Source organism: Pseudosulfitobacter pseudonitzschiae, from assembly GCF_900129395.1.
GTDB classification, from domain to species: domain Bacteria; phylum Pseudomonadota; class Alphaproteobacteria; order Rhodobacterales; family Rhodobacteraceae; genus Pseudosulfitobacter; species Pseudosulfitobacter pseudonitzschiae.
In genome coordinates, this window is sequence record NZ_FQVP01000002.1 from 459,957 (window position 1) to 571,256 (window position 111,300).

The following is a 111,300-nucleotide window of genomic DNA, read 5'->3' on the forward strand; positions in this document are numbered from 1 at the left end:
CATATGATGAAAACGCCCGCATAATTCGCATCCAGATAGCGCGCGTTGCGCCCGTGGTGCACGCGGTGGTGGCTGGGGGTGTTCATCACCGCCTCGACCCAGCGGGGCAGGCGGGTGATGGCCTCGGTGTGAATCCAGAACTGGTAGATCAGGTTCAAACCGCCCACGAACAGCACCATCGCGGGGTGAAACCCCAACAGGATCAGCGGCGCGCGCACGATCATCATAAAGGTGAACGTGCCCGTCCACGTCTGGCGCAGCGCCGTGGTCAGGTTGTAGTGCTGCGACGAATGGTGGTTCACATGGCTGGCCCAGACCCAGCGGATGCGGTGGCCAAACCGGTGCACCCAGTAATAGCGCAGATCGTCCAGCACAAAGCACAACGCGATCACCCACAGGCTGTTGCCCAGATCCAGCGGCGTCAGCGCCCAAAGCCACATGAAGAACCCGTAGGCCACAAACCCCAGCAGAATGCCCGAGGCCACATTCCCCGCCCCCATCAGCAACGAGGTCAGCGCGTCGCGCGTCTCGTACCGGCCGCCGCGCCCCTTGATCACGATCCATGCCAGCTCGACCGCGATGGCCACGATAAAGAAGGGCACCGCCAGCTGGACGACATCGGGATAGATCATGTTGGCTCTCCTGTCAGGGCGGCGCGCCATGTCTGGCGTTCGGTGTCTGTCAGCCGCAGGGTGATGTGCGGGGCCGCAGGGTCGCGCAGGCGCACCTGCAATCCCTGCGCGGTGTCGGTCAGCCGGGGGGCGATCAGGCGGCGTGCCGTGGTGTCGGCCCCCACCGCCCAGACCAGCCCCGCACCCTGCGCCGTCCGGACCAGCGCGGCGCGCCCCGAGGCGGCGACGCTGATCTGCTCCGGCACGGCGTCGGGATACTCCCGCAGCCACCCCGCCCGCGCGCGGCCTTCCGTCAGCGGCGGAATGCGCGACAGGCCCAGCAGGTGTAGTACCAGCGCAATGCCGCCAATCCCGCCCGCAACAAGGATCAGCAAAACAGATAAAGGCACCGCCGTGGCCCTCCCTTGCCCGTTGGTTGCAGGCATATCAGCGGGTGCAGGGGCGGTGCGTCAAGTGCGGCGTCGGGTCAACCGGACCTTGGAGGCGTCTGCCGCCTGTCTGTGGTCCCGGGGATATTGTCCGTTGCCATGTCGCGGATCAGGACATGCGCCTCCGGCGAAAGCGCCAGAAAGTCCACGACTTCGTCCAATGTGCGAAAGGTGGCAGTCAGAATCAGGGGATCGTCGCCCACCAGCGTCATGAACATCCGCCCCATGCCAAAGCCCAGGTCATCCGGTGCCAGCAGCGCAAGCCGCAGCGGAATCCCGATGTCCTGACGCTGTGCCTTCAGGCTTTCGGCCAGCAGGATCACCTCGGAATGGGTCAGCTCATTCTCTTCGGTGCCGCGAAAGTCCTGCAAGACATCAAAAGACGGGTCATAATCGGGGGCATTTTGGACAAGATCCCGCGCGGCGAAAATCTCGTGCCGCAACAGGCTGCCCCAATATCGCTGCCAGATCAGACGGTATTCGGGCAGGATAAGGCTTTTTGTCGGCACGATCGTTCACTCGTCACTGGAAACACAATGGTATACCAGTACCATAAGTTGCATTCTCGATCTGCCGTCAACCCGCGATGCTCGTTACCTCGCGGCGCGCATCCGACTGCCTGTTATATGTGCCTCAACCGCCCGGCGCGGCCTGTCCGGTCAGCGCCGCGATGATCGCCTTGGCGCTGTCCGAATCCCACTCCGCATCGCCGCGCAAACGGGCGACTTCACGGCCTTCGGGATCGATGATCACGGTGATCGGCAGCCCGAAAATGCCCATCTGGCTGGCCACCGCCTGTTTCGGGTCCTGGTGGCGGGGCAGGTTGTCCACGTTGATCTCGTCAAAGAACTTCTTGATGCCCTCGGGCGCATTGCGCCCCGTGGCCAGCGTCAGCACCTCGAAGTCATCGCCGCCGAATTCGGCTTGCAGCGCGGACAGCATCGGCATTTCCTTGCGGCACGGTGCGCACCACGTCGCCCAGAAGTTCAGCAGGACCCACTTGCCGCGATACGCCTCCAGCGTCGCCTCGCCGCCGCCGTCCTCCAGCTGGAAGGCCGCCGTAGAGGTGGCCTGGGGGCTGTCATGGAACACCAGCTTTTTCATCGACCCGTCGCGCAAGGCCGCTGCGGCCTGAACATCGGCCATGGCAGTATTTGCACCCAAGGCAAGGGCCGTATACACGAGCGCAGCAAAGAGTTTCTTCATATTCCCTCCAAAGGTCCAAACCATGACAGACAAGACTGCAAACACCATGTGGGGCGGCCGCTTTGCCGCAGGGCCGGACGCGATCATGGAGGCGATCAACGCCTCGATCGGGTTCGATCAGCGGATGGCGGCGCAGGACATTGCAGGCTCGCGCGCCCATGCCGCGATGCTGGGCGCGGTGGGCATCATCAGTCCTAACGATGCCGACACCATTCGGGAAGGGCTGCTCACGGTCTTGTCAGAGATCGAAGGCGGAACCTTCCAGTTCTCCACCGCCCTCGAAGACATCCACATGAACGTCGAGGCGCGCCTGAAAGAGGTGATCGGCGAACCCGCAGGCCGCCTGCACACCGGCCGCAGCCGCAACGACCAGGTGGCGACCGATTTCAAACTGTGGGTCCGCGACCAGTTCGACGCCGCCGAAAGCGGCCTGCTGGCGCTGATCGACGCGCTGCTGGCACAGGCCGAGGCGGGGGCCGATTGGGTCATGCCCGGCTTTACCCACCTGCAAACAGCACAGCCCGTCACATGGGGCCACCACATGATGGCCTACGTCGAAATGCTGGGCCGCGACCTCAGCCGTGTGCGGGATGCCCGCGCGCGCATGAACGAAAGCCCGCTGGGCGCGGCAGCCCTGGCCGGCACGTCCTTTCCCATCGACCGCGACATGACGGCACAGGCGCTGGGCTTTGACCGCCCCGCCGCCAACTCGCTGGACGCGGTCAGCGACCGCGACTTTGCGCTGGAATTCCTCGGCGTTGCCAGCATCTGCGCCATGCACCTCAGCCGCTTTGCCGAGGAACTGGTGATCTGGTCGTCGGCCCAGTTCCGCTTTGTCACCCTGTCCGACCGCTTCAGCACCGGCTCGTCGATCATGCCGCAAAAGAAAAACCCCGACGCCGCCGAGCTGATCCGCGCCAAGGTGGGCCGGATCATGGGCGCCAACGTCGGCCTGATGATGGTGATGAAAGGGCTGCCGCTGGCCTATTCCAAGGACATGCAGGAAGACAAGGAACAGGTCTTCGACGCCGCCGACAACTGGATGCTGGCGCTGGCCGCGATGGAGGGCATGGTGCGCGACATGACCGCCAACCGCGAAAGCCTCGCCGCCGCCGCCGGGGCCGGTTTCAGCACCGCCACCGATCTGGCCGACTGGCTGGTGCGGGTGCTGGGCATGCCCTTCCGCGACGCCCACCATGTTACCGGTTCGCTGGTCGCCATGGCCGAGGCCAAGGGCTGCGATCTGCCCGACCTTACCCTGTCGGACATGCAATCGGTGCACGGCGACATCACGAATGCTGTCTTTGACGTCTTGGGGGTGCAAAACTCGGTAAATTCGCGTATGTCTTACGGCGGTACGGCCCCCGCGCAGGTGCGCGCACAGGCCGAACGCTGGCGGGAGCTTTTGAAATGATCCGAACTGTGGCTGTCCTCTCCCTCATGGCCCTCGCGGCCTGTGGTGCCGATGGCGAACCGGTGCAACCGACGATGAACGCGGGCGTGACCCTGGGCACATCCGGTGTCGGCACCCATGTGGGGCTGGGCCTGCGCAAGGGGCCGTTTTCGGTGGGATACCGGGTGAAATGATGCGGGCATTTGCATGTCTGGCGCTGATCGCCGCGCTCGCGGCCTGTGATCCCGGAACATCCGGCAACGGGCCGCAGGATGCGCCCACCGACCGCCAGCAACCTTCGGTGACAGAACCGGGGGTGCATGTCTCGGGCTATGCCAAGGTCGGCGTGGTGAAAACCTTCTGATGTCGCCGCTGCGGATCGCCTATCTTGCGCTGGCCATCTGGGGCGCGATGCACCCGATGTACTGGTTCCTCGCGTGGTTCCGCGAGAACGGCTACAGCCTTGGCCGGATGGTCGACGCGTGGCACGCCAACGCCGCCTCCAGCGGTCTGGTCTGGGACCTGACCATCGCCGCCATCGCCCTGACCGTCTGGATCTGCGCCGAGGTCCGCGTGCGCCGCAACTGGATCGCCCTGCTGGCCATCCCCGCGACGTTCTGCATCGGGGTCAGCTGCGGGCTGCCGCTGTACCTGTTCCTGCGCACGCGCCCGGTGACCTGAGAGGGCGGCGGAACGCTCCAACCACCCACCAAAGCCCGGAGTCAAGGCACGCAGTGCCGCCGGGCAGCGCCCGACCGCCCCATGGGCGGGCGCTTTCTCACCGTCTTGCGCCAATTCACCCACACGCCAAAGATCAGAAATAAAGTGGTCGCCACTGACGTCCCGATGCCCACCCGCGGTCAGGCGCTGCCCTGTGTGGGAAGGTCCGACTGCCAAACCCCACATCTCTAGCGCACCGCACACAAACCACGATTGATCCCGCCCCCGCGCTGGATTAAGCGTCACCCATGGATCACTTTCTGTACAAAAATGGCGTCCTGCACGCCGAAGACGTCCCCGTGGCCGATATTGCCGCCGCCGTGGGCACGCCGTTCTACGTCTATTCCACCGCCACCCTGCTGCGCCACTTCCGCCTGTTCGACGAGGCACTCGATGGCATGGACCACCTGGTCTGCTACGCGATGAAGGCCGCCAGCAATCAGGCGATCCTGAAAACGCTGGGCGATGCAGGGGCGGGCATGGACGTGGTCTCGGGCGGTGAATACCGCCGTGCCCGCGCCGCAGGCATCCCGGGCGACCGCATCGTGTTCAGCGGCGTCGGCAAGACAGCCGACGAAATCCGCACCGCGCTTGCGGGTGGCATCCGCCAGTTCAACGTCGAATCCGAACCGGAAATGGAAGTGCTCAGCGCCGTGGCCCTCAGCATGGGCAAGGTCGCCCCCATCACCATCCGCGTGAACCCGGATGTCGACGCGAAAACCCACGCCAAGATCGCCACCGGCAAATCCGAGAACAAATTCGGCATCCCCATCGCCCGCGCCCGCGCCGTCTATGCCCACGCCGCCAGCCTCGCGGGGCTTGAGGTGATCGGCATCGACGTGCACATCGGCAGCCAGCTCACCGATCTTGCCCCCTTCGAGGCCGCCTATCAAAAGGTCGCGGACCTGACCGAACAGCTGCGCGCCGACGGCCACAACATCCGCCGTCTGGATCTGGGCGGCGGCCTGGGCATCCCCTACGAGCGCACCAACGCCGCACCACCGCTGCCCACCGACTACGGCGCCATGGTCAAACGCACGCTGGGCCACCTGAATTGCGAGATCGAGATCGAACCGGGCCGGCTGATCGCGGGCAACGCGGGCCTGATGGTCAGCAAGGTGATCTACGTGAAATCCGGCGAAGGCCGCGATTTCCTGATCCTCGACGGCGCGATGAACGACCTGATCCGCCCCGCGATGTACGACGCCTATCACGACATCATCCCGGTGATCGAACCCGCACCGGGCACCGAACAGCAACCCTATGACATCGTAGGCCCCGTCTGCGAATCCGGCGACACCTTTGCCAAGCAGCGGATGATGCCGCCGCTGGCCGCAGACGACCTTGTGGCCTTCCGCAGCGCCGGTGCTTATGGCGCGGTTATGAGCAGCGAGTACAATTCGCGCCCCCTGATCCCCGAAGTTCTGGTGAAAGGTGATCAATTCGCGGTTATTCGCCGACGTCCAAGCTATGAAGAAATGATAAATCGCGATACCATCCCAGAATGGGTGTGACCTGACCGCGTGACGCCCTATGTCATACCCCAGTATGAGGTAACGTCGACACATGGCCAATTCATCCCGACCTGACACCCCTGCGGGCTTGCGCGCCTTGCGCTGGCCCTTGCGGCTGACATGGGCGGGGATGCTGGCCGAGAACCTGTCGCGGGCGCTGTGGCCCTTGCTGGCGGTGGTCTTTGCCGTGCTGGCGATGCTGATGCTGGGCCTGCAAGACATCGTGATGATCGAGGTCGTCTGGAGCGTGGCCGTCGTCAGCACCCTCGCGGGCCTTGGCGCACTGGTCTACGCCTTCCGACAGTTCCGCCTGCCGACCCGCGCGCAGGCACTGGCGCGGCTGGATGCCAGCCTGCCGGGGCGTCCCATTCAGGCGCTGATGGACGATCAGGCCATCGGACAGGGCGATGCTGCCTCGGCGGCGGTCTGGGCCGCGCACCAGAAACGCATGGCCGCGCGCGCGGCGCAGGCCCGCGCCGTGCCGGGCGATTTGCGCGTGGCCCGCTTTGATCCCTTTGCATTGCGCTACGTGGCCCTGCTGGCCTTTGTCATGGCGCTGCTCTTCGGGTCGATCTGGCGCGTCGGCTCGGTCACCGAGATGACACCCGGCGGCGGCGGACTGGCCACCGGCCCCGTGTGGGAAGGCTGGGCCGAAAGCCCGCGTTACACCGGATTGCCCACGATCTACCTCAACGACATCCCCGAGGGACCGCTGAAACTGCCCGTCGGCAGCCTGATCACCATGCGTCTCTACGGCGAGGTCGGGGCGCTGACCGTCTCGGAAACCGTCTCGGGCCGCAAGGGCGACGTCCCGCCCGCATCCGGCGCGGCCCATGACTTTACCGTCGCGCAAAACGGCAGGATCTCGGTGGGCGGCCCCGGCGGGCGCACATGGCAGGTGGCCGTGGTGCCGGACGACGCCCCCCAGGTGCAGATCCTGGACGATCCCACCAGTGCCGCGCTGGGCGAGATGACGTTGCCCTTTGCCGCCAGCGACGACTATGGCGTCGAGGCAGGCGAGGTGCGCATCGCGCTGGACCTGCCCCGCGTCGACCGGATCTATGGGCTGACCCCTGCGCCCGAGGACCGCCCCGAAATCATCGTGCCGCTGCCCATGCCCATCGCCGGCGACCGCGCCGCGTTCGAGGAAAACTTCGTCGAGGATTTCTCGGAACACCCCTGGGCCAACCTGCCGGTGACCATCACCCTCAGCGTGCTGGACGCCGCCGAACAGCAAAGCCAGTCGGACCCGCGCGAAATCACCTTGCCCGGCCGCCGCTTCTTTGACCCGCTGGCCGCCGCCATCATCGAAATGCGCCGCGACCTGCTGTGGAACCGCACCAACGCCGAACGCAGCGCGCAAATCCTGCGCGCCGTCAGCTACCAGCCCCAGGAGGTCTTCCGCAAGGAAACCCAGTACCTGCAACTGCGCCACGCCATCCGCAAGATGGAAACACTGGCCCACTACGGCATCAACGACGAACAGCAACAGGCGCTGGCCGACGACCTGTGGGACCTGGCGATCGACCTGGAAGAGGGCGACCTCGCCGACGCGCTGGACCGGATGCGTCAGGCACAGGAACGGCTGGAACAGGCCATGCGCGAAGGCGCCTCCGAAGCCGAGATTGCCGAGCTGATGAACGAACTGCGCCGCGCCACCGAGGATTACCTGAAACAACTGGGCCAGCAGGCACAGCGCGAGGCCGAACAGAACGGCGGCCAGCAGCCCGACCAGCAGGACGGCATGCAGATGACGCAGGACGACCTGCAAAAGATGATGGACCGCATCCAGGAGCTGATGGAACAGGGCCGCATGGCCGAGGCCGAAGAGGCGCTGAAAGAGCTTCAGGAAATGATGGAGAACATGCGCGTCACCCAAGGGCAGGGCCAAAACGGCCAAAGCCCCGGCGAACAGGCGATGGAAGGTCTCTCCGAAACCCTGCGCGATCAACAGGGCCTGAGTGACGAGGCATTCCGCGACCTGCAGGAACAGTTCAACCCCAATGCCCAGGCCGGCGAAAGCCAGGGCAACCAGGGCCGCAACGGCGGTCAGGGCCGGGGCCAGGAGCACAGCCAGGGCCAGGGCGGCGAAGGTGAAGGCAGCGAAGGCGCGCAGAACGGCGACCAGCAGGGCGACCAGCAGGGCGGCGGCTCACTCGCCGACCGCCAGCAGGCCCTGCGCGATGAGCTCAGCCGCCAGCAGGGCAACATGCCCGGCGCCGGCACCCCCGAAGGCGACGCCGCCCGCGAGGCGCTGGACCGCGCCGGCCGCGCCATGGAACGCGCCGAAGAGGCGCTGCGCGACGGTGACAACGCCGGCGCCATCGACAATCAGGCCCAGGCCATGGAGGCCCTGCGCGAAGGCATGCGCGCCCTGGGCGAGGCGATGGCGCAGGAAGAACGCGAACGCCAGCCGGGGCAGGGCACAGCCCAGGGCGACCAACGCGCCGAAGCCCGCGATCCCTTGGGCCGCACCCCGGGCGCCAACGGCGGCACCGGCACCGACGAGGGCCTGCTGCAAGGCGAAGACGTCTACCGCCGCGCCCGCGAACTGCTCGACGAAATCCGCCGCCGCTCGGCGCAAGGAGAACGCCCGCAGGTCGAACTGGATTACTTGGAGCGCCTGCTGGACCGGTTCTGACGGGGGGACACCTCAACCGTCCGCACCGAACCACCAATCCGCGCATCACCGGGCCGAGGTGCGGCCCGCCCTGTCCGACTGAACAACCAAGCCGCGCACCGCCGGGCCGAGGTGCGGCGCTCCAACCTCAGTGCCTGCCACTTTATAGCAGCCAAACACCTCCCACCGACCTGTTCCGCGCAACAGCAGCCAAATCGCCGTGCCGTGGGGCGGCCCGGCGATGCGCGGCGGCCTGCGGCCTTGTCCCGCGCGGGGGGAAGGCGGAGAGGGTTGTTCGTGGCGTTCTGCATAGAGGATCGGTTGGTGGAAGTTCTGCCGGGTGGTCTTGCCCTATTTGCTTTGATACGTGTCGTGGATTCTCAAGCGCGCCTCATTATCCAAAATTGCGCGATACTGTGTGTAGGTATCATCTCGTCCATAGACGCATTTATACCATTCGATGATGCCACGCAGCTTCTCTCGGTTTTCGTGCGCCCAATGAATGTTCCTTGATGCCTTGAAAAACATCGACCTATAGATACGACGCTGGCTTCCCGGAATCTTTGGCTTCTCGCCATGCGTCAGGAGACCCAAAGTCGTTCGAGGCAAGCCTTTGGGGTGGTATTTGGTTTTTTTATTGTTTGCAGTAAAGCCACCATCCTCGATTACCTTTGAGAGGTAGGCGGTCAGCTTAGGATGATTGAAATTCTTCTCTTTATGGAAAAATATGTCGTCACTATACCTTAGGTATTTCACCTCCCAAGTGGCCGCCAGTCTTTTCAAGCGAAAATCAATACCTCGCATTATCAAATTTGACAATGCTGGACTTGTTGGAGCACCTTGAGCCAAGCGATCCGCGAACGTGGTTAGTCGAGCAAGGATAAAGGACGCCGAATCTGAGAAATCAAGAGCTTTAAAGAGCCCCAAAACCCTCACGAAGGTGATAGATGGAAAAAAATCTTCAATATCCATCTTTAACACAGCTCGACCGGGGCAAAATTCTCTGGCTGCCGTTAGAATTGATCGAGCAGGCACGTACGAGTGAACACACTCGTCAACCGGGAATTCGGACAGAATCTTCTTGTTGATAGCCCGCTGGACGCCTTTTAATTCTGAAATGGGAATGTCTAGCTTCCGAAGTTTCGTCGGATCGGAGTTTTTCGGAATTTCAATCGAGACGTAGCACCTGTCCGGGTCTTCGACCAAGTAGAAAATGTGCTGCGGAGCAAATCCCAAGTAGTCAGCGATAGACGCTAAGTCTTGGCAATCGTCCGCAGCACCCATTCCTACTTCTTCTCTCTCTCGATGCCATGCAATAAAGCGCATGCGAGGAAATCCTCGGATCGGTTTATTGCATGGCAGGCTTCTGCGTACTTCGCGTGCCCGCAACGATAACATTGCGTCTCCCCCTAGGGGGAATTGCTAGGAATGCGACAACTCTAACTGAGCTGAGGATAACGTCAAGCCGCTGCTAACCTCTTGGATCGAGTTTTGCTAATCGCTGTGGAGCTAAACGGTTCCAATAGATCATCCGCGAAACCATTCACTGAGCGGTAGCGTCCAGAGCCAACCTTTTCGATCTTCCCAGCTTTGTAGAGTCCGTGGAGGGCGGAGTTCAATTGATCGGGGTGAAGTCCAGAAGATAGCAGTAGCTCAGCGTAGCTTGGTCTTTCACCGGCCAAAACTGAAATTAAGGTTGTCGCCATCTGATATTGGTTTCGGATCGGTTTGATATAGGTTGAATAATTCGTCATTGTTGGATGATAGCGAAACATCGTGTTTTTCAGGTAGTCAAAACGGTGCAAATACTGAGCATATTTAAAAAACGTAAGCGGGTATCTGACGCGATCTAACATCTCGTCTTCATTGTCTGCATCAAAGTAAATCACACTGTTAGGGTTGAGCCGGGTGAGCAAGCTCAGCGGTCCTCTCGAAATATAACTCTCTGCGCGGTAGAAGCGCCCAGACAGTAAGACAATAAGCCGCTCTCTGATTCCACGGAGCTGTGTGAATGTCCCGAGTTCAGCAATGGAGCCGGGAGATTCTAGAATTAGAAGTGTGAAGTCAACGTCGTGTGCGAACCGGACTTCGAGTGTTTGCAGATCAGTTGACTGCTTTTTGTAATTTCTTTGATTCTCAATTTCTTCACCGTAAAGGGCTTTGACATTTGGTATTTTCTGAAGTGCATCACGCGCCATATCTCGAACTGCTATCCCATCGGACGAATACCCCGGGCCACAAACAAACACGCGAGACGAAACATTCTGCGCCGCTGTTTTGAGAAGTGTTGGCTGAATTATCAAAGCGCTTTCCGATCAGTTCGCATGAAGAGAATAGTGGAAATTTTAGAGATGGCTATCGCAATGTTCCGCGACGAGAGGGCATGTCCGAGACGCTTCTTACCTTTCCCCGAGTTTTGCTTTGACGGCAGTTAGGGACTGAGAGCTTCTGCTAGACGTAATTGATGGCTCTTGGCCGATCATGCCTTGCGCACGTGTCGCTGTCCACGAGTTTTCACAGGTCGCTCCCCACGCATTCCTGACGTTCGATCACAGCACATCATTTCGACACCCAGCGTGGGAAAGCGCTCATACAAGGGGGGCAGCAATAAACCTCTGCGGATCGACACCGCGAGCCAACAGAATTTCCACCCACCCTCAAAAAATTCACTGAATTTTTTCGGCGCAAATTGCCGCACCCGCACGGCCCCCTGACATTTCGTACGCATCTGCCCCGAATATGTACAACACCGCCAAAACGAACCCAAGACGCGCCTTTCGGGCAGGCGCATCTTGTACAGGATCGGTTGGATTATGTACGCACGCCACCCCGACAGCCCCGCGCGGGCCGTCCGGTTAACACAGCGCACGCCCGGTTAACCTTGGCTGACCCTAGGCGCCCGCCGTCGTGTCCAGCCACATCAACAGGCTGGTCACATGACTGTCCAGCCAGACCCGCGCCTGGTCCACCGTGCCGACATATCCGGTCATCACAGGCTCCAGCGCAGGCACTGCGGCCACGATCTGGGGGCTGTAGACATAGATCAGCGTCAACACTGCAACTATCAGTAAAGACGTGAAAAATCCGCGCCGGAACCCGCGTTTCCTGCGCTCGCGCACAGGGGCATCGGGGGCCGGGTCGCCCTTGGCAATCTGGCGGTCTCCGGTGGACCGCAGGGTCGAATTGATCTCTTCGATGTCCGGCAGCAGGTCCCGTCGCGACCCCGCAGCCGCCGCCGTCGCAGCCGCATCGGACAAGGCGGGTTCCTGCCCCCGCATCCGCGCCATCCGCTCCCGCGCCTCCTGCGCCCGCCGCGCCGCTTCCTCGCTTTGGCCTTCGTCATCGCTGACGTCCAGACCCAGATCGGGTTGGGTTTCCAGCCCTTCGCTTTCGCGCACCCGCGCCTCGGCTTCGGCCTCGGCGCGCAGGATGTCCGATACGGCAGGGTCCAGCCTCCGGCGTTTCGGCTCGGGGGCCGGGACGCGTTCTTCTCCTTCGACCGGCAGATCCGGTTCGGGCGCCAGGGGGGCGGTGTCTTCGTCCTGTTCGGGGGGCATGTGGTCGGGATGATGCTGGAACCACGTCTGACCGCAGTCAGAGCATTGGACGTCACGCCCCTCGGACGGGATCACCTCGTCCGGCACCTCGTATTGCGCATCGCAATTTGGACATACTAGCCGCATGGCGTGTCGCACCGCATAAATTCACCCGTTCCTTGCCCTGATCCTCAGGATATGGTGTTGCGACTGCGCAGAAAAGTGCAATCTGCCCTCAACCCCCGTTGCAAGGCGCATTGAAACCGCACCGATGCTAAGGCACAACAGGTGCATCAAGCGGGGTGAGACGTGATCGAGCTAGAAAATGTGGCCTACAGCTACGGCGGGGGCGAATTGTTGTCGGATATTTCCGTCAAACTCGCGCCCGGATCTTTCCACTTTCTGACCGGGCCATCGGGGGCAGGCAAGACCACCCTGCTCAAGCTGTGTTACGGCGCGTTGTTGCCCACCGCGGGCACCGTGCGGCTGCTGGGCGCGGATGTGCGCACGCTTCAGCGTGACGATATCGCCATGCTCCGCCGCCGGATCGGGGTCGTGCACCAGGACGTGCAGTTCCTGGACCACCTGCCGGTTGCCGAAAACATCGCCCTGCCTCTGACCGTATCGGGACGGGGCGGCGCGGCGCAGGGCGACGACCTTGAGGAACTCATGGCCTGGGTCGGTCTGACCGGGCGGGCGCAGGGGCTGCCGCCCGAACTGTCAGGCGGGGAACGCCAACGCGCGGCGCTGGCGCGGGCGGTGATCATGTCGCCCGACGTGGTGCTGGCGGATGAACCCACGGGCAACGTCGACTGGGAGATGTCCCAGCGCCTGCTGCGCCTGCTGATCGAGCTGAACCGCATGGGCAAGACGGTGTTGATCGCCACCCATGACCTGTCGCTGATCCGCGCCGCCAAGGCACAGGTGCAGGCGCGGGTGCTGCGCATCGCCAACCGGCGCATCCAACTGGCGGGGGCGGACCTGTGAAGCTGAACCTGAACGCATTGCAATCGCTGACCCACAGCGACCGCCAGGCGGACCGCGTCGTGCCACCTTCGGGGTTTACCGCGCGGCTGACCCTGTTTGCAGCCGCCGCCATGGCCTTTCTGGCCGTGTTCGCACTTGCCCTGTCCATGGCCACGGGACGGCTTGCCAGCCAGTGGAGCGCCGAGCTGGCACGCACGGCGACGATCCGCATTGTCGCCCCGCTGGACCAGCGGGCCACGCAGACCGAGGCGGCATTGGCCGTGTTGCAAACCACCGCAGGCGTGCAAAGTGCGCGTGCGTTGAGTGACGAGGAACAGTCGGCCCTGCTGGCCCCGTGGTTCGGCCCCGAGGTTTCTCTGGACGGCCTGCCGGTGCCGCGCCTGATCGAGATCGTGGAAACAGCCGACGGCATCGACGCGGCAGGCCTGCGGTTGCGGCTGGCTGCCGAGGTGCCGGGCGCCGTGCTGGACGATCACAGCCGATGGCGCGCCCCGCTGGTCAAGGCCGCGTCGCGCCTGCGCCTGCTGGGCTGGGTTGCCACGGTGCTGATCGTGGCGACGGTGGCCGCGATGGTGACGCTGGCCGCGCAAGCCGCGCTGGCCGCCAATGCACAGGTGATCGCGGTGCTGCGTCTGGTGGGCGCGACCGACCGCTATATCGCCCAGGCCTTTATCCGCCGCTTTACATTGCGTGCGCTGGCCGGATCGGCGCTGGGTGTGGTCCTGGGTGTGATCGCGGTTGTCTTGATGCCCTCGGGGGGCAGTGAGATGTCGGGCTTTCTCACCGGATTGCGCTTTCAGGGACTGGGCTGGATCGTGCCGTTCCTGATCCCGCCGCTGACGGCTCTGGTCGCCTTTGCCGCCACGGGCGCGGCGGCCCGTCGCACATTGGAGAACCTGTCATGATCGCACTTCAATGGCTGCGCTCGCTGATCTTTGTGGCGCAAATCTATCTGGCGATGCTGGTGGTCGGCGTGGTCTTTGCGCCCTATGCGCTGTTCAGCCGGGCAGGTGCACGGGCGGCCTGCAAGACGTGGTGCAAATGGGTGTTCTGGACGGCGCGCTGGATGGTCGGCATCCGCACCGAAGTGCGCGGCGAGGTGCCCACAGGCGACGTTCTGATCGCGGCCAAGCACCAGTCGTTCCTGGACATCATGCTGATCTTTCACGCGGTGCCCAAGGGCAAGTTCATCATGAAACGCGAGATCCTGTGGACGCCGATCATCGGCCTCTATGCCAAGGGCATCGGCTGTATCCCCGTCGCACGCGGCAAGCGCGGTATTGCGATCAAGCAGATGGTGCGCGACGTGGATGCCGGCCGTCTGGAAGCGGGGCAGTTGATTATCTATTCCCAAGGCACGCGCGTCGCACCGGGGGTCAAGGCGCCCTACAAGGTCGGCACCGCCGTGCTGTACAACGAACTGGGCCAGCCTTGCGTGCCCGTGGCCACCAACGTGGGCGTGTTCTGGCCGCGCAAGGGCATCCTGCGCAAACCGGGGCTGGCAGTGATCGAGTTCCTGCCCGCCATGCCCGAAGGTCTGCCGCGCGAGGAATTCATGGCGACCTTGCAACAGACCGTCGAGGCGCGGTCGGACGCCCTGCTGGTCGAGGCGGGATTTGATGTGAAAAGGCTGGGTTGATGCAGTGGATCGAGACGGAAGATGCGCTTGAGACGCTTTATGGCACGCCCGGGCAACCTGCGTTGCGCAAGGTGTCGGACCACCTGACGCCGCTTTACCGCAAATGGATCATGGCCTCGCGGTTCTGTGTGCTGACCACTGTTGGCGCTGCGGGCACCGATGGCAGCCCGCGCGGGGATGACGGCCCCGTGGTGCTGGAACTGGACCCGCAGACCTTGGCTATGCCCGACTGGCGCGGCAACAACCGGCTGGATTCGCTGCGCAATATCGTGACCGACGGGCGCGTGTCGCTGATGTTCATGGTGCCGGGATCGAACACCGTGGTGCGGGTGAACGGGCAGGCGCGTCTGACCGATGACGCCGACCTGCGTGCGCGTTTTGCAGCGGGCAAGGCCACGCCCGCCACGGTGATCGTGATCCGCATCGCCGAGGTCTACACTCAATGTGCCCGCGCGGTGATGCGCGCGGACCTGTGGGCGCGCGACGACAGCGCAGACTTGCCGCGTCCGGGCGAGATCTTGGCCGAGGTGACGGACGGGGCCGAGGGCGGCGCGGCCTATGATGCCGCGTGGCCCAAGCGCGCGAGCGAGACGATGTGGTAGTTTGCGGGTTCGGGATGCGTAACATTTGAACGGCAACGGGCAGCGTCATAAAATGTCGGGTGAAGCGTCACGCGGTTCTGCTCTAATCGGGCCATCGCACAGTCTAGGTTAGGGAGCGGTAGGCCTACGAAGATGCCTTTCGCCACAGGACGCAAAGCCGCGCATCGACGGGCCGTGGTGCGGCGATGTGCCTTAGTGCTGGGCACTTTATGGCAGCCAAACACATCCGAGCTAACAGTATCACACAACAGAAACCAAATCGCCGTGCCGGCGGACGGCCCGGCGATGCGCGGCGGCCTACGGCCTTGTCCCGCGCAGAGGTAGGGTGAACGACGCACCAAACGCCTAGGAGCGGGTGCCTGTCCGCAGGACCTGCGGGAACACATTCTAAAAACACCGGAAATGAAAAAGGCGCACCGTCAGGCGCGCCTTTTTTGTGGTCTCTGGCCTATGCCAATCACATATGGATCGGGCCGTCGCCACAGGCCAGTGCGGCCTCGCGCACCGCTTCGGAATAGGTCGGGTGCGCGTGGCAGGTCATGGCCAGATCCTCGGCGGACGCGCCGAATTCCATCGCCACGCAAACCTCGTGGATCAGGTCGCCGGCACCGGGGCCGATGATGTGGCAGCCCAGGATGCGGTCGGTTTCCTTGTCCGCCAGGATCTTGACGAAACCGTCGCCCGCGAAGACGGCCTTGGCACGGGCGTTGCCCATGAAGCTGAACTTGCCGACCTTATAGGCGCGGCCCGCTTCTTTCAGCGTGGCCTCGGTTTCGCCCACGTTGGCCACCTCGGGGTGGGTGTAGATCACACCGGGGATCACGCCATAGTTGACGTGCCCATGCTTGCCCGCGACCTGCTCGGCGGCGGCCATGCCTTCATCCTCGGCCTTGTGCGCCAGCATCGGACCCTCGATCACGTCGCCGATGGCGTAGACGCCCGGCACGTTGGTCTGCCAGTCCTTGCCCACCTTGATCTGACCGCGCTGTGTCATCTCGACGCCCAGCCCCTCAAGGCCCAGCCCGTCGACGTAAGGCTTGCGGCCGGTCGACACCAGAACCACATCGGCGTCCAGCACGTGTTCGCTGTCATCTTTGCGCAGTTTGTAATGCACCTTGGCCTTGGTCTTGGTCGCCTCGGTCTTTTGCACGGCGGCGCCCATGATGAATTTCAGGCCCTGTTTGGACAGCATCCGCTGGAAGGTCTTCTGAACTTCGGGGTCCATGCCGGGGGTGATCGCGTCCAGATATTCGACAACGGTCACTTCGGACCCCAGCCGCGCGTAAACGCTGCCCAGTTCCAGCCCGATCACGCCCGCGCCGATCACGACCATGGATTTCGGAACCTTGCCCAGCTCAAGCGCGCCGGTCGATGTCACGACGACCTTTTCGTCCACTTCGACGCCGGGCAGGGATGCCGCCTCGGAGCCGGTGGCGATGATGATGTTCTTGGCCTCGTAGACCTCGTCACCGACCTTGACCTTGCCCGCTTCGGGGATCGAGCCCCAGCCTTTGAGCCAGTCGACCTTGTTCTTTTTGAACAGGAATTCGATGCCCTTGGTGTTGGTGTCGATGGTGGACTGTTTGTAGGTCAGCATCTGCTTCCAGTCGACCGAGGGGCTTTTGCCCTTCAGGCCCATTTCGGCAAAGTTGTGCTCGGCCTCGTGCAGCATGTGGGATGCGTGCAGCAATGCCTTGGACGGGATGCAGCCGACGTTCAGGCAGGTGCCGCCCAGCGTCTCGCGTCCTTCGACGCAGGCCACTTTCAGGCCCAGCTGCGCGCAACGGATGGCGCAGACATAGCCGCCGGGGCCGGAGCCGATGATGATAACGTCGTAGGATGCCATGTGGTCTTCTCCTTGGTCGTGTGCGCCGGTTTGGCCTGGGACAGGCTGCTGTCGGCTTTCAGTGTGGCACAGGGGCCATATGTGTCTTGCGGGCGCGTCCCTAGATCAGGGAGGCGATGAACAGGATGGCAACGCAGGCCAGTGCCACGAGCCAGATATAGGACCGCCAGGGCTGCCATCCCAGCGCGTAGGCGGGAATATAGAGCGCACGGGCGGCCAGATAGACCCACGCCGCCCCCAGCGTCAGGGTGGTGACCTGATCCGTAACGTGGATCAACAGCACGGCGGCGGCAAAGAACGGGAACATCTGCACGTTGTTGTCATAGGCCCGCAGCATTCGCGCGGTGACGTTGCGCATCGGTCGGCTGGGATCGCGGTCGCGCGGGCTGGTGGTGTAACTCGGCCCCACGTCCATGTTCGCCATGGTCGAGGCGACGACGAACTGCACGATGTGCAAGAGGCCGGCGAGGGCGATGGTCAGGAGGAGGGGGGTCATATTATGCCTCCGAAATCTTTTGTACGTTGTTTATCGCAAAGACCCCTCTCACAATCCATATTGATTGGTCTCGATCAACTGGGCGAATTCTAGACGTTAAGCCCTTTAATGTAGCAAACGGATTTTTTCCTGTTTTCTGTTTAACTTTAGCCCCGAATTTCGCGATAAATTTCAGTGAATTTTCGATGGCTTCCCGTTTCTTTGCGTCTGATGCACTGCGTCCGTGGAATATTGTATCACGGACAGTCTCTGCATTTTCCAATGCCCTATAATCTGCTGAAGCCAAATCTATACCAATCAAAGACTTTATCGTCGCCCGAAAGGATGTTCGTGTGAACGATCTTCTTTCGAGCTCTGCATCGACAACTGATGTCATGCACTTCAGGTTCCTAACGAGAATGCACTTCAGTGAGCGGTACCGACCTTGTTCGATAACCATGAACAAATAGGCGAGCGACAAATCCAGATCAGCTGCGTCAAGTAAAGGTTGAAGCCCGCTAAGATGCGTCTTCACTTCTTCTGGCAACGCAGTGAACTGGTGTCGAATAGCGACGATTGTCGGCATGTCTTTCTCAAAGATCCATCAGCAACCGGCGGGGATCTTCCAGTGCTTCCTTGACGCGGACAAGGAAGGTCACAGCGCCCTTGCCGTCTACGATCCGGTGGTCGTAGGACAGTGCCAGGTACATCATCGGACGGATCACCACCTGACCGTTGATCGCCATCGGGCGGTCCTGGATCTTGTGCATGCCCAGGATACCCGATTGCGGCGGGTTCAGGATGGGCGAGGACATCAGCGAGCCGTAGACGCCACCGTTCGAGATGGTGAACGTGCCGCCCTGCATTTCCGCCATCGACAGCTTGCCGTCACGGGCGCGCGCGCCTTTTTCGGCAATCGCCTTTTCGATGTCGGCAAAGGACATCGCATCGGCGTCGCGGATCACCGGAACCACCAGACCCGTGGGCGTGCCTGCGGCGATCCCCATGTGAACGAAGTTCTTGTAGACCACGTCGGTGCCGTCGATCTCGGCGTTGACCTCGGGGACCTCTTTCAGCGCGTGCACGCAAGCCTTGGTGAAGAAGGACATAAAGCCCAGTTTCACGCCGTGCTTCTTCAGGAACAGGTCCTTGTATTCGTTGCGCAGTGCCATGACCTCGGTCATGTCGACCTCGTTATAGGTGGTCAGCATCGCGGCGGTGTTCTGGCTGTCTTTCAGGCGGCGCGCGATGGTCTGGCGCAGGCGGGTCATTTTCACCCGCTCTTCGCGTGCCTCATCGTCGGCCGAAACAGGTGCGCGCGGGGCGGCGGAGGCTTGCGGGGCAGGGGCGGCGCCGGCGGCGGCCACGGCCTTGGCCACGTCTTCCTTCATGATGCGCCCGTCACGGCCCGAGCCGGTGACCTGATCGCGGCTGATCCCGGCCTCGGCCATGGCTTTCTTGGCGGAGGGGGCGTCTTCCACGTCCTTGCCGCCGCTCTGCGCCTGCGCCGCAGGTTTGGGGGCGTCTTCCGAGGCGGGGGCCGCAGCCTTGGCACCGTCACCGGAGGAGATCACAGCCAGTTTGGCGCTGGCTTCCACGGTGCTGCCTTCCTCGGCCAGGATTTCGGTCAGGACACCGGCGGCGGGGCTGGGCACTTCGACGCTGACCTTGTCGGTTTCCAGCTCGCACAGCATTTCGTCCTGCGCGACCTCGTCGCCGACTTTCTTGAACCATGTGCTGACGGTCGCCTCGGTGACGCTCTCGCCCAGTGTCGGCACCATCACGTCCACATTGGCCGACGCCTCGCGCGGCTTGGTTTCCTCGGCACCGGCGTCGATGGATTTGGGCGCGTCCTTGGGGGGCTCTACCGCGGCTTCGCCGCCTTCCGAGATGGTCGCCAGCAGCGCGTCAACGCCGACGGTGTCGCCTTCGGCAGCCACGATCTCGCCCATGGTGCCCGCGACGGGGCTGGGCACTTCGACGGTGACCTTGTCAGTTTCCAGCTCGCACAGCATTTCGTCAACGGCCACGGCGTCGCCGGGTTTCTTGAACCATGTGGCAACGGTGGCTTCGGTCACGGATTCGCCCAGGGTGGGCACACGGACATCAGTCATTATTTCGATCCTTTGATGGTCAGCGCCTCGTCAACGAGGGCGGCTTGTTGTGCTTTGTGCTGGCTGGCCAGACCTGTGGCAGGCGACGCCGATGTGGCGCGGCCCACGTATTCGGGGCGCAGGTGCTTGGCCTTGATCCGGCCCAGAACCCATTCGATGTTGGGTTCGATAAAGGTCCATGCGCCCTGGTTCTTCGGTTCTTCCTGGCACCAGATCATCTCGGCGTCCTTGAAGCGTTCCAGTTCCTTGACCGCGGATTGGGCGGGGAAGGGATAGAACTGTTCAAAGCGCAGCAGGTAGATATCGTCGATTCCACGGGCGTCGCGTTCTTCCAGCAGGTCATAATAGACCTTGCCCGAACACATCACGACGCGCTTGATCTTGTCATCGGCGACCAGCTTGGTGTCCGAGTTGCCATGTTCCGCATCGTCCCACAGCACGCGGTGGAAGGACGAACCGGTGGTGAACTCCTCGGCCTTGCTGATGGCCAGCTTGTGACGCAGCAGCGATTTCGGCGTCATCAGGATCAGCGGCTTGCGGAAGTCGCGGTGGATCTGGCGGCGCAGGATGTGGAAGTAGTTCGCCGGCGTGGTGCAGTTGGCCACGATCCAGTTGTCCTGACCACACATTTGCAGGAACCGTTCCAGACGGGCGCTGGAGTGTTCGGGGCCTTGCCCCTCAAAACCGTGCGGCAGCAGGACGGTCAGGCCCGACATCCGCAGCCATTTGCTTTCGCCCGAGCTGATGAACTGGTCGAACATGATCTGCGCGCCGTTGGCAAAGTCGCCGAACTGCGCCTCCCACAGGGTCAACGCATTGGGTTCGGCCAGCGAATAGCCGTATTCAAAGCCCAGCACCGCATATTCAGACAGCATCGAGTCGATGACTTCGTATTGTGCCTGGCCCTCGCGGATGTGGTTCAGCGGATAGTAGCGTTCTTCGTTGTCCTGATTGATCAGGGCCGAATGGCGCTGGCTGAAGGTGCCGCGGGCGCTGTCCTGACCGGACAGGCGCACGGGATAGCCTTCGGTCAGAAGCGATCCGAACGCGATTGCCTCGGCTGTGGCCCAGTCGAAACCGGTGCCGCTTTCGAACATCGCCTTCTTGGCTTCCAGCAGGCGTTCAACGGTTTTGTGCAAGGGCGTACCCTCGGGCGTTGCCGTCAATCCCTTGCCGATCTCGGCCAGTGTTTCGGGTTTGATCGCGGTTTTGCCACGCTGGTATTTTTTCTGCTTCATCTTATCCAGATGCGACCACTTGCCATCCAGCCAGTCGGCCTTGTTCGGGCGGTATTCTTTGCCGGCCTCGAACTCTTCGTTCATCTTGGCTTGGAACGCCGCCTTCATGTCCTCGATCTCGCCCTCAGGGATCAGGCCGTCCTTGACCAGGCGGTCGGTATATAGCGTCAGGGTGGTTTTCTGCTTCTTGATCCGCTTGTACATCACCGGGTTGGTGAACATGGGCTCGTCGCCCTCGTTGTGACCGAAACGGCGATAGCAGAAGATGTCGATGACGACATCCTTGTGGAATTTCTGGCGGAATTCGGTCGCGACTTTGGCGGCGTGGACCACCGCCTCGGGATCGTCACCGTTGACGTGGAAAATCGGAGCCTCGACCACCAATGCGTTGTCGGTGGGATAGGGGGACGAGCGCGAGAAATGCGGCGCCGTGGTAAAGCCGATCTGGTTGTTCACCACGATGTGCATGGTGCCGCCCGCGCGGTGACCGCGCAGTCCCGACAGGGCGAAACATTCAGCCACCACACCCTGACCGGCAAAGGCCGCATCCCCGTGCAGCAGGATCGGCATGACCTGGGTACGCTCGGTGTCGCCCCACTGGTCCTGTTTGGCCCGGACCTTGCCCAGAACGACGGGGTTCACCGCCTCGAGGTGCGAGGGGTTGGCGGTCAGCGACAGGTGCACGGTGTTGTCGTCAAACTCACGGTCCGAAGACGCGCCAAGGTGGTATTTCACGTCGCCCGAGCCATCGACATCCTCGGGTTTAAAGCTGCCGCCCTGAAATTCGTTGAAGATCGCGCGATAGGGTTTCTGCATCACGTTGGCCAGAACCGACAGGCGGCCACGGTGCGGCATGCCGATGACGATTTCCTTGACGCCCAAGGCGCCGCCACGCTTGATCACCTGTTCCATCGCGGGGATCAGGCTTTCGCCGCCATCCAGGCCAAAGCGTTTGGTGCCCATGTATTTGACATGCAGGAATTTCTCAAAGCCTTCGGCCTCGACCATCTTGTTCAGGATCGCCTTGCGTCCTTCGCGGGTGAACGCGATTTCCTTGCCCAGTCCTTCGATCCGCTCTTTCAGCCAGCTGGACTGTTCGGGATCGGAAATGTGCATGTATTGCAGGGCGAAAGTGCCGCAATAGGTCCGCGTGACAATCTCCATGATCTGCCGCATCGAGGCGATTTCCAGCCCCAGCACGTTGTCGATAAAGATCGGGCGGTCCATGTCGGCCTCGGTAAAGCCGTAGGATTTCGGGTCCAGCTCGGGATGCGGGACCTTGTCGCGCATGCCCAGCGGGTCCAGATCGGCGACCAGATGGCCCCGGATGCGGTAGGCACGGATGATCATCAGCGCGCGGATGCTGTCCAGCACGGCGCGTTTTACCATCTCGTCGCTCAGCTCGACGCCCTTGGCTTCGGCTTTCGCCTTGATCTTCTCGCCAGCGCCCTTGACCTCGGCGGGCGCGGCCCATTCGCCGGTCAGCGCCTGCGTCAGGTCATCGCCTGGCATCGGCGGCCAGTCGCTGCGCGCCCAGCTCGGGCCTGCGGCCTCGGCCCTGACGTTGTCGTCCTCGTCGCCCATCGCCTTGAAAAAGGCCTGCCAGGCTTCGTCCACCGCGCCGGGATCGTTGGCATAGCGGGCATACATCTGTTCAAGGTATTCCGCGTTGTGCCCCTGCATGAAGGACGAGGCGTGGAACTGGTCGTTGGCGGGGTGGTCGGTCATGGCGAGATACCTCGGATATGAGACGTGGCCGTATGATGGTTAATGAGAGCAGGGCGGGACAACAGGCCCCGCCCTGAGACTGGTTAGCCTTTGTCGATGGCTTCTTTGACCGCTTCGCCCAGTGTCGCGGGGCTGTCTGCCACCACGATACCGGCTTCGCGCATCGCTTCGATCTTGCTTTCGGCGTCGCCCTTGCCACCGGCAACGATGGCGCCTGCGTGGCCCATGCGGCGGCCCGGAGGGGCGGTGCGGCCCGCGATGAAACCGGCTGTGGGTTTCCAGCGGCCTTTTTTCTTTTCGTCGGCCAGGAACTGCGCCGCTTCTTCTTCGGCAGAGCCGCCGATTTCACCGATCATGATGATCGACTGTGTTTCAGGGTCGGCCAGGAACATTTCCAGCACGTCGATATGCTCGGTCCCCTTGATGGGGTCGCCGCCGATGCCCACGGCCGAAGATTGGCCCAGTCCCATGTCCGTTGTCTGTTTCACAGCCTCATAGGTAAGCGTGCCCGAGCGCGAAACAACACCCACCGAGCCGCGCTTGTGGATGTGGCCCGGCATGATGCCGATCTTGCAGGCGTCGGGCGTGATCACGCCGGGGCAGTTGGGGCCGATCAGGCGGGATTTGGACCCTTCCAGCGCGCGTTTGACGCGCATCATGTCCAGAACCGGAATGCCTTCGGTGATGCACACGATCAGCGGCATTTCCGCGTCGATGGCTTCGAGGATCGAATCCGCCGCGAAGGGGGGCGGCACATAGATGACCGATGCGTTCGCTTCGGTCACGTGCATCGCCTCGTGCACCGAGTTGAAGACGGGCAGGTCCAGATGTTTCTGGCCGCCCTTGCCCGGCGTCACGCCGCCGACCATCTTTGTGCCATAGGCGATGGCCTGTTCGGTGTGGAATGTCCCCTGCGAGCCGGTCAGGCCCTGGCAGATGACTTTGGTGTTTTCGTCGATAAGAACGGCCATGTTTGGTTTCCTTGCTTACGATCAGTCTGTTGTTTGCGATGTTTCGAGGGCGGGGGCGTGATAGCCGTATTCGGCCAGCTCCCAGTGATACAGGTCGGCCACGCGGGCCAGCGCGCGGGGCGTGTAAAGGGCGCGCCAGTCGCCCACCTTTGCCCAGCGTTCGGGGTTGTTGCGCAGGTGCGGCCAGTCGACCGTGCCCAGGTCCAGACGGGCGCAAAGTGCGGCGCGGTCCTGAGCCAGGTGCTCCAGACGTACGGCCGCGTCGATCACCGGTGTGCCGTCGATGCCGTATATGTCCAGATCCTGCGTGGCTTGCGGGCTGTGGTGCAGCCAGTCGACAAAGGCCGTGCGGCGGTCGTCCTGCGACACCCGGCCTGCGAAATGGGCGCGGTTGCGCATGGCAAAATGCGACACCAGCCGTTCGAAGGGATTCCGCAGGGTGGTGAATTTGAAATAGCCGTCCCAGACCGCGCGGGGCAGGGCGTCGCGCACATCGGCTGCGGGCATGTGCCCGTACCAGGTGCCCCTGGAGGCGTCCTGTGCCGGACCACGGCTGCCGATGATCCCTTCGGGGCCGTCATAGGCATCGCGTGCGACGCCGTCGGCGCAGGCCTCGGCCGGGGCGCAAAACCGTTCCAGCGCCGCCTCGGTCGAGGTGCTCGCGGTTTTGAAGGTCTTGAGATAGATAAACCGGTGGCTGTGCGAGATCATGACCATCAGCACACCCCCTGCGTTGCGAAGCGCGTCGAAGTGTCATAGCCGAAAGCCGCAAAATCATCGGCATAATAGTCGACGACCCTGGCGGCTGCTGTGGGTGACATGCTGCGCCACGCCTCGTGATCTGTGCTGGCATTCTCGTGCAGCGGGGCGGGGGAGACGCGGTTGGCGATGCCAAGCTTGTCCACGATCACAGCCCAATCTGCGGCCAGCGTTTCCAGTCGGGCCAGATGAGTGACGGATTGGGGTGAGGGCACCCATTTGACTTGGGGTAACAGGCTGCGCATCTGCCGGGCCTGCGCGGGCAAGTCGCTGGCAAGATCGTCAAAGGACATATCCAGATAGGGCGCACAGTTTGCCCGCACCTCCGGGTCGGCATGTGAAACCGCCCGCCGCTTGACAAAAGCCAGCGCCGACCAGGCGCGTGCAAAGGGATTGCGCACAACGGCAAAGCTGAACATCGAGGTCAGACGTGCGGGACCCAGCAGTTTGCCCAGACGATCCAGACGGCTGTGCTTGATGATCGCCGCCGCCGGGTCCATTCCGCAGGCGGCACGCGTGCCCCGAACGGATTTGCGCGAACGTATGTCCAGATCGCGCGACAGGTCCAGGGCCGGGGCCAGCATGGTACGCACGCTGCTGCCGCCGGTTTTGGGGATGTGAATGAACACACAGTTCAGGCTTTCCGAGACGATCATCAGCTGTCCCCCGGAGCCATCGCGACCGGCAGGCGGTCGACGGCCATGAAGGTTGTGACAGCATTCGCACCACCACGTGTGCCCACATGCACCACGGCCACGCGCCCTTGCAGCAATTCGCGCGCTTCGATCAGGGCGGTGCCGGGCTGGGCGGAATGGGTGGCGGGCATGGCGGTCGGTTGGCCAAATACAGGCGGCGTATTCATCTGGACCCGCAGCGCGTCGATCGCAGCCTGCGGCTGGTTGCCGTGCCAGGACACCTCGCAACGCCGCTCGACGCCATAGGGCGCATCTGTCGGCGCGGCCTCAAGCGTGGCGTCCCAGAAGGTCAGCTCGAACGGCAGCGGTGTGCCGACCAGCGCCTGCATGTTGTCGCGTGCCTGCGCGGCGGTCTGGCCTGCCTGAAAACAATAGGCGTTGAACGCACTTATGGCAGCCTGCCCGTCGGCCATGGCAATGCCTGCTGTCCCGAGGGACAACGACACGGCAAAAGCGGCAGGGCAGAAACGGCGCATCAGTTCAACGCTCCAAAGGGCGCATGGGAAAAAAGGGAGACCCCCGGCGAAACCGGATTGACGAAAAGCTTGCGCATCACATCGAACCTCCGTTGCAAGGGGCTGTGTGCTCGGGGGCGAAGCGGTTCGCCCCCGATGCCGGACACTTAGCCCTTGACCGCTTTCACGATCTTCTGTGCGCCGTCTTTCAGGTCTTCGGCGGCGATCACGTCAAGGCCGGAGTTGTTGATGATGTCCTTGCCCTGTTGCACATTCGTGCCTTCCAGACGGACCACCAGCGGCACTTTCAGGCCCACTTCCTTCACCGCGGCCACAACGCCCTCGGCGATCACATCGCAGCGCATGATGCCGCCGAAGATGTTCACGAGGATGCCTTTGACCTGCGGGTCCGAGGTGATGATCTTGAACGCCTCGGTCACTTTCTCCTTGGTGGCACCGCCACCGACGTCGAGGAAGTTGGCAGGCTCGGCGCCGTAGAGCTTGATGATGTCCATTGTGGCCATCGCCAGACCCGCACCGTTGACCATGCAGCCGATTTCGCCGTCCAGCGCGATATAGTTCAGGTCGTATTTGGACGCGGCGAGTTCCTTGGGGTCTTCCTCGGTTTCGTCGCGCAGTTCGTTGATGTCGGCGTGCTTGTACATGGCGTTGCCGTCAAAGCTGACCTTCGCGTCCAGCACTTTCAGGTCGCCGCTGTCGGTGACGATCAGCGGGTTGATTTCCAGCATCTCCATGTCTTTTTCCAGGAACGCCTTGTACAGCAGCGCCATCAGACCGACGCACTGTTTAACCTGCTTGCCTTCCAGCCCGAGGGCAAAGGCGATGCGGCGGCCGTGGAATGCCTGATAGCCGGATGCAGGATCAACCGAGAAGCTGAGGATTTTTTCGGGGGTCGACGCTGCGACCTCTTCGATGTCCATGCCACCCTCGGTCGAGCAGACAAAGCTGACGCGGCTGGTTTGGCGATCCACCAGCAGGGCCAGGTACAGTTCGGTTTCGATGCCCGAGCCGTCTTCGATGTAGATACGGTTGACCTGTTTGCCGGCAGGGCCGGTCTGGTGCGTGACCAAAGTGCGGCCCAGCATCTTCTTGGCTTCTTCGGCGGCTTCTTCGACCGATTTCGTCAGGCGCACGCCGCCTTTCTCGCCGGCGTCAGCTTCTTTGAAGTGACCCTTGCCGCGTCCACCTGCGTGGATCTGCGCCTTGACCACCCACAGGGGGCCGTCCATCTCGGCGGCTGCGTTTTTGGCGTCTTCGGCTTTCAGCACGACGCGTCCGTCGGAAACGGGTGCCCCGTAAGAGCGAAGCAAGGCCTTGGCCTGATATTCGTGGATGTTCATGACAAAACGGTCCTGAGTAGCTGCGGTTTAACTGGCTGTATACGATCAAGCGTGAAGGGATGGTAAACTGAAAAGGCGCGGAAGGCGGGGTTTTGCCTAGAAAATCCAGCATTTGTGATCACACGTTTTTTCCTGTGATCACAAAATTTGAAACGTTACCGCTGACAGCGCGTTTCTGGGGGTGTTGGCACAGATTCCTTTGTGCTGGCAGTTTGTTCAGCGCTGCGAGTCGCGCAAATTTCGCCACTTGAACACCAGCGAAACTGCAATTGCGGCGACGACCAGGGCGGGCCAGCCGGGGCCGGGGCCGTTCGTAAGATCGATGACCACCAGCACGGCTGTTGCCAGACCCGCGCGCTGACATGACTTGCGAAACTTGATCCGGGCGTCATCGTTCAGATGCACCGATTGCGGGCGGTCAATGCGCGGTGCGACCGAGGCCAGATCGTCGGGTGCCTTGACCCCCTCGGCCAGCACGGCGAACAGTTCGACCTCTTCAATCAGGTTCTTGGGTGTGGCAGGGCCAAGCGGGCGAAACTCGGCGACAAGCCGTCCACGCGCGTAATCGGCCACCTGGCGCGACACCAGAATGCCGCCGACATTGGCGTTTTCCTGCAACCGCGCGGCCAGGTTGACACCGTCGCCCAGCAGATCGCTGCCTTCGACAATGACATCGCCCAGATGCACACCGATGCGAAAGGGCAGGGCGTCCGCGGTGTCGTTCAGCGTTTGCTGGATTGTGACGGCAGCGGCCACGCCTTCGACGACCGAGGGAAATTCGGCGATCAGCCCGTCGCCCGAGGTGTTGGCGATGCGCCCGCCACGGGCGATGACAGCCGCGTCGATCACCCGGCGCGCGCGGCGCAGGGCCTGAACGGTGTTCACTTCGTCGCGGGCCATGCGGCCCGAATAGTTCGCGGCGTCTGCTGACAGGATCGTGGTCAGCTTGCGTTTGATGTCAGGCAGTTGGGACACGTCGACCCCCTGAAGACCCCGCATGTAGGGCGGTGTTGGTGTGCGGCCCGGTTGCCGGGCAGCATATAAAAAGCCGGACACGTCGAACGCGCCCGGCTTTATTCATGACAGCAAGAATTGGCTTATGCCAGCGAGCTGTCGATGCCTTTGCACGCGTCGACCAGGCCCTGAACAGCCGAGACCGAGTTGTCGAACATGGCTTGTTCGTCTTTAGTCATCTTGATGTCGATGACTTTTTCAACGCCACCAGCACCGATCACTGTGGGCACGCCCACGTACATGCCTTTCAGACCCAGAGCACCGTCAACATAGGCCGCGCAGGGCAGCACGCGTTTCTGGTCTTTCAGGAACGCTTCGGCCATTTCGATGGCAGAGGTTGCGGGCGCATAGAAAGCCGAGCCGGTTTTCAGCAGGCCGACGATTTCGGCGCCGCCGTCACGGGTGCGCTGAACGATGGCGTCCAGTTTTTCCTGCGTGGTCCAGCCCATCTTGACCAGATCGGGCAGCGGGATGCCTGCAACGGTCGAATAGCGTGTCAGCGGCACCATGGTGTCGCCGTGGCCGCCCAGCACGAATGCTGTCACGTCGCGCATGGACACCTGGAATTCTTCGGCCAGGAAGTGACGGAAGCGGGCGCTGTCCAGAACACCGGCCATGCCGCAGACTTTTTCGTGGGGCAGGCCCGAGAATTCGCGCAGGGCCCAGACCATAGCGTCCAGCGGGTTGGTGATGCAGATCACGAAGGCGTTGGGGGCGTGGTCGCGGATGCCTTCGCCGACGGATTTCATAACCTTCAGGTTGATGCCCAGCAGGTCATCACGGCTCATGCCCGGCTTGCGGGGCACGCCGGCGGTGACGATGCACACGTCTGCGCCTGCGATATCCTCGTAGGACTGGGTGCCGCTCATCTTGGCGTCGAAACCCTCGGACGGGCCGGATTCAGCGATGTCCAGCGCCTTGCCTTCGGGGGTGCCTTCGGAAATGTCGAACAGGACAACGTCGCCCAATTCCTTGATGGCTGCGAGATGCGCAAGCGTCCCGCCGATTTGACCTGCGCCGATCAGCGCAATTTTGGGTCTGGCCATGAGTAGTCTCCAGGGTTGCTGTGAATTTGCGGTTTGCCTAGTCCTTATCCGCGTCGCGTGCAAGGCTGCTGCGCCGCGGCGCCGGGGCCTGCGGCGGCTGGCGGTGGGCAATGTTACCCGCTAACCTTGAATGCAGTGCAAAGGTTTCCAAGGAGTTAACGTGCTGGAACTGGATTGGGCGTTCTTTGCGGTGGCAGGCCCCGCGGTGATGTTTGCGGGGGTGTCAAAGGGCGGATTTGGCTCGGGCGCGGCCTTTGCAGGGGCGTCGATTCTGGCACTGGTGGTCGCGCCGGGGCTGGCGCTGGGGGTGATGCTGCCGATGCTGATGCTGATCGATGTCGCAACGCTGGGTCCCTACTGGGGCAAATGGCGCTGGCCGGAGACGCGGTTGCTGATTCTGGGGGCGTTGCCCGGTGTTGTGCTGGGCGCGGGGTTGTATGGTGTGGCCGATGCGGATGTGTTCCGGGTGCTGATCGGCGTGATTTCGGTTGCCTTCGTGGCGTGGCAGGTGGGCCGCGCGCGTGGCTGGATCCCCGCCGCGTCACGGCCCCTGGGCCAGGGTGCGGGCGCTGTTGCGGGGATGGTTGCGGGTTTTACCAGCTTTGTCAGTCACGCGGGCGGCCCACCTGCGGCGGTCTATCTGCTGTCGCGCGGCATGACCAAGACCGAATATCAGGCCTCTACGGTGCTGTTGTTCTGGGTGATCAACGTGGCCAAGTTCGTGCCCTATGCCTATCTGGGCATGTTCACGCTGCAAACGGGGCTGGCCAATCTGGCGCTGGCGCCTTTTGCGCTGGCGGGGGCGTGGATCGGGGTCAAGGCGCACAGGCTGGTGCCGGAACGTGCGTTCTTTGCGCTGACCTATGTGCTGTTGGTGGTGACGGGGGTAAAGCTGATTTGGGACGGGTTGACTTGAGGCCATGAAAAAGGCGGCCACGAGGGGCCGCCTTTTGCATGTCAGGTCGTCAGAATTCAGGCGTCCTTGCCGGGCGCTGGCAACGCCTCGGCCAGTTCCTCGAACGCTTGTCCCGATGCCACGAGGCACGTCATCCCCGCGGGCGTGGTCACCGTGATTGTCCAGGTGCCGGTTTCGGACGAGGCAAACACCTCGATCACCTGGTTGTTGGCGCCCAGGCCCATGGACTGGCGGGTTTCGCCGTAGCCAGACGCCAGACGGTCGACCACCATGGCGCGCGGACCGCAGTTGCGGGCGCTGGATTGCGCGGCCACATGGCCGGCAGCCGTCAGATACAGTGTGGCGGCGGCGGTCAGTGCCGCCAGATGCAGGAATGTCTTGTTGCGTGTCATGATGTTCAGCCTTTGGTCAAAAAGGCGTCACCCGCAGTCATCTGGCCTGATCCGGTTGCCCGGCGATGACCGGGCGGCCCCGGTTCCTGTGCTGTCGCGACACCCCTTCCGCAAAGGTTCGGCGGCCCTGCCAAAACGGCCCTCCCGGTGATATCGGACGGCATCAGCCTGCGCCCCGAGTGGTAAATAATGGTTAACGGGCCGTGCGCCGCTACGGAAAATTTGAGATTTGCTGCATTGCGGCGCGTTTCCACTTGAACCTTTCGCAAAAAAATGCCCCTTTGCGCGCAACATTATTACCCGACCCGAAAGGCAGGCTTATGTCACTCGACCGTCCGTTGCGCTCCGTTCTCTACATTCCGGCCTCCAAGCCGCGCGCCTTGGACAAGGCACGTGGGTTGCCCGTTGATGCGATCATTTTCGATCTCGAAGATGCGGTGACCGCCGAAGAAAAGGAAACCGCGCGCGGCACATTGGCAGAGGCGCTGGCCCAGGGCGGCTATGGTGCCCGGATGAAGATCATTCGCATCAATGGTCTGGATACCGCATGGGGTGCTGACGATGCGCGTGCTGCCGCTGATATGGGGGCCGACGCGATCCTGTTGCCCAAGGTGTCCAGTCCCGCCGATCTGGACGCGCTGGCCGCGATCACCGGTGATGCGCCGCTGTGGGCGATGATGGAGACCCCCGCAGGCATGTTGAACGCCGCCGCCATCGCAGCCCACCCCAAGCTGCAGGGGTTGGTGATGGGGACCAACGATCTGGCGAAAGAGTTGAACACGCGCGCACGGGCCGACCGCCTGCCGTTGCAGGCCGGACTGGGCCTGTGCCTGCTGGCGGCCAAGGCGCATGGACTGGCGATTGTGGATGGGGTTTATAACGCCTTCAAGGACGACGAGGGGCTGGCGCTGGAATGTGAACAGGGCCGCGACATGGGGTTTGACGGCAAAACGCTGATCCACCCCGCGCAGGTAGATGTGACCAACACCGCATATTCTCCCTCCGAGGCCGAGATCGACACCGCCCGCCGACAGATCGAAGCCTTTGACGCGGTCGAAGCCTCGGGGCAGGGTGTGGCTGTGGTTGACGGCAAGATTGTCGAGAATCTGCATGTTGAAACCGCACGCAAACTGATCGCACAGGCCGAGGCCATCGCGGCCATGGCAGAAGGTTAAACCTATGACACTGCTTATTCTCGGGGTTCTTTTGTGGGCAGCGGCCCATTTCTTTAAACGTGCCATGCCTGCACAGCGCGCCGCCATGGGCAATGCTGGAAAAGGTGTTGTCGCGCTTGCGCTTGTGGCCTCTGTGCTGCTGATGATCTTTGGCTACCGTGCGGCGGATGGAGCGTTTTTCTGGGGGCGTCATCCGGCGACCACGGGGATCAACAACCTGCTGATGGTTGCCGCCCTGTATTTCGTCAGCCCCGGCCCGAAGAAGGGCGCGATTTTCTACAAGATGCGCCACCCGATGCTGACGGGTTTCTCGTTGTGGGCCATCGCGCACCTGTTGGTGAACGGCGATGTGCCATCGTTCGTGCTGTTCGGCGGATTGCTGGTCTGGGCGCTGGCCGAAATGGCGGTGATCAACCGCGCCGAGCCCGCATGGACACCGCCCGCCAAAGGGTCGATTTCCAAGGATGTCATGTTCCTTGGCATTTCTTTCGTGCTGCTGGGGGTGATCGGTGCGATCCACAGCTGGCTGGGTTATAACCCGTTCGGGTAAGGATAAGACTATGAAACTCTACCGTTTTCTGTCCGAAGAGGACACTTCCGCCTTTTGTCACAAGGTGACGGATGCGCTGAACAAGGGGTGGGAACTGCATGGCAGCCCGACCCAGACATGGGACCACGCCGCAGGTGTCATGCGCTGCGGTCAGGCCGTGGTGAAAGAGGCCCCCGGCACCTACACGCCCGACACCAAGCTGGGGGCGCATTGATGAAGACCAACGCGGGCCGCTTCTTTGAAGACTACACGTTAGGGCAGGTGATCGACCACGCGGTGCCGCGCACCGTCAAGATGGGCGAACGCGCGCTGTATCACATGCTGTATCCGGCACGACACGCGCTGTATTCGTCCGACCAGTTCGCCCAAGGTTGCGGTCTGCCGTTCTCGCCGTTGGATGATATGATCGCCTTTCACATCGTTTTCGGAAAAACCGTGCCCGATGTGTCGCTGAACGCGGTGGCGAACCTTGGCTATGCCGAGGGGCGTTGGAAATTGCCGGTTTGGCCGGGCGACACGCTGCGCGCGCGGTCCGAAGTGATCGGGCTGAAGCAGAACTCGAACGGCAAGACGGGCGTGGTCTATGTGCGCACCACCGGCCTGAACCAGCATGACGAGGAAGTGCTGGAATATGTACGCTGGGTCATGGTGCGCAAAGGGAACGTTGATGCGCCGGCCCCTGAAACCGTGGTGCCGGAACTGAGCAACGTGGTGGACCCCGCCGCGTTGGTGATCCCCAAAGGGCTGGATTTCAGCAACTACGATTTCACACTGGCGGGTGAGCCGCACCGCTGGGGGGACTATGAGATCGGCGAGCAGATCGACCACGTGGATGGCGTCACCGTGGAAGAGGCCGAGCACATGATGGCCACGCGCCTGTGGCAGAACACGGCCAAGGTGCATTTCGACACCTCGGCGCGGCCCGATGGCAGCCGCCTGATCTATGGCGGTCATGTGATTTCGATGGCGCGGGCGTTGTCGTTCAACGGGTTGGCCAATGCGCAGATGGTCGTGGGGCTGAACGGTGGCGCACATGCGAACCCCTGCGTGTCCGGCGACACGATCCGCGCGTGGTCCGAGGTTCTGGACAAGGCCGAAACCAGTGCCCCCGGCGTTGGCGCGCTGCGGCTGCGGCTGGTGGCGACCAAGGGGGGCGAGCCGTTCCAGTTGCGCGGAGAGGATGGCAAATATCTGCCGGATGTTCTGCTGGACCTGGATTATTGGGCCTTGGTTCCGCTTTAAAGACAAAAGCAGGATGGGCGCGTAAATCCTATAAAAACGCTCATGTTTTATTTGTGATCACGGCATCTCGGACTGTGATCACAAATGGTTGAATATTGATGGGTGCACCAAAAAACCACCCCTGTTAGTGGTAACAAATTGGCGCATCTACGTGACAGCGCGAAAAAACGGTTTAGTAAGAGACCAAGCACCAAGCCAAAGGAGTCGTCATGGCCGACGTGAACCGGGGCAACCGCCCGCTCTCACCGCATCTGACCATCTACCGCCCGCAGCTGACGTCGATGACGTCGATCCTGACACGGATCACAGGCAACGCACTGCTGGTCACCACATTCCTGATCACATGGTGGTTCATTGCCGCCGCGACATCGCCCGAAGCCTTTGCCACCGCGGACGGTTTCCTGACCAGCTGGTTCGGTGATCTGGTGATGACGCTGTCGCTGTGGGGCCTTTGGTATCACACGCTGGCCGGTGTCCGGCACCTGATCTGGGATAACGGCGTTGGCCTTGAGATCAACACGGCCGAGAAACTCGGCTGGGCCGTTATCGGTGGATCGGTCGTTCTGACCATCCTGACCATCATTATTATTTAAGGGGGCCACCGATGCGTTATCTCACAGACCGCAAGCGCGCCACTGGCATGGGGTCGGCCAAATCCGGCACAGCCCACTTCTGGGCGATGAAAGTCAGCGCCGTTGCGCTGCTGATCCTGATCCCGCTGTTTGTCTTTACCTTTGGTCCGTTGCTGGGCAAGCCGCACGCCGAGGTGCTGGAATACTTCAGCCGTCCGTTCCCGGCCATCGTCGCCGCGCTGACCTTTGCCGTGACCATGAAGCACTTCAAGGACGGCGTGCAGGTGCTGATCGAGGACTATGTCCACGGTGTTGCCGAAAAAATCTCGATCGTGGTGATGATCTGCGTCTGCTACGCCATCGCGGCGACAGGCCTTTTCGCCATCGCTCGCATCGCACTTTAAAACGCCAGTCAGAGGAGACATTTCAATGGCTGCATATGAATATGAAACACACGAATACGACGTTGTCGTCGTAGGCGCCGGTGGCGCTGGTCTGCGTGCGACGCTGGGCATGGCCGAACAGGGCCTGCGCACCGCTTGCGTGACCAAAGTGTTCCCGACCCGCTCGCACACCGTTGCCGCACAGGGCGGCATTGCCGCGTCGCTGTCCAACATGGGCCCCGACAACTGGCAATGGCACATGTACGACACCGTCAAAGGGTCGGACTGGCTGGGTGATACGGACGCGATGGAATACCTGGCCCGCGAAGCGCCCAAGGCGGTTTACGAGCTGGAGCATTACGGCGTGCCGTTCTCGCGCACCGACGAGGGCAAGATTTACCAGCGTCCCTTTGGCGGCCACACCACCGAATTCGGCGAAGGCCCCGCCGTGCAGCGCACCTGCGCCGCTGCCGACCGGACCGGCCACGCCATTCTGCACACGCTGTACGGCCAGTCGCTGAAGCAAAAGGCCGAGTTCTTCATCGAATATTTCGCCATCGACCTGATCATGTCCGAAGAAGGCGAATGCCAGGGCGTGATGTGCTGGAAGCTGGACGACGGAACGTTGCACCTGTTCAGCGCCAAGATGGTCGTGCTGGCCACCGGCGGCTATGGCCGCGCCTATTTCAGCGCAACCAGCGCCCACACCTGCACCGGCGACGGTGGCGGTATGGTGGCGCGTGCGGGTCTGCCGCTGCAAGATATGGAGTTCGTGCAATTCCACCCCACCGGCATCTATGGTGCGGGCTGCCTGATCACCGAAGGCGCGCGCGGCGAAGGTGGTTATCTGACCAACTCCGAAGGCGAACGGTTCATGGAGCGTTACGCGCCCCAGTACAAGGATCTGGCGCCCCGCGATTATGTCAGCCGCTGTATGACAATGGAAATCCGCGAAGGCCGCGGTGTCGGCAAGAACGGTGACCACATTCACCTGAACCTGTCGCACCTGCCGCCCGAGACGCTGAAACTGCGCCTGCCGGGCATCTCGGAAAGCGCGCGGGTCTTTGCCGGTGTGAACCTGAACAAGGAACCGATCCCCGTGATCCCGACCGTGCACTATAACATGGGCGGCATTCCCACGAACTATTGGGGCGAAGTGCTGTCCCCGACCGAGGATGACCCCGATCGCGTCGCACCCGGCCTGATGGCCGTGGGCGAGGCGGGCTGTGCGTCGGTGCACGGGGCGAACCGGCTTGGCTCGAACTCGCTGATCGACCTCGTGGTCTTTGGCCGTGCTGCGGCGATCCGCGCGGGCAAGATCGTGAACCCCGACAGCGCCGTGCCCACGCCGAACCCTGCGTCGGTTCAGGCCGCTTTGGACCGTTTCGACAACACCCGCTATGCCAAAGGCAGCACGCCCACCGCCGAACTGCGTCTGGAAATGCAGCAGACCATGCAAAAGGACGCCGCCGTCTTCCGTGAGGACAAGACATTGCAGGCGGGCAAGGTTGCCATGGACGAGATTGCCGGCAAATGGTCCGACATCCAGGTCACCGATCGCAGCCTTGTGTGGAACTCGGACCTGATGGAAACGCTGGAACTGGCGAACCTGATCCCCAACGCCGTGGCAACCATCACGGCAGCGGCGGCGCGCAAGGAAAGCCGCGGGGCACACGCCCACGAGGATTACCCCGAGCGCGACGACGAGAACTGGCGCAAGCACTCGTTGACATGGTTCGATGACAACAAGGCGACGCTGGGCTACCGCGCGGTGCACATGGACCCGCTGACCAACGAAAGCGAAGGCGGGATCGACCCGAAGAAGATCGCGCCGAAGAAGCGGACGTTCTGAACCATGCTTGGTGAAATCCGGCGCACGCTCAAGTCCGAAGGGTTGGCTGTCCATCCCATCAAGACGCGTGCGTTCTATCTGAAAGGATACGGATTTTCCCCCGATGTCGTGTTTGACGTCGGGGTGCATGACGGCACGCCGTGGCTGTACAAATCCTTTGCCGATGCGCGCTTTGTGCTGATCGACCCGCAGGCAGATTGCGGTGAGGTGGTGCGCGCGTCGGGGCAGCTTGACGATTTCGACTTTCACGCCGTGGCGCTGGGCGCCGAGACGGGCACCGCGACCTTGAACGTGCCCGAAACGGCACCGGGCAAAGGCGGGGCGATGGCGTCGTTGATGGAGCGGACGGACAATCTGGCCGCCACCTTCAACAAGGTCGAAACCTATGACGTGCCGGTCAAGCGGCTGGACGACGTGGCGGCCGAATATGACGGCCGCGTCGGGCTGAAGGTCGATACCGAAGGGTTTGAAACTGCGGTTCTTGCAGGCGGGCCCGATACCCTGAAACGTTGCGAATTCGTGATACTGGAGTTGAGTGTGACCGAACGGTTTACCCAATCGACCCCGCCCTCTGCGGCCATTGCGCTGCTGGCGGATGCGGGACTGGAACTGCGCGATATTCTTGCCATCGCGGACGGTCCCGGCAAACGCGCGCAGCCGCGGCACATGGACGTGATGTTCACGCGGTGGGCGGCATGAAGGCGCTGTTGATCGTATCGCTGCTGACGCTGACGGCCTGCGCCGAAACCACCCAGGCGGTGGACGGCGTGGCGCGCCGCTCGGCCAAGGCGGCTGTGGCCGAAACCTTTGCCACCCGCTTTCCCATGGTGCCCAAGGCTGCCGTGACGCCGTTTTCCGACTGTGTCATCGACAACGCCTCGGCCCGTGAAATCGGCGAATTCGCCAAGGACGCCGTGATTGGCGTCAGTGAGACAACCGTTGCGCTGGTTCGAAGTGTGATCGAACGGCCAGAAACACAATCATGCATCACCAAGGCAGGCCTTGCGGCCCTGACCGCGTAAAGGAGACACCAGATGGTTCAACTGACGCTTCCCAAGAACAGCCGGATCAAGACCGGTAAGACATGGCCCAAGCCCGAAGGTGCCACCAACCTGCGCAAGTTCCAGATTTACCGCTGGAACCCCGACGACGGGAAGAACCCGCAGGTCGACACCTATTGGATTGATCTGGATTCCTGTGGTCCGATGATCCTGGACGCGCTGATCAAGATCAAGAACGAGATCGACCCGACGCTGACCTTCCGCCGGTCCTGCCGCGAGGGGATTTGCGGGTCCTGTGCGATGAACATCGACGGCATCAACACGCTGGCCTGCATTTATGGCATGGACGAGATCAAGGGCGACGTGAAGATCTATCCGCTGCCGCACATGCCGGTGGTCAAGGATCTGATCCCCGACCTCACGCATTTTTATGCCCAGCACGCATCGGTCATGCCGTGGCTGGAAACCAAGACCAACCGCCCCGCGAAAGAGTGGAAGCAGTCGGTCGAGGATCGCGAAAAGCTGGACGGCCTGTACGAATGCGTCATGTGCGCCTGCTGCTCGACATCCTGCCCCAGCTACTGGTGGAACGGCGACCGTTACCTTGGGCCAGCCGCGTTGCTGCACGCCTATCGCTGGATCATCGACAGCCGTGATGAGGCAACAGGCGAGCGCTTGGACGACCTTGAAGACCCCTTCAAGCTGTACCGCTGCCACACCATCATGAACTGCGCCAAGACATGCCCCAAGGGCCTGAACCCGGCCGCAGCGATTGCCAACATCAAGAAAATGATGGTCGAACGCGCCGTTTGATCCATCCGTGGCGCGCCCTTCACGGGGCGCGCCCTTTGCCCTCTGACCCGAGGTTGCACCTGTGCCCAATCCCCCAGACGATGCCGACGCCCGCCGTGCCATAGCGCCGGTGATCTGCTATCCGGTCGAAACCCTGCCGCAGCCTGACATGGCACTGTATTCAAGTGCGCGCGCGAGCATGACCAAGGTGGATGCGGTGACCGTGCCGCCGCGCGATGCCGCGACCTTTACCGTGCCCGCTGGCCACATCTTTCGTATTTCATCGGTGGAGGGGCCGCAGGTTGGCGACCTGAACCTGTGGAACGCCCGTGACCTGTCCGAACGCTTTTATTCCGGCAAGACCCGCGCCCTGCACGGCACCCACATCACCACCGGCGACCGCATGTGGTCCAGCTTTCCGGCGATGCGGCCCATGGCCACCGTGATCCACGACACGCTGGACTGGTATGGGATCGACAGTTTTGGCGGGTCAGTGCACGATGTGATCGGCACCCGCTGCGATCCCTATACGCATAACCTGCTGGCAGGTGGGCAATACCACCACTGTTGCCACTCGAACCTGACCCGCGCGCTGGCGGATCACATGGGCGTCGCGCCACAAGAGGCCGAGCCTCATGTGCACGATGTGCTGAACGTGTTCATGTGCACGGGCTTTACCCGCGACACCGGTCAGTATTTCATGAAAGCCAGCCCGGTCCGACCCGGCGACCACATCGACTTTTTCGCAGAGATTGACCTGTTGGGCGCGCTCAGCGCTTGTCCGGGCGGTGATTGTTCGTCGGAACATTCAAGCGACACTGCGCCGTGCTATCCCTTGCTCGTCGAAGTGTTCAAACCGGAATCCGGCGCGCTTGCGGACTGGCAAGCACCCGAACCCAACGGCTATACCCGCACGCACGGCCGCTGAGGCCCGAAGCACGCCCCTGTGGATGCTGATGTGGTCACGTAAAGGCCGCTTCAAGTGCAATCTCGACCATATCGCCAAAGGTCTTCTCGCGGTCTTCCGACGGCAAGGCCTCACCGGTCTGCAAATGGTCGCTGACGGTCAGCACTGCAAGCGCCCGTCGCCCGTGCCGCGCGGCCAGCGTGTACAGCTCGGCCGCCTCCATCTCGACGCCCAGAATTCCATGGCGGACCATCTGTTCGTCCAGATCGGGGCGCTCGGCATAGAAGACATCAGATGAGTAAATACCACCCACATGTGTCTTGGTCCCGCGCGCTTCGGCCGCTTTGACTGCCGCCGACAGCAGGCCGTAATCGGCGCAAGGTGCAAAGTTCAGCTCGCGGAAGATGCCGGATGAGGGTGAGGTGATGGTGCTGGCTGTCATCGCAACGATCACGTCACGGATGCCCACCTGTGGCTGCATCCCGCCACAGGACCCGATGCGGATCAGCGTTTGCGCGTTGTAATCGCGGATCAGCTCGTTGGCATAGATCGACAGCGAGGGCATTCCCATGCCTGACCCCTGGATCGTCACGCGGTTGCCCTTGTAAGTGCCGGTAAATCCCAGCATCCCGCGCACCTCGTTGACCAGTTCAGCCCCTTCCAGAAAGGTCTGGGCCGCCCATTTGGCGCGGTAGGGATCACCCGGCATCAGCACGGTTTCAGCGATCTGGCCGGATTTGGCTCCGATATGGACGGTCATTGGGGGCTCCTGCAATGTATCCCGTCCAGATTGCCCGCATGGAGACGGTGGAGCAAGAGGACACGTTAGGGAAGCCAGGGTGTTGGAAAGTTCTGCAACGGCATTTTGCGGAGTACCCGGAAGATGCCGTTGCTGAAAAGAAACGCTGCGGTCCGATTAGATTTCCAGATCGGCGGGCGTTTTGCCGGATTCAAGCGCTTCGACGTACCACTTGGGCTGGCGGCCTTTGCCGGTCCATGTCTGGGAGGCGTCCGCCGGGTTCGCATATTTCGGCGTGGAGGGGCGTTTTGCTTTTCCGGCCTTTTTCGAACCTGCCGCTCCGGCCAGTTCATCCAAAGAGAAGCCGTATTCCGCAGCTGCTTTTTCGGCCGCTTTGAGTGCTTCGCGACGATCGCGGACCTGTGCGGTTTTGATCGCAGCTTTTACGTCAATCAACAATTTCTCCAGATCTTTGTGGGACATGGTGTTGAGATCAATATTCATTACTGTGCCTTTCCAAGTGCGTACAATACTGCATCGCGCATAAATACGCATTTGGCAAGCATCTGAAATTGGGCGCACATTCTCCCAATTGTGAAAACGGATCTGAATTCCCGCATCCGGGGTAATTGACGCTATTCAGCGGCAACCGCTTTTGGATCTACCAAAGTAACGATATCTTTCATTATCGTATTCAATTCAAAGTCCTTTGGGGTATAGACCCGCGCCACGCCAAAGCCTTTCAGGCGTTTCGCGTCTTCGTCAGGAATAATTCCGCCGACGATGACGGGAATATGCCCCAGACCCGCATTGCGCATTCTTTCCATCAAATCCTCGACCAGCGGCACGTGGCTGCCGGAAAGAATGGACAGCCCGACAACATGGGCCTCTTGTTCAATTGCGGCATTCACAATTTCTTCGGGTGTCAGGCGGATGCCGTCATAGGTGATGTCCATGCCGCAGTCGCGGGCGCGGACGGCGATTTGTTCGGCCCCGTTGGAATGGCCGTCCAGACCGGGTTTGCCCACCAGGAACTTCAACCGGCGGCCCAGCTTGTCACTGACGGTATCGACGGCGGCGCGCAGGTCGTCCAGCCCTTCGGTCTTGTTCGACACAGAGGCTGAAACGCCCGTGGGCCCCCGGTATTCGCCGAAGACGCTGCGCATCTGTGCGGCCCATTCGCCCGTCGTCACACCGGCACGGGCGGCGGTGATCGAGGCGGGCATGACGTTCTCGCCCGCCGCTGCCGCCGCGCGCAGATCGGCCAGTGCCGCGTCCACGGCGGCCTGATCACGATTGCTGCGCCATTCTTTCAGACGGTTGATCTGATCGGCTTCGGTGGCGGGGTCGACGGTCATAATCCCGCCATCTTCCGTCATCAGCGGCGACGGTTCGGTATTGGTGTATTTGTTCACCCCGACAACCACGGTTTCACCTGCTTCAATACGGCTCAGGCGGTCCGAATTGGATTGGACCAGTTGCGCTTTCATATAGTCGATGGCGTCAATCGCCCCGCCCATGCCGTCCAGGTTGTCCAGTTCCGCGCGCGCTCCGGCTTTCAATTCTTCGACTTTGGCGTCGACCGCAGGGTTGCCATCAAACAGGTCGTCGAATTCCAAAAGGTCGGTTTCAAAGGCGAGGATCTGTTGCATACGCATCGACCATTGCTGATCCCAGGGGCGCGGCAGGCCAAGCGCTTCGTTCCACGCGGGCAATTGCACCGCGCGGGCGCGTGCCTTTTTCGAAAGGGTCACCGCCAGCATTTCGATCAGAATACGGTAAACGTTGTTTTCAGGTTGTTGTTCGGTCAACCCAAGAGAGTTGACCTGAACGCCATAACGGAAACGTCGGTATTTCGCATCTTCGACCCCGTAACGGGTCGCACATATTTCGTCCCACAAATCGACAAAGGCGCGTATTTTGCACATTTCGGTCACAAATCGAATTCCGGCATTTACGAAAAACGAAATACGCCCAACCAATACGGGAAAGTCTTCTGCCGGTACGCGGGGTTTCAATGCATCCAGAACGGCGGTGGCCGTGGCCAGCGCAAATGCCAATTCCTGCTCGGGCGTGGCACCCGCTTCTTGCAGGTGATAGGAACACACGTTCATCGGGTTCCATTTCGGCACGTTGGTGTAACAATACTCGGCCACGTCCGCGATCATCTTCAGCGACGGGGCAGGCGGGCAGATATAGGTGCCGCGGCTGAGGTATTCCTTGATCAGGTCGTTTTGTACCGTGCCTTGCAGCCCCGCCACATCCGCGCCCTGTTCTTCGGCGACGGCGATATACAGCGCCAGCAGCCACGGGGCGGTCGCGTTGATCGTCATCGAGGTGTTCATCTGCTCCAGGGGAATGTCCTGAAAAAGCGTCCGCATGTCGCCCAGGTGCGCCACAGGCACACCAACCTTGCCCACTTCGCCACGTGCCAGAATGTGATCGCTGTCATAGCCGGTCTGCGTCGGCAGATCGAATGCGACAGAGAGGCCGGTCTGGCCCTTTTCCAGATTCGACCGGTACAGCGCATTCGACGCCTTGGCGGTCGAATGGCCTGCGTAGGTACGGATAAGCCAGGGGCGATCTTTTTGTGTCATCGAAAGGCCTCGTGAATCTGTGTGGGCAATATTATTGCGTTGTGACCTAGTTATACGAAACTTTCGGGTAGTGTCAATTCGCTGCGTTGCGGCGTAAACGCATTTTCTGACCTTTGCACGATCAACATGCCGCCACGGCGCTGCGGTGTGCATCTTTGTGCAGTTGCTTGTTGTCCTCGGACCGATCCGGCTGCAAATGTGAGCCATGACGCAAACCATCCAACTTCCGCTGTGGCTGTTCATCGTTATCGTGTTGTTCGCAACTGTCACGGCGCTGAGCCATTTCCTGTTGCCTTCGGTGCGTTGGTTTTTCCGGCGCCGTTTGGAAAAGGCTGTTGCGCGGCTGAACACGCGCCTGACGCGGCCGATCGAGCCGTTCAAGCTGGCGCGCCGCCACGACATGATTCAGCGGCTGGTCTATGACCCGCAGGTTACCGCAGCCATCGTGGACCACGCGCATACGGAAGGGGTTCCGGAAAACGTCGCCTTTGAACAGGCCAAACGCTATGCCCGCGAGATCGTGCCCAGCTTTTCCGCCTTTACCTATTTTGGTGTCGGCATCCGGATCGCGCGGTTCCTGGCCAACACGGTTTATGACGTGCGCACCGGTTTGCTGAATGAAACCGCCCTTAAGAACGTGGCGCCGGATGCGACGGTGATCTTTGTGATGAACCACCGGTCCAACATGGACTATGTTTTGGTCACCTATCTTGCCGCGCGTGCGTCCGCCTTGTCTTATGCGGTGGGCGAATGGGCGCGGGTCTGGCCGCTGAGCGTGTTGATCAAGTCGATGGGGGCCTATTTCATCCGTCGCAAATCCCGTGGAGCGCTCTATCGGCGGGTGCTGCAACGCTATGTTCAGATGGCCACCGCTGGCGGTGCGACACAGGCGATTTTCCCCGAAGGCGGGCTGTCGTTGACTGGACGCGTGATGCCACCCAAGCTGGGGCTGCTGTCCTATGTGGTCGAGGCGTGGGAGGAATCGGGCCGCGAGGTGGTCTTTGTCCCCGTGGCCATCAACTATGACCGGGTTCTGGAAGACCGTATTCTGATTTCCGCCAACAACGAAGGCAGCCGCCGGTTCCGCGCGCGCATCTCGGTGATCCTGTTCTATATCCTGCGCAAGGGCTGGCTGCGGTTGTTCGGCAAGCAAATGCGCTTTGGCGAGGCGGCGGTGGTCTTTGGACAGCCAGTGGCCCTGTCCAGTTACGCGCCGAAGCCGGATATCGAGGTGCTGGGGGCCGATTTGATGCGCCGGATCGAAAGCGAGATGCCGCTGTCCTTTGTGCCGGTGCTGTCCCGTGTGATGCTGCGGGCCACGGCCCCGATGGATCACGATACACTGCAACAGGCCATGCAGGCCGAGATACGCGCGGCCAAGACAAATGTTCTGGCGTCACGGGATTCGATCCGTAACATCAGCCTGAAAGCGGAAAAACACATGCTGTTGCGCGGGCTGATCATCGAAACAGACGGGACCTATGCGATGAATCCAGCGGAACGGGAGGTGTTGCAGTTCTATGCGAACTCGATCGAGCATTTTTACCCGGATGCTGCGCCTGCGTCCTGATTTTCTGCGCGCGCAAAGTCATAAAATTACAAAATACTGTCAAATGCGGTTGCAATATTACTCAGGTCTTAATATTTCATCCTAAACCCGCCGCGATTCTGCACTGCGGCGTTTCATCTTTGGTTAAGGAGACTGGCATGGCTTTGGACACTGGCATCGCGCACTACGAAGCACCTGAAAAGGACCTGTACGAAGTGGGCGAAATGCCCCCGTTGGGTTATGTCCCCAAGCAGATGTACGCCTGGGCCATCCGCCGTGAACGTCACGGCGAGCCGGACAAGGCCATGCTGCAAGAGGTGGTGGACGTACCCGAGCTGGACAGCCAGGACGTGCTGGTCCTGGTGATGGCTGCGGGCATCAACTATAACGGCGTCTGGGCCGCCCTCGGCCAACCGATCAGCCCTTTTGACGGCCACAAGCAGCCCTACCACGTTGCAGGCTCCGACGCTTCGGGCATCGTGTGGGCCGTTGGTGACAAGGTGAAGCGCTGGAAAGTCGGCGACGAGGTGGTGATCCACTGCAACCAGGATGACGGCGACGACGAGGAATGCAACGGCGGCGATCCGATGTATTCGCCCAGCCAGCGCATCTGGGGTTACGAGACGCCCGACGGTTCGTTCAGCCAGTTCACCCGCGTGCAGGCACAGCAGTTGATGCCGCGTCCCAAGCACCTTACTTGGGAAGAAAGCGCCTGTTACACGCTGACGCTGGCCACGGCCTATCGGATGTTGTTCGGTCACGAGCCGCACGACCTGAAACCCGGCCAGAACGTTCTGGTCTGGGGCGCGTCGGGTGGTCTGGGGTCCTACGCGATCCAGCTGATCAACACTGCGGGTGCCAACGCCATCGGGGTGATCTCGGACGAAAGCAAACGCGATTTCGTCATGGATCTGGGCGCCAAGGGCGTTCTGAACCGCAAGGACTTCAAATGCTGGGGTCAGTTGCCCAAGGTGAACACGCCCGAATACAACGCCTGGTTCGCCGAGGCGCGCAAGTTCGGCAAGGCGATCTGGGACATCACCGGCAAGGGCGTGAACGTCGACATGGTGTTCGAACACCCCGGCGAGGCGACATTCCCCGTGTCCACTTTCGTGGTGAAAAAGGGCGGCATGGTTGTGATCTGCGCGGGCACATCAGGTTTCAACCTGACCTTTGACGTGCGCTATATGTGGATGCACCAGAAGCGTCTGCAAGGCAGCCACTTTGCCCACCTGAAACAAGCGTCTGCCGCCAACCGCCTGATGCTGGAACGTCGTCTTGATCCGTGCATGTCCGAGGTGTTCTTGTGGAAGGACCTGCCCGACGCGCACATGAAGATGCTGCGCAACGAGCACAAGCCCGGCAACATGTCGGTTCTGGTGCAGGCCCCCAAGACCGGCTTGCGTACATTCGAGGACGCATTGGAAGCCGGGCGGTAATCCTGCCCTGCGACAACACGCAGAACGCCCGCGAATCACATGTGATGCGCGGGCGTTTTTGCGTTTGGCAGCCACATGTTACAGGCAAAATGCCCGAAAAACCGCCCCTCGCCATTTCGGGGGAGTACCAATACGCGAATTTATTAAGGAAAATCGCTCATGCTATAGTTGAGTTAACCGACTGTTAACCAACTGAGGGCGAACCTGACATGAAGAGCGATTGGATTTTAGATGTTCTGACGGATCTCAGGGCCTTTGCCCACGCAAACGGATTGCCCGTTCTGGCCGAGCAGCTGGACGACACCGCAATCGTTGCAATGGCTGAGATCTCGGGAAAGGCAGAACCGGTTACAGGCGGGCCCGATGACGCTGAATGCGCAGATGGAAACCATTTTGGAGAGGCTGGAGCGGTCTGACACTCTGGAAATTCTCCAGGAAGTCATTGAAGAGTTTGCCAAGGTTTTTGGCGTCAATCACATGATCTACCACTGGGTGGATAGTGCGGGGGATCAATACGGATGTGGTACATATTCCGACGATTGGCGTACACGTTATCTGGAACAGAACTACCTGCGCATCGACCCGGTGGTGATCGGGTGTTACCAGCGATTTCATCCTGTTGACTGGAGACGTTTGGATTGGTCCAGCAAGGCGGCGCGCGCATTTCAGGCAGAAGCGAGTGAATACGGCGTCGGAAATCAGGGATTTACCGTGCCGATCCGTGGCCCCAACGGGCAGTTTGCACTGTTTACCGTATCGCACAGCTGCGACGATGCCACATGGGACACATTCACCGAAACCCACCGCCGGTCGCTGATCCTGATCGCCCATGCGTTCAACCAAAAGGCGCTTGAATTCGAACCAGACCGCCTGCCGGAACAGGCCCGCAACCTGTCTCCACGCGAGATTGACAGCATCACCTTGCTGGCGATGGGCTACAGCCGCGCTCAGGTGGCTGAAACCCTGTCGATTTCCGAGCACACGCTGCGGGTCTATATCGAAAGCGCACGCTTCAAGCTGGGGGCGATGAACACCACGCACGCGGTTGCCCGCGCCATGAGCCGGGGGCTGATTGTTGTCTAGCGTTGCGCATCGGCGCCGTGCTGCGTGCGGTGGGCTTGCCTCACGTTAACGATGTCGCGGCTACGCCATTGACCATTCGGATCAATGGGGAGCCACACACATGCTGCGCTATATCTACGGCACCGACCTTCACACCTGTCCCGCTTTGCGCGACGCGATGTTCCGCGACCGCGCTGACCAGTTCAAAACCCGGCTGGGCTGGGAGGTCAGCGTGGACGCCACAGGGGCCGAGCGGGACCGCTACGATGATTTGAACCCGCTCTATGTGATCTGGGAAGAACCCGACGGCAGCCACGGTGGCTCGATGCGCTTTCTGCCCACGACGGGGCCGGTGATGGTCAACGATCATTTCGGCCATCTGACGGGCGGCGTTCCCATCGCCAGCCCGCGCATTTGGGAATGCACCCGGTTCTGCCTGTCCCGTGGTGCGGGCAGCCATGTGGCGGCCGCGTTGATGCTGGGCGGGGGCGAGATCATGCAGAACTTTGACGTGGACCATTTCGTCGGCGTTTTCGACGCGCGTATGGTGCGCATCTACCGGATGATCGGATCGTCCCCCGAGGTGCTGGGAAGCCAAGGCACAGGGCGCAGCCAGATCAGCGTCGGCCTGTGGCAGTTCGACCCGGATGCCAAGGCCGCCGTGGCGCAGCGGGCAGGGCTCAGCGCAGAGCTGTCACGCCAGTGGTTCGACCGCTCCTTTGGCGGTGCCCGCGCACAAAATCTGGCGCGGACAGGCTAAAGCGCGCCTTGCCTCTGGTCCCCGCCGCGACCCGCCTTTAGTGTCGCGGAATGACCGATACCGCCGTTACATATTCCGACGATCAGGCCGTGGCCCATGACGCAGTGACCGAGATGCTGCGGGGCGCGGGCATTGATCTGGACGAACAGCTGCTGATGCCGCCGAAGTCATCGGCCAGTGCGGTGATGGCGGTCACCGGCAAGGCGGGATCGGGCAAGACCCTGCTTTTGGCGCAGCTCTACAAGGCGTTGGAACAGGCCGGGGTCGAGGTCGTCTCGGGCGATTACGAATCGCGCAAGCGCAAGGAAAAGCGCACGCTGGCGATCCTTGCGCCCACCAACAAGGCGGCGAGCGTCCTGCGTCTGCGCGGGGTGCCTGCCACGACGATCCACCGTATTCTGTACACACCGGTTTATGATCCCGAATACGAACGCATCGCCGAATGGCTGGCGGGCAACGGTGAACGGCCCGAGATTGCCGATCTGACCGACGTGGCGCTGGACCGGGCCGCGGCCTTTTATGCCAACAACAAATCCATTCCCGGCGCGCTGGCCGCCGCTGGCCTGCGCGGCAGCGATTTCATCACCGGATGGAAGCGCCGGGAAGAGCCGCTGGACATCGGGTTTATCGACGAATCCTCGATGCTGGATGACAAACAGTTCGAGGATCTCAAGGAGATTTTCCCGACGCTTTTGCTGTTCGGTGATCCGGCCCAGCTGGCCCCGGTGGGGCAATCCGGTACGATGGTCTTTGAAAAGCTGCCCGCACCACGGGTGTTGAACCTGAGCCGCATCCACCGGCAGGCCGCCGACAACCCGATCCTGGATCTCGCACATGCGCTGGCCGATCCAGCGTTGGAATTCCACCATTTCGAAAAGATGATCGAAGACGCCGCGAAACGGGACGAACGGGTGGTCTGGGGTCAGCGGGTCGAGGTTGACCTGATGGCGCGCAGCCCTGTTCTGGTCTGGCGCAACGCCACGCGCATCCGCCTGATCAACGCATTTCGCACGGTTTACGGCGCGCCCGAGGATGCGTTGATCGAAGGTGAGCCGTTGATTTGCGACGGGATCGAACTGCCATTGAAGCATCGCAAGAAACGGTTGGACCTTGAGGCGCGCGGCCTGATCAAAGGGGCGCAGGTGGTGTTTCTGGGGTCTGGGCGCAAACCGGGCTTTTCGCGCCTGCATGTGATGGGCGCGGAAGACCCGCAGATTTCCGCCGCCTCGATCGTGAAAATCGAAAAGCCGGACGAGGAAGAGCCCTTTATCCCCTTCGCCGCGCGTATGGGGGCAACGTTCCTGCACGGGGCTGCTGTGACCATTCACAAGGCGCAGGGCAGCCAGTGGGATACAGTTCAGGTCTTTGCCCCCGATCTGTTCGTCGCGGCCCGCATGGGGCGTGTCGAGGCGGGGCAACCCTTGTGGAAACGGCTGGCTTATGTGGCGATCACCCGCGCACAGGACAGGCTGATCTGGGTCGTGCGCAACCGGCTGTCGAAACCGACCGAACCCTTGCGGGTGGATGATCTGCGTGCGGTTCCCGCCGCTCCGCTCAACCTGGCCGAGCCGGAAGCGTTCCTGTAGCTACCGCCGCAATAGGGCAAAGCCTGCCGATGCGCCCCAGCCTGCGGCAATGGCGATGGCGATCGACATCAGGCCGTACAAAAGCGGCTGGTTGCGCGACAGGGCAAACAACCAGCGTTCCAATCCGACTTTTCGCACTTCGATGGTGGTTTGATATTGCGACACCACTTTGCCGTCGCGGGTCAGGAAAATGCGGGTGATATAGCCGCCCTCGGTGACCGCTGACGGCAGCTGGATGGAAGTGCGGAACAGGGTTTGCTGGTCGACAACGACATTTTCTTCCAACACCTGATAGAGGCCCATATTGCCCCGGATGCGGATCAGCGCACGGGTAAAGGCCGCCGAGTCCAAGATGGTCATTGGCGCCCCCACCGAGCGGATCGCGCGGGGCACCGTGATGCGATACCGCAGGTCTTCGATATTGGACAGAACCTCGCGCAGCGGCCCGCTTGACGCCACGGCGTAATAGCTGGGCGCGCGGTCGACCTCGACCGCATCGGTGTTGATCCAGATGCCAAAGCGGCGTTCCTTGCGGCGCACCGTGACGGGGGTGGACGGACCCGAAACCGTGATCACCACCTCAAGCGGCGAACCGGACGGGATTGGTTCCTCACGCAGGACCGCGCCGAAAATCAGGATGTCCGATCCGTTAAAGCTGGCGGTGATCGCCACCTCGTCCTTGGACAGGCCCAGCACGACCTCTTCCGCCCGCGCAGGCAAGGTTGCGCAAAAGGTCAGAAAGGCAAGCACCAGCCCCCGCATCATTGCATCACCGGCGGGGCAACCGAATAAAGCTCGGAGGGTTGCAGCAGCAGCTCAAGTGCCAGCTTGCCGCAGACGATCATCACCAGCAGGGCCAGCAGCACGCGCAGCTGTTCCGCTTTCATCCGCAGGCCGATGTTGGTGCCGATCTGCGCGCCGACCACGCCGCCGACCAGCAGCAGCACTGCCAGAACCACGTCCACGGTATAGTTGGTGGTGGCGTGCAACATGGTGGTGAATGCGGCCACAAAGATGATCTGGAACAGCGAAGTACCGATCACGACCTTGGTTGGCATCCCGAGGATATAGATCATCGCGGGCACCATGATAAATCCGCCACCCACGCCCATGATCGCGGCCAGCACCCCGACGGACAGGCCCACCAGCAACGGCGGGATCACCGAGATATACAGACCCGAGACGCGAAACCGCATCTTGAAGGGCATCTTGTGCACCAGCCCGTGCTTTTTGCGTTTCGGTTTCGCCCCTGAAGACGACCGGCGCAGGGCTGCCAGGCTTTCGACAAACATCAGCGTGCCGATGATGCCCAGAAAAACCACATAGCAAAGCCGCACCATCAGGTCGACCTGACCGATCGACCGCAGATAGTTGAAAACCGCGACACCTGCCGCGGCTCCGATCAGGCCACCGATCAACAGGACGGTGCCCATCCTGAGGTCCACCGTGCGCCGCCGGAAATGGGCCAGCACGCCGGAAAAGGACGAGGCGACAATCTGGTTCGCACCTGTGGCCACGGCGACAGCAGGGGGGATGCCGATAAAGAACAGCAGCGGTGTCATCAGGAACCCGCCACCCACGCCGAACATGCCGGACAACATGCCGACCAACCCGCCCAAGCCCAACAGCAAGAAGGCATTTACCGAAACTTCCGCGATGGGCAGGTATATTTGCATGACACTACTTAGGACGTGCCGAGGGACGAAAGCAATATGCTACGCTGCAGCATGGAACATCAGGACTGATAAATTGCCAAAACTGGACCTACCGTTCTTTGACATAGGGTTCTCCGCCCGCGCGTGGCGGGTTTGCCCGGCCCACAAAACCCGCCAGAATGATCACTGTCATGATATAGGGCAGCGCACCCAGGAGTTGTCCCTGCATCCGCATTCCGGTCAGCGCGGTGATCACGTCGGGCCGTGTTTCCAGTGCGCCGAACAGGCCGAACAGCAGCGTCGCATACAGCGCATACCACGGCCGCCATTTGGCAAAGATCAGCGCCGCCAGCGCGATATAGCCGCGGCCTGCGGACATGTCCTTGACGAAACCGGCTTGGAGCGCGGTGGACAGATAGGCACCTGCGATCCCGCAGAGCACGCCACAGATCGCAACCGCAGCATAGCGCAGGCCCACCACCGACACGCCCGCGGTGTCCACCGCGGCGGGGTTTTCGCCCACGGCCCGCAGGCGCAGGCCGAAACGGGTGCGAAACAGCACGAACCAGGTCAGGGGCACGGCGGCAAAGGCCATGTAGACCAGGATGGAGTGGCCCGAGATTAACTCGGCATAGATCGGTCCCACAAAGGGCACATCGGCCACCGCATCGGCAAAGGGCAGGGTGATCGGCGTGAACCGCCCGCCGCCCATCAGAGATGGGGTGCGCCCGCCTTGCTGAAACCAGCTTTGCGCGATCAGCACCGTCAGCCCCGAGGCCAGAAAGTTGATCGCCACGCCGGAAATCAGCTGATTGCCACGAAAGGTGATCGAGGCGATGCCGTGCAAGGCGCTGAGCAGCAGCGAGGCGACAATACCTGCCAGCAGCCCCAGCCAGACCGACCCTGTGACGGCCGCCACAGCGGCGGAAAAGAACGCAGCGGCCAGCATCTTGCCCTCAAGGCCGATATCGAAAATGCCGGCACGTTCGCTGAAGAGGCCCGCAAGACAGGCCAGCAGCAGCGGAGTGGCCAGTCGCACGGTGCTGTCGAGCAGTTGGATCAGGGTCAGGAAATCCATGATGTTACTCCGCCGGCTCTACAGGTTTGCGTTCAGGCTTGGGGGTTCGGGCGCGGCGTGCAGCCAGGAACATCCGCTCCAGCGGCATCCGCACCATGTTGTCCAGCGCACCGGTGAACAGGATCACCAGCGCCTGGATCACCACGATCAATTCACGCGGGATCGTGGTCCACAGTGCCAGTTCCGCGCCGCCCTGGTAGAGAAAGCCGAACAGGATCGCGGCGATGAACACGCCAAAGGGATGGCTGCGGCCCATCAGGGCCACGGCGATGCCGATGAAACCGGCGCCTTCGACAGCGTTCAGCACCAGCCGTTCTGCTTCACCCATGACGTTGTTGATCGCCATCAACCCGGCCAGTCCCCCCGAAATGATCATCGTGACCATGGTGATCTTGAACGGTGAAATGCCTGCGTATTTCGCCGCACTCTCGGAATGACCATAAGCGCGCAGCTCGTACCCCAGACGGGTGCGCCAGATCAGCACCCAGACCAGCACACAGGCCAGCACGGCCACCAGCAAGGTGATGTTGGCGGGGGCGGCCTTGGAGAAGCTGATGCCAAAGGGGGCCAGCACGTCATGCAGTGTCGGCAGGTGTGTGCCTTCGGGGAAGCGGGCGGTGGCCGGGTCCATGCTGCCGCGCGGGCGCAGGACGTTCACAAGGATGTAGTTCAGCAGGGAGGCCGCGATAAAGTTGAACATGATCGTGGTGATCACGATATGGCTGCCCCGCTTGGCTTGCAGATAGGCGGGGATCGCGGCCCAGATCGCACCGAAGATGCCCGCCATGACAATTGCGCCCAGCAGTGCCAGCGACCAGTGCGGCCAGGGGATGTAAAGACAGGCCAGCGCCACGCCCAATCCGCCCAGGGCCGCCTGACCTTCGCCACCGATGTTGAACAACCGCGCGTGAAAGGCCACGGCGACCGCAAGGCCGGTGAACATGAAGTTGGTGGCGTAATAGAGCGTGTAGCCCCAGCCATAGGTCGACCCCAGCGCGCCCGACACCATCAGCTTGACGGCAGCAATCGGGTCTTCTCCGATAGCCAGGATCACCAGCGCCGAGATGATGGCGGCCAGGATCAGCGAAATCAGCGGCACGAGGATCACCTCGGCCCATTTGGGCATCACATCCATGGGGCGGCTCCTGTCTGGCGGGCGGGGTGCTGGGGGCGCTGCCCCTGTTCCTGCGGGATTCCCCCGGGATATGTGTGGCCAAAAGCACGTACGGTCATTGCGGGACCTCCATGCCGGCCATCAGCATGCCCAGTTCCTTTTCGTCAGTTTGTTCGGGCATGCGTTCGCCCATGATATGGCCGTCGAACATCACCGCGATGCGGTCTGAAAGCGAAAAGATTTCCTCAAGCTCGACCGAGACCAGCAGGATCGCCTTGCCCTGATCGCGCAGGGCCACAATTTGCTGGTGGATGAATTCGATGGCGCCGATGTCGACACCGCGCGTGGGCTGGCCCACCAGCAACAGGTCGGGGTTGCGTTCGATCTCGCGGGCGAGGACGATTTTTTGCTGGTTGCCACCCGAAAAGTTCTTGGCTGCCAGTTTAGGGTCCGGCGGACGCACGTCAAAGCGTTGCATCTTGGCCTCGGTGTCGGCGCGGATGGCTGCATTGTCCATCAGCGGGCCGGATTTATAGGCCGGATCGTGATGATAACCGAACGCCGTATTTTCCCACGCGTGAAAGTCCATGATCAGACCCTCGCGCTGGCGGTCCTCGGGCACATGTGCGATACCGCGCGCACGGCGTGACTGGCCGTCCGAGTGTTTGCCACTCAGATCAATGGGGTCGCCGTTCATCAGCACGGTGCCGGTGCCGCGCGCATAGCCGCCCAACAGTTCCAGCAGCTCGGACTGTCCGTTGCCCGCGACACCGGCGATGCCGACGATTTCGCCTGCGCGCACTTGCAAGTTGATGCCCTTGAGCCGTTCAACCCCAGGCTCGTCGGTGACATGCAGGTTCTGGATGTCCAGCACAACGTCGCCGGGGGCGGCGGGGGCCTTGTCGACGCGCAACAGCACCTTGCGGCCCACCATCAGCTCGGCCAACTGCTCGGGCGTGGTCTCTGCGGTCTTGACCGTGGCGGTCATTTGCCCGCGCCGCATGACGCTGACGGTGTCGGTGATTTCCATGATCTCGCGCAGCTTGTGGGTGATCAGGATGATCGTCTTGCCCTCTTCGCGCAGCCGTCCCAGGATGCGGAACAACTGGTCGGCCTCGGCGGGGGTCAGCACGCCGGTGGGTTCGTCCAGGATCAGGATATCGGCCTGCCGGTACAGCGCCTTGAGGATTTCCACACGCTGCTGCATCCCCACGCCCAGATCTTCGATCACGGCATCGGGGTTCACGTTCAGCCCGTATTCCTGCTCCAGCGCCACCAATTCCTTGCGGGCCTTGCCCAGCGAGGTGGTCAGCGACCAACCGTCCTCGGCGCCCAGAATGATGTTTTCCAGCACGGTAAAGTTTTCGACCAGCTTGAAATGCTGGAACACCATGCCGATGCCCGCTGTAATCGCGGCCTGGCTGTCGGGAATGTCGGTTTTGGTGCCACTGATGAAAATCTCGCCCGCGTCGGCTTTGTAAAAGCCGTAGAGGATGCTCATCAGGGTGGATTTGCCGGCACCGTTCTCGCCGATGATCCCGTGGATGGTGCCGGGCATCACGCGGATCGAGATGTCCTTGTTGGCCTGCACGGGGCCAAAGGCCTTGGATATGCCTTTGAGTTCAATCGCGGGGGCTACGGTGGTGGCAGGCATGACTGGCGAACCCTTTGTCTTGCGAAAGGGCCGCGCCAGTTGAAATGGCGCGGCCCGGTGTTTTCAGAGGACAGGATCAGAACGACAGTGCAGGGCAGCTGTCGTCGGATGTGTAATCGTGCACGACGATGTCACCCGCAGCGATCGAAGCTGCAGCCGCGTCCACCGGTGTTTTCATCTCTTCGGTCACCAGCTCTGCGTTGTTTTCATCCATCGCATAGCCGACGCCGCCGTTGGCCAGATCCAGAATCTGAACCCCACCTTCCAGAGCGTCGCCCGCCTTCATCGACTCGTATACGGCCACGTCCACGCGTTTCAGCATCGATGTCAGGACCTTGCCGGGGTGCAGGTGGTTCTGGTTGCTGTCGACGCCGATGGACAGGATGCCTTCGTCGGCTGCGGTTTGCAGAACGCCCACGCCGGTGCCGCCCGCCGCGGCATAGACCACGTCAGCGCCCTGGCTGATCTGCGCCTTGGTCAGCTCGGACCCTTTCACAGGGTCGTTCCACGCAGCCGGTGTGGTGCCGGTCATGTTCGAGATGATGGTTGCATCGGGGTTCACGGCCTTGACACCCTGGGCGTAGCCACAGGCGAACTTGCGGATCAGCGGGATGTCCATGCCGCCGATAAAGCCGACCGTGCCGGTTTTCGAGGCTTCAGCCGCCAACATGCCGACCAGGTAAGACCCTTCGTGCTCGGTAAAGCCGATGACCTTGACGTTGGGCGCATCGACCCAGCCATCAATCGTCACGAATGTGGTGTCGGGATAGTCGGGTGCCACAACTTCCAGCGCGCTGGAGAAGGCGAAGCCGGTGGTGATCACCGGATTGGCGCCCGATTCTGCAAAGCGGCGCAGGGCCTGCTCGCGTTGTGCTTCGGACTGCATTTCAATCTCGCGGAACGTGCCACCGGTCTCTTCGGCCCAACGTTGCGCACCGGCAAAGGCGGCTTCGTTGAAGGATTTGTCGAATTTGCCACCCAGGTCATAGACCAGCGCGGGTTCAGCAAAGGCGGCACCGGCGGTCAGGGCCAGCCCGGCAGCGGCGCCCAGAAATTTTTGCATAAGGGTCATGTGGTATCTCCCATTTTTCATGTTTGGAGCCTGCCGCCCGTTGGGAAGCGGAGCCCAGTGCCCGTGCATTTCTGTGTGCATCGCAGGCAGATCAGATTGATCAGATGCAAATAAGGCCGCAGCGTTGGTGCCGGGTCAACCGCTTTTTCTGTCGATGGGGGCGGATTCAGGGGGCTGACCTAAGGTGAACTCAACCGAGCGGCGCGCGCATAAGCACCGCATCCACAGCGGCCGCCCCCGCACGCAGGTAATAGCCGGCGCGCCGCCCTGCGGGTGCGAAACCGCATGCGCTGTAAAGGGCGCGCGCAGGGGCGTTGTCCGCTGCAACTTCGAGAAAGGCATCCGCCGCAGTTTCGGCAGCCTGCGCCATCCAAAGCGTCATCAACCTGCGACCGATTCCCGTGCCTTGGTGGTCAGGGTGCACTGCAATGGTGAGCAATTCGGCTTCGCCCGCGACGACCCGCACAAGGGCAAAGCCGTGGGGCTGCATGGTGGCAAAGACATAGGGGCTGTCGAGCAGCGTGGCGAATTCCGCCTCGGTCCAGGGCCGCGCGTCGGTAAAGGCGGCGGCGTGGATATGGGCCATGTCCTGTGGGGTCACGGTGCGTCGGACGGCAGGATCACTGGCGGCACGTCGCGACCCGGCGCGGCGTCGGCCGGGCGCAGGTAATAGGGGGCAGGCGGCGGCGCGCTTTGCGGATAGAGGCCCGCGGCATGGCTGGCGATGGCACGGGCCAGATCGGCCGGCGCGGGATCGGCGGGCAGGGTGGTGCCGTCAGCCTCAAGCTGCGCGCGCGTGACCAAAGCGGGGCCGTCCGCCTGCATCACGTACACCGATTCGCGCGGGGCGGGCACGCAGAGAGGATGGGCTTGCAGGTCTTTGCGCTGCTCAAACCCGGTGACACCATAGGCAGGCACGTCCAGTCCCAGCGCCAGACCACGCGCGGCAGAGACGCCGATGCGGATGCCCGTGAAATTGCCCGGCCCGACACCAACGCCAAGCGCATCCAGATCGCGCCATCCCAGATCGTGACGGGCGAGCAGTTCTTGCAGCAAACCCATCAGGCGCTCGGCCTGTCCGCGGGTCATTTCCTCGGCCACCGCCTCGACCACGGCCCCATTCGACCACAGGGCGGCGGCGCACCACGCGCCCGAAGTGTCAAAGCCCAGGACGACGCTCATGCCAGGGCACCGGGCAGTGCAGAAAAGCACAGGGCGCCGCAAATGCAGCGCCCGCTAAAACTTGAAGTATCAGGCACGAAGATCAGACCGCGACGGGGCGCACTTCGGTGACTTCGGGGATGTAATGGCGCAGCAGGTTTTCGATGCCCATTTTCAGCGTCAGCGTGGACGACGGGCAACCGGCACAGGCGCCTTGCATGTGCAGGTAAACAACCCCGCGGTCAAAGCCGTGGAAGGTGATGTCGCCGCCATCCTGCGCCACGGCAGGGCGCACGCGGCTGTCCAGCAGTTCCTTGATCTGGCCGACGATCGCCCCGTCTTCACCGGAATGCTCGGCATGGCCGGATGCGGGCGCGTGGCCCTCGTCCATGACCGCATCGCCGGACTGGTAATGTTCCATGATCGCGCCCAGAACGCCGGGTTTCATATGATCCCATTCGGTCGCGTCATCCTTGGTCACGGTGACAAAGTCGGTGCCAAAGAACACGCCTGTCACACCTGACACGGCAAAGATGCGTTGTGCCAGAGGCGACTTGGCCGCGGCATCCGCCGTCGGGAAGTCAGCCGTACCCATGTCCAGAACGGTCTGGCCGGGCAGGAACTTCAGTGTCGCAGGGTTCGGCGTCGATTCGGTTTGGATGAACATGGCAAGCGCTCCTCGTGGGCTGTTACACCTGATATGCGGATCATGGGGCCGCAAGTCAAGGTTTGGAACGATTCTAAACTGTATCGCCTAGCGGCACATCACGCCGGTCAGGGCCTGTGCCGGGTCATTCTCGGTTGCATCCAGCCCGCTGGCCGGTTCTCGAAAGCTGATATCGGCGCTGTCCAGGAACGCGGGCAGACCTGCGGTGCCAACAACGGCAGCAAGCTTGCGCAATCCCTTGGCCTGGGCCTCGGTCGCGCCTTGCAAGGTCAACGGGCCTGCGACGAGGCCAATCACATGATCCTGCGCGTCCAGTACGGGCGCACCGATATTGCGCTTTTTGGCGGGAATTTGCGCGATCATCTGGCCGGTGGCCTCGATCTGCCCTAACAGGCGCACCTCGGACCGTTTGGCTTCAGCGTCTTTCCAGCCATCCTTGGTCACGCCCAGAACAGTGATCTTGCCGGTGTCGCCGATGCTGTCGTCGCTGATGGTCAACCAGTGCGCGGAATGCCGCGTGCTGGTCAGAACCGCCAGCCCCGCGTCAGCATCCTGTGCCACCACTTCCACGGGCGTGCCATCCGGCAACCGCAGCCCTGCGTCGCCGCAATGATCCAGGGTGTTCTGCGCCGTGACAAAGTCCGTTTCGTTGACGTAGAACCCGACGCCCGCGCGGCGGGTCTGGCCCTTGGCGTCATCCGCTTCGACCATCGTGTCGGGGCTGTCGGGTTGCTGTGTTTGCGCCTGTAGCGCGCGCACCAGATCGTCAGTGCCTGACGCCCAGGCAAATCCAAGCGGACAAAGCAGGAAAAGGACGGTGGGGAAAAGCTGTTTCATAGCAAGCACGCTATGCCGGTGCGGGGCGGCGCACAACGCACATCCGCGCGAGCGCTTCAGGTGATGGCTTCCAGCTTTTCCTTGCTGAGGTCGCCGGGCACGATGGTGATCGGAATGGGCAGGGAGGCGGCATTGCGCGACAGCTGCATGACCAGCGGGCCGGGGCCTTTCTTGTCCGTGCCTGCCCCCAGAACCAGAACGCCGATTTCCGGGTCTTCGGTGATCTGGGCGATGATCTCGTCCGCGGCCTGACCGTTGCGAATGACCAGCTCGGGATTCACGCCTTGCTTGTCACGCATCCACTTGGCGAACACTTCGAAATGCGCCTCGATCCGCTCGCGGGCCTCTTCGCGCATGATGTCGCCAACGCCGATCCAGTGGTTGAATTCGTCCGGCGGGATCACCGACAACACGGCCACGCCGCCGCCGGTCTTGGCGGCACGCATGGCGGCAAAGCGCATGGCGTTCAGACATTCGCGGCTGTCATCCAGCACCACCAGAAATTTGCGCATCACGTCCTCCGTTTCATCGCGCAGCATGGCGCAAGGCGGGGCGGCGCGCAATGTCGATCAGTCACCACCCGCAGCCTCGGTCAGCGCCATGTCCATCCGGTCGTGGCCCCAGAACAGTTCGGTCCCGACGGTAAAGCTGGGTGCGCCAAAGATGCCGCGTGCGATGGCGTCATCGGTCAGTGCGCGCAGGGCCTGCTTGGCCTCGGGCGTACCTGCGCTGTCGATGATGGTTGCGGCTTCCTGTCCCAGCGCCTGCAACACCGGCCCGATCACGTCCGCAGCGCCGATGTCCAGATCCTCGGCAAAGTTGGCGGAGTAAACCGCGCGGACAAAATCCCCGATCCAGTCCGCGTCCGCATGGGCCGCACAAATGCGGGCCGCCAGCATACTGCCACGCGGGAAGGTTGACGGCTTGTGCAGGGGCAGGGCGGCGGCGGCACAGATGCGTTCCATGTCGCGCCACATATAGGCGCCCTTGACCGGGTAGAGGTTGAACGGCGAATCCGTCATGCCCTGTGCGCCGAACACCGGTCCCAGCAGGAAGGGTTTCCAGACCAGTGGCACGCCACGTGCGGCACAGGCCGCCTCGACCTGCATGGCGGCGGGATAGCTGTAGGTGCTGGCAAATTCGAACCAGAATTCAAGCGGTTTGGTCATGGTGTTACCTTTCGGATGCGGCCCAGTCCCAATACAGCTGGCGGGCGCGCCGGGTGACGGGGCCGATCTGGTACTGGGTGTCGTCAAAGGCGGTCACGGGCGTGACTTTCATCATGTTGCCGCTCAGGAACACTTCGTCAGCGTCGTGAAAGTCGTCAAAGCCTAGTACGGTTTCGTGCACGGTCACGCCGTCGGCGCGCAGGTTGCTGATGTGGCGTGCCCGCGTGATGCCCGACAGAAAGGTGCCATTGGGCACCGGTGTGAACACCTCGCCGTCGCGGACCATGAACACGTTGGCGGTGGCTGTTTCGGCCACATTGCCCAAGGCATCGGCGACCAGCGCATTGCCGAACCCTTTGGATTTCGCCTCGGCCAGCATCCGCGCGTTGTTGGGGTACAGGCACCCCGCCTTGGCATTCACCACCGCGTCCTCCAGCACCGGACGACGGAACCGGGTCCGCGTCAGCGTGGTCGACGCCTCGGGCGCGGCCATAGGCACCTTTTCCAGACAGATCGCAAAGCCGGTTCCCTCGGGCAGCGGCACAATCCCCGAGGCATCACCGTCCAGCGCCCAATACATCGGGCGGATATAGACCGGATCGGCGGGATCATAAGCCTTCAGCCCTTCGCGCACGGCGGCAACCATGTCCTCGGTACTGACGGTGGGCGTGATCATCAGCGCCTTGGCCGACCGATTCACCCGGGCACAATGCGCTTCCAGGTCGGGGGTCATCCCGTCAAAGAACCGTGCGCCGTCGAACACCGTACTGCCCAGCCACGCGCCGTGGTCCGCAGCCTTCATCACCGGCACATCACCGTCGTGCCAGCGGCCTTCGAAAAATGTCCTGATCTCGGTTCCTATGGGCATCTTGCGCTCTCCTGAATATGGCAGGACGTTACCACCACAGGCCCGAGCGTCCAGCCTCAAAGCCGTGGTTACGTGCCGTCGCCCTTGCCGCTTTCGCGGATGGCATAGACGCCTTCGGGCAAGTCCAAAGCCGCCGACATATCGCGCACCTGCGCGTGGCTGAGCGTGATCTTCATGACCTGACCGGTGCGCGGGTCGAACTGTTCGACGGTCACGCATTCAGTGAATGTGTTGACGATCACATCCTCTTGCAGGGGCACACCGCCATCATCCACCAGGGTGATTACGGTCGAGTCGAATTCGTGTTCAATTGTAAACATACCCCGAGCCTAACCCTGCTGCGCGCACATGCAAGCGGTGATCTGCCCGCCGTGATCCCGGAGCCGTGATTGCAGCGCATCAGGGCTGGAAGCGCGCGACGGACCTGTTAAGTTAGGCCGCAAAGATTGCGGCCCGCGCGCCGCGCAAGTTGAGGGAATGAAACGCATGTTCAAGAAACTGGTGCAGGTTCTGGTGCCGTTGGCCTTGTTGGCCGCCTGTGACGTGCCCACAACGGTATCAGGCCCCGTGCAACAGACGAACGGGGCATCCGTCCGCACGTCCGGTGCGGACGAACTGCGCAACTCGGATCAGGCCGAGCGCGCCTTTGTGCAGGTGTTGCAGCGGCTTGAGCCGGTGGCCGAACGCGAATGTCGCAACCGCACAACCGGCGTGAACTGTGATTTCCGCATCGTTGTCGATGACCGTCCGGGCGAGCCTGCGAACGCCTACCAGACACTGGACAAGACAAACCGGCCGGTGATCGTTTTTACGCTCAAGCTTATTCAAGACGCCTATAACGTCGACGAAATCGCATTCGTGATGGGCCACGAGGCTGCGCACCACATTGCGGGCCATATTGCGCGCCAGCGTCAGAATGCGGTGGCGGGGGCTGTGATTTTTGCCGGGCTGGCGACGCTGACCGGCGGCGACGCGGGCGCAGTGGAATCGGCGCAGCGGCTGGGTGAACAGGTGGGCGCGCGGACCTACTCGAAAGAGTTCGAACTGGAAGCCGATGCGCTGGGCACCGTCATCACCCATCGTGCCGGCTATGACCCACTGCGCGGGGCCGAGTTCTTTACCCGCATTCCTGATCCCGGCAACCGTTTCCTGGGCACGCACCCGCCCAACGCGGCGCGTCTGGAAACAGTGCGGCGCACCGCTGCGGCGTTGTGAGTGTCTGAACGGTTACGTGTATCCCCAAACCGCAAATGAAGTGGCCGCCCACCGACAGTGGGCGGCGGCACGGCGCAGGCTGGTGCGGAACTGATGCGGTTGCTGGGGCAGATCCTGACCGACCGCGGTTCAAAATACGCGGTGTCGGGCGTGGCGGTCAGCAGCCGCGCCGACATTGATGCCGCGTTGAAACAGCTCAAGCGGGACAAATCCTATGCCAAGGCGACCCACAACACATGGGCGGCGCTGCTGACCGAGGGCGGGCCGATCAAAGGCGATGACGGCGAAGCCGGGGCGGGCATGGTGATCATCCGCATGTTGGAGCGCGAGGATCTTGCCGATCACCTGATTGTGGTAACGCGCTGGTATGGCGGCAAACATCTTGGCGGCGACCGGTTTCGCCATGTGCAGACCTGCGTGCGGGCCTACCTGGACGCGCTTTAGACGCTGAGCGCTATGGCCGCAAAGAAACAGCCCGAGGCGACCAGCACAAAGACATGCCACAGCGCCATCTGGAACCGGAATTCGCGCATGGCAAAGAACACCGCCCCCGCCGAATAGGTCAGCCCGCCCGACGCGACCAAAGCCATGGCGGCACCGCTCAGGCTGGACCACATCGGCCAGATCAGCAGCACGCTGGCCCAGCCCAAGGCAAGATACAGCGCCAGCGATCCACGCCCTTCCGTCGACCAGAACGACAGCTTGGCAATCGCGCCCCCCAAGGCTACCAGCCAGACGAAACCCAGCACCACATAGCCGGTGACCGATCCCAGAACGACAACGAGCGGCGTGTAGGTGCCCGCGATCTTCAGGTAAATCGCCGCATGATCCACGCGCGCCAGCACGGGCCGCGAGCGGTCCCATGGCAGCAGGTGATAGGCCGCGGAAGCCGCAAAGCCAAAGACCAGAACCGCCAGATAGACGCTGACCGAAGCCACGGTCACGGCCGGCGCGTGGGCCGTCACATGTCCCAGCAGGATCGCGGCGCCAATCAGCGATCCGGTCAGCCCGAGGACATGCACCGACCCGTCGGCAAGCGTTTCTGAAAAGGATCGTGGATAAGCCATGCGCCCAAACTAACGTGTTTCGGCCTGCAGGCTATGGCAGAAGTGTAACAACATCGTTGACGTTACTGGAGCTTGGCGGCTTTGCGCTCACGCGCCAGATGCCAGCGATACAGAACGGGCGCCAGCACACGGTCATACAACACCTCGGCCACGGGTTGCACCACCGGCCACGACACCACCCGCGCCAGCCAGCGAAACCGTGGCATATCCTGCCAGAGCAGAATGAACGCGGGGATGCCGGAATAGACCTGACCGTTCTTGCGCACATGCAACCGTTTGGCCGCGTCATCGGCGCTGACACCCCAGCTTGCCAGCGCATCGCTGTTCAGATCGTCAAAGCGAATGGGCAGGCCGTTGTCGCGGCTGTATTCGGCGTAATGGTCGATCTCGAACCGGCAGACGGGGCAGTCGCCGTTGTACAAAACGCAGGTGTCTTTTGTGGTGTTCTGTTCCATGACTTGAAGATAGGGCGCAAACCCGCCCCGCAACAGAGGACAAAGCCGCACAGTTCAGCGCGGCTTGTTTCCGTCGATCCAGCGCGACATCAGCTGCTTGTCCTTGAAGCATTCGCGCGGCACGTCCTGCCGTTTGATCCGTGCGATCCGCTCGGCAAAGGCGACCTGCTTGCCCGAGGGGTAGTTCGAAAACTTGCCCTCAACCGGCTTGACCTTATGCGCATCAATCCACGCCGACAGCGCCCGCCGGTCCCGCAAGGTGCCTTGCGGCAGATCCTTGCCCGTGCGCTTGGCGATGGCCATGGCATAGGCCACCTGCTTGTCTGTTGCAGGTTCGGGCGTGTTCAACGGCAGGTCGGATTGCACCGGAACAAACAGTCCGGGCAGGGCGGGTTCATAAACAGATGCATGGGCCATGACGGCGTTCCTTTGTTCCTGTTAAGAACAAAATAGAACAAAGGCGGAACATTTTCAAGAGGGGCGCGATTTTGCCCCCTTCACGTCATTTCGATCAGGCCAGGCGACCCCACAAATCGTACTCGCCCGCTTCGTCCACCTCGACGGTGACGATCTGGCCGGGTGTCAGCGCTTCGAACCCTTCGTCGATGAACAAGTTGCCGTCGATCTCGGGCGCGTCGGCCTTGGTCCGGCAGGTGGCGGCGTCGGCGTCCACCTCGTCCACGATCACGTCGATGCGCGTGCCGACTTTGGCTTCCAGCTTGGCCTCGGAAATGGCTTGCGCCTTTTCCATGAACCGGTCCCAGCGCTCTTGCTTGACCTCTGGGGCGACGTGATCGGGCAGGGCGTTCGACCGCGCGCCGTCCACGTTTTCGTATTGGAAACAGCCGACGCGATCCAGTTGCGCCTCGTCCATCCAGTCCAGCAGCGTCTGGAATTCGGCCTCGGTCTCGCCGGGGTAGCCGACGATAAAGGTCGAGCGCAAAACGATGTCGGGGCAGATATCGCGCCATTCCGCGATCCGGTCCAGCGTCGCCTCGGCCGCAGCGGGGCGGGCCATGCGTTTCAGCGTGTCCGGGTGCGCGTGCTGGAACGGGACGTCCAGATAGGGCAGCACCAGCCCGTCGGCCATCAGCGGGATCATCTCGCGCACATGCGGATAGGGATAGACGTAATGCAGGCGCACCCACGCGCCCAAGCTGCCAAGATCGCGGGCCAGCGTGGTGATCGGCTGTTCGGTCAACCCGCGCCGCACCTCGCGGTCCCAGTCGGTGCCATAGGCGGATGTGTCCTGGCTGATCACCAGCAGTTCCTGCACGCCTGCTTCGACCAGCTTTTCAGCCTCGCGCAGCACAGCCTTGTGCGGACGGCTGGCCAGGTGGCCGCGCATGTCGGGAATGATGCAGAACTTGCACTTGTGATTGCAGCCTTCGGAAATCTTCAGATAGCTGTAATGGCGCGGCGTCAGGCTGACGCCACTGGCGGGCAGCAGGTCGACAAAGGGATCGGGCGACGGCGGCACGGCGGCGTGCACAGCATCCAGAACCTGTTCGTATTGGTGCGGGCCGGTCACGGCCAGAACCTTGGGGTGCGCACCGGTGATATACTCGGGCTCTGCCCCCAGACATCCCGTCACGATCACCCGTCCGTTTTCGGACAAGGCCTCGCCGATCGCCTCAAGGCTTTCTGCCTTGGCGCTGTCCAGAAATCCGCAGGTGTTCACGATCACCGCATCCGCCCCGGAATAGTCGGGCGAAATCCCGTAGCCTTCGGCCCGCAACCGCGTGAGAATGCGTTCGGAATCCACCAGCGCCTTGGGGCAACCCAGGCTGACCATGCCGATAGACGGCTGGCCGGGGCGTGTCTTGCCATCCAGCCGGGCGGCGGGGGCGATGTCGGGGCGCAGATTGGGTGGGTTTGTGCTCATGATCGCTCCTTTAGTGCAACCGGTGCGCGGCGGAAAGGGTTCTTGATTGAGAATGGGCAGCAAGACGCGTAGCTATTGGGTGTGGATTGGCGGAGGATATCTAGCATGAAATGGATCGGGCGTCTGATCGGATTGATCGTTTTGATCGTGGTTGTGGCCGGTGTGTCGCTGTTTTTCCTGCCTGCCGACCGGATCGCGCGCATCGCCGCCGACCAGATCCGCAATGCCACCGGGCGCGATGTGACCATTTCGGGCGATGTGTCGCTGTCGATCTGGCCGGTGCTGGGGGCCTCGGTGGGCAGTATCGAGATCGGCAACGCGAAATGGTCCGAACAGGGGCCGATGCTGACCGCGCAAAACGCAGCCATCGGTGTCGATGCCGCGGCGCTGCTGTCGGGCGAGATCCGCATCACCAACATTGCCGCCACCAGCCCCACGATCCGGTTGGAACAACGCAAGGATGGCCGCGCCAGCTGGCAGTTCACCGATGCCTCGGGGGCCGCGACGATTGAAACGCAAACCTCGCCCGACACCGCACCGCGCCCGTTCTCGATCCAGAAGATGAACATCACCGACGCCACGCTGATCTATGACGCCGAAGGCGCGGACCTGGTGCAATACGAGGGCGTTGACCTCGCGCTGGACTGGCCGGAGCGTGCAGGCTCTGCCGACATCCGGGCCACCGTTCGCCCCGCGGGCGAGGCGGTAAAGGTCAACGCCACAATCGGCACTTTTGCCGGGTTCCTTGCAGGGCAGGTGCAACCCGTAACGCTGCAACTGAGCGCAGGAAATGGCACCGCATCCTTGGACGGACGCGCCAGCACGGCGGGCGAGGTTGCGGGCAAGCTGACACTTGACGTGCCGGACACGAGCGCATTCATGCAGGCGCTTGGCGCGGGCGCGGTGGAGTTGCCGCAAGGGCTGGGCCGCAGCATCGACATGACGTCCGACGTCACGCTGACCAAGGACCGCCGCCTGTCCCTGCGCGAGCTTGTGGCCGACCTTGGTGGAAACAGGCTGACAGGCGCGGCAGACATTGGCCTGAACGGGACGCCGCAGGTAAACGCGCAACTGAACGCGGGCGCGCTGGACCTGACAGGTATGACGGGCAGCGGTGAGAACAGCCCGGGCGGCACCATTACCTCTGCGACAGGGGCTGCAACAGCGGGCTGGCCCAAGGACCGGATTGACGCCTCGGGCCTTGCTGCGTTCAACGGTGAAATTGCCTTGCGTGCCAGTTCGGTTGACCTTGGCAGCTTCAAGCTGGGCGCGACGCGCGCGCTTTTGACCAATGACAACTCGCGTGCGGTCTTTGACCTGCGCGAGGTTGATGCCTACGAGGGCACGATCACGGGGCAGTTCATCATGAACAACCGCTCTGGCCTGTCCGTGGGAGGCAAGCTGTTTGCCAATGGCATCTCGATGCAGCCTCTGCTGAACGACGCTCTGGGCCTGACCCGCCTGACGGGTGGCGCCGATGCCGAGCTGAACTTTCTGGGATCGGGGAATTCGGTGGATGCGATCATGAAATCGCTGTCGGGGTCGGGCGCCATTGCCATCGGCAAGGGCACCATTCAGGGGATCGACTTGGACAAACTGATGCGTTCGGGGGCCACGGGCAGTGGCACGACCGTGTTCGACAGTCTCGGGGCGACATTCAACATGGAAGCGGGCAACATCCGCAACGACGACCTGCTTTTCACCCTTGCCAGCTATCAGGCACGCGGCAAGGGGCGCATCGGGTTGGGGCAGCAGGACATGGACTATACCTTTACCCCCATCGCCCTGAACGCCAACGAAGGCAACGGCATCGCCATTCCCGTGCGGATCACCGGCCCGTGGTCCGACCTGCGTATCATCCCCGACATCGAGGCCGCGATTGACCTGAACCTGGGCGCGAAAAAGGAAGAGCTGAAAGACGCAGCCGAGGCCAAGCTGAAGGAAGCGGTTGAAAAGAAGCTGGGCGTAAAAGCCGAAGAGGGTGAAAGCGTCGAGGACGCGGCGAAAAAGAAGATCGCCAAGGAGTTGCTGAAAATCTTTGAATAGCGTGTTTCGCGTCCGCTTTGAGACGCGAAACACCTTTTCAGCGGATTCTTTCAGCCGCGCACACCCCAGCCAGAAGCAGGGGGCTTACAGGATGACCGGGTTGGCCTTGGCCACGGCGTCAAGTTGCATCAGCACCTCGATCAGCTTTGGCATATCTTGCAGATAGATCATGTTCGGCCCATCGCTGGGCGCGTTGTCGGGGTCGTCGTGGGTTTCGATGAACACCGCACCGACGCCCAGAGCCACGGCGGCGCGGGCCATGACCGGCGCAAATTCGCGCTGGCCGCCGCTTGATCCGCCTTGTCCGCCCGGTTGTTGAACCGAGTGCGTGGCGTCCATCACCACAGGGTAACCCGTCTGTGCCATCTGCGGCAGGCTGCGCATGTCGGCCACAAGGGCGTTATAGCCGAACGTGGTGCCCCGCTCTGTCAGCAGAATGCGTCTGTTGCCGGTGCTTTCGATCTTGGTCACGATATTGGGCATTTCCCACGGGGCCAGGAATTGACCCTTTTTGACGTTGATCGCCGCACCTGTGTTGCCTGCGGCCAGCAGCATGTCGGTCTGGCGACACAGGAAGGCCGGGATTTGCAGGATGTCGGCGACTTCGGCCGCAATGGCGCACTGGCTTTCGGAATGCACATCGGTCAGCACCGGCACGCCGATGGCCTTGCCCACTGATTGCAGTGCCTTCAGCCCGGCGTCGATGCCCATGCCACGCACGCCGGACAGCGACGTGCGGTTGGCCTTGTCGTAGGACGCCTTGAACACATACTGCGCACCGACGGCGTCACAGGCCTCTTTCATCTTGCCCGCAATCATCTGCGCGTGGTCGACGCTTTCCAGCTGACAGGGTCCGGCGATCAGGGTCAGCGGAAGATCGTTGCCGATGGTCAGGTCGGCGACTTTTACATGGGTCATGAGGTTACCTGTTCGCGAAGGATGGATGCGGTGAGAGAGATCATCAGGTAGATGCCCGCGAAAATCAGGAATGCCAAGACCGTGTTCTCGAACTTGCGTGGATAGGTCGGTTCCTGGCTTGCCACCGGTTGGACGGCCACGGTCAGATAGCGCACCTGCCGCGAGGCTTCGACGCGGCTTTGTTCCATCTGTTGCAGCGCCGATTGCAGCATCATGTCGCGGCTGGCAAGGTCAGCCTGCGCCAGTTGCAGGTTGACCGCCATCTGTGCCAGCGAGTTTTCACCCTCGGAGGCTTCGTTCATCCGTTGGTTCAATTTGGCCAACTGGTCCTGCAGACGACGGATGTCGCCCTTGACGCCGTCCAGCCGGGCTTGGTTGGGGCGGGCGTTGTCTTCGAGGGCGGCCAGTTCCAGCTCTTTTTCCAGCAAGAGGGTTTCATAGTTGGTGATCTGCGTGCGCAAGGCCGCGATCACCGCCTGCGGGTCAAGCGTGCTGCTTTCCACCTGCAGCTTGACCAGCGCCTCTTGGGCTGCGCGCCGTTCGGCTTCGGCTTTCTCGAATCCCTCGCGGGCGTCTTTCATCTGGTCTTCGCGTTTTTGCTGGCTCAGGTTGTTGACCCGCTGTTCGGCATAGCTGATCAGCCGTCGCGCGAATTCCGCCGACACTTCCGGCTCGGCGGCGACCACTTCCAGGCGGATCATGCCCTCGGTCGGGTCATAGCCGATTTTCACGTTTTTCTTGTAGACCTTATAGGCTTCTTCATTGGTCGGGTCGGTGTTCAGACGCTGGATCGGGTCGATCCAGTCCTGCGTGAAATGAGCCTTGAAGCCCAGGTCGTCATCCAGCCGCAGCATCGCATCCTTGGACTGCAGGTAGCCCTGCGTCGCGATGGCGTCCGAGTTGGTGGCAAACTGGGTTGGCAACAGCCCACCCAAGGGACCGGCACCGCCGCTGCCTTCGTTCTGAATGATCAGAAAGTCGGCCTTGGTCGCGTACATCGGGGTGGCGATCTGGTAGAAATACCAACCGGCCAAAAATGTTGGCAGAGCGACAAAGAACGCCAGCCGCACCAGCAGAAGACCCAGCTTCTTGCGGCGGCGTTTGCCGATGTCACGCTGGATCTGCGAGATTTCCTTTACGCGCTTCTCTGCCGGGCTCAGCTCGGTCGAGGGCAGGTTCATGCGCCCCGCAGGCACGGTTTGCGGCAACTGGTGGCGATTCTGGTCGGTGCGTGCGGGCAGGTTTTCAAAGCCGTCCGGCTCGCCCGGTTGGCGGCCGCCATCGCTGGGCACCACAAGATCCAGCATGTTCGACCGCTGGAAGGGGTCGATGCCTTCGGCGCGCAGCAGGCGCACGGCATCAAAATCGGATGTGGGCGCAAGCCCGTGCTTTTGCGCCACGCGCCGCGCCATGCGCAGCTGCCGGCCTGTCAGGCCTTCGTGGCGGATCGCGTCCATGTCGTTTTCGCCTGCAACCTCATGGGCCGAAGACACTTCTCCCTGCCGCAGCTGCGGCTGTTCGGGCTGCGGCTGTTCCGGGCGCGCAGCGGCCTGCGGCTCTTGTGGTTGTTGCGGACGCGGCTGTTGTGGCGGGGCCGACTGTTGTGCCGGGGCCGGGCGCTCTGACGGGGCAGAGGGGCGGGGCGTTGGGGAAGACGCAGCAACCGTCGGTCGCGGGGTGGCAGCAGCCGAAGGGTCACCAACAGGGCGCAGCGGCGCAGAGGCCGCCGGCGTGGCGCTTTCGGATGTGCCACTCAACTGCGGCGTTGTCCGCTTGATGCGGAACTTTCTAGCCTTTGGTTTGGTAGTCATAAAGCCTTTTCGCCTCTTCCAGCGTATCGAACATATGCAATTGTCCATCCAGCAGCACGGCGGCGGAACGGGCGAATTTCTCTAGCGTCTGTGCCTGGTGGGACACGATAATGATCGTCGTGGTGCGCAGCCGTTCTTCCAGTATCTGGCCTGCCTTCCGGTTGAACTCGACATCGGTGGACCCCGGCATACCTTCGTCGATCAGATAGATATCAAAGTCCAGTGCCAGCATCAGTGCAAATGAAAACCGTCCGCGCATACCGGATGAATATGTGCCCAGCGGCTGGTCGAAATATTCGCCCAGGTTGCACAGCCAGCGGCAGAAGCTTTCGACATAATCCGGGTCCAGGCCGTACAGCCGCGCGATGTAGCGTGCGTTTTCCATGGCCGACACCTTTGGCACGACACCGCCCATGAAACCCAGCGGAAACGAGATGTTGCAGCCGCGCCGGATTTCCCCTTCGTCGGGTTTTTCCAGCCCAGCCATCATGTTGATCAGCGTTGTCTTGCCCGTGCCGTTCGGCGCAAGAATGCCCAGCGAGTTGCCCAGATCGACGCGAAACGACACGCGGTCCAGGATCACCTTGCGATGACTGCCCGTCCAGAAGGACTTGCTGACATTTTCAAACTCTAGCATCGCCTGCTCCGGTCACGTGGCTCCGGCTGGAGAACGTCCCCTTATTTGGTCACGCCCATCCCTCATTAGCAGAGGGTTGAGGACGATTTAACCACAGATTTTGGCCACATTATGTCGTGAAGCATAACAAAAGTATACTTCAAGAGTGGATTGTCCCTTCGCGTGCAACCCGACCAGAGAAGCCTGGCGAAGCCGCGAAGGAAGTGAACTTACATCTGTTGTTTCTGAACCCGCAGCAGTTTGCCTGCCATGATGCTGATGACCGCGGCGGCAAAGCTGAACAGCGCACCCATCTTGGCAGCGTCCTGCACAGGGCCTGCGTCAAATGCCACGGCGGCAATGAACAGCGACACGGTAAAGCCGATGGCTGCCACACAGCCGACCACCAGAAGGTCAATGATGCGCATGCCTTCGGGAATGCCCAGCCCCAGCGGCCGCGCGGCAATCCAACCGAACAGGAAGATCCCCGCTGGCTTGCCCAGGAGCAGACCGAACAGCACCAGCCACGTGGCCTCGCCGATCGAACTGAACGCGACGCCCGCATTCAGCAGGCCAAAGAAGAACAGGATGATCTCGACGGGATGTTTCAACGCATGTTCCATCTGGTTGAGCAGGTCGGTCAGATACTGCTCGGCCTCGGAGAACAGCCCGAAGGCGCGGTCGGCATGTGGGATGGTCGGCACGATGGGCAGCAGACCAAGCGCCGGGTGCAGGCCTGCGGCCATAAACCCGTACCAGCTGGCGCAGCCTGCCAGCAGATAGGGGATAAAGGTCAGCTTTGTGCGCACCCACGTCGACACCGGGCGGTTCTGATTGCCGCGATCTATCCTGCGGGGCAGCCAGTTGAACAGCAAGAACACCCCAACCGCAGCCACCAGCGACAGCAGCAGCCATTCAGGAGCCAGATGGCCGCTGGGATAGAACACCGCCAGAATGATCAGCCCTGCCGCGTCGTCGGCAATGGCCAACAGCAACAGGAAGCGCACCGCAGGGTGACCCGCGCCAAAGACGATGCGCCCGACCAGGTAGCTGAAGGCGATGTCGGTGGCGGTGGGAATGGCCCAGCCGTTGGCCACCGCGTCAAAGGTGGATGATCCGATGATCATTGCCAGACCCAGGTACACCGTCACCGGTCCCAGCATTCCGCCCAGCGTAGCAATCAAGGGCGTTGCCGCCTTTTTCCCGCGCAGCGATCCGTTTCGCAGGATCACCGCTTCCCACACTTCCTTGGCCGCGATGGCAAAGAACAGCGCCATCAGCAGATCGTTCACAAGATAGTGCAGGGTCAGGGTGCGATAGGCTTCGTGGTCGTCCGCTGCGGGGTGCAGGTGACCGATGGGCGCGTGATCCCACAGTGCGAGGTGGATAAAGTGGTGATAGCTGTCCGCGTCGATGTTTGCCCAAACCAGCGCGATGAGCGCGCCGACTATCAACAACAGGGAATAGTTGGTCAGAAAACTCCAGACGCGGTACATGAGACCTCCACCACCTGACTTATCTCAATGCCTTAACCGATTGTAAATTTGTGAGCAATGCGAGGGCGTTGATCAGGTGGTGGGTTCCATCCCCCCTGCGTGGTGGGGTTTTGGATTCAGGCCGCAAGGGTCTGCCGCAAGTGTTTCAACATACCGCGTACGATCCATTTGTGGGCGATGCCCACAGGGATCATGTAAAGCGTTCCGAACAGGTTGTGCACCCGCACCGACGAGGTCACGGCCACGCTGTGTTCCCCGGTCGAAATGCAGGTCATCACATCAAGATGGCGGTCGCGTTCTGGCAGCACCAGGGTTTGTGTATCGACATTTTCCACAAGGAGAAAATCCAGTTCCACAAGGAGAAAATCCAGCGTGTCGCCTGAAACCACCTGCTGGGTCTGCCGTCCGCTAAAGCCGCCGATCTTCCTGACGCCGAAGCATGAGGACACCGTATCGCGCACCTGAAAGGCAAGCCGCAACAGCGGCTGTGGCTGCGACATGATGATGTTCCACGCCTCAAGCGGGCTGATTTCGCGCGCCACTTCAATGCTTTGCGTGTCGAAAAAGCTTAGCTCAGAGACCGGCTCAAGAATGCGGATGTTGCTGTCGGGTAGGCTGATCATGCATCAACCTACCCAATTGGTTTTGGCCTGCGGTATGCGCCAGATGCGCACATCGGCGGAATGGAATTAGGCCACGGCCTGCCAGATCACCCCGGCCAGCATCGCGCCCGTGATGGCAAAGCCCAGATAGGCCGCAAAGACCCGTGGCTTGACCAGCGCCCAGACCGCAATGGCCGCGGGAATGCAACTGACCCCGCCCGCAATCACGAAGGACATCGCGGCCCCCTGCGTCATGCCCTGCGCCAGCAGCGCATCGACCAGGGGCACGGCGGCGTAGCCGTTCAGATAGGCCGGTGCACCGACCAGCGCCCCCAGCAGGATCGGGCCCAGGCCGGTGCCACCCAGCAGCCCCGCAATCCACTCTGCAGGCACATAGTGCAGCATCAGCGCCTCGATCACATAGGCCAGCGTCAGCCATTTCAGCAAGAACAGCCCGTTGTCCAGCGCCGCCTCGCGGAACGTGTCGCGCCGCGCGTCTTGGGTCCAGAATTTCCAGACCGGTGCACCCGAGAACGGCTTTTTCACGCCACAGCAGCCACCCACCGCAGGCCGTTCGCGCAGCGGTTCGGCAAAGATCGGCGAGCGTGCCAGCGCCCAGGTGCCAAAGCCCCCCAACAGCCCCAGGCCGACCGCCGCCAACGTCTTAGCCAGTGCAAATTCAAAGCCCAGCGTGCCTGACGTGATGGCAAACATGGCTGGGTCCATCAGGGGGGAGGCCAGCCAAAAGGCCATGACCGCGCCCAGCGGCGCACCAACGGCCAGCAGGGCCGCGATGAACGGGATCACCTGACAGCTGCAAAACGGTGACAGCCCGCCCAGCAGCGCCGCCATCACGATCATCCGCGCGGTGTTGCCCTCAAAGGCCTTGGCCAACAGGGTTTCGGCTCCGCTGGCCTTCAGATAGGCCACTGCAAGCACCGCAAACAGGATAAACGGAGCTGTGCCCAGCAGGGCTTGGGCCGCAAAGATCACCGTCGGCCCGAATTGCGGCCAATCCACAAGCGCCACCAGAGCCAGCAGCAGCAGGGTGGCCCCCCATGCGCCGCGGAATTTTTGCAACCAGCGGCGCGCCGGATGTAGGGCAGCAGTGTTTTGGGTCAGATCAGCCATGGTCGTGGTCCTTGGTCAGGGTTGCACAATCCGCGCAACATTCATTCAGCAGAAATTCCGACAGATGCCGCACGGTGTCATAGGCAACGGCGGCGCAGATGATCGACCGGCCCTGACGCGCCTGGGTCACCAGACCGGCCTGCGCCAATACCTTGACGTGATGGGTCAGCGTGCTGCCGGTCACGCCCGTGCGCTCGCCCAAGGTGCCGATACTCAGCCCCTCGGGCCCGGCCCGCACCAGCGTGCGCAGCACGCTCAGGCGTTGTTCGGACCCCAGCGCGGCAAAGCTGCTGGCGGCAAGCGTCAGGTCCAGGTCATCGGTGAGGGCGGGGATATGCGAATCTATTTTCATATTTCTAGAATTATAGAAATGTTTTCGCGCCGCCAAGCTTTATTTCGATATATCTCGAAATGAGGGTGCGGGCGGCTTGCCCGCAGGCGCACAGCGCCTATACCAATCCTCATGGCCATCACTGACGACATCGCGGCTTGCACCATCTGTTCGGGGCGGTTCGCCGCCACCGCCACCGGTCACCACCCCCGTCCGGTGGTCTGGTTCGATGCGGGCGCGCGTATCCTTGTGGCGGGACAGGCACCGGGCGCGCGGGTCCATGCGTCGGGCAAGCCGTTCGACGACCCTTCGGGCGACCGGTTGCGCGACTGGATGGGGATCGACCGTGCCACGTTTTACGACATGACCCGGATCGCCGTGCTGCCCATGGCCTTCTGTTTCCCGGGTTACAACGCGCAGGGGGCCGACCTGCCGCCGCCGCCGGTCTGTCACAAGACGTGGCGGGCGGGGGCAATGGCGCATATCGGCCCTGTGCCCCTGACCCTGCTGATCGGCGGCTATGCGCAGAAATGGCACCTTGGCACCCGCACGTCCGTCACGGACACGGTGGCCGACTGGCGCTCCCATGCGCCCGCCGTCTTTCCCCTGCCGCATCCGTCGTGGCGCAACACCGGCTGGCTGCGCAAAAATCCGTGGTTTGAAACCGACCTCTTGCCAGCGCTACGTGAAGCGGTCCAAAAGGCGCTGACATGACAGAACATACACCCATCGACGCCGCCCACGCGGCCATGACCGCAGCGCCGGATGACGACACCGCCCGCCTGCGGTTCTACGAACGCCTTGCCGCCAGCGAGCTTTACGTCCTGCTAGAGGGCGTGGCCGACGGCGACAGGATCACCCCGCATCTGTTCGAGGCCGAAGGCACGCAATACGTGCTCGCCTTTGACCGCGAGGAACGTCTGGCCGGTTTCGCAGGCCCCGCAGCGCCCTATGCGGCCCTCTCGGGCCGCGTGACGGCAGGGCTGCTGGCAGCCAACACCCTTGGCCTTGGCCTGAACCTCGAAGTGGCGCCCTCCGCGATCCTCTTGCCGCCCGATGCGATGGCATGGCTGGACAATACGCTGGGCAATGCGCCGCAGGATGTCGAGGCAAAGATCGAAAGTCTGACCGCCCCCAGGGGCCTGCCTGACAGCCTGATCGCGGCGATCGACGAAAAGCTGGCCACCGCCACCGGCCTTGCCCGTTATGCCTGTCTGGTGGGGGTAACCTATGCGGGGGGCGGAACGGGTCACATGCTGGGCTTTGTCGGCGCGGTGCCCCATGCGGAAAGCGCGCTGGCCCAGGTCGCCTCCGAAGCGCTCACCTTTTCGGGGATCGAAGCGGGGGCGATGGATGTGGCGTTCTTCCGCGCGGACGATCCCATGGCCGAACGTCTGGCCCGCACCGGCCTGCGGTTCGACCTGCCGCAGCCCGAGGACCTGTCCGAACGCACCCGCCCTGCACCCGGTTCGGACCCCGACAAACCGCCGATCCTGAAATAATCGCGGACATTCCGGCGCGGACCACTGCGTCGGATTGCAACAATTCCTGTTTTTGTTCACGAAAACCCCGCCACGGTGTCACAACCCCGTCAGGCGGGATGCTTTGCGCCGCGTTCTGTGGCTTTCTTTGTACATTCGCCGCGCAAAGGACGTGCATATGACCCGTTTCAGCCTTGTCACAATTGCCCTGATCACCGCCCTGGCAACCTCGGCCATTGCCGGTCCGCAATACGTCGACCGGACCGGCTTTGCCGTCTCGGGCTATGACGTGGTGGCCTATTTCGATCTGGATCAAAGCCCCGTCGGCACTGAACAACCCGCCGCCGTTCCGGGCCGTGCCGACATTACCGCCGAATACAACGGTGCGACCTTCGCCTTTGCCTCACAGGCCAACCGCAGCCGCTTTCTGGAAAACCCTGCGGCCTTTGCGCCGCAATACGACGGACACTGCGCCTATGGCGTGGCGCAGGGCGGCAAGGTTCCGGCCAACCCGAATCTGTGGCGGATCGTGGACGGCAAGCTTTATCTGAACATCACCCAAGACGTGGTGGGCTTTTGGGAAAACGACATTCCCGGCAACCTGTCCTCAAGCACTGCCAACTGGGTGTCTTTGGACTCGAAACCAGCCTCGCGCAGCCGCATTCCCAAATTCAAATCCACCGCCCCGAACTAGGGTTACACCTTCATCTTGCCTGATAAACTCCGGGGGAGGCGCACAGCGCCGGGGGCAGAGCCCCATTCTGCAGACCCGAAAGACGCGATGACACAGCCCGGTTCCCGCATAACCCGTCGCCGCCTGGCAGGCCTTGGCACCGCTGCCGTCCTGACCGGCAGCGCAATCTATGGTGCAGGGTGGTACAACATCACAGCGCGCAACGACGCCACCACCCTGACGCCGCCGCAGGCCCATGCGCGGGCGACGGCGGGCCAATTGCTGCTGGTTGACATCCGCCGCCCCGACGAATGGGCCCTGACCGGCGTGGGGCAGGGCGCGCATCCGCTGGACATGCGGCGTGACGACTTTGCCGCCGCGCTCGGCACCCTTGTGCAAGGCACCCCCGACAGGCCCGTCGCGCTGATCTGCGCGCGGGGTGTGCGGTCGCGGTTCATGGTGCGCAAGATGCTACAGGCCGGGTTCCGCACGGTTCTGGATGTGCCTGAAGGGATGCTCGGGTCTGGCGCCGGGCCGGGCTGGATCAAGCGCGGGCTACCTGTCACGCAGCTGTGAGGGACCCCCCTTGGCGCGAAGCATCCGTTCAGGCAGCATCATCCCATGAAAGCCATGCACCGTCTCTGCGCCACCCTTGTCCTGCTAGCGACTGCACAGACGGCGGCTGCCGACTGTGGCGACGCGCCCGGCCCCTGTGAGATCGAAAGCGGGACTTATCATGTCATCCTGCCCGACGGCCCACCCAAGGGCGCGATCATGTTCCTGCACGGATATGGCGGAAACGGCTTGGGCAGTCTTGGGCGGAACGGCTGGGCGGGCACGGCGCTTGCGCGGGGCTATGCGGTGATCGGGCCGGATGGTGATCCGATGGAGGGCCGCGAGGGCCGCAGCTGGTCTTTTCATCCCAACCGCCCCGAGGTCCGCGACGAGACGGCCTTTCTGACCGCCGTGCGCGACGACGCGGCTGCGCGCTTTGGCCTTGATGCGGACAGTATGGTGCTTGCAGGCTTCTCCATCGGCGGCTCGATGACCCATTACCTTGCCTGTGCCGCGCCGCAGGCTTTTGCCGCCTATATGCCTGTCGGCGGTGCCTTTTGGCGACCGCATCCCGAAACCTGCGCCGGTCCGGTCAAGCTGTTGCACACCCACGGCTGGACCGACACCACCGTGCCGCTGGAAGGGCGTGTGATCGGCGGGCGCGACGTGAACGATCCGCAGGCTTTCGTGCAGGGCGATGTTTTTTATGCGATGCAGCTCTGGAGGCAGGTCAACGGCTGCGTGCAGCTGGCCCCCGACCGCTTTGTTGCCGATGGCCCCTTTATGCGCCGCGCATGGGACCGTTGCACACCCGGCTCCGCGTTGGAATTTGCGCTGTTTCCCGGCGGGCACCGGGTGCCGGACGGTTGGATCGACATGGCGCTGGACTGGCGCGAAGGGCTGTAAGGGCACAGCGGGGCGCAGTCCGATACAGCGCCCCCTGTTGCGCCTTACTCGGCCGCCAGCTTGCTGCCACCTTCCAGGTCGGCCCGCAGTGCCGCACGCAGCACCCGTGCGTGACCCACGATGGCCGGTTCATGCAGCGTCAGGGGGCTGTCCATGCGCAGACCCGCAGGGGCGTGACGTGCAAGGTTCAGCGAGCTGAGCGCCGACAGCGGCACCGCCAGCAGCAGGCTGGCCACAATCGGCACCAGCCACCACGAGATCAACCCCGCGATCAGCCCCACCGACAACAGCACGCCCAGCGTGGTTTCGACCCAGTGGAATTTGATCAGGACAGACAGCGGCTGGCGGGTGCCTTCACGGTTCTGGGGGGCCCAGGCTTCACGTCGCGTGAACAACGCGCGCAGCACCGCTTTGGTTTGCTGGATCATCAGGATCGGGGCATAGGCGACCGACAGCGCCACCTCGGTCAGGAACGCGGTGCCAAAGGCGCGCTTGCCGCCGAACATCCGCACCGCACCGGGGCGCAGGGCAATGACCAGCGCCGAGGTCACCTTGGGCGTCAGCAGCATCGCGTACATGATCACCAGAAAGGCGGCACTGTCGATGTGGCTCATCTCGGGTGGCCACGAGGGGAACAGCGGGTTTGCCTCGTTGAAATAGCGGATCACGTTGGTTTCCGCGTCCTTGCCCAGCAGGGTCCAGAACACCAGCAGCACGAACCACGCAGGGCTCATCAGATAGGCCATCGCGCCCTGGAACAGGTGAAAGCGGCTGACCGGATGCAGCCCCTTGGTGCCCAGCAGGCGCAGATGTTGCAGGTTGCCACGGCACCAGCGGCGGTCGCGCAGGACATAATCGACCAGCGTGCCGGGGGTTTCCTCGAAACTGCCCGCGACACGCGGCAGGAATTTCACGGTCCAGCCTGCACGGCGCAGCAGCGACGCCTCGACAAAGTCGTGGCTCAGGATCAGATCGCGCCCGCCGCGGATGTGCGGCAGGCCTGCGGCGCTGGCAAAAGCCTCGACGCGGATGATCGCGTTGTGGCCCCAATAGTTGCCTTCGGCACGCGCCCAGCGGGCCAGCCCTTCGGCCAGCAACCAGCCATAGGCCATGTTGGAAAACTGCTGGATGCGGGCAAAAACCGTTTCCGCCCCGATCAGTTGTGGAAAGCTTTGGATCAGACCGGCCTGCGGGTCGGCGGCCATTTCGTCGGACAGGCGTACGATGGCGCGGCCTGTCATCAGGCTGTCAGCGTCCAGCACCAGCATCGCGTCATAGGCCGCCCCCCAGCCGGTGATCCAGTCGGACAGGTTGCCCACCTTCTTGTCCACGTTCTGCGCGCGGCGGCGATAATAGACCGACATGCCTTCGGGCACGCTCCGGCGCAATGTCTCAAAGGCCTGCAATTCGCGTTGGGCGATCTCGGGGTTTTGCGTGTCGCTGAGGATGAACAGCGAATAGCTGTGCATCGGGTCGCGCGCGGCCACATCGTTCAGCATGGCGGCGGCGTTGCCAAACACGTCCCAGGTGACCTCGTTATAGACCGGCACCAGCAAGGCCACGTCCATCGGCGCGCCGTACCGCGCGGGAACACGTGCCTCGAACCGGCCAACCAGCGCCACGCCCACGGTGCTGACCGCCAGCGCGACCCAGACAAAGGTCAGGCCGATCATGGCCAGCAGCGCCCATTCCACAAAGCTCATGCCCGCCTGCGCCAGCACACCGTGCAGGCCCCACAGCAGCAGGCCGGTGATGATCAGCGCCGGCGCAAAGACACCCAGCCGCCAACCCGCGCCACCATGCGCGCAAGGACGCCTGCCGGGGGCGCGGCTCAGATCCTGTTCGGGCATGGCCAATGGCGCACGCGATGGCATGTGTGACAGATCGGTCTGTGTCATTTGGAAGTCCAACGGTAGAGCCAAAGCTCGGTCAGGGCGGTGTCGCCCAGCAAAAGTTGCACCCGGAATTCAGCCAGCTTGGCCTCCTCGGGCATAAAGGTGAAGGCAAGGCGCACGCCACCCGTGGCGGGATTGCGTTGCAGATGGCCCTCGGTCACGGTGCCCGCACTGGTCGTCACGACCTTGGTGATCTTTTCCAGATCGTCGGGCAGGTTCGGGCCGGGGCCAAAGTCGATCGCAAAGACGCGCCCACCCTCCGGACGTCCTCCGGAAGCGGTGTTCAGAACACGCATCGGCGCGCTGTCGGTCTCGGGTGCCGTATCGGCGCCCCAGTCCAACTGGTAGGTCATCTGGACCTCGGCCCCTGCGGGGATCACGTCGGCAGGACGCCAATAGGCCACGATGTTGTCGTAGATTTCCAGATCGGCAGGGATTTCGACCAGCGCCACGGACCCTTTGCCCCAGCCTTCGCCAGGGGTGACCCACAGGCTGGGCCGGTTGTGGTAATGCGCCTCAAGGTCGTTGAAATCCTCCAGCTTGCGCTTGCGCTGCATCAGGCCGAACCCCTTGGGGTTCGTGTCCACGAAAGCGCTGATCTGCAAGGTGGTCGGATTGGCCAGGGGACGCCATATGCTTTCGCCACCACCGTTGTGGATCAGCAGCCCGTCGCTGTCATGGACCGCGGGGCGGAAGTCGTCGAACCGCTGGCGTTCGGTATCGTCGAACAGGAACATCGACGTCAGTGGCGCGATGCCGATGTGTTTCAGCTCGGTCCGCGCGAACAGGTGCGCGGCCACGTGCATCCGCAACACCTCGCCCGGGGTGATGTGGAAGGTATAGGCACCGGTCACCGACGGGCTGTCCAGCAGCGCATGCAGCACGATGGTGGCCTCGCCGTGGGCCGGACGTTCCAGCCACAGGCCGATGAAATCGGGGAACTCCTCGCCTTCAGGTTCGCCGGTGTTGACCGCAAGGCCGCGTGCCGACAGGCCATAGGTTTCGCCGGCACCCAGGCCGCGGAAATAGCTGGCGCCCTGGAACACCGCGTATTCCTCGAAAATATCCGGTTTGTGCAACTCGGCGCGCAGACGCAGGCCGCTGTAGCCCAGCGTATCGTCCAGTTCGACATCGGGAAACTTGTCCGTCTTGTCGAAAACATCCATGTCGAACAGCAGGGGACGTGCAATGCCGTCCTCGACCTCGAACATGGCCACGGCCTGCGGGAAATACAGGCCAGGCGGGAACACGTCGACCCGCTGGGGGGCGTCGGTGCCTTCCCACAGGGCGTTGCGCGAATCGAACCAGATCTTGCGATACTGGTCATAAGACAGGTCGCGCCAGCTTTTGGGGATCTTGGGGCGGGGGGTATAGGCTTCGGCCGCCAGCGCGCGGGCACGCTGGATCAGGCTGCGCGGATCGAACCGCGCAGGCGCACCGACCTGCAAGCCGGGCTCATCCGCCCAACCAAGGGTGGGGGTTGCTGCGGCAAAGGCCGCGATCGAGGCTAAAACTTCGCGTCGCAACATCATGCAATCGCCTTCTTCCAAGGCTGGCTCTTGAACCAGCCAGCGCCGTAGGCGGTGGCGACCAGCGCCATGCCCCCGGCAAGATTAATCAAAACAACGGGCAGCGCGCTGCGGTCGGTCAGGTCGATGCCAAAGCCCATCAGCCGCGCGGTGAACATGCTGACCACGAAAACCGCCAGCGACTGCTGGCCAACCTTCAGCACGATGGTCACGAGCAGGCCCCAGGCCCGCGCCAGCACACTTGTGCCGCGTGCCAGAAGCCGCCCGCCCTTGTCCCCCGCGACGACCCATCCAAGATAGGCCAGCGACAGGAAGTGCAGATAGCGCAGCGGCGCAAAAGCGGTCTTGTCGAACCAAGGCGCGTATTCGGCGCGCCAATCCTTGATCCACGGCATGCCAAACTCGCGCACCGCCACATCCGACAGCAGCACACTGCCCAGAACAACAAGCGCTGCAAGTATCACCAGCGTCATCGAAACGGGCGGCTTGGGCAGCCAGCCGCGCATGAAGGCGAAGCCGGTGAAGAAAATCAACTGCCATCCAAACGGGTTGAAAAACCAGATACGGTCACTCCACGGCTCGGCAGGCAGGGCCAAATGCCACGCTCCAAGTCCCACCGAATTCATCCAAGTCTCCTGTGCCATCAACCACACGCAAAGCACGAACGCTGCAACTGCGAAAAGGTTCACTCGCACAAGCAGCATTATGATCGGCATGAACAGCAGAACGACCATATACATAGGCAAAACATCAAAGTAATTGGGCACATAGCGCAAAGTCATAAAGCTGAGAAAAATATTGGGGTTTGCCCATTTTTCGCTCTCTTCAAAGACCGGCCACAGGTTGAGTTGTCCCCAATAGTTGACACCTGTGATCTGAAGATCGGTCATCCAGACGGTCAACGCGACGGTGGCGCAGAACAAACCGACGTGCGCCCAATAGACCTGCCAGACACGAAACAGCACGCGCGCGCTGCCCAACCGCCAGCCTACACGGTCAAACGCGCCGCCAAAGGCGATGGCGCTGGCCATGCCCGAACAGAACACGAAGATCTCGGTCGCGTCGGAAAACCCCAGGCGCCCGGGAATCCAGCCTGCCAGAAAATTGCCGGGTGTGTGGGCGACAAGGATGATGAACATCGCAAGGCCACGGTAAAAATCCAGCCGCAGATCACGCACCCGCGCTGCCGGTTTGGCGCGTATCGGGGCGGTATCGTCCTGGGTGGGGGCAGGGGGGCGTTGAAGGGTCGTGGGCATGGCAGCGGATGCGGTTTCGGAATGGCTCATCCGCGCCTCTTAATCTGCATCGTGTCGGTTGTCTTCATTGACTTTTCTCATTGGGCGGCAATACGCCGTGCGCGCGAAATCGACGCCCCACGGGTTTGGGCGAAACGGTCTTCGTAACCGCCCCGTTGCGCCGTCCGCTGCGCCAGAATCTGGGCTGTACGCTCAACGCGTCCGGCGCGCAATCCGGCATCTATCGTCATGCGTTCAAACACATCTCTCTGGGCATGGCTGCCACCGATCGACTGCAATGACACCCGCGCCGCCGCCAGGTTCTGAAACGCCTGATCCCAGCGTCCTTCGGCAAAGGCGGTCAGACCCGCAATCGCGGCAAGGCCCGGATCGGCAACCCTTTTAGGCATTTCACCATGACGGATCGCGTCACGGGCAAAGCGGGCGCACATCGCTTCGGCGGCCTCGCCCTTTTGCGCGCCGGACAAGGCCAGCATATAGTGCAGGTCGGCGAAAACCAGACAGCCGTCCTCGACCCGCGCATCCGAGAAAGCCGCCAGCTCATCCCAGCGGTCGTGCACATCCACACCTTCCAGTTCCAGTCGCATCAACAGCGATGTGGCATTGGCGATATCCCGGTAATCATCTGTCTTGTCTGCACGAATCTGGCCATCGTAGAGGGCCAGCGCCACATCCATCTCGCCCCGGTCCATGTGCAAAAGCGCCTTGTGCCACCAGACATGATAGCGAAAGTTGTTGCAGTGATCCCAAGCGCCAGTGTGGCCTTCGATCAGGGCAATTCCCGCATCGGGCCGCGCGGTCATGTCGTACACATGCGCCACCGCATGAAGCCCCCAGGCGTCGTCTGGCGCATGATCCAGACCGCGCAATCCGGTGCGTGCAGCGGCGGCATAATCGCCGGTTTCCTCCAGCGCAAAGGCGTGACAGCCCAGCAGGTAGCCGCGCAGCGGGTGAATGCGGTGCGCGTCCAGCACCGCCTCGACCGAGGCACGCATACCACTTGCATCGCCCAGCATGAAACGGATGGCGTGGCCGACCTTGGCCGAGATCGTGTCGCGTGGTTGCAACCGCAGGGCAGCCTCCATCGCCGCCACCGCCCCCGATGGCCGCCCTTGCAGCCATTCGCCCAGGGCCTGCACCCACAACCGCTCGCGCGGGGCACCCCCCACCCGGGTCAGGGCCGCCAGCGCAGCGGCATGGGCATCACGCGCGACCGCTATCAGTTCGGCGCGCCCCATCATCAGCGAAAACAACCCGCGTGCAGCATGGCCCATGGCAAAGTCGGGCGCACCTTCCAACACCTTGCCCAGATGCACAGGCGTCTGGATGCCATGCGCGAGAAAACCGGTGATAACCCCGTTCCAGTGGTCTGTCAGAAGCGGGTCTGTCAGGGAAACGGGGCTGTCACATATATCGTTGCGCATTACGGGCACCTTTGTTCAGGGCACGGTGGGACCCGTGCGATGCCTGTAACTTACCCATGATTTGCGGCGCTGCGGGGGGCTCACACGCAGGTGTGACAGGGCGCACCCTTTTTCGTGAGGACGGGCGGGGATTTTGCAATATTTCCGTGCAAAACAGATCTGTCAGTCTGTCTTGGCAGGGGGCTGGCGCAGCATTTGTAACACGGCGTCGGTGTCCTGACCGAAGGATGGCGGTGCATGGCGATAGGTCACAGGCGTCGCCGACAGCTTCAGCGGATTGCCCAACAGGCGCACCTGCCCCTGGGCCACGCCATCGCAGGGCACCTCGACCACCGCCCCGCGCGCCTGTGCCTGATCCGATCCCAATGCTTCGGCCACGTTGTGGATCGGTCCCACGGGGACTTTGACCGCATGCAGGCGTTGCATCACCTCGGCGCGTTGCAGCGCCTTCATCGTGGGCGACAGCCGTTCCATCAACGCCGCGCGGTTCTCGATCCGGTGCTGGTTGGTGTCAAAGCGCGGGTCATCGCTGAGACCAGCCAGCCCCACCGCATCGCAGAACCGAGCAAACTGCGCATCATTGCCCACGGCCAGCAGCACATGGCCGTCGCTGCATTCAAAGGCGTCATAAGGCACGATGTTGGGGTGCGCATTGCCGCGCCGCTCCGGCACCTGACCGCTGGTCAGATAGTTGGTGCCCTCGTTCACCAGCCACGCCATTTGCGCATCCACAAGGCTCAGGTCAATGTGCTGGCCTTGCCCTGTGCGGTCGCGGTGGCGCAGGGCGGCCAAGATCCCGATTGTCGCATACATGCCGCACATTACATCGGCGATGCCCACGCCCACCTTCATCGGCGCCCCGTCGGGCGCGCCGGTCAGCGACATGATCCCGCCATAGCCCTGCGCCATCAGGTCGTAGCCCGGCTGGGCGCGGTTCGGACCGGTCTGGCCAAAGCCGCTGATTGAACAATAGACCAGTCCGGGGTGCCGCTGCAGCAGGGTGGCGTGATCCAGCCCGTATTTGACCAGCCCGTCGGGTTTATAGTTCTCGACCACCACATCGGCGCGCGCGGCCAGTTGGCGCAGGGTGTCCTGGCCTGCTTCCGTCGTCAGATCGACAGCGACGGACAATTTGTTGCGGTTGGCGGCCATGAAATAGGCGGACAGGTCCGTGGGGGCGCCATCCGCATCGCGGGCATAGTTCGGCCCCCATCCGCGCGTGTCATCCCCACCGGTTTTCGGGTTCTCGACCTTGATGACCGTGGCCCCCAGATCACCCAGCATCTGTGTTGCCGTGGGACCGGCCAGAATGCGGCTGAGGTCGAGAACAAACAGCCCGTCAAGCGCGCCCTTAGATGCGGCCATCGTAGGCTCCTTTCTCGATATGGGCGGCGATCACGGTAAAGGTGTCGGCGCTTTGGGCGTCCTGCAGCGCGGATTGCAATTCCGCACGGCTGCGCACATCCACGCCCACCCCGCCAAAGGCGCGGCCAATCGCGGCAAAATCATGGGTGCCGAAATCGACCCCGTGGTTGCCAAGCTGTCTTTGTCTTTGTTTCAATTCGATCAGCGCCAACGACGCGTCGACAAATACAACGAAAATACAGCGCAGACCCAGTTCCCTGGCCGTCGCCAGTTCCCCCGCGACCATCAGGAAACCGGCATCCCCGCTAAAGCTGACCACCGTGCGGTCCGGCGACGCCAGCGCCACGCCCATCGCCAGCGGCACAGCACAGCCCATGGTACACAGCGCCGAGGATTGCATCAGACCGCGCGGCGCATAGCACTGCCACATCTGGCTGAGCAGGATGCGATGCGCGCCGCTGTCTGCGGTGGCCAGCGCGTCGCGGGGCAGGGCGGTGCGGCACGTGGCGACGATGGCGGCGGGGCCCCAATCCTCATCCGTGGGAAAGGCTGTGGCCAATGCGGCCTGTGCTGCGGCCACCTCGCCGCCCGCCCATGTTGCGCGCGGTGTCGCGGCCAGCATCAGGGCGGCCACCGTGGCGCGCACCGATCCGACAATGTTGACCGTGGATTGATGCATGTAGTGGTGGTTCGGCGCCGCTGACACCTCGACCACATGCTGGGCCGTACTGTCCCAGACATCGCGCCAGCCGGTGCGCATCTCGATGGGATCATAACCTAGACACAGCACCAGATCGGCGTTTTGGACCAGCGGCAACAAGGTCTTGTCCGCCAGCGGCGACAGGCCCGCACCGCCAAGGGACAGTGGATCATCCTCGGGCAGCATCCCCTTGGCCTTGTAGGTGGAGATCACCGGCACGCCAAACCGCCGCGCAAGTCCGGCCACATCGGCGTTTTCGTTCAGCGCATCGACACCGGCGATGATGATGGGCCGCGCCGCCTGTGACAGCCAGCCCGCGATTTGATCCAGGACGGCAGTATCCGGCACCACCTCAGCCGCCGTTGCGCGGGGCGTCGGCGCCCTGGCGGGCACCTGCGCCTCGGCCACACGAATGGGGATGTCGATGAACACCGGACCGGGTTGGCCCTCGGTGGCGATGCCAACGGCCTTGTCCGCGATCACGTGGGCGGCACCGGCATCCATGAGAAAGGTGGCCTTGGTGATCGGGGCAAAGACCGCGCGCTGGTCCAGCACCTGGTGGGTATAGGTCTGCGCCTCGTCCGCATCGACCGCACCGGCCAGCACGATCAGCGGCACGCGGTCCTGCAGGGCATTGGCCACCGCATTGACCCCGTTCAGCACGCCGGGACCGACCGTGGCCACCAGCAGCCCCGGCGCGCCGGTGCGGTGCCAAGCGCCCTCGGCCATAAACGCCGCCGCGTTCTCGTGTTTGCACAGCACAAAGGTGATCCCCGCCGCCTCAAGCGCGTCCACCATGGTCAGAATCTCGCCCCCCGGCATTCCAAAGGCCATCCGGCACCCGGCGTCGTACAGCCTGCGCGCCACTGCATCGGCGGCTCTGATCGTCTTGGTCATCACACCCTCATCGTTTGTTGGCGCAACAGTGCATTGGGCAGGCAAGGGGCGCAATTCACCATCCCGCCAGATTTGTGTCAGAGAGGCGGGCTTGACCTTCCAGTCTTGGGAACCCATCTCTCGGGCAACGTCACCGCGTCATCAAGGAACCGCCTCATGAACATTTCCCAAGTCGCCACCGCCTCGGGCTTGCCCGCCAAAACGATCCGCTATTACGAGGACATTGGCCTGATCCGCCCCGCCCGCAGCGCCAACGGCTACCGCGCATTTTCCGATCAGGACGCGCACAAGCTGGCCTTTTTGTCGCGCGCCCGGTCGCTGGGGTTCTCCATCGAAGACTGCCGCACCCTTCTGGCCTTGTGGGAGGACCGCAGCCGCGCCAGCGGCGATGTGCGCAAGCTGGCAACGGACCATCTGGAAGAGATCGACCGCAAGCTGTCTGAACTGCACCAGATGCGCGATACGCTGGCCCATCTGGTCAATTGCTGCGCCGGCGACGACAGGCCCGACTGCCCGATCATCGACAAGCTAGCCAAGAGTTGAAACGCCCAGTCCGCTCTGCGCTAAAACGCAAAGCGTGATTTCAGCAGGGCCTCGGTATATTCATCATTGGCAGTGCTGTCATGCACGACCCCGCCCCCGACATTCAGTTGGGCGGTGCCGTCTGGGTGACACAGCACGGTACGTATCGCCACGTTGAACTGCATGTCACCCTGCGGCGCGATCCACCCGATTGCCCCGCAATAAGCGCCGCGCGGCTGCGCCTCCAGCGCGCGCAGGATTTGCATCGCCCGGATTTTTGGTGCACCGGTGATCGATCCGCAGGGGAACAGCGCCGCAAAGATGTCCCACAGGCCAACATCCGGCAACAATTGCGCGATGATGCGCGATGTCATCTGGTGCAGTGTCACATAGGTTTCAACATTGAAAAGTTCGGGCACCCGCACGCTGCCAACCTTGGACAGTCGGCTGATATCATTGCGCATCAGGTCCACGATCATCAGGTTTTCTGCCTGGTTTTTCACCGACCCGCGCAGCCATTCGACCTGCGCCGCGTCCTCATCCGGCGTCTGCCCGCGCGCAACGGTGCCTTTCATCGGCTTCACCTCGATCCCGCCTGTGCGGTCGATTGCAAAGAACAGCTCGGGCGAGCGTGACAACAGCACCGGCCCGCCCAGATCGACAAAGGCTCCATGCGGCACGGGCTGCCTGTTGCGCAGCGTGGCATAAAGCTCCAGCGGCGTGCCCGCAAAACGCGCAGTGACGGGAAAGGTCAGGTTGGCCTGATAGATATCTCCCGCCGCGATATAGGTTTTGATCCGATCAAAGGCATCTGAATAGGTCGCTAGATCCCAAACCGGCTGCGGGTCGCTCAGAAAGGCATCGCCTTCAGGCCGCGCAACCTGCGCCGGGGCTGGCGTATCAAAGACGCCGAATTCAAGCAGCGGCGTGGTGCGATCCGGGGGCATGAGGTCGCGCAGCTTGTGCGAAAACACATAGCCCAACTCGTAACTTGCATAGCCCGCCAGCCAACAGCCCTGTGCCTTGGAGGCTTCCATCGCGGCAAGGGCGGCGGGCACGGCGTCGGGCGTGTCGGCGCGAATGACACGGATCGGATCGACAAAGGCCGTGCCGCCGGGACACGGCCCACCGTCAAAAATGACCTGATGCGGCATCGCTCAGCGATTCAACTTAGAAATCTGCCGCGATTCTCAGGTCGCGCAGGGGGCGCACGCGGTTGATCGATTCCTGATACAGCGGATGGGCCTTGTAAGCCGTCAGTGCCTCGGCGCTCGCAAATTCGGCGTAGACGACCACATCGGCTTCGCCCGATAGCGCATCATCGCGGATGTTGCGGCGCACTTCAAACACGTCGCTGTGCGGGATATCTGCCAACAGCGACAACCCTTCGATGATACGCGCGACATCAGCCGGATCTTTCGCGCTGAAGAACACCACATGACGAATGGCTGGACGTTCGGACATGAAAACTTCCCCTGTTTGGACTTCTGCAGTGGCGCGGCCCTAGCCGGAACGCGCCCCGAAGACCAGAGCCAACGGCATCACAAACGCAAAACGGCCCGACAGGGTCGGACCGTTTTGTATCTCGCAACTCTGGCGTGTTTCAGCGGCGACGGTCGCGGCGTGAGGACATCGGCTGGAACGCGACGCCAACATGCGCCTCGCAATAGGGTTTGCCTGCCTGCACGGGCAGGCCGCAGAACCAGAAGTCATCCGTCGCGGGATCACCCACCGGCCATTTGCATGTGCGCTCGGTCAGTTCCATCAGGCTCAGACGCTTGGCTTTTTTCTCGATCTCGCTGACCTTGGCCAAAGCTTCGGGGCTGATCTCGTTGGCCGAAGGCTGCGGGGGCAAGGGTTGGCCTGCCGGAATGATCTTGGCGCGAGGAGGCATCACGGCGACGCGTGTCTCGGGCTCGGGTTCTTCTTGCGGCTTGGGCTTGGCCTCGGCCTTGGGTTTGGCTTCCGCCTTGGGCTTGGCCTCGACCTTGGGGGCGGCGGGCTTGGCCTTGGGTTCGGGTTTGGCGGCGGCGGCGGCGGTCGTTCCGGTGCCTGCGCGGTTCGACAGGCCCAGGCGGTGGACCTTGCCGATCACGGCATTGCGGGTCACCCCGCCCAGCTCCTTGGCGATCTGGCTGGCCGACTGGCCCTCGCCCCACATCTTTTTCAGAAGTTCAACACGTTCGTCTGTCCAGGACATGCAGGCTTTTCCTAGCTAAAAAGCGGCGCATCTTTGATGGCCGCTCCAAATTCAATCTCAGCGCCCTATTCTAATCACTCAGCAGTGAGTTACAAGGCAAGAACCCCACTTAGTCGGTATCGGGCGCAGGCAGGGGCGTCGTTGCGGTGCCCGACACTGTGACAGGACTGCCGCTGCGCCGCAACCATGCCTCGCGCAGGCCCAGCAGCAAAGCGCCGGCAACGATGATACAGGCACCCACAATTGTCACCCCGTCGGGGATCACGTCGTAAAAAACCACGTCGTAAAGCGCGGCAAAGAGCAGTGTCAGATAGCTGAACGGCGCGACAAAGCTGGCATCGGCGCGGGCCATCGCGTTGACGAAACAGGTCTGTGCACAGGCCATCAGCATTCCAAGCGCCCCCATCAGGCCCCATTGGGCCATCGTGGGCGGCTGCCAGAACGCGATCACCGCCAGCGTCGAGATCACCACACCAAGGGCATTGTTGATCAGCAGGATTTGGAATGCCCCCTCGCGCCCCGACAGGCGTTTGATGAAAATCAGCTCCAGCCCCATGATGGCCGCGGCTCCCAGTGCGAGCAGGGCCGCTGGCTGGAAACTTTCCGGTGTCGGACGCAGCAGCACCATCGCGCCCACCAGCGCAATGGCTGCCGCTGTCCACCGAACCCGCCCGACATGTTCGCCCAGCAGCGGAATCGCCAGTACCATGCCAAAGACCGGATTGAGAAATGTGATCGCGGTGGCATCGGCCAGAGGGATATAGGCAACCGATGCGAACATCAGCGTCACGCCCGCCCAGCCGGCCGAGGTGCGCGCCAAGTGCCAGCGCATATGCGGGCGCGTCACGTTTGGCCGCACCACCGATGCCGCAAGGGACAGGCAAAGCAAGGCGAACACAAAGCGCCCGTTGCTGATCTGCAAAGGATGCAAGGCCGGGCCGAACTGGTCCGATCCCAACGACTTTGCAATCAGCATGGTTGCCGCGATAAACGCGCAGGCCGTGCAGATCAGCAGGGCAGCCAGGACGGGATTTTGAGCGCGCGGGGAATACATGCCGAATCTATGCGCAAGCTGTGGCGGCTGTGCAAGGGGCAGTTGTGCGGCGCACGAAATCTCTTTCTTTCGGATTTCACCTGCGCTAAAGACCGCCACATGACAGCAACGGCACATATCATTTCGATCCGACGACGCACTGCGTAACGTCACGCCTTGTTGCGGGACCTGTCCCGCCTGTCTATCGCCTTAGGGCACCCCAATCCTTCAAATCTGTTGACCCTGCGGCCCGCGTCATGCACCAAAGTGCTTCGCACCGCCCGTATCAAAGGACGATCACCATGATCCCCTCCGTTCTGCCGACCTATTCCCGCGCTCCCATGAGCTTTGTCAAAGGCGAAGGCGCCTGGCTGATCGAGGCGGACGGGTCGCGATATCTTGACCTTGGGGCGGGCATTGCCGTGAACGTGCTGGGCCACGCCAACCCGGCACTGGTCAAGGCGCTGACCGATCAGGCGCAATCGCTGTGGCACACCTCGAACCTCTACCAGATCCCGCAGCAGCAGGCGCTGGCCGACAAGCTGGTCGATGCCACCTTTGCCGATACCGTGTTCTTCACCAACTCGGGCACCGAGGCCTGCGAACTGGCCGTCAAGATGGCGCGCAAGTACTGGTACGACAAGGGTGACAAGGACCGCGTCGAGATTATCACTTTCGCAGGGTCGTTCCACGGACGGTCCGCCGCAGGCATCGCCGCCGCAGGGTCCGAGAAGATGGTCAAAGGGTTCGGCCCGATCCTGGGCGGTTTCGTCCACCTTGACTGGGGCGACCACGATGCGCTGACGGCGGCCATCACCGACCAGACTGCGGCGATCCTGATCGAACCGGTGCAAGGCGAGGGCGGCATTCGCCCGCTGCCCGATCAATGCCTCAAGGGGCTGCGCGATCTGTGCGACGAACACGGCATCCTGCTGATCCTGGACGAAGTGCAATGTGGCGTGGGCCGCACCGGCAAGCTGTTCGCCCACGAATGGGCTGGCATCACCCCCGACATCATGATGGTGGCCAAGGGCATCGGCGGCGGCTTCCCACTGGGAGCTGTTCTGGCCACCGAAGACGCGGCCTCGGGCATGACCGCAGGCACACATGGGTCCACCTATGGCGGCAACCCGCTGGGCTGCGCCGTGGGCTGTGCGGTGATGGACATCGTGTCCGACCCCGCCTTTCTGGCCGAGGTCAACCGCAAGGCAGGCCTGCTGCGTCAAAAGTTGGAAGGGCTGATTGCCAGCCACCCGGACGTGTTCGAAGCGGTGCGCGGCTCGGGCATGATGCTGGGGCTGAAATGCAAGGCACCCAACACCGACATCGTTGCCGCAGGCTATAAGAACTACGTGATCACAGTGCCCGCCGCCGACAATGTGATCCGCCTTTTGCCCCCGCTGAACCTCACCGACGACGAAATCGCCGAGGCGGTCACTCGTCTCGATGCCGCAGCCGCCAGCCTGTCCTGACAGGCGCTTTCGGCTCGAAATCCGCAGGTTCGGGGGTCATGTTCCCGGCCTGCGCCTATTCAGAAAAATGACGTATGAAACACTTTCTTGATATCCACACCACCGACCCGGCAGAATTGCGCAGCATCATCGACACCGGCCGCGCGATCAAGGACGCGCGCGCTGGTCGCCCCAAGGGCACACCCGACGACGACCAGCCACTGGCCGGTCACATGGTCGCGCTGATCTTTGAAAAACCTTCGACCCGCACGCGGGTCAGCTTTGACGTGGGCGTGCGCCAGATGGGCGGGCAGACGATGGTGCTGTCCGGTGCCGACATGCAACTGGGCCACGGTGAAACCATCGCCGACACCGCCCGCGTGCTGTCGCGCTATGTCGACATGATCATGATCCGCACCTTCGAAGAGGCGACGCTGCTGGAAATGGCCGAACACGCCACCGTGCCCGTCATCAACGGGCTGACCAACCGCACGCACCCCTGCCAGATCATGGCCGACATCATGACGTTCGAAGAGCACAGCGGCCCGATCAAGGGCCGCAAGGTCGTGTGGTCCGGTGACGGCAACAACGTCTTTGCCTCTTTCGCCCATGCGGCCAAGCAGTTCGACTTTGAACTGGTCTTCACCGGCCCCGAAACCCTGCAACCCGAGGCGGCGCTGAACGGTCTCTACACCACCGAACGCGATCCGGACAAAGCCGTGCAAGGCGCCGATCTGGTGGTCACCGACACATGGGTGTCGATGCACGACCCGCAATCCGCCCGCGAACGCCGCCACAACCAGCTGCGCGGGTATCAGGTGAACAAGGCGCTGATGTCAAAGGCAAAGCCCGACGCACTGTTCATGCACTGCCTGCCCGCCCACCGTGATGACGAGGCCACGTCCGAAGTCATGGACGGCCCGAACTCGGTCATCTTCGACGAGGCGGAAAACCGTCTGCACGCGCAAAAGGCCGTCATGCGCTGGTGCTTGGGCAAATAACGCAATCTCCCCCGGGACAGCTTTTTTTTGGCCCGAAATACCCTGGGGGAGACGCAAAGCGTCGGGGACAAAGGGGCGGGGCGAAGCCCCTGAATGCTAGTCAGTCCAGCACAGGAAACCAGCCCGGCAGCGTGCACTTGCGATCCAGCTTGAACGACCGGGACCGCACCAGCCCGATCTTGGCATCCACCACAGGCCCCGCCGCCAGTTCCGCGCGCGCCATGCCTTCGGCCGTCTGCCAATCCGCTGCATCCATCCGCATCACCTGGGCCTGTACCTTGCGCGCCTCGTGCTCGGGGTCTTCCCATGCCTTGCCGGGCAACCCGTCACCGGGGCCTGATGCCACCTCGGCACGGTGCACATTCGCCTCGGCCAATGCGGCGCGGTTGGCAAATTTCAGATGCGCCAGAAACACACCATCCGGCATCACATAATCGAACTGCGCCACGCGTCGTGGCCGCACCTGCACCCCGTGGCGTTTCATTGGCAGGCCGCCGCGCACCGCCCATGCCTTGCTGTAATGTCCTGAAAACACGCCAAAGGTGCCGTCATCGGTCTGCACCACCTCCAGCCCCAGCGCAAACAGCGCCTGACCCTTCTGGCCCACGAACACGGATTCCAAACTGTCATGCTTTGCTGGATCAAGGAAAATCAACTCATCCGCATCGGTGCGGATCACCCAATCATAAATCTCGGCCAGACCGGCCTGAATCCCGTTGAGCATCCGCCCCCGCACCCCGTCAAAGCCGGACAAATCGTCGCGCGGCACGGTCAGGATACTGGCCTGCGGGCAGATTTGCGCGATCTTCGGGTCGGCACCGTGCGCCACGACCACCAGATGCTCGGCCCCCACCAGCGCGCCATAGTGCCGATACCATTGCGCCAGCGCCCAGTAATCGCGGTAAACCATCGTGATTGCACAAATCTTCATGCCCGCATCTAGCCATTCGCCCGCGTGCAGAACAAGCCGGAAGATGCCCGTGCCGCCACCACCAAGGCTTGCCCCCGCAGCCTTTGGGCGTATGTTTCAAGCCAAGGATCACAACACAGGCAAAGCATATGGCGCAGCAGGAAATTCGGGCACAGATCGGCGTTTACGGTCTGGGCACAATGGGCAGTGCTTTGGCCCTGAACCTGGCCGATCACGGCTTTGACGTGGCGGTGTCGAACCGCGAGGCCGACTGGATCGACGCCTTCCTGCCCGAGGCTGCGGGGCTGTCGGGCAACGTCACCGGCCACGCTGATCTGGCCGATTTCGTCGCCGCCATCGCTTCCCCGCGTACAATCCTGTTCATGATCCCCTCGACCAAGCCCATGGACATGATGATCGACGCGATCACGCCGCTGCTGTCCGACGGCGACACGATCATCGACGGGGGCAACGCCGATTTCAACGACACCCGGCGGCGCAGTGCGGCGCTGGAGGGCACCGGCATCCACTTTGTCGGCATGGGCGTGTCGGGCGGCGAGGAGGGCGCGCGGAACGGTCCTTCGATGATGGTCGGCGGCTCGGATCACTCCTGGGCACAGCTCAAACCGATGGCCGAGGCGATTGCCGCCAAGTTTCACGGCGACCCTTGTGTCGCCCACCTTGGCCCCGATGGTGCCGGCCATTTCGTCAAGACGGTGCACAATGGCATCGAATATGCCGATATGCAGATGATCGCCGAGGTTTACGGCCTGATGCGCGATCAGGCGGGGATGGACGCGGGCCAGATCGGTCAGGTCTTTGACGGCTGGCGCGAGGGTCCGGTGGCCTCTTATCTCATCGACATCACCGCCAAAGCGCTGGCCTCGACCGACGCGGGCACAGGTCAGCCCATCGTCGACGTGATCCGCGATCAGGCGGGGCAAAAGGGCACGGGCCGCTGGACCCTGATCGAAGCCTTGAAAATGGGTCAAAGCGCCTCGACCATCGAGGCCGCGGTGGGTGCACGCGGCTGGTCGTCCGAGGGCGATGTGCGTCGCGCGGCGCAGGCCCTGCTGGACCCCGCGACCCAGCCCGCGGACATTCCCGGCACCGATGACATGGAAAACGCCCTGCTGGCCGCACGCATCCTTGGCCACGCCCAAGGGTTCCGCGTGCTCTCGGCGGCTTCGGCGGAGTTCAACTGGGATCTGGACCTTGCCCGCATTGCCGAGATCTGGCGTGCGGGATGCATCATCCGCTCGGCCCTGCTGGACGAATTTGCGGGTGCAGTGCGCGCAGGTCTGCCGCACGGCCACCTGATCCTTGCCCCCGCGATGCGCACCCGTCTGACGGCGGCCCTGCCGGGGCTGCGGCGTGTGGTTGCGGCGGCGGCGCTCAGCGGACAGCCGGTGCCGGCACTGTCGGCGGCCTTGGCATGGCACGACACCATGGCATTGGGCCGTGGCACCGCGAACATGATCCAGGCGCAGCGCGATTACTTCGGCGCGCACGGGTTCGAGCGGATGGATCAGGACGGTGCCCATCACGGCGACTGGTTGCGCTAGGTTCGGCGTTTGACGCGCAGTGTCGGGTCTTCCTGCGTCGGATCTTCTGGCCACGGATGCTTGGGGTATTGCCCACGCATGTCCTTGCGCACGTCGGCATAGGAACTGGCCCAGAACCCTGGCAAGTCCATGGTGATCTGAATGGGCCGGTGTGCGGGGGACAGCAGGGTGACCTTCAGCGGTTTGCCCGCCACGGTGGGGTGTCGGGTCACGCCAAACATCTCTTGCAACCGCACAGCAATCTCCGGCGCGTCGCCGCTGTAGTCGATCGGCACATTCCGACCCAGCGGTGTGGTGAAATGCGACGGCGCGGCGCGGTCCAACGCTTGGGCCGCGTCCCAGTCCAGCCGCGCCTTGAGGGCAGGTGTCAGCTCGAGCGCCTTCCAGTCGGCAGCGGTCCGCACGCCGACCAGATGCGGCAGCAGCCAGTCTTCAAGTGTCATGATGAGGTGATCATCAGACCAGTTATCGGCATCCACCAGCCGCGCCCGCGCCAGAAACCGCGCCGCCTTGGCCGAGGGCAGCAGGCCCAGCTGCCGAACGCCATCCAGCATTGCCACGGCAATATCCTCGGGCGGCGCATCGCGCCACGCGCGGTCTTCCAGCACCAGCGCCCCCAGCCGTTCCTGCTGCCGCGCCAGAACGCGGCCGTCGCGTTTGGACCATATGCAGACGTCATGCCACGCAATCGCGTCGCCAAAAGTGGCGCGCAGGTCGGCGTCGCTGATCTCGGTCGCCTGCCGGATTTTCGCTTCGCGCGGGTCGCCGTCCAGATCGGTGGCCACGATCAGCCGCGCACCGGCCAGCGCATCGCCATCGGGCAGGACCGCGCCCTTGCCCCCCGACAGCACAAAGCGCGGCGCATCCCCCTTGCGGCGCAGCCCGATGCGATCAGGATAGGCCAGCGCCGCCATCGCCCCCAGCGACTGCGCCGCGCCCGAGGTGCGGGATTTCAGGCGTTTCACCTCTTGCCGCACCCGTGCCAGCGCGCCGCGCTGCACCGCATTGCCGAACCGGTCGGGGCTGCGCAGGGCCTGCATCCGCAACCGCAGGTCGCTGCCCATGCCGCGCAGGATGTCACGCTCGGCCAGCAGGGCCGCCAGGTCCGCCGCCCCCGCACCGCCGCGCACCAGCATATGCGCCAGACGCGGGTGCAGCGGCAGCCTCGACAGCGCGCGGCCATGGGCCGTGATGCGGCCCGCATCGTCCAGGGCCTCCAGCATCCGCAGCACCTCGACCGCCTCGCCATAGCGACCCGGATGCGGCGGCGTGACAAAGCTCAGCTCCTCCGGCGTGGCCCCCCACAGCGCCAGTTCCAGCGCCATGCCGGTCAGGTCCCCGGCCTCGATCTCGGCAGGGGGGAAGGCCGCCAGCGCCCCGTCCTCGCCGCGCGTCCACAGTTTGTAGCAATGTCCCGCCGCCACGCGCCCCGCACGGCCCGCACGCTGGGTGGCCTCGGCGCGGGTGACGCGCTCGGTCACCAGCCGCGACATGCCGCTTGAGGGATCGAACCGCGCCCGCCGCGCCAACCCGGCGTCCACCACGATGCGGATGTCGGGCAGGGTCAGCGAGGTTTCGGCAATGGCCGTGGCCAGCACCACCTTGCGTCCCGTTTTGGCAGGGGCAATCGCGGCGCGTTGGGCGGCAAAGTCCATGGCCCCGAACAGCGGATGCACCGCCACGTCACTGCCAAGGCTGCCGTCGAGCAGCCCCTGAACGCGCCGGATTTCGCCTTCGCCCGGCAGAAACACCAGCGCGCTGCCGGCCTGCGCGCGCAGGGCGTCGCGGATCAGGTCGGCAACAGCGCCTTCCAGCCGGGCCTGGCCTCGCGGGCGGTCCAGCCAGTGCGGTGTCACCTCATATGCGCGGCCTTCGGAGGTGACCAGCGGCGCGTTCAGCATCTCGGCCACGGGGGCTGCATCCAGTGTGGCGGACATCACAACCAGATGCAGGTCGTCACGCAGGGCCTCGGCCACTTCCAGACACAGCGCCAGCCCCAGATCGGCGTTCAGGCTGCGTTCGTGGAATTCGTCAAAGATCACCACGCCGACGCCGGCCAACTCGGGATCAGACTGGATCATGCGGGTCAGGATGCCTTCGGTGACAACCTCGATGCGGGTGTGTTTGCCCACCTTTGTCTCGCCGCGCACGCGGTAGCCGACGGTTTCGCCCACGGGTTCGCCCAGTGTCTCGGCCATGCGTTCGGCAGCGGTGCGCGCGGCCAGACGGCGCGGCTCAAGCATCACGATGCGCCCGGTGAAACCCGCCTCCATCAACGCCAAGGGCACTCGCGTGGTCTTGCCCGCACCGGGGGGTGCTTGCAGGACCAGCCGTTTGTGCGCGGCAAGCTGTGTGCAAACCGCGTCCAGCACGTCATCAATGGGCAGGGCAAATGTCATGTCTGCGCTTATCTGCGAAACAGAGGCCAAGGCCAAGGCTGGACAAATAGACCTGTAAACCGGAAAACCGATCCCAAGCACGAAAGGCACGCAGATGGACATCACCGACACCGCACAACGTATCATTTCGGGTGACCGCCGTGCGCTGGCCCGCGCGATCACGCTGGTAGAAAGCGGACGCGCCGATCACCGCATGCAGGCGGCTGAATTGTTGGGGGCGTTGCCCCGTGACCGGCAGGCGCTGCGCATCGGGCTGTCGGGCACGCCGGGCGTGGGCAAAAGCACCTTTATCGAAAGCTTCGGGATGATGCTGACAGGGCAGGGGCTGCGCGTGGCCGTTTTGGCGGTCGATCCATCCTCGGCGCGGTCGGGCGGGTCGATCCTGGGCGACAAGACGCGGATGGACCAGTTGGCGCGTGAACCCAAGGCATTTATTCGTCCCAGCCCCAGCCAGACCCATCTGGGCGGCGTGGCGCGGCGCACCCGTGAAGCTGTGGCTCTGTGCGAGGCGGCAGGCTTTGACGTGGTGTTGATCGAAACCGTGGGCGTGGGACAGTCGGAAACCGTGGTGGCGCAGATGGCGGATTTGTTCCTGCTGCTGCTGGCCCCTGCGGGCGGGGACGAATTGCAAGGCGTCAAGCGCGGCATCATGGAAATGGCCGATGTGATTCTGATCAACAAGGCCGACGGCGACCTGAAAGCGACCGCCACACGCACCTGTGCCGATTATGCCGGGGCGCTGCGGCTGTTGCGCAAACGTCCCCAGGACCCGGCGGGCTTTCCCAAGGCGATGATGGTTTCGGCACTGGAAGACACCGGCCTGAGCGCGGCGTGGGAGACGATGCAGGAACTGGCAGGCTGGCGGCGCGAGAACGGTTTTTTCGACAGGACCCGTGCAGAGCAAGCGCAATATTGGTTCGAACAGGACGTGCGTGCGGCACTGCTGGCGCAACTGGACGGCGCGCAGGCGCGTGCCGATATGGCGCGGCTGGGGGCCGAAGTGGCGCAGGGCCAGACCGATCCGGCACTGGCGGCGCAACAGATGCTGGCCAGCCTGGGCCACACACGGCAATGATCGCGTAATAAGGCGGTGAAACCTGCGCAATCATGCTTGACCCTTGATGCGATTCCCCCTATTGCCACCAGACGAAATTAGGGGCGCAGCTGCGAGCGGCGCTTGTTGTCGTTTCGGGGACCGCCCTGACAGCGACCAGAACAAAAGGATAATCCCATGTCGCGTCGTTGCGAACTGACCGGAAAAGGCCCCATGTCTGGCAACAATGTCAGCCACGCCAACAACAAAACACGTCGTCGGTTTCTGCCGAACCTGAACGATGTCTCGCTGCAGTCCGAAGTGCTGGGCCGCGCGATCAAATTCCGCATCTCGGCTGCCGCTCTGCGCACCGTTGACCACCGCGGTGGTCTGGACGCGTTCTTCGCCAAGGCGAAAGACGACGAGCTGTCGGCGAATGCGCTGAAAGTGAAAAAAGAAATCGCAAAAGCTCTGGCCGCCAACGCCGCCTGAAGCCTTTGAGGTTGACGAATTTGGCCCCGCCTGCATCCGCAGGCGGGGTCGTTTCGTTTGCGGTCCACGGCGTTTTGGCGCAGGGAGCGGCCCTTGTATGCCGTGGGATGGGCGGCTAATGCTGCGGCCATGACCGTTTTGCGCCATATCACCCTTTGCCTTGCGATGCTGACGCTTGTTGTCACGGCGCAGGCCTTTGCGTTGGCGCGAGGCTCGGCAGAGGTTGCGGGGCAGATGGTGCTGTGTATCGGCACCGGCTCGGTCACCGTGAATGTCGATGCCGATGGCCAGCCGGTTGGCCCGCCGCATATCTGTCCCGACGCCGCGCTGACGCTGCTGGGGCAGGACGTGATGATCGGCGCACCCCTGCGGGTTGTGGCGATCCGCCGTGCCGAATATGCCGCGCGCCATGTGCCGGTGACACGCGCGGTGTCTGCGCCCGCCTACCTGTCGCGCGGACCTCCTGTTTTGCTCTGAGCCACCCTTGTCTTTTCACGAGCAAAACAACGGATATACCCACATGAAACTGATGAAGAACCTGACCGCAGTTGCGGTTTCTACCCTTTTGTCCACAGCCGCCTTTGCCGACGGTATCCTGGTGCAGGACCCCTATGTGCGCGTCTCGCGGCCCAATGCGCCGACGGCGGCGGCGTTCATGACGCTGGTGAACGAAAGCGACAGCGACGACCGCCTGATCGAGGCGCGCAGCGAAATCGCCAAAAAGGTCGAGATGCACACACATGTCGATCAGGGCGGCGGCGTGATGGCCATGACCCAGATCGAAGACGGCATTCCCCTGGCCGCAGGGCACACACATGCGCTGGCACGCGGCGGCGATCATGTGATGATGATGGGGCTGAAACAGCCGCTGGCACAGGGTGACGAGGTGACGGTCACCCTGGTGTTCGAAAAGGCGGGCGAGGTCGAGGTGACCATACCCGTTGACAACGAGCGCAAAGCCGAAGGGGCAAGTCACGGTGCGATGGACCATTCGCAAATGGACCATTCCCAGATGGATCACGGCGCGGAAAAGACCGACTAGGCTTTCAGCAGCCCCTCGACCCATTTCGGCACCGTCTCGCTGGCGGGGCCGAAGTGGGTTTCGTCGAACTGCGATACCACCATGGACGGCTCGAGGTTCAACTCGACCGTCAGCGCACCATATGCCGCAGCGGCCTGCACAAAGCCTGCGGCGGGGTAGACATTGCCGCTGGTGCCGATGGCCGCGAAAATATCGGCCTCGCTCAGGCGCATTTCGATCTCTTCCATATAATACGGAATCTCACCGAACCAGACGATGTCGGGGCGGGCCGTGGGTTGGTAGCAAGCGGGGCAGGTCTGGCCCACCGTCATCTTCAATGTCGCCTCCCACCGGTGATCACAGGCCGCGCAGAGCGCCGAATCAAGTTGCCCGTGCATGTGCAAGACATTGGACGATCCGGCTTTTTCGTGCAGCCCGTCGACGTTCTGCGTGACGATCAACACATCGCCGGGCATCGCTGCCTCAAGCTGTGCCAGCGCCACGTGGGCCGCATTTGGCGAGGCCTCGGCCGCCTGTGCGCGGCGGGCGTTGTAAAAGTCGACAACCAGTTGCGGGTTGCGCGCGAATCCTTCCGGGGTGGCGACATCCTCGATGCGGTGCTGCGCCCACAGGCCGCCCTCATCCCGGAAGGTGCCCAATCCGCTTTCGGCAGATATGCCGGCACCTGTCAGGATCACGATTTTCGGCATGGTGGGCACCTTTCGTCTTGGGGTCGGCGCAGTCTGGAATGGCAAGGCCGCGCCGGTCAACCGTCCAGCACCCGCAAATCGCCCGCCAGCCACGGCAACTGCGCCAGTGCAGGGGTGATCATATGCGCATCGATCAGCCGCCGCATGGTCTGGGCCACGCTGGCAGGCACCTCGCCCACCCAGTCGGCCCCGGCAAACAGCGAAATCGTGCGCGCAAAGGGTTTGAACGGCAGGGTAAAGGCGTCCACCTCGTCGTGGAACCGCACCGCGCGCATGTAGCCCAGTGGCGTGGTCACGGCCCAACCGATGCGCCGCGCGACCATGGCCATCAGCGCCAGATGGCTGCCAATCTCGAATCGTTCGGGCAGGTCCAGCTTTTGCCGCGCCAGATGTGCCTCGATCAGCCGCCCGATCAGCTGGTTTTTCTCGTACCGCAGGAAAGGCAGGTTGCCCAATTGGGCCATCACATCGCCGCCCCCCTTAACCGTGCCCTTGGGCGCGACCAGAATGAACGGATCGCGCGCCAGCGGGTATTCCAAAACACCGTCCATCACCGTGCCCGCGCTGGCGGCAATCGCCAGATGCAGCTTTTTGTCCGCGATATCCTCAAGGATCTTGTGGCTGGGGGCGGTGATCAGCTTGAATTTGCAGTGGGTCAGGCTGTCGGCCAGAATCGTCACCAGACGCGGGGTCAGGTCATTGTCGAAATCGTCGATCAGCCCGATACTCAGCGTGCTGAGATGCGCCAGGTCCATCACCGCCAGCTCACTTTGTGCCAGTCGCAACTGGGCCAGCGCCGCCTCGGTCCGCCCCAGAAAGCTGTGGCCTGCGGGCGTCAGGCGCATGGGCCGTTTGCCGTGATCGATCAGATCGGTGTCCAGCGCCGTTTCCAGGTTGCGCAGCTGCTGGCTGACCGCGGGCTGGCTCAGGCCGGTGACGGCAGCGGCCTGTGCCACCGATCCGGTCGAGGCCAGCGCCTCGAACACTTCCAGCCCGCGCAGGGTGACACCTTTGCTGATCATCGCCATTGTCTCCAGTTTCCGGTTTTGTGAAACTTCAATGGCCACAGGTCAAGCGTTCATAGAACTTTTACAATTCATATCTTTGGGTTTCGTGATGTCAGGCCTGTTTTTGCATCGCCTTGCAGCGCCCTTCAAATCGCGCGACACTTCGGCCAAATCCTGTCCACACAGCCCACGGAGCACCCTATGAAGATCGCAACCGCATCCTATCCGCTGGACGTTTTCCAGACCTGGGCCGACTACGAGGGCAAGCTGACAAAATGGGTCTCCGAGGCTGCAGGGCAGGGTGCCGATCTGCTGGTGTTTCCCGAATACGGTGCGATGGAACTGGCGACTTTGGCAGGTCTGGAGGTCGCGGGCGATCTTGAGGCATCGCTGCACGCGGTGTCAGAACGGTTGCCGCAGGCCGACGCACTGCATGTAAAGCTGGCGGCAGAGTATAACGTGCATATCCTCGCGGCCTCCGCCCCCTATGTGCCTGCCGTCGGACAACGCCCCGTGAACCGCGCGCGCCTGTTCGCGCCGACGGGACAGGTGGGGGCCCAGGACAAACAGATCATGACCCGTTTCGAGGAAGAAATCTGGGACGTTGAGCCGGGCAACGCCCTTCAACTCTTTGACACGGCCCTGGGCAAGATGGGCATCCTGATCTGCTATGACAGCGAATTTCCCCTGCTGGCCCGTGCCCTGAGTGACGCCGACCTGATCCTGATCCCCTCGGTGACCGAGGCGCTGTCCGGCTATTGGCGTGTGCGCATCGGGGCCATGGCCCGCGCACTGGAAACGCAATGCGTCACGGTCATGTCCTCGGTGGTTGGTCCGGCAGATTGGTCCGAAGCGGTGGACATCAGCGTGGGTGCCGGCGGCATCTTTGGCCCGCCTGACAAGGGATTTCCCGACACCGGCGTGCTGGCAGTGGGCGAGCTAAACCAGCCCGGATGGACCTATGCCGAGGTCGATTTGCAGACCATTGCGTACGCCCGAACCGACGGTGTGGTGCTGAACCGGCGCAACTGGACACGACAAGATTCACGCAGCGATGCCGCGCTCGTGTGTAAAATGCGCGAATAGCCCTTGAAAACAGGGTCCAATCGGCGCATTTAGCCCCATGTCCGCAGAATTCAGCGGACGGATTGCATATGGAGAGACCATGGCCAAGGAAGATACGCTCGAATTTCCCGGTGTCGTGAAAGAACTTCTGCCTAATGCGACGTTCCGGGTCGAGCTTGAAAACGGCCATGAGATCATCGCACATACGGCAGGCAAGATGCGCAAAAACCGCATCCGCGTTCTGGCTGGCGACAAAGTACAGGTCGAAATGACCCCCTACGATCTGACCAAGGGTCGGATCAACTACCGTTTCAAGTAAGGCCAAAGTGGCCTTCGTACTGGGATCAGGCAGTCCGAGACGCAAAGAGCTTCTCGGACAAATCGGCGTTGTGCCGGACGCTATCCGCGCGCCGGATATCGATGAAACCCCGATGGCTGGCGAACTGCCGCGTCCCTATTGTCAGCGGATGGCCCGTGAAAAGGTTGCCGCTGTCCAGGCGGATGCGGATGACGTCGTGCTGTGCGCGGACACCACCGTGGCACTGGGCCGTCGCATCCTGGGCAAACCTGCGGATGCGGCCGAGGCGGCTGCGTTCCTGTGGGCGATGTCGGGCCGCCGCCACCGCGTGGTTACCGCCGTGGCCGTGCGCCGGGGCGACCGGTTGTGGGAACGCGATGTGGTCAGCACCGTGCGCATGAAGGTCCTGTCGAACGATGAAGTGAACGGATATCTTGCCACCGGCGACTGGCAGGGCAAGGCGGGCGGCTATGGCATCCAGGGACCGGCTGGCGCGTTGATCCCGTGGATTTCCGGGTCGTTCACCGGCATTGTCGGCCTGCCGCTGGCCGAAACCGCAGGGCTGCTGACCGCAGCCGGCGTCAAGCTCTGGGGGAGCACATGAAGGGCAATACGATCATTCTGGACCATCTGGACGGGGCCGAAGCGGCCGCGCTGATGGTTGACGGCAAGCTGCACGACCTGATCATCGACAGCGACGCCCCGCGCCCCGGCACGGTGTACCGCGCGATTGCCGACAAGCCCGTGAAAGGGCAGGGTGGCATGTTCCTGAAAACCCCGGACGGCAGCGCATTTCTGCGCCAGATCAAGGGGCTGGCGCCGGGGCAGGAGATCTTGGTGCAGGTGTCCGGCTATGCCGAGCCGGGCAAGGCGATCCCGGTGACGCAAAAGCTGCTGTTCAAAAGCCGTTATGCGATCATCACCCCCGATGCGCCGGGCCTGAACATCTCGCGGTCAATCCGCGATGAGAGCTTGCGCGATTCGCTTCTGGAAATCGCACACGAGGCGATGGATGGCCGCGACATGGGACTGATTCTGCGGTCAAGCTGCGTGGGCGCCGATGCCGACGACATCACGGACGATATTCTGGCGATGGCAGAGTTGGCCGAAACCGTGCTGGGCGATGACGGCCAGGGTGCCGAAGTTCTGAGCGAAGGCGACGGCCCGCATATCCTGGCGTGGCGCGACTGGACCGATCCTGCGGATGTGGTCACCGACGCGGGCGGTTTTGAGGCGCACAGCGTGCTGGATGCGATCGACGCGGCGCGTGGTGCTTGGGTTGACCTGGGCGGCGGTGCGTCGATGTATGTCGAGGAAACCCGCGCGCTGGTCGCTGTGGACGTGAACACCGGCAACGACGCCTCGCTGGCGGGCGGGCTGAAAGCGAACCTTGCTGCCGCCCGTGCCCTGCCCACGGCGCTGCGCGTGCGTGGCCTTGGTGGTCAGATCGTGATGGACTTGGCCCCCATGCCCAAAAAAGACCGCCGCACCTTTGAAAGCGCGCTGCGCGCCGCCCTGCGTGGCGATACGATTGAAACGGCTCTGGTGGGGTGGACCCCGCTGGGCCACATGGAACTGCAACGCAAACGCGCCCGCGCGCCATTGCCACCCGAGGCCGCATGACCTGTCCGATCTGCAAATCCGAAACTGTCCACAAATACCGCCCCTTCTGCTCGCTGCGCTGCGCCGATATCGATCTGGGCCGCTGGGCGAACGGTGACTACGCGGTGCCGTCAACCGACCCCGAAGACATCGAAAAAGCTCTGGATGCGCTGGAAGAAGAGGCGCGCAAACCGCATTGACCAGATTGCTCAAAAAGCCTCTGGACACCACGCGCCAACCCCCCTAGAAACCGCCTCACCCCGATTGCAAAGCAATCACCCGTGCCCGGGTAGCTCAGGGGTAGAGCAGTGGATTGAAAATCCTCGTGTCGGTGGTTCGATTCCGCCCCCGGGCACCACTTTCAAAGCATTGATGTGGCTTATGAATAGCCAGCTGCTGGCAATTCGTGAAGGCTGGTTTCTCGTCAGGCGCAGGTGGGGCAGAGCGGTAGCCTGCGTTGGCTTGATAAAGCCATTATTGGATACGCCTGAGACACAAACCATCAGCCATTGATCTGTCCCGATCATAGCCATGCAACGCAGGCGCATGGCACGTGGGCCTGGTTTTCCAGCAGCCTGTTAGCCCAGCAGGTAGCTGGGCGGGAAAATCTGTTCCAGGGGCGGGTGGAACAGCGTTCGGTCAGGGTATTGCGCCACCATCCTGTCAAACTGCGCTTGTGCGCGTTCGCGATCAGCCGCAGCATCGACGCCGGGAATGACCCCATCACGCATGACAAAGCGACCCGCGATCATCACGTCGGACACGTCGCGCCCTGATCCGTTCAGCAGCAGGGTCTGGATCGGGTCGATGACCTGCCCCATCTCGGGCGTATCGAACCGGATCACGTTCAGGTCTGCGGCACAGCCTGCCGCCAGCCGCCCCAGATCGGGGCGCTTCAGCGCGTCCGCACCGCCCAGCGTTGCCGCGTCGTAAAAGTCCGTTGCACGGACTGTGGTCGCATCGGCTTCGGCGATGCGCGCGGTCATCATGCCCACGGCCATGTTCTGGATCATGTCGGGGGGATGGGTGTCGGTGCCCATGCCGATGGTCACGCCCAGATCGCGGAACCGCGGAAACGACTGCATCACCTTGCCACTGCGCGCCATCACCAGCGGGCAATGCGCCAGTGCTGCGCCCGAGGCGGTCAGGATGTCGAGATCGGGGGCCTCATGGGTGATGCCATTGATGCCCGACAGAAACAGCCCATGCGGCAGGACCGTGCTGGGGGCAAAGAATTCGGTGTCGCGCAACAGCTCCAGCGGGCTTTTGCCATGCTGCTGCACGACCAGATCGTATTCCAGCCGCGACTGACAGCAATGCAGCCGGATCGGCACATCGCAATCACGCGCCAGCGCCCCGCTGCGGCGCAAAAGCTCGGGCGTGCAGGTCTCGATCCGGTCGGGGGCCAGCATCGTGCGCACCAGCCCGCCGTGGGTGTTCTCATGCCGGTCTATGAACCGCGTCGCGTCGTCCAGCCCGGCAAACCCGCGCGCGTCGTCATAGTGAAATCCGATCTTGCGGTTGGTGCCCACCACCAGGTTGCCGCTGCGATAGGCCGGACCCAGATAGACGCGCAGCCCCAGATCGGCGGCCGCGTCGGCGGCTGCATCAAACTCCGCCGCTGTCTCGCCCCAGGCCCGGTAGAACAACGAGGCGATGGGCAACGCCGTGGTGATGCCGTTGCGGATCAGGCGGGTAAAGGCATAGCGTTTCTGCCAGGCCAGTTCCTCGGGCGTATACATCTCGCGCGGGCCTGCCTGCATATAGCTTTGCGGCCAGACGCGGCCCTTGAGTTCGGGCGGGTGGTTGTCATAGCCCAGAACGGTGGTGTCCAGGTCGGACAGCGCGTCCAGATCGACAAAGCCGGGGCCGATCATCGCGTCACCAAAGTCGATGGTTTCCGCGACCTCGCCGTCAAAGCCATGGCCCGCGAACAGCACCTGCGTGCCTTCGACGACTACGGTGCCGTTTCGGAAAAGCCTGTGGCTGCCATCCACGTGGCCCACCACCCAGCGTGCGGTCAGGGCGGTGCGTTTCATGCGCTTTGCCACGGGCCAAGGGTTTCGCCGTCGCGTGCCACGATCTGCCCGCCCGAAATCACCAACCGCCGGGCGGGGCGCTGGGTTACCGCTTCGGACAGGGCGGGAACCTCGACCAGCACCAGATCGGCGCGACAGCCCACCTCCAACCCGTAACCGTCCAGCTCCATCACGCGTGCACCGTCGGTGGTGCAGGTGTCCAGCGCCCAGGCGACCTCGACGTCGGCGCGGAAATTGTTGCGCAGGCCGACCAACATGGCGCGTTCCAACATGCAGGCGTTGCCATAGGGGGTCCACGTGTCTCGGATGCCGTCATTGCCCGCACAGATGGCGATGCCCCGTTCACGGCAGGCTGCAACCGATGGCACGGGCCGGGACGCGGGTGCGGTGGTGGCCAGCGATACGCCAAGCGCCGCGATCCGGTCCAGTTGCGCGTTGACCCGGGCCGTGTCGTTCATGCCAAGGCAAAAGGCGTGGCTGACCGTGACTTTGCCCTGCATCGCCAGCGCCTGGGTCCGGTCCAGGATCATGTCCAGGCTGAAAGCGCCCAACTCGCCCGCTTCGTGCAGGTGGATGTCGACCGGTTTGCCGTGTTTCTCTGCCAGCCCAAAGATGGCGTCGAGCTGTCCCTTTGGGTCGCGGTCGATGCCACAAGGGTCCAGCCCGCCGACAATGTCGGCCCCGTCGCGCAGGGCCTGATCCATCAACTCGACCGTACCGGGGCGGATCATCATGCCCGATTGCGGAAAGGCCACGATTTCGATCTGCATGACATCGGCAAAGCGGGCGCGGGTTTCGGCCACGCCCTCGAACATCTTCAGCCCGTGGTCGGTGTCGATGTCCACGTGACTGCGGATGGCGGTCGTCCCCTTGGACAGCGCCAGCGTGACCTGCCGCGCGGACTGGCGGGCGGCGTCCATGTCCAACTCGTGCCGCAAGCTGCGTTCGGTGTCGATCATCTGTTGCAGGCTTTTGCCCTGGGCGTGCGGATGCCAGGGCATACCCCACAGCGTCTTGTCCAGGTGCGCATGGGCGTCGACCAGACCGGGCAGGGCAATCGCGCCCGCGCATTGTTCCACGGTGTCGCCGTCCTGCGCGGGTATCTCGCCCGCAATTCGTGTGATGCGCCCCCCCTCGATCAGCACGTCCACAGGGTCAGCCCCCATCAGGCGCAGGGTCTTCAAAAGCAAACGTTTGGTCATGTGCGTCTCCTGTGGGTCACGTGAGCGTGGCAGCGGCACGATGGCCTGCTGCAAGCGGTTTCAGGCGGGGCAACGCATAGGCGCCGGTCTTGCTGGTCATCAGCCCGGTGCCCGCCAGCCCCGCGGCCATGCGGATGGCAAAGCCCACGCCGTCGATGACGGGCACACCGGCGTCGCAGCTCAGCAGTTCGAGATGGGCGCTCATACCCGCGCAACCCAGCACAACCGCCTCGGCACCGTCCTGTTCGACTGCCTGCCGGATCTTGGCCGCGATCAGGGGCAGGACCCGGTCGGGGTCGGTTTCCAGGTCCAGCACCGGAATGTCGGCGGCATGAACACGGCGCAGGCTGCGCCCGCAGCCGTAGCGACCTGCCAGATCCTCGATGATCGGCACGGCGCGGGGCAGGGTTGTGACGACCGAGAACCGCTTGGCCACCCGTCCGGCAGCGATCAGCGCCGCCTCGCACAGACCCACCACCGGACCGCTGGCCACCGCGCGGGCCGCGTCCAGGCCCGGATCGTCAAAACAGGCGATGACATGGGCCGACGCTCCCTGACGCTCGGCCTCGAGGATCGCATCCAGCATCGCGGGCACGGCGCGCGCCTCGTCGGCATAGCCTTCGATGCTGGCGGGGGTGCCGCGTGCGGTCACGGCCATCACCTCGATGCCCGGACCGGACAGCGCCCGCGCGGTGCGCGCGATGGCGTCGGTCATCTCGCGGGTCGAGTTGGGATTGACCAGCAAAACTTTCATGAGGGGATTTTCCTTTTGATGCCGACAGGAGGCTGCGCGGGGGCTTTCAGCTCGAACTGCCGGTCGGAGGTGATGTAATTGTCGGCGTGCAGCCGCGCGATGGGCTGATAGGTCTCGGGGTTCACGTAACGCCCCGCGGCATCCAGACAGGCGTCGCGCACGTGCATCTGGACCACTTCGCCCAGGATGATCACGCGCCGTTCGTAGCGGATGGTATCGGCCACCTTGCATTCCATCGCGCAGGGGCTTTCCGCGATCCAGCCGCCCTTGATCTGCGTCGCCGGGTTCATTGTCAGACCCGCGGTCGCAATCTCGTCCACATCCGGCGCATAGCTGATGCCGCAGACGGTCATCGCCTCGGCCAGCGCCATGTCCACCATGTTCACGCAGAACGACCCGCTGGCGTCGATGTTGGTCACGGTGTCCTTGACGGTGCCATCGGGCCGCGTCTGGATGCCCAGGATCAGGATTGGCGGCTCTTGCGAGAACACGTTGAAAAAGCTCATCGGGGCCGCATTCGCCACCCCGTCTGCCGACAACGTCGTGACCAGCGCGATGGGGCGCGGGGCGACAAAGTTGGACAGCAACCGATAGCGGTCCTGTTCGGGAAGTGCCGTAAAATCAAATTCCATCGTGTCTACTCCGCTGCCATGCGTGTCCAGGACGGCAACCGCCCTGCGTCTGCCGCATGACAGGCAGAGTGCGCACCACCGGCTCTGACTTTCAACTCGGGCGACACCGTGCGACAGGTCTCGTTGGCCAGCGGGCAGCGCGGGTGAAAGCTGCACCCCGAAGGCGGCGAGATGGGATTGGGCACTTCGCCCGACACAGGCGCACGCTCGATGCCGCCGACGGTCAGCTTGGGCACGGTTCCCATCAGCAGCCGCGTATAGGGATGCTGCGGGTTCTCGAAAATCTGCTCTTTCGGGCCGACCTCGACGATCTTGCCCAGATACATCACCGCCAGAACGTCGGCCATGTACCACACCACCGCCAGATCGTGGCTGATAAAGATGTAACTCATGCCGAATTCGTCCTGAAGGTCCTTCATCAGGTTCAGGATCTGACTTTGCACGCTGACATCCAGCGCCGAGGTCGGCTCGTCACAGATCAGCAGTTCGGGCCGTGTGGTCAGGGCGCGGGCAATCGACAGACGCTGACGCTGGCCGCCCGAAAATTCGTGCGGAAACTTCTTGGCGTCGGCGGCATTCAGGCCCACCTGCACCAGCAGTTTCTCCACCTCTTGCGTAACTTCGGCGCGGGTCTTGCAAATGCCGAAATTCTTCAGCGGCTCGCCGATGATCTCGCGCACCCGCCAGCGCGGGTTGAGCGAGGCAAAGGGGTCCTGAAAAATCATCTGCATCCGGCGGCGCAATGCAGGCGGTTTGCCGGGAGCCATGTGCGTGATGTCGCTGTCCTCGAACCGTATGGTGCCGGCGCTGGGTGTGTGCAAACCCATCAACAGGCGCGCAACGGTGGATTTGCCGCAGCCGGATTCACCCACCACGGCAAAGGTCTTGCCGCGCGGCACGTCAAAGCTGATTTCGTCCACGGCGGTCAGGATGCGCCTGGGGCGGCGCTCCAGCAGGCGGTTCAGGAACGGTTCGGATATGTCGAAACGCTTGGAAACCTTGCGGACACTCAGGATGTCGGGGCTTTGTGCTTGATCGTTCATTGGGCCTCTCCGAACAGGTGACAGGCAACCTGACCGCTGCCTGCGTCCACAGGAATGGGGCGCAGGGTGCGGCAGGTGTCGATGGCTTGAGGACAACGCGGCGCAAAGGCGCAGCCGGGGGCGGGGTTGCGCAGACCGGGCATCGCGCCTTCGATTTGGGTCAGGCGGGCGTCGCGGTTGCCGATCTGCGGAATCGAGTTCATCAGCCCCTTGGTATAGGGGTGCAACGGGTCCTGAATGACCTGCGCCACATCCCCGATCTCGACCAGCCGGCCCGCATACATCACGGCCACGCGGTCGGCAGTTTCGGCAATCACGCCCATATCGTGGGTGACCAGAATCACGGCCGTGCCGTTCTCGCGGCACAGGCGTTTCAACAAAGCCAGAATCTGCGCCTGCACGCTGACATCCAGCGCGGTGGTCGGCTCGTCCGCAATAATCAGTTTCGGTTCGGCACACAGGGCCAAGGCAATGACGACCCGCTGGCGCATCCCGCCGGAAAACTGGTGCGGGTACTGATCCAGCCGGGCCTCGGGGGCGGGAATGCCCACTTCGGCCAGCCAGTCGATGGCGCGCTTGCGGGCGGCTTTGTGATCCAGCCCCAGATGCACGCGCATCGTGTCGATCAACTGTTCGCCCACAGTGTAAACCGGATTGAGGCTCGTCAGCGGGTCCTGAAAAATCGCCCCGATCTCCTTGCCCCGGATGCGGCGCATTTTTTCGGGTGCGAGGTTGTCGATCCGCTGCCCACGCAGGCGCACCTGGCCCGACCGGATCAGTCCGGGCGGCTCGATCAGGCCGGTGATCGCGGCGCCGGTGATGGACTTGCCCGCGCCACTTTCGCCCACCAGCCCAAGGATCTGTCCTTCGTTCAGCTCAAGGCTCAGCCCTTTGACGGCCTCAAGCGGGCCACGGCGGGTGGGGAATTCCACGACGATATTGTCGAGTTCTAGAAGGGTCATGGGGTCACCTCAGTTTCGGGTTAAGCGCGTCGCGCAGCCAGTCGCCCAGCAGGTTCACGGCCAGCACCAGCACGGCCAGCGCCACGGCGGGAAAGACGACGACCCACCAGATGCCGGAAAACAGGAATTCGTTGCCGATCTGGATCAGCGTGCCCAGCGACGGTTGGGTGGGCGGCATGCCGACCCCCAGGAAGCTTAGCGTCGCTTCGGTCAGCACCGCCATGCCAAGGTTGATGGTGGCGATCACCAGAACCGGCCCCAGCACGTTGGGCAGGATGTGCCGCACCATGATGGCCACCGATCCGGTGCCAAGGGTGCGGGCCGCTTCGATGTATTC

At 62.7% G+C, this 111,300-nt stretch carries 117 protein-coding genes and 1 tRNA gene (2 of these 118 running past the window's edge); 49 read left to right on the forward strand and 69 right to left on the reverse strand.

Going from position 1 to position 111,300, the window contains the following annotated elements:
• The 4 genes from BUC08_RS06525 to BUC08_RS06540 form a co-directional block, all read right to left on the reverse strand.
• A protein-coding gene (locus BUC08_RS06525; RefSeq protein ID WP_037925049.1) for a sterol desaturase family protein crosses the window boundary here: on the reverse strand, positions 1–632 show its 5' portion. The gene continues 286 nt to the left of window position 1, outside the view; the window shows 632 of its 918 coding nt (coding positions 1–632); its start codon is at positions 630–632; its stop codon lies beyond the left edge, outside the window.
• Positions 629–1,021 (reverse strand): hypothetical protein, encoded by a 393-nt coding sequence (locus tag BUC08_RS06530; RefSeq protein WP_037925052.1) that lies wholly within the window; start codon positions 1,019–1,021, stop codon positions 629–631. The genes BUC08_RS06525 and BUC08_RS06530 overlap by 4 nt, the downstream gene beginning before the upstream one ends.
• A gap of 77 nt (positions 1,022–1,098) precedes the next feature.
• Positions 1,099–1,569 (reverse strand): hypothetical protein, encoded by a 471-nt coding sequence (locus tag BUC08_RS06535; protein WP_037925055.1) that lies wholly within the window; start codon positions 1,567–1,569, stop codon positions 1,099–1,101.
• A 124-nt stretch (positions 1,570–1,693) separates the two neighbouring features.
• Positions 1,694–2,266, reverse strand: a complete 573-nt coding sequence (locus tag BUC08_RS06540; protein WP_037925596.1) for a TlpA disulfide reductase family protein — start codon at positions 2,264–2,266, stop codon at positions 1,694–1,696.
• Between the two features lie 22 nt (positions 2,267–2,288).
• On the opposite strand from BUC08_RS06540, the gene argH reads away from it, so the two are divergent.
• The 6 genes from argH to BUC08_RS06560 all read left to right on the forward strand — a co-directional run bounded on the left by argH (position 2,289) and on the right by BUC08_RS06560 (position 8,534).
• Positions 2,289–3,680, forward strand: coding sequence for an argininosuccinate lyase (argH, locus tag BUC08_RS06545; RefSeq protein ID WP_037925058.1), 1,392 nt, complete (start codon positions 2,289–2,291; stop codon positions 3,678–3,680).
• Positions 3,677–3,853 carry a hypothetical protein gene (locus BUC08_RS24760; protein WP_169741847.1) on the forward strand — a complete coding sequence of 59 codons (177 nt, stop codon included), beginning with the start codon at positions 3,677–3,679 and terminating at the stop codon, positions 3,851–3,853. Before argH ends, BUC08_RS24760 begins: the two co-directional genes overlap by 4 nt.
• On the forward strand, positions 3,853–4,023 hold the full coding sequence (locus BUC08_RS24765) for a hypothetical protein (protein WP_162179364.1): 171 nt from the start codon (positions 3,853–3,855) through the stop codon (positions 4,021–4,023). Before BUC08_RS24760 ends, BUC08_RS24765 begins: the two co-directional genes overlap by 1 nt.
• Positions 4,023–4,340 carry a DUF2834 domain-containing protein gene (locus BUC08_RS06550; RefSeq protein ID WP_037925060.1) on the forward strand — a complete coding sequence of 106 codons (318 nt, stop codon included), beginning with the start codon at positions 4,023–4,025 and terminating at the stop codon, positions 4,338–4,340. The genes BUC08_RS24765 and BUC08_RS06550 overlap by 1 nt, the downstream gene beginning before the upstream one ends.
• Positions 4,341–4,627: 287 nt before the next feature.
• Positions 4,628–5,893 carry a diaminopimelate decarboxylase gene (lysA, locus tag BUC08_RS06555; protein ID WP_037925066.1) on the forward strand — a complete coding sequence of 422 codons (1,266 nt, stop codon included), beginning with the start codon at positions 4,628–4,630 and terminating at the stop codon, positions 5,891–5,893.
• 52 nt (positions 5,894–5,945) lie between these two features.
• Positions 5,946–8,534 (forward strand): TIGR02302 family protein, encoded by a 2,589-nt coding sequence (locus tag BUC08_RS06560; protein WP_037925069.1) that lies wholly within the window; start codon positions 5,946–5,948, stop codon positions 8,532–8,534.
• Between the two features lie 330 nt (positions 8,535–8,864).
• Here BUC08_RS06560 and BUC08_RS06565 read toward each other — a convergent pair whose 3' ends face one another.
• The 3 genes from BUC08_RS06565 to BUC08_RS06575 all read right to left on the reverse strand — a co-directional run bounded on the left by BUC08_RS06565 (position 8,865) and on the right by BUC08_RS06575 (position 12,196).
• Positions 8,865–9,839 (reverse strand): reverse transcriptase domain-containing protein, encoded by a 975-nt coding sequence (locus BUC08_RS06565; RefSeq protein ID WP_159436682.1) that lies wholly within the window; start codon positions 9,837–9,839, stop codon positions 8,865–8,867.
• Positions 9,840–9,973: 134 nt separating this feature from the next.
• The gene (locus tag BUC08_RS06570) at positions 9,974–10,816 is read right to left on the reverse strand and encodes a retron St85 family effector protein (protein ID WP_200796200.1); all 843 of its coding nucleotides are present in this window, start codon (positions 10,814–10,816) and stop codon (positions 9,974–9,976) included.
• 588 nt (positions 10,817–11,404) lie between these two features.
• Positions 11,405–12,196, reverse strand: a complete 792-nt coding sequence (locus BUC08_RS06575) for a zinc-ribbon domain-containing protein (RefSeq protein ID WP_037925077.1) — start codon at positions 12,194–12,196, stop codon at positions 11,405–11,407.
• Positions 12,197–12,358: 162 nt separating this feature from the next.
• On the opposite strand from BUC08_RS06575, the gene BUC08_RS06580 reads away from it, so the two are divergent.
• The 4 genes from BUC08_RS06580 to BUC08_RS06595 are packed head-to-tail and all read left to right on the forward strand — an operon-like array spanning position 12,359 to position 15,277.
• On the forward strand, positions 12,359–13,036 hold the full coding sequence (locus BUC08_RS06580) for a cell division ATP-binding protein FtsE (RefSeq protein WP_037925079.1): 678 nt from the start codon (positions 12,359–12,361) through the stop codon (positions 13,034–13,036).
• The gene (locus BUC08_RS06585; protein WP_037925081.1) at positions 13,033–13,941 is read left to right on the forward strand and encodes a cell division protein FtsX; all 909 of its coding nucleotides are present in this window, start codon (positions 13,033–13,035) and stop codon (positions 13,939–13,941) included. The genes BUC08_RS06580 and BUC08_RS06585 overlap by 4 nt, the downstream gene beginning before the upstream one ends.
• Positions 13,938–14,675, forward strand: coding sequence for a lysophospholipid acyltransferase family protein (locus BUC08_RS06590; RefSeq protein ID WP_037925085.1), 738 nt, complete (start codon positions 13,938–13,940; stop codon positions 14,673–14,675). Before BUC08_RS06585 ends, BUC08_RS06590 begins: the two co-directional genes overlap by 4 nt.
• A complete protein-coding gene (locus BUC08_RS06595) occupies positions 14,675–15,277 on the forward strand; it encodes a pyridoxamine 5'-phosphate oxidase family protein (RefSeq protein WP_037925089.1) in 603 nt (200 codons plus the stop codon). Before BUC08_RS06590 ends, BUC08_RS06595 begins: the two co-directional genes overlap by 1 nt.
• A gap of 457 nt (positions 15,278–15,734) precedes the next feature.
• On the opposite strand, the gene lpdA is transcribed toward BUC08_RS06595, so the two are convergent.
• The 12 genes from lpdA to mdh all read right to left on the reverse strand — a co-directional run bounded on the left by lpdA (position 15,735) and on the right by mdh (position 28,979).
• Positions 15,735–17,123: a dihydrolipoyl dehydrogenase gene (gene lpdA / locus BUC08_RS06600; protein WP_037925091.1), complete on the reverse strand. Its 1,389-nt coding sequence runs from the start codon at positions 17,121–17,123 to the stop codon at positions 15,735–15,737.
• 100 nt (positions 17,124–17,223) lie between these two features.
• A complete protein-coding gene (locus BUC08_RS06605; RefSeq protein WP_037925092.1) occupies positions 17,224–17,619 on the reverse strand; it encodes an MAPEG family protein in 396 nt (131 codons plus the stop codon).
• A 1-nt stretch (position 17,620) separates the two neighbouring features.
• Positions 17,621–18,184, reverse strand: coding sequence for a hypothetical protein (locus BUC08_RS06610; RefSeq protein ID WP_037925094.1), 564 nt, complete (start codon positions 18,182–18,184; stop codon positions 17,621–17,623).
• A gap of 7 nt (positions 18,185–18,191) precedes the next feature.
• The gene (gene odhB, locus BUC08_RS06615; protein ID WP_037925096.1) at positions 18,192–19,715 is read right to left on the reverse strand and encodes a 2-oxoglutarate dehydrogenase complex dihydrolipoyllysine-residue succinyltransferase; all 1,524 of its coding nucleotides are present in this window, start codon (positions 19,713–19,715) and stop codon (positions 18,192–18,194) included.
• Positions 19,712–22,678 carry a 2-oxoglutarate dehydrogenase E1 component gene (locus BUC08_RS06620; protein WP_037925097.1) on the reverse strand — a complete coding sequence of 989 codons (2,967 nt, stop codon included), beginning with the start codon at positions 22,676–22,678 and terminating at the stop codon, positions 19,712–19,714. Before BUC08_RS06620 ends, odhB begins: the two co-directional genes overlap by 4 nt.
• A gap of 83 nt (positions 22,679–22,761) precedes the next feature.
• Complete coding sequence (sucD, locus tag BUC08_RS06625; protein WP_028954860.1) at positions 22,762–23,649, reverse strand: succinate--CoA ligase subunit alpha; 888 nt, start codon at positions 23,647–23,649, stop codon at positions 22,762–22,764.
• Positions 23,650–23,670: 21 nt separating this feature from the next.
• Complete coding sequence (locus tag BUC08_RS06630; protein WP_037925098.1) at positions 23,671–24,366, reverse strand: sulfotransferase family 2 domain-containing protein; 696 nt, start codon at positions 24,364–24,366, stop codon at positions 23,671–23,673.
• Positions 24,366–25,064 (reverse strand): sulfotransferase family 2 domain-containing protein, encoded by a 699-nt coding sequence (locus tag BUC08_RS06635; protein ID WP_037925099.1) that lies wholly within the window; start codon positions 25,062–25,064, stop codon positions 24,366–24,368. The genes BUC08_RS06630 and BUC08_RS06635 overlap by 1 nt, the downstream gene beginning before the upstream one ends.
• Entirely contained in the window at positions 25,064–25,579 is a 516-nt protein-coding gene (locus tag BUC08_RS06640; RefSeq protein WP_051694212.1) for a hypothetical protein, read from the reverse strand. Before BUC08_RS06640 ends, BUC08_RS06635 begins: the two co-directional genes overlap by 1 nt.
• A gap of 146 nt (positions 25,580–25,725) precedes the next feature.
• Positions 25,726–26,919 carry an ADP-forming succinate--CoA ligase subunit beta gene (sucC, locus tag BUC08_RS06645; RefSeq protein WP_028954857.1) on the reverse strand — a complete coding sequence of 398 codons (1,194 nt, stop codon included), beginning with the start codon at positions 26,917–26,919 and terminating at the stop codon, positions 25,726–25,728.
• Between the two features lie 216 nt (positions 26,920–27,135).
• Entirely contained in the window at positions 27,136–27,894 is a 759-nt protein-coding gene (locus tag BUC08_RS06650) for an adenylate/guanylate cyclase domain-containing protein (protein ID WP_159436683.1), read from the reverse strand.
• 122 nt (positions 27,895–28,016) lie between these two features.
• Positions 28,017–28,979: a malate dehydrogenase gene (gene mdh / locus BUC08_RS06655; protein WP_037925102.1), complete on the reverse strand. Its 963-nt coding sequence runs from the start codon at positions 28,977–28,979 to the stop codon at positions 28,017–28,019.
• 160 nt (positions 28,980–29,139) lie between these two features.
• Here mdh and BUC08_RS06660 point away from each other — a divergent pair, with 160 nt between their 5' ends.
• Positions 29,140–29,895, forward strand: a complete 756-nt coding sequence (locus tag BUC08_RS06660) for a sulfite exporter TauE/SafE family protein (protein ID WP_037925104.1) — start codon at positions 29,140–29,142, stop codon at positions 29,893–29,895.
• 56 nt (positions 29,896–29,951) lie between these two features.
• Here the strand turns inward: BUC08_RS06660 and BUC08_RS06665 are convergent, their stop codons facing one another.
• Positions 29,952–30,287: a hypothetical protein gene (locus BUC08_RS06665; protein ID WP_037925107.1), complete on the reverse strand. Its 336-nt coding sequence runs from the start codon at positions 30,285–30,287 to the stop codon at positions 29,952–29,954.
• 320 nt (positions 30,288–30,607) lie between these two features.
• Here BUC08_RS06665 and BUC08_RS06670 point away from each other — a divergent pair, with 320 nt between their 5' ends.
• From BUC08_RS06670 to BUC08_RS06720, 11 genes are all read left to right on the forward strand, one after another.
• Positions 30,608–31,462 carry an HpcH/HpaI aldolase/citrate lyase family protein gene (locus tag BUC08_RS06670; RefSeq protein ID WP_037925109.1) on the forward strand — a complete coding sequence of 285 codons (855 nt, stop codon included), beginning with the start codon at positions 30,608–30,610 and terminating at the stop codon, positions 31,460–31,462.
• Positions 31,463–31,466: 4 nt separating this feature from the next.
• The gene (locus BUC08_RS06675) at positions 31,467–32,012 is read left to right on the forward strand and encodes an NnrU family protein (RefSeq protein ID WP_037925110.1); all 546 of its coding nucleotides are present in this window, start codon (positions 31,467–31,469) and stop codon (positions 32,010–32,012) included.
• A 10-nt stretch (positions 32,013–32,022) separates the two neighbouring features.
• Complete coding sequence (locus BUC08_RS06680) at positions 32,023–32,226, forward strand: DUF1737 domain-containing protein (protein ID WP_028954851.1); 204 nt, start codon at positions 32,023–32,025, stop codon at positions 32,224–32,226.
• Entirely contained in the window at positions 32,223–33,254 is a 1,032-nt protein-coding gene (locus tag BUC08_RS06685) for a MaoC family dehydratase (RefSeq protein ID WP_037925112.1), read from the forward strand. The genes BUC08_RS06680 and BUC08_RS06685 overlap by 4 nt, the downstream gene beginning before the upstream one ends.
• A gap of 209 nt (positions 33,255–33,463) precedes the next feature.
• Positions 33,464–33,847, forward strand: coding sequence for a succinate dehydrogenase, cytochrome b556 subunit (gene sdhC, locus BUC08_RS06690; RefSeq protein WP_037925116.1), 384 nt, complete (start codon positions 33,464–33,466; stop codon positions 33,845–33,847).
• An 11-nt stretch (positions 33,848–33,858) separates the two neighbouring features.
• Positions 33,859–34,230 (forward strand): succinate dehydrogenase, hydrophobic membrane anchor protein, encoded by a 372-nt coding sequence (gene sdhD, locus BUC08_RS06695; RefSeq protein ID WP_037925118.1) that lies wholly within the window; start codon positions 33,859–33,861, stop codon positions 34,228–34,230.
• A 25-nt stretch (positions 34,231–34,255) separates the two neighbouring features.
• Positions 34,256–36,061, forward strand: coding sequence for a succinate dehydrogenase flavoprotein subunit (sdhA, locus tag BUC08_RS06700; RefSeq protein WP_037925120.1), 1,806 nt, complete (start codon positions 34,256–34,258; stop codon positions 36,059–36,061).
• A 3-nt stretch (positions 36,062–36,064) separates the two neighbouring features.
• Positions 36,065–36,760, forward strand: a complete 696-nt coding sequence (locus tag BUC08_RS06705; protein ID WP_037925122.1) for an FkbM family methyltransferase — start codon at positions 36,065–36,067, stop codon at positions 36,758–36,760.
• Entirely contained in the window at positions 36,757–37,083 is a 327-nt protein-coding gene (locus BUC08_RS06710; RefSeq protein ID WP_037925123.1) for a hypothetical protein, read from the forward strand. Before BUC08_RS06705 ends, BUC08_RS06710 begins: the two co-directional genes overlap by 4 nt.
• Before the next feature lie 12 nt (positions 37,084–37,095).
• Entirely contained in the window at positions 37,096–37,875 is a 780-nt protein-coding gene (locus BUC08_RS06715) for a succinate dehydrogenase iron-sulfur subunit (RefSeq protein WP_037925124.1), read from the forward strand.
• A gap of 61 nt (positions 37,876–37,936) precedes the next feature.
• Positions 37,937–38,782, forward strand: coding sequence for an urea carboxylase-associated family protein (locus BUC08_RS06720; RefSeq protein WP_037925127.1), 846 nt, complete (start codon positions 37,937–37,939; stop codon positions 38,780–38,782).
• 34 nt (positions 38,783–38,816) lie between these two features.
• Here BUC08_RS06720 and deoD read toward each other — a convergent pair whose 3' ends face one another.
• The 3 genes from deoD to BUC08_RS06735 all read right to left on the reverse strand — a co-directional run bounded on the left by deoD (position 38,817) and on the right by BUC08_RS06735 (position 42,097).
• Positions 38,817–39,521, reverse strand: a complete 705-nt coding sequence (gene deoD, locus BUC08_RS06725) for a purine-nucleoside phosphorylase (RefSeq protein ID WP_037925128.1) — start codon at positions 39,519–39,521, stop codon at positions 38,817–38,819.
• A gap of 156 nt (positions 39,522–39,677) precedes the next feature.
• Positions 39,678–40,004 carry an H-NS histone family protein gene (locus BUC08_RS06730; RefSeq protein WP_037925130.1) on the reverse strand — a complete coding sequence of 109 codons (327 nt, stop codon included), beginning with the start codon at positions 40,002–40,004 and terminating at the stop codon, positions 39,678–39,680.
• Between the two features lie 131 nt (positions 40,005–40,135).
• A complete protein-coding gene (locus BUC08_RS06735) occupies positions 40,136–42,097 on the reverse strand; it encodes a protein meaA (RefSeq protein ID WP_037925133.1) in 1,962 nt (653 codons plus the stop codon).
• A gap of 205 nt (positions 42,098–42,302) precedes the next feature.
• Here BUC08_RS06735 and BUC08_RS06740 point away from each other — a divergent pair, with 205 nt between their 5' ends.
• The 5 genes from BUC08_RS06740 to BUC08_RS06760 all read left to right on the forward strand — a co-directional run bounded on the left by BUC08_RS06740 (position 42,303) and on the right by BUC08_RS06760 (position 48,493).
• A complete protein-coding gene (locus BUC08_RS06740) occupies positions 42,303–43,667 on the forward strand; it encodes a 1-acyl-sn-glycerol-3-phosphate acyltransferase (RefSeq protein ID WP_037925135.1) in 1,365 nt (454 codons plus the stop codon).
• A 137-nt stretch (positions 43,668–43,804) separates the two neighbouring features.
• Positions 43,805–45,085, forward strand: a complete 1,281-nt coding sequence (gene ccrA / locus BUC08_RS06745) for a crotonyl-CoA carboxylase/reductase (protein ID WP_037925137.1) — start codon at positions 43,805–43,807, stop codon at positions 45,083–45,085.
• Between the two features lie 363 nt (positions 45,086–45,448).
• Positions 45,449–46,168: a helix-turn-helix transcriptional regulator gene (locus BUC08_RS06750; protein WP_037925141.1), complete on the forward strand. Its 720-nt coding sequence runs from the start codon at positions 45,449–45,451 to the stop codon at positions 46,166–46,168.
• Between the two features lie 100 nt (positions 46,169–46,268).
• Positions 46,269–46,907 carry an acyl-homoserine-lactone synthase gene (locus BUC08_RS06755; RefSeq protein WP_037925144.1) on the forward strand — a complete coding sequence of 213 codons (639 nt, stop codon included), beginning with the start codon at positions 46,269–46,271 and terminating at the stop codon, positions 46,905–46,907.
• Positions 46,908–46,957: 50 nt separating this feature from the next.
• Positions 46,958–48,493: an ATP-dependent DNA helicase gene (locus BUC08_RS06760; RefSeq protein WP_037925145.1), complete on the forward strand. Its 1,536-nt coding sequence runs from the start codon at positions 46,958–46,960 to the stop codon at positions 48,491–48,493.
• On the opposite strand, the gene BUC08_RS06765 is transcribed toward BUC08_RS06760, so the two are convergent.
• From BUC08_RS06765 to BUC08_RS06830, 14 genes are all read right to left on the reverse strand, one after another.
• On the reverse strand, positions 48,494–49,255 hold the full coding sequence (locus BUC08_RS06765; protein ID WP_397467041.1) for a TIGR02186 family protein: 762 nt from the start codon (positions 49,253–49,255) through the stop codon (positions 48,494–48,496).
• Positions 49,255–50,169, reverse strand: coding sequence for a sulfite exporter TauE/SafE family protein (locus tag BUC08_RS06770; protein ID WP_037925153.1), 915 nt, complete (start codon positions 50,167–50,169; stop codon positions 49,255–49,257). The genes BUC08_RS06765 and BUC08_RS06770 overlap by 1 nt, the downstream gene beginning before the upstream one ends.
• A gap of 88 nt (positions 50,170–50,257) precedes the next feature.
• Positions 50,258–51,226 carry an ABC transporter permease gene (locus tag BUC08_RS06775; protein WP_037925156.1) on the reverse strand — a complete coding sequence of 323 codons (969 nt, stop codon included), beginning with the start codon at positions 51,224–51,226 and terminating at the stop codon, positions 50,258–50,260.
• 4 nt (positions 51,227–51,230) lie between these two features.
• Positions 51,231–52,361, reverse strand: a complete 1,131-nt coding sequence (locus BUC08_RS06780; RefSeq protein ID WP_037925158.1) for an ABC transporter permease — start codon at positions 52,359–52,361, stop codon at positions 51,231–51,233.
• A gap of 94 nt (positions 52,362–52,455) precedes the next feature.
• The gene (locus BUC08_RS06785) at positions 52,456–53,994 is read right to left on the reverse strand and encodes an ABC transporter ATP-binding protein (protein WP_037925160.1); all 1,539 of its coding nucleotides are present in this window, start codon (positions 53,992–53,994) and stop codon (positions 52,456–52,458) included.
• Positions 53,995–54,070: 76 nt separating this feature from the next.
• Positions 54,071–55,066, reverse strand: a complete 996-nt coding sequence (locus BUC08_RS06790; protein ID WP_037925163.1) for a BMP family lipoprotein — start codon at positions 55,064–55,066, stop codon at positions 54,071–54,073.
• Positions 55,067–55,256: 190 nt separating this feature from the next.
• Positions 55,257–55,652: a GNAT family N-acetyltransferase gene (locus tag BUC08_RS06795; protein WP_037925165.1), complete on the reverse strand. Its 396-nt coding sequence runs from the start codon at positions 55,650–55,652 to the stop codon at positions 55,257–55,259.
• An 11-nt stretch (positions 55,653–55,663) separates the two neighbouring features.
• Complete coding sequence (tsaB, locus tag BUC08_RS06800; RefSeq protein ID WP_037925168.1) at positions 55,664–56,248, reverse strand: tRNA (adenosine(37)-N6)-threonylcarbamoyltransferase complex dimerization subunit type 1 TsaB; 585 nt, start codon at positions 56,246–56,248, stop codon at positions 55,664–55,666.
• Between the two features lie 82 nt (positions 56,249–56,330).
• Positions 56,331–56,894, reverse strand: coding sequence for a NifU family protein (locus tag BUC08_RS06805; protein WP_028954825.1), 564 nt, complete (start codon positions 56,892–56,894; stop codon positions 56,331–56,333).
• Positions 56,895–56,981: 87 nt separating this feature from the next.
• The gene (locus BUC08_RS06810; RefSeq protein WP_037925170.1) at positions 56,982–57,731 is read right to left on the reverse strand and encodes a trypsin-like peptidase domain-containing protein; all 750 of its coding nucleotides are present in this window, start codon (positions 57,729–57,731) and stop codon (positions 56,982–56,984) included.
• A gap of 56 nt (positions 57,732–57,787) precedes the next feature.
• Positions 57,788–58,243, reverse strand: a complete 456-nt coding sequence (locus tag BUC08_RS06815) for a universal stress protein (RefSeq protein ID WP_037925600.1) — start codon at positions 58,241–58,243, stop codon at positions 57,788–57,790.
• Between the two features lie 57 nt (positions 58,244–58,300).
• Positions 58,301–58,900, reverse strand: coding sequence for a 2-hydroxychromene-2-carboxylate isomerase (locus BUC08_RS06820; RefSeq protein ID WP_037925173.1), 600 nt, complete (start codon positions 58,898–58,900; stop codon positions 58,301–58,303).
• A 4-nt stretch (positions 58,901–58,904) separates the two neighbouring features.
• Positions 58,905–59,768 (reverse strand): branched-chain amino acid aminotransferase, encoded by an 864-nt coding sequence (locus BUC08_RS06825; RefSeq protein WP_037925175.1) that lies wholly within the window; start codon positions 59,766–59,768, stop codon positions 58,905–58,907.
• Between the two features lie 68 nt (positions 59,769–59,836).
• A complete protein-coding gene (locus BUC08_RS06830; protein ID WP_037925178.1) occupies positions 59,837–60,088 on the reverse strand; it encodes a hypothetical protein in 252 nt (83 codons plus the stop codon).
• 157 nt (positions 60,089–60,245) lie between these two features.
• Here BUC08_RS06830 and BUC08_RS06835 point away from each other — a divergent pair, with 157 nt between their 5' ends.
• Together BUC08_RS06835 and BUC08_RS06840 are read left to right on the forward strand one after the other, a co-directional pair.
• Positions 60,246–60,983, forward strand: a complete 738-nt coding sequence (locus BUC08_RS06835; RefSeq protein ID WP_037925179.1) for a M48 family metallopeptidase — start codon at positions 60,246–60,248, stop codon at positions 60,981–60,983.
• A 93-nt stretch (positions 60,984–61,076) separates the two neighbouring features.
• On the forward strand, positions 61,077–61,427 hold the full coding sequence (locus BUC08_RS06840) for a YigZ family protein (protein ID WP_037925602.1): 351 nt from the start codon (positions 61,077–61,079) through the stop codon (positions 61,425–61,427).
• Here BUC08_RS06840 and trhA read toward each other — a convergent pair.
• The 4 genes from trhA to rimO all read right to left on the reverse strand — a co-directional run bounded on the left by trhA (position 61,424) and on the right by rimO (position 64,390).
• Positions 61,424–62,050 (reverse strand): PAQR family membrane homeostasis protein TrhA, encoded by a 627-nt coding sequence (gene trhA, locus BUC08_RS06845; protein WP_037925182.1) that lies wholly within the window; start codon positions 62,048–62,050, stop codon positions 61,424–61,426. The genes BUC08_RS06840 and trhA overlap by 4 nt on opposite strands.
• A 62-nt stretch (positions 62,051–62,112) precedes the next feature.
• Entirely contained in the window at positions 62,113–62,505 is a 393-nt protein-coding gene (locus BUC08_RS06850) for a thiol-disulfide oxidoreductase DCC family protein (RefSeq protein WP_037925603.1), read from the reverse strand.
• Between the two features lie 54 nt (positions 62,506–62,559).
• Positions 62,560–62,922: a hypothetical protein gene (locus BUC08_RS06855; RefSeq protein WP_224553270.1), complete on the reverse strand. Its 363-nt coding sequence runs from the start codon at positions 62,920–62,922 to the stop codon at positions 62,560–62,562.
• Positions 62,923–63,016: 94 nt separating this feature from the next.
• Entirely contained in the window at positions 63,017–64,390 is a 1,374-nt protein-coding gene (gene rimO / locus BUC08_RS06860) for a 30S ribosomal protein S12 methylthiotransferase RimO (RefSeq protein WP_037925184.1), read from the reverse strand.
• A 105-nt stretch (positions 64,391–64,495) separates the two neighbouring features.
• Here rimO and BUC08_RS06865 point away from each other — a divergent pair, with 105 nt between their 5' ends.
• Complete coding sequence (locus tag BUC08_RS06865) at positions 64,496–66,436, forward strand: AsmA family protein (protein ID WP_037925186.1); 1,941 nt, start codon at positions 64,496–64,498, stop codon at positions 66,434–66,436.
• 84 nt (positions 66,437–66,520) lie between these two features.
• On the opposite strand, the gene kdsA is transcribed toward BUC08_RS06865, so the two are convergent.
• The 7 genes from kdsA to BUC08_RS06900 all read right to left on the reverse strand — a co-directional run bounded on the left by kdsA (position 66,521) and on the right by BUC08_RS06900 (position 73,362).
• Complete coding sequence (kdsA, locus tag BUC08_RS06870; protein ID WP_037925189.1) at positions 66,521–67,354, reverse strand: 3-deoxy-8-phosphooctulonate synthase; 834 nt, start codon at positions 67,352–67,354, stop codon at positions 66,521–66,523.
• Positions 67,351–69,165 (reverse strand): KpsE/RkpR family capsule polysaccharide export protein, encoded by a 1,815-nt coding sequence (locus tag BUC08_RS06875; protein ID WP_037925192.1) that lies wholly within the window; start codon positions 69,163–69,165, stop codon positions 67,351–67,353. The genes kdsA and BUC08_RS06875 overlap by 4 nt, the downstream gene beginning before the upstream one ends.
• Entirely contained in the window at positions 69,143–69,802 is a 660-nt protein-coding gene (locus BUC08_RS06880) for an ABC transporter ATP-binding protein (protein ID WP_028954810.1), read from the reverse strand. The genes BUC08_RS06875 and BUC08_RS06880 overlap by 23 nt, the downstream gene beginning before the upstream one ends.
• A gap of 209 nt (positions 69,803–70,011) precedes the next feature.
• Entirely contained in the window at positions 70,012–71,277 is a 1,266-nt protein-coding gene (locus BUC08_RS06885) for a Na+/H+ antiporter NhaA (RefSeq protein ID WP_037925194.1), read from the reverse strand.
• 116 nt (positions 71,278–71,393) lie between these two features.
• A complete protein-coding gene (locus BUC08_RS06890) occupies positions 71,394–71,900 on the reverse strand; it encodes a DUF2867 domain-containing protein (RefSeq protein ID WP_037925197.1) in 507 nt (168 codons plus the stop codon).
• 66 nt (positions 71,901–71,966) lie between these two features.
• Positions 71,967–73,010, reverse strand: a complete 1,044-nt coding sequence (locus BUC08_RS06895; RefSeq protein WP_037925199.1) for a permease — start codon at positions 73,008–73,010, stop codon at positions 71,967–71,969.
• A complete protein-coding gene (locus BUC08_RS06900) occupies positions 73,003–73,362 on the reverse strand; it encodes an ArsR/SmtB family transcription factor (RefSeq protein ID WP_037925201.1) in 360 nt (119 codons plus the stop codon). The genes BUC08_RS06895 and BUC08_RS06900 overlap by 8 nt, the downstream gene beginning before the upstream one ends.
• Before the next feature lie 111 nt (positions 73,363–73,473).
• Between BUC08_RS06900 and BUC08_RS06905 the strand changes: the two genes are divergently transcribed.
• The 5 genes from BUC08_RS06905 to BUC08_RS06925 all read left to right on the forward strand — a co-directional run bounded on the left by BUC08_RS06905 (position 73,474) and on the right by BUC08_RS06925 (position 76,956).
• Positions 73,474–74,055, forward strand: a complete 582-nt coding sequence (locus BUC08_RS06905; RefSeq protein WP_037925202.1) for a uracil-DNA glycosylase family protein — start codon at positions 73,474–73,476, stop codon at positions 74,053–74,055.
• A complete protein-coding gene (locus BUC08_RS06910) occupies positions 74,052–74,843 on the forward strand; it encodes an SseB family protein (protein WP_037925205.1) in 792 nt (263 codons plus the stop codon). The genes BUC08_RS06905 and BUC08_RS06910 overlap by 4 nt, the downstream gene beginning before the upstream one ends.
• Before the next feature lie 157 nt (positions 74,844–75,000).
• Positions 75,001–75,516: a YHS domain-containing (seleno)protein gene (locus BUC08_RS06915; RefSeq protein WP_037925207.1), complete on the forward strand. Its 516-nt coding sequence runs from the start codon at positions 75,001–75,003 to the stop codon at positions 75,514–75,516.
• Positions 75,517–75,603: 87 nt separating this feature from the next.
• Complete coding sequence (locus BUC08_RS06920; RefSeq protein WP_037925209.1) at positions 75,604–76,071, forward strand: rhodanese-like domain-containing protein; 468 nt, start codon at positions 75,604–75,606, stop codon at positions 76,069–76,071.
• Between the two features lie 45 nt (positions 76,072–76,116).
• Complete coding sequence (locus BUC08_RS06925) at positions 76,117–76,956, forward strand: CE1 family esterase (protein WP_051694217.1); 840 nt, start codon at positions 76,117–76,119, stop codon at positions 76,954–76,956.
• A 44-nt stretch (positions 76,957–77,000) separates the two neighbouring features.
• Here BUC08_RS06925 and mdoH read toward each other — a convergent pair whose 3' ends face one another.
• The 6 genes from mdoH to BUC08_RS06955 all read right to left on the reverse strand — a co-directional run bounded on the left by mdoH (position 77,001) and on the right by BUC08_RS06955 (position 86,022).
• Positions 77,001–78,854: a glucans biosynthesis glucosyltransferase MdoH gene (mdoH, locus tag BUC08_RS06930; RefSeq protein ID WP_037925212.1), complete on the reverse strand. Its 1,854-nt coding sequence runs from the start codon at positions 78,852–78,854 to the stop codon at positions 77,001–77,003.
• The gene (locus tag BUC08_RS06935; protein WP_037925609.1) at positions 78,851–80,380 is read right to left on the reverse strand and encodes an OpgD/OpgG family glucan biosynthesis protein; all 1,530 of its coding nucleotides are present in this window, start codon (positions 80,378–80,380) and stop codon (positions 78,851–78,853) included. The genes mdoH and BUC08_RS06935 overlap by 4 nt, the downstream gene beginning before the upstream one ends.
• Complete coding sequence (locus BUC08_RS06940) at positions 80,380–81,666, reverse strand: OpgC family protein (protein ID WP_224769727.1); 1,287 nt, start codon at positions 81,664–81,666, stop codon at positions 80,380–80,382. Before BUC08_RS06940 ends, BUC08_RS06935 begins: the two co-directional genes overlap by 1 nt.
• Positions 81,667–81,713: 47 nt before the next feature.
• Positions 81,714–83,060 carry a tetratricopeptide repeat protein gene (locus tag BUC08_RS06945; RefSeq protein ID WP_037925214.1) on the reverse strand — a complete coding sequence of 449 codons (1,347 nt, stop codon included), beginning with the start codon at positions 83,058–83,060 and terminating at the stop codon, positions 81,714–81,716.
• Between the two features lie 162 nt (positions 83,061–83,222).
• Positions 83,223–84,425: a CaiB/BaiF CoA transferase family protein gene (locus BUC08_RS06950; RefSeq protein ID WP_037925216.1), complete on the reverse strand. Its 1,203-nt coding sequence runs from the start codon at positions 84,423–84,425 to the stop codon at positions 83,223–83,225.
• On the reverse strand, positions 84,412–86,022 hold the full coding sequence (locus tag BUC08_RS06955; protein ID WP_037925613.1) for a thiamine pyrophosphate-binding protein: 1,611 nt from the start codon (positions 86,020–86,022) through the stop codon (positions 84,412–84,414). Before BUC08_RS06955 ends, BUC08_RS06950 begins: the two co-directional genes overlap by 14 nt.
• A gap of 156 nt (positions 86,023–86,178) precedes the next feature.
• Between BUC08_RS06955 and cueR the strand changes: the two genes are divergently transcribed.
• Complete coding sequence (gene cueR / locus BUC08_RS06960; protein WP_037925219.1) at positions 86,179–86,565, forward strand: Cu(I)-responsive transcriptional regulator; 387 nt, start codon at positions 86,179–86,181, stop codon at positions 86,563–86,565.
• Positions 86,566–86,585: 20 nt separating this feature from the next.
• On the opposite strand, the gene BUC08_RS06965 is transcribed toward cueR, so the two are convergent.
• The 4 genes from BUC08_RS06965 to BUC08_RS06980 form a co-directional block, all read right to left on the reverse strand.
• Positions 86,586–87,698 (reverse strand): aminodeoxychorismate synthase component I, encoded by a 1,113-nt coding sequence (locus tag BUC08_RS06965; protein WP_037925220.1) that lies wholly within the window; start codon positions 87,696–87,698, stop codon positions 86,586–86,588.
• Between the two features lie 16 nt (positions 87,699–87,714).
• Positions 87,715–88,008, reverse strand: a complete 294-nt coding sequence (locus tag BUC08_RS06970; protein WP_037925223.1) for a Dabb family protein — start codon at positions 88,006–88,008, stop codon at positions 87,715–87,717.
• Between the two features lie 139 nt (positions 88,009–88,147).
• Positions 88,148–88,744 (reverse strand): GcrA family cell cycle regulator, encoded by a 597-nt coding sequence (locus tag BUC08_RS06975; RefSeq protein ID WP_037925225.1) that lies wholly within the window; start codon positions 88,742–88,744, stop codon positions 88,148–88,150.
• Between the two features lie 109 nt (positions 88,745–88,853).
• Positions 88,854–89,798 (reverse strand): DMT family transporter, encoded by a 945-nt coding sequence (locus BUC08_RS06980; protein WP_037925228.1) that lies wholly within the window; start codon positions 89,796–89,798, stop codon positions 88,854–88,856.
• A gap of 281 nt (positions 89,799–90,079) precedes the next feature.
• Between BUC08_RS06980 and BUC08_RS06985 the strand changes: the two genes are divergently transcribed.
• Both BUC08_RS06985 and argF read left to right on the forward strand, forming a co-directional pair.
• Positions 90,080–91,249 carry an aspartate aminotransferase family protein gene (locus BUC08_RS06985; protein ID WP_037925230.1) on the forward strand — a complete coding sequence of 390 codons (1,170 nt, stop codon included), beginning with the start codon at positions 90,080–90,082 and terminating at the stop codon, positions 91,247–91,249.
• Between the two features lie 74 nt (positions 91,250–91,323).
• On the forward strand, positions 91,324–92,229 hold the full coding sequence (argF, locus tag BUC08_RS06990; RefSeq protein ID WP_028954790.1) for an ornithine carbamoyltransferase: 906 nt from the start codon (positions 91,324–91,326) through the stop codon (positions 92,227–92,229).
• Positions 92,230–92,329: 100 nt separating this feature from the next.
• On the opposite strand, the gene BUC08_RS06995 is transcribed toward argF, so the two are convergent.
• A complete protein-coding gene (locus BUC08_RS06995) occupies positions 92,330–93,160 on the reverse strand; it encodes a glycosyltransferase family 2 protein (RefSeq protein ID WP_037925233.1) in 831 nt (276 codons plus the stop codon).
• A gap of 128 nt (positions 93,161–93,288) precedes the next feature.
• Between BUC08_RS06995 and gndA the strand changes: the two genes are divergently transcribed.
• Positions 93,289–94,704, forward strand: coding sequence for an NADP-dependent phosphogluconate dehydrogenase (gene gndA, locus BUC08_RS07000; RefSeq protein ID WP_037925234.1), 1,416 nt, complete (start codon positions 93,289–93,291; stop codon positions 94,702–94,704).
• Here gndA and hrpB read toward each other — a convergent pair.
• Positions 94,701–97,103, reverse strand: coding sequence for an ATP-dependent helicase HrpB (gene hrpB, locus BUC08_RS07005; RefSeq protein ID WP_037925236.1), 2,403 nt, complete (start codon positions 97,101–97,103; stop codon positions 94,701–94,703). The two genes, gndA and hrpB, sit on opposite strands and share 4 nt — an antisense overlap.
• A gap of 94 nt (positions 97,104–97,197) precedes the next feature.
• Here hrpB and meaB point away from each other — a divergent pair, with 94 nt between their 5' ends.
• The 4 genes from meaB to BUC08_RS07025 all read left to right on the forward strand — a co-directional run bounded on the left by meaB (position 97,198) and on the right by BUC08_RS07025 (position 99,670).
• Positions 97,198–98,178, forward strand: a complete 981-nt coding sequence (gene meaB, locus BUC08_RS07010) for a methylmalonyl Co-A mutase-associated GTPase MeaB (RefSeq protein ID WP_037925238.1) — start codon at positions 97,198–97,200, stop codon at positions 98,176–98,178.
• Positions 98,179–98,334: 156 nt separating this feature from the next.
• Positions 98,335–98,628 carry a 50S ribosomal protein L28 gene (gene rpmB, locus BUC08_RS07015; protein WP_028954785.1) on the forward strand — a complete coding sequence of 98 codons (294 nt, stop codon included), beginning with the start codon at positions 98,335–98,337 and terminating at the stop codon, positions 98,626–98,628.
• 129 nt (positions 98,629–98,757) lie between these two features.
• Positions 98,758–99,105 carry a hypothetical protein gene (locus BUC08_RS07020; protein WP_037925241.1) on the forward strand — a complete coding sequence of 116 codons (348 nt, stop codon included), beginning with the start codon at positions 98,758–98,760 and terminating at the stop codon, positions 99,103–99,105.
• Positions 99,106–99,148: 43 nt separating this feature from the next.
• Positions 99,149–99,670 (forward strand): copper chaperone PCu(A)C, encoded by a 522-nt coding sequence (locus tag BUC08_RS07025; RefSeq protein WP_051694220.1) that lies wholly within the window; start codon positions 99,149–99,151, stop codon positions 99,668–99,670.
• On the opposite strand, the gene BUC08_RS07030 is transcribed toward BUC08_RS07025, so the two are convergent.
• Both BUC08_RS07030 and BUC08_RS07035 read right to left on the reverse strand, forming a co-directional pair.
• Positions 99,667–100,359, reverse strand: coding sequence for an NAD-dependent deacylase (locus tag BUC08_RS07030; protein WP_037925243.1), 693 nt, complete (start codon positions 100,357–100,359; stop codon positions 99,667–99,669). The genes BUC08_RS07025 and BUC08_RS07030 overlap by 4 nt on opposite strands.
• A gap of 56 nt (positions 100,360–100,415) precedes the next feature.
• Positions 100,416–101,381: a LysR family transcriptional regulator gene (locus tag BUC08_RS07035; RefSeq protein ID WP_037925617.1), complete on the reverse strand. Its 966-nt coding sequence runs from the start codon at positions 101,379–101,381 to the stop codon at positions 100,416–100,418.
• 186 nt (positions 101,382–101,567) lie between these two features.
• On the opposite strand from BUC08_RS07035, the gene BUC08_RS07040 reads away from it, so the two are divergent.
• From BUC08_RS07040 to BUC08_RS07065, 6 genes are all read left to right on the forward strand, one after another.
• Complete coding sequence (locus tag BUC08_RS07040; RefSeq protein WP_037925245.1) at positions 101,568–102,452, forward strand: carbon-nitrogen hydrolase family protein; 885 nt, start codon at positions 101,568–101,570, stop codon at positions 102,450–102,452.
• A 79-nt stretch (positions 102,453–102,531) separates the two neighbouring features.
• Entirely contained in the window at positions 102,532–102,750 is a 219-nt protein-coding gene (gene infA, locus BUC08_RS07045) for a translation initiation factor IF-1 (protein ID WP_005978431.1), read from the forward strand.
• 7 nt (positions 102,751–102,757) lie between these two features.
• Positions 102,758–103,333 carry a Maf family protein gene (locus BUC08_RS07050; protein ID WP_037925247.1) on the forward strand — a complete coding sequence of 192 codons (576 nt, stop codon included), beginning with the start codon at positions 102,758–102,760 and terminating at the stop codon, positions 103,331–103,333.
• Positions 103,330–104,352: a ribonuclease E/G gene (locus tag BUC08_RS07055; protein WP_037925250.1), complete on the forward strand. Its 1,023-nt coding sequence runs from the start codon at positions 103,330–103,332 to the stop codon at positions 104,350–104,352. Before BUC08_RS07050 ends, BUC08_RS07055 begins: the two co-directional genes overlap by 4 nt.
• Positions 104,349–104,531 (forward strand): DNA gyrase inhibitor YacG, encoded by a 183-nt coding sequence (locus BUC08_RS07060; protein WP_037925252.1) that lies wholly within the window; start codon positions 104,349–104,351, stop codon positions 104,529–104,531. The genes BUC08_RS07055 and BUC08_RS07060 overlap by 4 nt, the downstream gene beginning before the upstream one ends.
• 83 nt (positions 104,532–104,614) lie before the next feature.
• Positions 104,615–104,689: transfer RNA gene (locus BUC08_RS07065), tRNA-Phe, on the forward strand.
• A gap of 220 nt (positions 104,690–104,909) precedes the next feature.
• Here the strand turns inward: BUC08_RS07065 and BUC08_RS07070 are convergent.
• The 7 genes in view from BUC08_RS07070 to BUC08_RS07100 are tightly spaced (at most 16 nt apart) and all read right to left on the reverse strand, a layout consistent with a single transcriptional unit that may run on beyond the window.
• Positions 104,910–106,370, reverse strand: a complete 1,461-nt coding sequence (locus BUC08_RS07070) for an amidohydrolase family protein (protein ID WP_037925254.1) — start codon at positions 106,368–106,370, stop codon at positions 104,910–104,912.
• Positions 106,367–107,572, reverse strand: coding sequence for an amidohydrolase family protein (locus BUC08_RS07075; protein WP_037925257.1), 1,206 nt, complete (start codon positions 107,570–107,572; stop codon positions 106,367–106,369). Before BUC08_RS07075 ends, BUC08_RS07070 begins: the two co-directional genes overlap by 4 nt.
• Before the next feature lie 16 nt (positions 107,573–107,588).
• A complete protein-coding gene (locus BUC08_RS07080; RefSeq protein WP_037925259.1) occupies positions 107,589–108,326 on the reverse strand; it encodes an aspartate/glutamate racemase family protein in 738 nt (245 codons plus the stop codon).
• Positions 108,323–108,958 (reverse strand): flavin reductase family protein, encoded by a 636-nt coding sequence (locus BUC08_RS07085; RefSeq protein WP_037925262.1) that lies wholly within the window; start codon positions 108,956–108,958, stop codon positions 108,323–108,325. Before BUC08_RS07085 ends, BUC08_RS07080 begins: the two co-directional genes overlap by 4 nt.
• A gap of 5 nt (positions 108,959–108,963) precedes the next feature.
• Positions 108,964–110,001, reverse strand: a complete 1,038-nt coding sequence (locus tag BUC08_RS07090) for an ABC transporter ATP-binding protein (RefSeq protein WP_037925264.1) — start codon at positions 109,999–110,001, stop codon at positions 108,964–108,966.
• A complete protein-coding gene (locus tag BUC08_RS07095; RefSeq protein WP_037925266.1) occupies positions 109,998–110,963 on the reverse strand; it encodes an ABC transporter ATP-binding protein in 966 nt (321 codons plus the stop codon). The genes BUC08_RS07090 and BUC08_RS07095 overlap by 4 nt, the downstream gene beginning before the upstream one ends.
• A gap of 4 nt (positions 110,964–110,967) precedes the next feature.
• Positions 110,968–111,300, reverse strand: partial view of an ABC transporter permease gene (locus tag BUC08_RS07100; RefSeq protein WP_037925268.1) — the final stretch only. Its footprint extends 591 nt past the window's final position; only the last 333 of its 924 coding nucleotides appear in the window; its start codon lies beyond the right edge, outside the window; its stop codon occupies positions 110,968–110,970.

Coding starts and splice junctions, on each gene's coding strand:
- BUC08_RS07060 (WP_037925252.1), top strand. CDS start 104,349: ATGACCTGTCCGATCTGCAAATCCGAAACTGTCCACAAATACCGCCCC.
- BUC08_RS06610 (WP_037925094.1), bottom strand. CDS start 18,184: ATGCCGACAATCGTCGCTATTCGACACCAGTTCACTGCGTTGCCAGAA.
- BUC08_RS06755 (WP_037925144.1), top strand. CDS start 46,269: ATGCTGCGCTATATCTACGGCACCGACCTTCACACCTGTCCCGCTTTG.
- BUC08_RS06820 (WP_037925173.1), bottom strand. CDS start 58,900: ATGACCAAACCGCTTGAATTCTGGTTCGAATTTGCCAGCACCTACAGC.
- BUC08_RS06925 (WP_051694217.1), top strand. CDS start 76,117: ATGAAAGCCATGCACCGTCTCTGCGCCACCCTTGTCCTGCTAGCGACT.
- BUC08_RS07075 (WP_037925257.1), bottom strand. CDS start 107,572: ATGACCAAACGTTTGCTTTTGAAGACCCTGCGCCTGATGGGGGCTGAC.
- BUC08_RS07055 (WP_037925250.1), top strand. CDS start 103,330: ATGAAGGGCAATACGATCATTCTGGACCATCTGGACGGGGCCGAAGCG.
- BUC08_RS06975 (WP_037925225.1), bottom strand. CDS start 88,744: ATGTCCTGGACAGACGAACGTGTTGAACTTCTGAAAAAGATGTGGGGC.
- BUC08_RS06955 (WP_037925613.1), bottom strand. CDS start 86,022: ATGACCAAGACGATCAGAGCCGCCGATGCAGTGGCGCGCAGGCTGTAC.
- BUC08_RS06850 (WP_037925603.1), bottom strand. CDS start 62,505: ATGGAACAGAACACCACAAAAGACACCTGCGTTTTGTACAACGGCGAC.
- BUC08_RS07030 (WP_037925243.1), bottom strand. CDS start 100,359: ATGCCGAAAATCGTGATCCTGACAGGTGCCGGCATATCTGCCGAAAGC.
- deoD (WP_037925128.1), bottom strand. CDS start 39,521: ATGACCGTCCATATCGGAGCCAAATCCGGCCAGATCGCTGAAACCGTG.
- BUC08_RS06895 (WP_037925199.1), bottom strand. CDS start 73,010: ATGGCTGATCTGACCCAAAACACTGCTGCCCTACATCCGGCGCGCCGC.
- BUC08_RS06560 (WP_037925069.1), top strand. CDS start 5,946: ATGGCCAATTCATCCCGACCTGACACCCCTGCGGGCTTGCGCGCCTTG.
- sucD (WP_028954860.1), bottom strand. CDS start 23,649: ATGGCCGTTCTTATCGACGAAAACACCAAAGTCATCTGCCAGGGCCTG.
- mdoH (WP_037925212.1), bottom strand. CDS start 78,854: ATGACACAGACCGATCTGTCACACATGCCATCGCGTGCGCCATTGGCC.
- BUC08_RS06865 (WP_037925186.1), top strand. CDS start 64,496: ATGAAATGGATCGGGCGTCTGATCGGATTGATCGTTTTGATCGTGGTT.
- BUC08_RS07095 (WP_037925266.1), bottom strand. CDS start 110,963: ATGACCCTTCTAGAACTCGACAATATCGTCGTGGAATTCCCCACCCGC.
- BUC08_RS07070 (WP_037925254.1), bottom strand. CDS start 106,370: ATGAAACGCACCGCCCTGACCGCACGCTGGGTGGTGGGCCACGTGGAT.
- BUC08_RS06550 (WP_037925060.1), top strand. CDS start 4,023: ATGTCGCCGCTGCGGATCGCCTATCTTGCGCTGGCCATCTGGGGCGCG.
- BUC08_RS06575 (WP_037925077.1), bottom strand. CDS start 12,196: ATGCGGCTAGTATGTCCAAATTGCGATGCGCAATACGAGGTGCCGGAC.
- BUC08_RS07040 (WP_037925245.1), top strand. CDS start 101,568: ATGAAGATCGCAACCGCATCCTATCCGCTGGACGTTTTCCAGACCTGG.
- BUC08_RS07035 (WP_037925617.1), bottom strand. CDS start 101,381: ATGATCAGCAAAGGTGTCACCCTGCGCGGGCTGGAAGTGTTCGAGGCG.
- infA (WP_005978431.1), top strand. CDS start 102,532: ATGGCCAAGGAAGATACGCTCGAATTTCCCGGTGTCGTGAAAGAACTT.
- sdhA (WP_037925120.1), top strand. CDS start 34,256: ATGGCTGCATATGAATATGAAACACACGAATACGACGTTGTCGTCGTA.
- BUC08_RS06875 (WP_037925192.1), bottom strand. CDS start 69,165: ATGACTACCAAACCAAAGGCTAGAAAGTTCCGCATCAAGCGGACAACG.
- BUC08_RS06790 (WP_037925163.1), bottom strand. CDS start 55,066: ATGACCCTTATGCAAAAATTTCTGGGCGCCGCTGCCGGGCTGGCCCTG.
- BUC08_RS07085 (WP_037925262.1), bottom strand. CDS start 108,958: ATGGAATTTGATTTTACGGCACTTCCCGAACAGGACCGCTATCGGTTG.
- BUC08_RS06630 (WP_037925098.1), bottom strand. CDS start 24,366: ATGGTCATGATCTCGCACAGCCACCGGTTTATCTATCTCAAGACCTTC.
- BUC08_RS06915 (WP_037925207.1), top strand. CDS start 75,001: ATGACCCGTTTCAGCCTTGTCACAATTGCCCTGATCACCGCCCTGGCA.
- kdsA (WP_037925189.1), bottom strand. CDS start 67,354: ATGACCCATGTAAAAGTCGCCGACCTGACCATCGGCAACGATCTTCCG.
- lysA (WP_037925066.1), top strand. CDS start 4,628: ATGGATCACTTTCTGTACAAAAATGGCGTCCTGCACGCCGAAGACGTC.
- hrpB (WP_037925236.1), bottom strand. CDS start 97,103: ATGACATTTGCCCTGCCCATTGATGACGTGCTGGACGCGGTTTGCACA.
- BUC08_RS06825 (WP_037925175.1), bottom strand. CDS start 59,768: ATGCCCATAGGAACCGAGATCAGGACATTTTTCGAAGGCCGCTGGCAC.
- ccrA (WP_037925137.1), top strand. CDS start 43,805: ATGGCTTTGGACACTGGCATCGCGCACTACGAAGCACCTGAAAAGGAC.
- BUC08_RS06590 (WP_037925085.1), top strand. CDS start 13,938: ATGATCGCACTTCAATGGCTGCGCTCGCTGATCTTTGTGGCGCAAATC.
- BUC08_RS06945 (WP_037925214.1), bottom strand. CDS start 83,060: ATGCGCAACGATATATGTGACAGCCCCGTTTCCCTGACAGACCCGCTT.
- BUC08_RS06950 (WP_037925216.1), bottom strand. CDS start 84,425: ATGGCCGCATCTAAGGGCGCGCTTGACGGGCTGTTTGTTCTCGACCTC.
- sucC (WP_028954857.1), bottom strand. CDS start 26,919: ATGAACATCCACGAATATCAGGCCAAGGCCTTGCTTCGCTCTTACGGG.
- BUC08_RS24765 (WP_162179364.1), top strand. CDS start 3,853: ATGCGGGCATTTGCATGTCTGGCGCTGATCGCCGCGCTCGCGGCCTGT.
- trhA (WP_037925182.1), bottom strand. CDS start 62,050: ATGGCTTATCCACGATCCTTTTCAGAAACGCTTGCCGACGGGTCGGTG.
- BUC08_RS06935 (WP_037925609.1), bottom strand. CDS start 80,380: ATGTTGCGACGCGAAGTTTTAGCCTCGATCGCGGCCTTTGCCGCAGCA.
- BUC08_RS06770 (WP_037925153.1), bottom strand. CDS start 50,169: ATGCAAATATACCTGCCCATCGCGGAAGTTTCGGTAAATGCCTTCTTG.
- rimO (WP_037925184.1), bottom strand. CDS start 64,390: ATGAGCACAAACCCACCCAATCTGCGCCCCGACATCGCCCCCGCCGCC.
- BUC08_RS06885 (WP_037925194.1), bottom strand. CDS start 71,277: ATGTACCGCGTCTGGAGTTTTCTGACCAACTATTCCCTGTTGTTGATA.
- BUC08_RS07025 (WP_051694220.1), top strand. CDS start 99,149: ATGAAACTGATGAAGAACCTGACCGCAGTTGCGGTTTCTACCCTTTTG.
- BUC08_RS06985 (WP_037925230.1), top strand. CDS start 90,080: ATGATCCCCTCCGTTCTGCCGACCTATTCCCGCGCTCCCATGAGCTTT.
- mdh (WP_037925102.1), bottom strand. CDS start 28,979: ATGGCCAGACCCAAAATTGCGCTGATCGGCGCAGGTCAAATCGGCGGG.
- BUC08_RS06830 (WP_037925178.1), bottom strand. CDS start 60,088: ATGTTTACAATTGAACACGAATTCGACTCGACCGTAATCACCCTGGTG.
- BUC08_RS06740 (WP_037925135.1), top strand. CDS start 42,303: ATGACGCAAACCATCCAACTTCCGCTGTGGCTGTTCATCGTTATCGTG.
- BUC08_RS06840 (WP_037925602.1), top strand. CDS start 61,077: ATGCGGTTGCTGGGGCAGATCCTGACCGACCGCGGTTCAAAATACGCG.
- BUC08_RS06620 (WP_037925097.1), bottom strand. CDS start 22,678: ATGACCGACCACCCCGCCAACGACCAGTTCCACGCCTCGTCCTTCATG.
- BUC08_RS06970 (WP_037925223.1), bottom strand. CDS start 88,008: ATGTCCGAACGTCCAGCCATTCGTCATGTGGTGTTCTTCAGCGCGAAA.
- BUC08_RS06680 (WP_028954851.1), top strand. CDS start 32,023: ATGAAACTCTACCGTTTTCTGTCCGAAGAGGACACTTCCGCCTTTTGT.
- BUC08_RS06810 (WP_037925170.1), bottom strand. CDS start 57,731: ATGAAACAGCTTTTCCCCACCGTCCTTTTCCTGCTTTGTCCGCTTGGA.
- BUC08_RS06980 (WP_037925228.1), bottom strand. CDS start 89,798: ATGTATTCCCCGCGCGCTCAAAATCCCGTCCTGGCTGCCCTGCTGATC.
- BUC08_RS06710 (WP_037925123.1), top strand. CDS start 36,757: ATGAAGGCGCTGTTGATCGTATCGCTGCTGACGCTGACGGCCTGCGCC.
- BUC08_RS06785 (WP_037925160.1), bottom strand. CDS start 53,994: ATGCCTGCCACCACCGTAGCCCCCGCGATTGAACTCAAAGGCATATCC.
- BUC08_RS06780 (WP_037925158.1), bottom strand. CDS start 52,361: ATGGATGTGATGCCCAAATGGGCCGAGGTGATCCTCGTGCCGCTGATT.
- BUC08_RS06965 (WP_037925220.1), bottom strand. CDS start 87,698: ATGCCGCATCAGGTCATTTTTGACGGTGGGCCGTGTCCCGGCGGCACG.
- tsaB (WP_037925168.1), bottom strand. CDS start 56,248: ATGAGCGTCGTCCTGGGCTTTGACACTTCGGGCGCGTGGTGCGCCGCC.
- BUC08_RS06880 (WP_028954810.1), bottom strand. CDS start 69,802: ATGCTAGAGTTTGAAAATGTCAGCAAGTCCTTCTGGACGGGCAGTCAT.
- BUC08_RS06775 (WP_037925156.1), bottom strand. CDS start 51,226: ATGGATTTCCTGACCCTGATCCAACTGCTCGACAGCACCGTGCGACTG.
- BUC08_RS06995 (WP_037925233.1), bottom strand. CDS start 93,160: ATGAAGATTTGTGCAATCACGATGGTTTACCGCGATTACTGGGCGCTG.
- BUC08_RS07080 (WP_037925259.1), bottom strand. CDS start 108,326: ATGAAAGTTTTGCTGGTCAATCCCAACTCGACCCGCGAGATGACCGAC.
- meaB (WP_037925238.1), top strand. CDS start 97,198: ATGGACATCACCGACACCGCACAACGTATCATTTCGGGTGACCGCCGT.
- BUC08_RS06940 (WP_224769727.1), bottom strand. CDS start 81,666: ATGAGCCATTCCGAAACCGCATCCGCTGCCATGCCCACGACCCTTCAA.
- BUC08_RS06635 (WP_037925099.1), bottom strand. CDS start 25,064: ATGATCGTCTCGGAAAGCCTGAACTGTGTGTTCATTCACATCCCCAAA.
- lpdA (WP_037925091.1), bottom strand. CDS start 17,123: ATGGCATCCTACGACGTTATCATCATCGGCTCCGGCCCCGGCGGCTAT.
- rpmB (WP_028954785.1), top strand. CDS start 98,335: ATGTCGCGTCGTTGCGAACTGACCGGAAAAGGCCCCATGTCTGGCAAC.
- BUC08_RS06730 (WP_037925130.1), bottom strand. CDS start 40,004: ATGAATATTGATCTCAACACCATGTCCCACAAAGATCTGGAGAAATTG.
- BUC08_RS06835 (WP_037925179.1), top strand. CDS start 60,246: ATGAAACGCATGTTCAAGAAACTGGTGCAGGTTCTGGTGCCGTTGGCC.
- BUC08_RS07020 (WP_037925241.1), top strand. CDS start 98,758: ATGACCGTTTTGCGCCATATCACCCTTTGCCTTGCGATGCTGACGCTT.
- BUC08_RS06765 (WP_397467041.1), bottom strand. CDS start 49,255: ATGCGGGGGCTGGTGCTTGCCTTTCTGACCTTTTGCGCAACCTTGCCT.
- BUC08_RS06595 (WP_037925089.1), top strand. CDS start 14,675: ATGCAGTGGATCGAGACGGAAGATGCGCTTGAGACGCTTTATGGCACG.
- BUC08_RS06540 (WP_037925596.1), bottom strand. CDS start 2,266: ATGAAGAAACTCTTTGCTGCGCTCGTGTATACGGCCCTTGCCTTGGGT.
- BUC08_RS06890 (WP_037925197.1), bottom strand. CDS start 71,900: ATGATCAGCCTACCCGACAGCAACATCCGCATTCTTGAGCCGGTCTCT.
- BUC08_RS06805 (WP_028954825.1), bottom strand. CDS start 56,894: ATGTTCATCCAAACCGAATCGACGCCGAACCCTGCGACACTGAAGTTC.
- BUC08_RS06920 (WP_037925209.1), top strand. CDS start 75,604: ATGACACAGCCCGGTTCCCGCATAACCCGTCGCCGCCTGGCAGGCCTT.
- argH (WP_037925058.1), top strand. CDS start 2,289: ATGACAGACAAGACTGCAAACACCATGTGGGGCGGCCGCTTTGCCGCA.
- sdhC (WP_037925116.1), top strand. CDS start 33,464: ATGGCCGACGTGAACCGGGGCAACCGCCCGCTCTCACCGCATCTGACC.
- BUC08_RS06900 (WP_037925201.1), bottom strand. CDS start 73,362: ATGAAAATAGATTCGCATATCCCCGCCCTCACCGATGACCTGGACCTG.
- BUC08_RS06675 (WP_037925110.1), top strand. CDS start 31,467: ATGACACTGCTTATTCTCGGGGTTCTTTTGTGGGCAGCGGCCCATTTC.
- argF (WP_028954790.1), top strand. CDS start 91,324: ATGAAACACTTTCTTGATATCCACACCACCGACCCGGCAGAATTGCGC.
- BUC08_RS06815 (WP_037925600.1), bottom strand. CDS start 58,243: ATGCGCAAATTTCTGGTGGTGCTGGATGACAGCCGCGAATGTCTGAAC.
- BUC08_RS06855 (WP_224553270.1), bottom strand. CDS start 62,922: ATGGCCCATGCATCTGTTTATGAACCCGCCCTGCCCGGACTGTTTGTT.
- BUC08_RS06715 (WP_037925124.1), top strand. CDS start 37,096: ATGGTTCAACTGACGCTTCCCAAGAACAGCCGGATCAAGACCGGTAAG.
- BUC08_RS06760 (WP_037925145.1), top strand. CDS start 46,958: ATGACCGATACCGCCGTTACATATTCCGACGATCAGGCCGTGGCCCAT.
- BUC08_RS06905 (WP_037925202.1), top strand. CDS start 73,474: ATGGCCATCACTGACGACATCGCGGCTTGCACCATCTGTTCGGGGCGG.
- gndA (WP_037925234.1), top strand. CDS start 93,289: ATGGCGCAGCAGGAAATTCGGGCACAGATCGGCGTTTACGGTCTGGGC.
- BUC08_RS06735 (WP_037925133.1), bottom strand. CDS start 42,097: ATGACACAAAAAGATCGCCCCTGGCTTATCCGTACCTACGCAGGCCAT.
- BUC08_RS06665 (WP_037925107.1), bottom strand. CDS start 30,287: ATGACACGCAACAAGACATTCCTGCATCTGGCGGCACTGACCGCCGCC.
- BUC08_RS06670 (WP_037925109.1), top strand. CDS start 30,608: ATGTCACTCGACCGTCCGTTGCGCTCCGTTCTCTACATTCCGGCCTCC.
- BUC08_RS06910 (WP_037925205.1), top strand. CDS start 74,052: ATGACAGAACATACACCCATCGACGCCGCCCACGCGGCCATGACCGCA.
- BUC08_RS06640 (WP_051694212.1), bottom strand. CDS start 25,579: ATGCGCCGTTTCTGCCCTGCCGCTTTTGCCGTGTCGTTGTCCCTCGGG.
- BUC08_RS24760 (WP_169741847.1), top strand. CDS start 3,677: ATGATCCGAACTGTGGCTGTCCTCTCCCTCATGGCCCTCGCGGCCTGT.
- BUC08_RS06605 (WP_037925092.1), bottom strand. CDS start 17,619: ATGACCCCCCTCCTCCTGACCATCGCCCTCGCCGGCCTCTTGCACATC.
- BUC08_RS06750 (WP_037925141.1), top strand. CDS start 45,449: ATGACGCTGAATGCGCAGATGGAAACCATTTTGGAGAGGCTGGAGCGG.
- sdhD (WP_037925118.1), top strand. CDS start 33,859: ATGCGTTATCTCACAGACCGCAAGCGCGCCACTGGCATGGGGTCGGCC.
- BUC08_RS06795 (WP_037925165.1), bottom strand. CDS start 55,652: ATGGCCCATATCCACGCCGCCGCCTTTACCGACGCGCGGCCCTGGACC.
- BUC08_RS06565 (WP_159436682.1), bottom strand. CDS start 9,839: ATGCGCTTTATTGCATGGCATCGAGAGAGAGAAGAAGTAGGAATGGGT.
- BUC08_RS06705 (WP_037925122.1), top strand. CDS start 36,065: ATGCTTGGTGAAATCCGGCGCACGCTCAAGTCCGAAGGGTTGGCTGTC.
- BUC08_RS07090 (WP_037925264.1), bottom strand. CDS start 110,001: ATGAACGATCAAGCACAAAGCCCCGACATCCTGAGTGTCCGCAAGGTT.
- cueR (WP_037925219.1), top strand. CDS start 86,179: ATGAACATTTCCCAAGTCGCCACCGCCTCGGGCTTGCCCGCCAAAACG.